Here is a 115,343-nt window from a genome sequence, read left to right on the forward strand (position 1 = left end):
CGTGCATCATCAAAGAGTTAATTTTGTTTTTGTTATCAATAACAATGAACCATTTCTGGACGTATCTATATAAATGATAATTATCTTATTGACTTCAATAGATAATTTGAACGATTATAACAGCTTAGTTTCATATGACATATGCACTTCTATTTTTATCACTTTTGATATGACTCATGAATCAATCTCATTGCCGCTGTCCGCGTTATTCTTTGATGGGCAAACTTGAATATAAAAACTGATGAATGTGACTTTAACAGAGAGTAAGGTTCAATCTTACCAAGCCGTAACCCCCACAACCGTTCGTATCGAGCTGGATAATTCCCAAACAGTGCTTCTGAGACTGTCGGAGCCATGGATATTGAATCAAGGTGACTTGGTCGCCATTGCCGGGTTTCAGGATCACCAAAGTAACGTGTTGATAGGTTATGGCTATATCAATCTGTCACAACATGTAAAATCAATCGGGCGGAGTCACGGGGGGCCTTTTTTCCTCTTCGGCGCACTGCTGAGCATCATCACATTGGGCATCATTGCGTTTATCTTCTCCGGAGAAGGAATGATCGCGTTTTCTGACATTTTGACCACGCTTCCTCTTGCTGTCGTATTACTGTTTTCTGGCTTCTTTATTTGGATAGGTGTTAAAGCTAAACGAAAAGAGCGATACGTGAAGAGAATGCTGGAGCAAGTGGAAATGAAAGACAGCCATGAATCACGAAGACTTGAGCAGAGTATTTAATCTGCGTTGAATAGCTAAAATTTTGTTTAGTTATATGGTGTGATGACTCACTGTGCAGGTATTGTTGCGTGATAAAACTTTTGAATTCGAACTATATTTGGACACACAAGTTCACCAATCAATAATATTGTCGGAAGAGTCGACACAGTGCTTTATCGATGCAGATAAATTAATCTGGAATTGATTCTATATTTTGACTTTCTTACTTTAAATCGGCCGTTGTAACTGAACGAAAAATCGCCTAAGAATCTTCAGTATGGCGTAGGCTTTATTGATGGTTTTGTAACCATCATGAAGCCGACCATGCCATCGTCATATCTTTTGATAACTATTTTAACACCAAGCAGAGATATTATTGGCTTATATAGTTAGTAGTCTGATGCTATTTGGTGAAGAACTAATACTTTGTTCTACTCCCCCCTATCTTGCTACCCAATACTTTAAAAACGAAAGGATGTTGGACAAACGGGAAATCCATCATCCATGTCGTCGCAATCAATAGACTTGATAGCGATGGATTATTTGAAATACAGATAATCTGGTTAAAATATGCTCAAATGTTAACTGGAGTGTGATTTTTGTTATTTTTTTCATTGCTTGTATTACAATTTGGGATTTTTTGTGAGAGTATTGTTGTCAATCTGTTGCATTGATGTTTGTTTTATTGCAATTAATTTCAATTATTGTGGTTTCTTATTGTTCTGAGTGTTTTCATGAAATGTTGATTGTCTTTTTCAGTCTTGTCACTTTCTTGCTTAGCTTGAGGAAACCATAAAATTAACGAGTTAGTTGGGATGATGAGGCGAGAAAATTTCCTTGAGACGGAAGGTGAGGTATTTTTTTATCTGAGAGATAACGTCGTTATTGAGCCATTAGTCGAGCATTGGTATGCATGGCACTATTTACTTTCTCCGGTCGCCCGTTCTTTTTTTATGAGGAAGAATCGGAAGCAGTTAAGATCATTTTTAAAATACCCTGAATTTCATAGCGGTATTTCCAGTGGAAAAGTAGGTACGGTCAGGTTATCTGTTGATGACGTACTCAGTGTGAAGCAGTATCTAGATAGCACCCAACAACTCGAGTCGCAACAAGAGCAATTAGTTGCTGCTGTAGAAAAGCTTGATGATTTAGTTTTCCAATTCAGAGGTGATAGTTTAGAACCTCTGTATCAGGAAATTCCTTTCGAATTGAAAGGTAGGACAGAGCTTTTCTATGCTCGGAATCAGAGTGGCTCATACCGTCTTTTTGAAAATGCATTTGAGGGAATATTTGATAGGTGTGAAAGTGTATTATTCACATTAAAAACGGAGTACACCAAACGTCCACCAGTGTTTAATACACCACGCTTGACCTGTTATGAAAGTCAGTTTCTGATTGATATTGATTTTAAAGATAAAATACTTGATAAAATTTTTGAGTCAAGACAAGCTCCGATCGATTTCAACAAGCTGTGCCAGGAAATGAATCTGACTGATGAAGAGAAACAGAAGTTCAGAAAGTTTTTTACGTCAGAGTATAGAGAAAAAGCATTATCAGAGCCTGATGGTGGAAAGATTCGTTATTTTGGTCATGCAACGTTATTGATTGAAACTTCGTCTGAATCATTACTGATTGATCCTTGGATTCAGAATGAGTCTTTTGAAAAAGATGGGAAGAATTCATACTCGCTATCTGATTTACCTACTCATATCGATTATGTTGTGATCACTCATGGGCATGCTGATCACTTTAATATAGAAACCTTGCTACAAATCAGACATAAAGTCGGGCAGATAATTGTTCCTAAAAGTTCTGGCGACATGATTGAAGACCCATCACTGGCAAAAATACTTAAACAAATCGGTTTTGGAAATGTGGTCGAAGTAGACCCGTTTGAGAAGATTCATGGAAGTACTTTTCAACTGCATACTATTCCTTTTTTGGGGGAGCATGGCGATCTTCGAGTGGATGCAAAGTCATCTTATTATATTGAAACTGATTCTGAGCAACTGCTTATATTATCGGACTCGAAATTTATACAAGAAGAAATTTATCAGTATCTGTTCAAGCACTCGCTTAAAGTTAGCAAGATGTTTGTTGGGATGGAGTGTGAAGGTGCGCCATATACTTGGCTATATGAACCTATTTTAAATCAAGGTTATCAACCAGAATACGCAAAAAATAGACGACTAATTGGCTGTAACGGTAATGAGACCGAACAATTAATTCAATTGATTAACCCTGATTCAGTATTTGTTTATGCGATGGGACTTGAGCCATGGCTTGAATATTTAACGGGTAAGCCTGCAACTTTCGATGACTATATCGTTAGGGAGTATAAACATTTAGAGGAAAAAATGTTTCAGGAAGATAGGTCGATCAAGCTGCTATATTGGTCTGAAGAAATTTCAATTTGATTTTAATTTAGTGACGCGTATGGAAAAGTATAAGATATATCAGTTAACGACTGAAGACCTTGAGTTCATCTACCGTGCTTGTCATCAGTTGATAGAAAAACATGATTCAGTTGAAACTGATATTTTCGCCAGAGACTGTGCGGTATATGCCATGGAACTCAGCCGAAATTTGAGAGAGGCCGTATTAGATTTTAAAAATACGACTCACAGTTATGCTGCATTCTTAATTCATGGTCTTCCGTTTGATATTGAAAATATTCAGACACCCAGTACTTGGGACTGTAATTGGCATCATTCTGAGACGTTTACTTATGAAGTGATCCATTCATTAATCTCCTGTCTGTTTGGTGAAATTTTTGGGTGGTCAACACAAGAGAATGGCCGCTTCATGCGTTATGTGGTACCCATCCAAGGAGATGCTTATGAACAGCTGGGGTCAAGTAGTTCTGTTGAATTGGATTGGCATACGGAAGAAGCCTTCCATCCAACACCGGCTGATTATGTTTCGTTAATGTGTTATCGCAATTCGGAACAAGCGGCGACATCATTATGTCATGTCGATGAAATTGTCCGTCAGTTAGATGAGAAAATACTTGATATTCTGTTTAGCAGGTCTTTTTGCATTGCGCCAGATACATCACATCACGTCAAAGAAAATAAGAGTAACCACTGGGATATTGATATTAAAAAGTACTGTATGAGTGCTGAAGCTAAGTATGCAGATACCCCGATATCAGTTTTATACGGAAATCGGGAATGGCCTTTCATGCGTGCAGATCTGCCTTATATGGCAGTGTTTGATGGAAATGAAGATGCTGCAATGGCTCTGGAACAATTCAAGTTGGTCGTGAACCAATCTCTCATTGACGTTTGTCTTACTGAAGGACAGATAATGTTGATAGATAACAGAAGGGCTGTACACGGTAGACGTCAGTTTTCAGCAAAATATGATAATTATGGCCGATGGTTAAAGAGAATTAATATTATCAGAGATCTACGTGCTTTAGCCTCAGAATTTAACCAGCTGTGTGACAGACGCATTGTATAAGGAATGTTATTATGCATCATAAATATATCATTATTGGCGCTGGACCCGCTGGATTGCAGCTCGCTTATTATTTCGAAAAATCAAATGAAGACTATTTGATTCTGGAAAGAGGTAATTGTTCAGGGAATACATTTAAAACTTTACCAAAACATGGTAAGTTGATCTCTATTAACAAGGTTTATACAGGTTATCATGATGATGGGGTTAATCTTCGTTGGGACTGGAATTCATTATTAAATGATGAAGGTTTTCTTTTTAAAAATTATTCTGAAAAATACTTCCCTGATGCAAAGGATTTGGTTCATTATTTAAATGATTTTAAAGAAAAGTTTGGGATTAATGTCGCTTACCATACCGAAATTGTATCCATTGAAAAAAGTGAATGCTTTTCGTTAAGTGATGCTGATGGTAATGTTTATACATGTGAAAATCTAATTATCGCAACTGGACTGTCAAAAGAAAAAAAACCTTGCTTTCGAGGTAGTGAATATGTGAAGTCTTATACTGAAGCCTCAATTAACCCTGATGATTATAAAAATAAGTCTGTTTTAATTTTAGGGAAAGGTAACTCTGCTTTTGAAACGGCTGATAATTTAATTGAAACAGCGTCTGTTATACATCTATTAAGCCCGGCGCCAGTAAAGATGGCATGGAAAACACATTATGTTGGGCATTTGAGAGCAGTCAATAACAATATATTGGATACATATCAGTTAAAGTCACAGAACACTATTCTTGATGCTGAAGTGACAAGCATTACTAAAGATAAAGACAAGTATATTGTTGATTTTTCCTATACTCATGCGAATGGACAGAATTGGCAGGTGGTTGTTGACGAAATTATTTCATGTATCGGTTTTTATTTTGATAATAGTATATTTAAAGGTGATGCAGTTCCTCAACTTACTGAAAATAAAAAGTATCCTAATATGACAGAGTATTGGGAGTCATCAAATATTGATGGTATGTTTTTTGCTGGAACAATAATGCATATGCGTGATTATAATAAATCATTCTCTGGATTTATTCATGGATTCAGATACAACGTGAAAGCATTAGCTGAAATATTAAAAATGAAGCAAGGAAAAAATGCATTTCATCGTGAGAATATGAACTCGTTTGAATCTGCCTATGAAAAAATAATGTACCGAATTCATAGTAATTCATCGCTATATCAGCAGCCAGGATTTATCAGTGATGTACTGCTTATTAGTGATAAAGGTGTTGAATACGTTGTCGATATGCCGGTAGATCTCATTGAAAATACATATCAGAAATCAAACCATATCCGATTAACTTTTGAATATGGGAAGAAAGAGCATCCCGATCCATTTAATGTTATCCGGATGCCGGATGATGGCGATAGCAGTACATTTATCCATCCGGTTTTTCGTGTCTATAAGGATGGTGCCATTGTAGATGAATACCATATTCCTGAAGACTTGCAGAATGAATGGAATAAGGAAATGTATACAACGCCTTTTAAAAATTTCTTGAAAATGGTTTTGCCATTGGAAAGGAAAAATATGTCTCAAGGTAAGAGACATGAAACGTTAGGTAACTATTGTTCATAAGGAAAATATCATGAAAAAATCAAACGTACAGAAAAAAGCGAAAATTAGCCGTAACAAGAATGGCCAATATTTGGGCAATCTGATCGGTTAAAGCCGTTATGGTCCCCACATTGCTGGGGACCATATGGAGGATTTATGATTGTAATAAGACCAGAAAAATATAAGCAGTTGGGTGAGTCTGAAAACTGTGATTTTGTGCTACTGACGAATAGTGAATTCTCCGACAAATTTGAAATATCAACGGAGAATGACTATCTATCGAAAAAAATAATAGCTTGCGATACTCCAGAAAGCTTTCATGACATTTTGGATCATCAAAAATTAGCGCGTCAAACCCATTTCCTTGTCATTTCTCCTCATGCTTTATTCTCTTCTCCACCGGCAGAGAAAATTGCAGAGAAGTGTAAAATTATTTCAATGCCTTGTAACTCAACAGAAATATTTTTAGAAGATATAAATTATTTCTTAGAAAAAATGGAATTGACAGATCCTGATGCTCAAAAAGCTTGGGCGGATCACTTCTTTGATCATGTCGAAGAATCTGACCACATCCAGTTTGTTGATAAAAAGAATGGTTGCGAAGCCGTCTTTCTTCATGACAGTGATGAATATTGCTGGTTTGAACAATTGGGCCGTCTCAGCTGGGGAGAGCAGCAATTTGTGCCGTCTGGTGAAATCAGCGTATTGCCACTGTTCCATGGAAACTACAATGCGGAAAAACGGTTAAATATACAGGGCGAAATTGCTTTTCGTGGGTATCCCATTGTTAACAATGGCTCCGTGTCTTTTTTAAGAGAAGACCAGAATAGAATTTTTGATGCATTAGAATCGCTTTATGAAATACCGATTATTGCGACCGTCGAGAACGGCATAATTACTTCATTACGTAGTGATATCGTAAACCATCCCGCGATTGTGATGTTAGAGAAGTTATTTGATATTGACTCGCGCTACAGAATTATTTGGGAGATTGGCTTTGGGACCAATCAGGATATCTATTTTCAGAAAGGAAACCGTTCACCCAATGAATGTTATGGCGGTAGCAATGGTACTGTCCACTGGGGGCTGGGCTTAACGCCGTGGACCCAATATCACATCGATATTATTTGTCCGGACACTGTCGTCTATACGTCAGACGAAGTCATAATTGCCGGTGAAATTAAAGAGAAAAAGTCCCTGAGACGTGTGAAATCAGCAGGCTGTCCATGTATTAGTTAATACGCGGAAAAATCGACCTTAAATTGGATTTTGAAGGTGGCACAATGGAATGTAATTCACTGTCACAGTTCAGTACTGTGCTTGAAAAGCTCAAAGACAATGCGGAGAGAACACCAGATAAGCTAGCTTTGAATGGTGATTTAGGGTCTGTATCTTATACCTTACTGGAAGCGCAGTCTGAACAGCTGGCGTCTCAACTGATTAGAGATAAAGGGATCCGAGCGGGGAATATTGTGCCCCTCGTCGCTGGACGAACAAATAATAGCTTGATCTGTATGCTGGCGCTGTTAAAGGTACGAGCCGTTGTTTATCCGATTGAGGTAACAAATTTCAACGCGGATACTCAGAAAGCCTTGATGAATGACTCTGAACTTTCTTTTTCAGACACATTATTTGCATCTGATCTGGGTATAACACTCGAGCAACTCGTTTTGGGAGCAGAGACGAACGATTTACCTGAAACGGGTATTGAATCGGGGGGATTTCTTTATTTCACATCCGGCAGTACAGGTAAGAAAAAACCTGTGTTTGTCAGTGCTGAAAACATCAGCCAGCGTATTGCCAATACAACCAGAGATTTGGGGTTCGACTGTTACCTGAAGACACTCTGGTGCTGCAGTGTTTCATTCGACATCTCTCTTTTCGTGACACTTTCCACACTATATTGTGGTGGTACTATCATCACTCCACGACACGTATATCTGAATGAAATCTCCGGTTATCTGAATACCATCAAGCAATACAACGTCAACTTTATTAATCAAGTGCCTTCCTTCATTCAGGCGCTTTGTGAATTTTCTGACTTTGAAGAAAAGGTAAAACTAAAATATCTGTTTCTGGGCGGAGATGTTTTAACGAAAGATGTGCTGATGCAAACACTGTCCTGCTTTGATGCTGATGTGGTTGCGAATATCTATGGTCCGACTGAAACAACCATGCTTGCGACTCACTATGTTATCGATCAGGAAAATTATCACAATCTGAACAGCTTGCCGATTGGCAAACCTTTCAGCGGTACAGTCATTGAAATTCTTGATGAGGACATGCAGCCCATGTCATACGGTGAGGTCGGTGAAATTTATATTCGCGGGATCGGTATGTGCCGGTATCTGAATCATGATAACAGCAGCTTTATCACTTGTGACTCTGGGACTGTGGCTTATCAGTCTGGCGATTTCGGATATATTGATTCCAATGGTGACGTTGTTTTCGAAGGGCGACGGGACGATCAGGTCAAAATATCCGGTGTCAGGTTAAGTCTTTCGGAAATCGAGAATCATATCTTAAAGGACAATCACCTTGTAGGTCGTGTCCGTATTGCTAAGCTTTCCGGTGATATAAAGGCGGTCTTAAATACTGACTTACTCGTATTTTATATTCTTGCTGACTCTGCAAAAGCAAGGCAAGTTCCTGTGTTTACAAATGTCATCCCTCCTTCTGTCAGATATCGGGCCATTCGTCTGGATAATTTTACTTACAATGAAAATGGAAAAGTGGCAATTAAAGAAATGATCGCGACTTATGCCCATTTTCTGAGTGAGCAAAAATCAGCTGTTCCTATATCTCATGATGATCCCCGGGAACAATTGGTTAAAACCATTCTGGGTATCGATCATTTTGACCATTCAAAATCCTTCAGGGAGTTAGGCGGTGCCAGTTTAGTGGCACTGAAGTTGAGAGCTGAGATGAAGAAGCAATTCGGCATTGAGATCAAGATCAGAGACCTCCTTACATCGAAGCAGTCGTTAAAAGAGTTGATTGGAGCTGTATCAGATGCATGACGTTTATGGCTCTTACACACCATGGCAGAAGGCACATCCTCAGCAGGCTGTGCTGTACAACATGTTTCTTGAAAATGCTGAGAAGTGTGATTTATATAAAATCAGTCAGCTTTATCAGGTACATGATTGTACTGTGGAACGGCTAAGTAAATCTATTCAGAAAGTCATTTCTGATTTGCCGATGCTGGGTGCACGATTCAGATGCACAAATGATGTTGTGGAAGTGTGTTTTGCCAATCGGTATACACCTTCGGTTGAGCAGAGACAAGTTAGTGAAATATTGTCGTCGCATTCGTTTACCCGAGCAGATATAGAACAGGGTGAGCTGGTCAAAGTATCGGTCTGGCCCGGAGAAGACTGCTGTCAGTTTATTCTGTCCATTCATCACATTGTTTGCGATGCACGCTCTGTTGCGTATATTGAGGCTCAGCTTGAAAAAGAGCTGTCAGGTAAACTAGGGCTGTCCACAGCATCGGCGGATCTCGCGCGTTATCAGGCCTACACCAATGAAGTTATTGCCTGGCATGACAGTGAGGAGAAAGTGGTACAGCTCAGTTACTGGCGGGAGCAGCTAACGAACTATAAATCGGACTTAACCTTGGTCAATCTAGAAAAACAGATCGATCGGGCTGACGATGCCGCTTTTTCTTTTGCGTTTCAACTTGGGGAGCCGGCAGTGCATCGGTTTAATCATGTGGTTGAATCTGCTGAAGTTACGCCTTTTATTCTGATGCTGGCGCTTACTGAGATTTTTCTTGCCAGACATTTTGATCAAGAGAAATTTATTCTGAATGTAAGTCTGGACCAGCGTAATTATTGGAACGCGTCCACAGATGTCGGATTATATTCAAGTTATCTGCCCGCATGTTGTTATGTGAAACCTGAGCAGCATTTTGATGCTCTTCTTGCTCAGGTCCAGGATGATTTCTATGAAGGACTGAGTAACGGGAAAGTCTCACTTTTCGATCTGATTATTGAGTCTGAAGTCGATGTAACACGGGCTTCTGCACTGCTGGAATTTACGGAAAGTGCCGGGGTATACGGCGCTTTGGAATATCTAAGTTCTTTCAATGAGAAAACTGATTTTCCGTTGGTGATTTCAGCTAACCGAACGGCTTCTTCATTGAATATTAAAGTGGAGGGGCGAGCTGACCATTACCAGAATGAATCAAGATTTCATGGAATGTGTCTGGCTTTTCAACAGCTGATTGAGAAATCATTGTTACACCCAGATACCAATGTTGCAATCAGTAAAATAAATAACGACGTTTATCAAAAGACGAAAGAGCAGTTGTCATTTCACCGTCAGCCCAGTCATCTCATCCGTGAATTTGAAAAGGTCGTACAAGAATATAACCAGTGTCCGGCAATCCGGTTTGAGCAGGAAATTTATACGTTTGACTGGCTGAATCAGAAAGCGAATCAGATTGCGAGAACATTAATTAATGCTTTTGAGATTCGGCCACATGCAACGATATGTATTCTGGTAGAACGTAGTGCCCTGTTACTGCCGATTATCATCAGTATTCTCAAAACCCGAGCCCAGTATGTACCGCTGTCTCCGTATGATGGAGAGGCGCGGTTACGTAGACAGCTTGAGCTTATTCAACCGGATCTGGTAATTACTAGCCAGGTATTTGAAGGAATGCTGAATGGCTCCTGCTCTGAAGTCATTGTCACGGATCGGGCGTTATTTGAGTCTGATGAAAGTTCTGAGAATCTGGCGCTGGCATATTCTCCAGAGGACATTGCATATACAATTTTTACGTCGGGCTCAACGGGGATGCCGAAAGGTGTGGTCGTTCCTCATCAGGGCATAACCTATACAGTGCTCTACCGTCAGCATTACTATAGTCTGGATAGCAGTGATGTCATTCTTCAGTATCCATCCGTGTTTTATGACTCTGCAGTCAACGACTATTTTTCTACCTTACTGTCTGGCGCGTCGCTGGTGTTGTTTCCTGACAATGACAGAAATGATGTGGCCGCATTAGCCCGGTTGATCAAAAATCATCAGGTTACCCATTTCATGATGGTCCCTGCAATTTATTTAGCCTTGTTAGAAAGCCACTCCGGTAGCCTGAAAGGAGTCAGACAGGTTGTTTTATGCGGAGATAATCTCAGCATATCTTTAATTCACCATCATCAGAAGAGTCTGCCGGAAACCGAGGTTTATAACGAATATGGCCCGGCTGAAACGTCAGTTTGGAGTACTGTTTATCAGTTTGGTCCTGAAGATGATGAGGTGCTGATTGGCAAAGGTATTGCGCATCATTTGGTTGATATTATTCATCCAAAGTGGGGGCTTTGTTTTGACAATGAAGTCGGTGAAATTTGTGTTAGTGGTCCGGGGCTTGCGCAAGGATATTTGAGAAATCCGGTGGTAACGGAAGAGAAATTTGTCACCCATCCGATCCACGGACAAAGAATGTATCGGACTGGTGACCTGGCGTACCGTAATATGGCTGGTGAATTGCGCTTTGTCGGACGGGTTGATAATTTCGTGAAAATAGCCGGAGCTGGCGTTGAATTAGAAGAGGTCGAGCGGGTTGTTGGCGAAACACTTGCAGTGAATCGTTTTTATCTGGTTCATGTTGAAGGAGACGACAATATTGGAACGTTGCTGTGCCTGTATGAGTCGGGGACGAACACCGAATTATTGAATCGTGGGCGGTTAAAGACATTTCTCCCTGCCCGAATGGTCCCTACACATTACATTGACATTGCTGAGATTCCGTTGTCGGTAAATGGAAAAGTAGATAGGAAAGCCTTAAAGCGTATTGCACAGGATTATCTGGACTCGCTGGTTCAAACAGCTGCATTCTCGGCAGCGGATCAGCTTCAGCAAATCTGGCACAAGACGCTGGGCAACGTGGAAATCTGTGAGACTACCAGTCTTTATGACTTGGGGGCATCGAGTTTGGATTTCATCCAGTTGTCAAAGGATCTGAATGAATCACTGGCTCATCCTATTCCACTGAGAGAATTGATGACGCATTCAACCTTCAAGGAATGGTTATCACTTTATGAAGCGGCAACAAAGAATCGTCAGACTCATTCAACAGCCTGTGATGTCTGGAGCGCTTCCGCTTCGGCTTGTCGTTATCTGGTAACGAGCTTACTCCAGCAGGACAAATCAATCTTCAATATTCTGGATTACTGGAAGCTTGATAGCGAATGTCCGGTAGCTTGTCTGAGTTTGGCTTGTCAAGCGGTTATCCGTCAGCATGACATTCTGTCTTCTGCATTTCTGTTTGAAAAAGGAAGGATCACAAGTAAGCCTGTCACCGTTGATATCGACCAGATTTATCAGGAACTAGAGATTCAGGAAGGTTCGCTGGAAGACGCGCTCAACCGAATATTCAAGAGCAGCTTATCTCTGTCAACCCAACTCTTTCAGTTTTATTTATTGCACTACGGTACAGAACGATATTTCGTTATGTTAATTCATCATGCCATTGCGGATGTTTTCAGCATTGACAGAATCATCGCGGATATCGAAAGGCATGTTTTTGCTGCCAGCGCAGTGGAACACCGTGATTTAGCGGCACACGGTGAACATCATGCAATCGATGCAACGTATCTCCGTGAGGCCGAGCAGTACTGGGAGCAGAATCCTGCAGGGGAGGAATCTTACCTGCTGAACTTGCCTGTAGACTTTCCCAGAGAACAAAAAAGTGGGGCGGGCAGTGTTTGTCATCATGTCCTGACCGGCTTAAGACGTGTAGTCGCTTCTGCTTCCTTGCGTTACCGAACCACCGAATTTAACGTGCTGTCATCGGCTCTGGCTTTGATGTTAAGTGACATAACCCAGTCTTCACGGGTGTCGTTTGGCTTTCCATATAACATCCGCCGCTTGCTCAATAGCGAGGAAGTCGGCTGCTTTTTAAATCCGATCCCAGTCGCAATGGATATCGAGGTGCATACAACAACCGATCAGGTCATTCACGCTGTATCTGAGACCATTGCCGACAGCATGGCCTATGGCGCGTATCCGTTCGAACGGATTATCTCGGGCAAAGGTATCAAGTGGTCTAAAGGGCGTTTTCCGCTGTTTGATGTCGGCCTGACGCTAGAGTCGTTGGATCGACCAGAAATACCGAGCTCAAAATATTTTATCAAACAATCATTTACTCCTGATCGCGTGTTTTCTCAAAATGACTTTTGGTTCTATATCAATTTTGAACAGGACGATATCGTGCTGGATGTTTTGTTTGATTCTTCACTGTATCGCGAGGAAAGCATTGCACATTTCATTGCAGTGTTTTCCCGAAAGCTTTATGAAATTGTCAGCCCTAATCAGGTCGCGGTGTCGTTATTATGAACTCAGTTAGCCAAAGTTGCTTACTTCAGTCTCTGGAAAGTATTGCGGCTAGGTCTTGTCAGAAAATAGCGGTCATCTACCAGAATCAGGCGGTGACTTACTCCGAATTGTATACCTTGGCAGATCTGTATCGACATCGGCTCCATCGCTGTTCCCCCGGTAGTGATTATGTCTATCTGTATCTGGATAAAGGCATTGAACTAATCGCTGCAATTCTGGCTGTGATTCAATCGGGCCGGGCATTTATCCCGGTGGATGCCAATACGCCGTTGCTCCGGCTGAATCAGATTCTGGATGATGTGGCGGATGCGTTTGTACTGACAGAAAAACGTCTGGCAGCCAATATTGATAGCCGGATTCCTTTTGACTGTCTTGACCAAGCAATAGAGGGAAAGGACACATCTCTGTCGCGTAAAAAAGCCACAACAGACCGTTCAAGTTGTTATGCCATTTATACATCGGGCAGTACCGGCCGTCCCAAAGGCGCCATTATTTCTCATCAGGCATTGTTGAATGTGATTGAGCAGTCGATTGCTGATATGACGATAGAGAGTGACAGTAAAATTCTGCAGTTCTCCTCGATTGGATTTGATGTTTCGGTGTGGGAAATTTTTACATCACTGTTGAGTGGCAGCACCCTTGTGATCGCGACCAATGAGCAGCGTTATGATTTGGACGGCCTTCAAACACTGATTCATGACAAGGCGGTGGATACGACCTTTTTTATGTCGACTTTCTTAACTCATTTGCAGCCTGAGCAATTTCCAACCATTAAAACGGTGGTAACCGGCGGAGAGATGTTTGGTGAAAAGATTGTGGAGCAGTGGGCCGATGATAAGGCGTTGTTCTACGTGTATGGTCCCACCGAATGTGCCATTTTCCAGTCCATTGTGCCATGTGAGAAAAATGGTTCATCGGTGCCCACGGTCGGACACCCGATTGCCAACATGCGTTTTCATCTTTACGACGTTGCCGAGAACGAGCGGGATGTCTTTGAATTGGGGATCTCGGGGATTGGCGTCGGACTCGGCTATTTGAACCGGGAAAAACTGACGAAAGAGAAATTTGTTCAGGATCATCAGGCTGGCGTGATTTATCTGACGGGGGATCTTATCAAAAGGCGCCCAGACGGTGAGTTTGATTTCTATGGGCGCAAGGATCGGCAGATCAAGATACAGGGGTATCGGGTCGAAATCGGAGAGATCGAAAAAACTGTTCTTCGGCAGCCGGGGGTTGAATCGTGTTGTGTGGTCGTCGTGGCGTTAGCACAGTCTAAACTACTGTATGCCTATATTGTATTAGTCGCGGATTCAGGCGTGACTGAAGCCAGTCTGTTAGACGCATTAAAAGAAGCATTGCCCGGATATATGATCCCCGCTCAGATCGAGCTTATGGACCGTTTGCCTAAAAATCAGAACGGCAAGATAGATAGGAACCAGCTCAAAGCGCAGGCGACTGAAACACTGCGGAATCATTCTACACGTAGTTCGAAGGTGCTGACAGAACATGAAGCCATATTGGCGGCATATTGGAAGAAGCTGTTGAAGGTTGAAACCGTCAGTCAGGAGGATGATTTCTTTCTGTTGGGGGGCACCAGCGTTCTGGCCATTCGGCTGGTCGCGGAACTTTCCGGTTATGCGCTGAAGTTTTCAGATATTTTAGAGCTGCGAACCTTAGCCAAAATGGCGGAGAAAATGGTTTCCTTTGTTCCCGTGACTGAGGCTGCAACAGCAGTGAATATGCAAACCGAAAAGACAAAAGCGACCCATACACAGGCAAGCATTTGGTTTGCCTGCTTGAGCAGCGAACGGACTGATATTTATGATCTCAGCTACGCCTATCAGCTTCAAGGCAATATCGATTGTGCACTCTTGCTGAAAACCCTGACAACGCTGTTAAACAAACATGAATCATTGAGAACATCCTTAAGGCTTGAGGGGGAAAACGTCCTCCTCAGGGTCGGAGAAGCAAACATGATCCGGCAGTACGATCTGTCCGGTGAGTGTGCTGAAATTGTACATCAGCGGGTTGAAGAAGCCTTGAGACAACCGCTAGATATTGAACATGACTCTTTCTCTGCGGTTGATATTTTTGATACCGGTGACGAGATTTTCCTGGTGATGAAAGTGCATCACACCATCTACGACGGCTGGTCACATGATGTTTTCCTGAAGGAGCTGGAGTCAGTTTACTTGGGTTATTGTCATGGAGACGAGTCTGCAGCGGTTGAGGGCGCATTACCTGTTGCGAGTATCTATCAGCCTAAAATGGTTACGGATGCAGAAAGAGAGGACGCTTGGCTCTATTGGCGTCAGATTTTAAGCCATGGCGCAGTGGCAACCGTGCCTGCCTGTACTGGGCAGACATCGGTCCCAAGCGGGTATGGCGGTCAGATCTCCCGAAAGCTGGATGATAGATTAGTTGCCTCAATACAACAGTTTGCATTTGACAATAAACAGACCCTTTTTGTGGTGCTGACATCTCTGGTGCAACTCGTGATCCGGAGTTACAGCATCAGTGAGCAGGTGCGATTAGGGACGGTCCGGGCAAACCGTGAACAGAAGGCACATCTTCATCAAATTGGCTTATACGCTGAGACATTCTTGCTAAACAACGTGATCACTGAACAGAGTTCTCTGCGTCATGTGGTCAGTGCGTGTGAGCGAAGCCTGATTGAATCAGCAAGGCATGATTGTATTCCATATATTGAGTTGGTTTCTGAATTTCCGTCCGCTGCAATCCAGTACTGGGTCACGGTTGTTGACCCCGAATTTGAACCGTTTCATGGAGAGGCTTCAATCCAATGGAAAAAGTTGCCTCTTCAGGTTGAAACAAACCTGTTTGATTTGAGTTTTATTTTTGAATCTGCAAATAACGATATTTATTTGAATTTAGTGTTTGCCAGAAATTTGTACTCAGAAGACAAAGTTTCAGAAATATTAGATCGGTTCGAACAGATCACTACATGCTTTCTGGAGGAACCTGAAACCAGTTTTTCAGCATTGTCTGCAAACTTCATGTTCTCTGTCCGGAATGAGTCTGCACATGAGTGATTTCACCAAACTTTTTAGGATTTGCGAATGTCAGTTTTTAAAAGTGTGCTAGAGCTATATTGTTGCTCGCCAAGTTTTCTCAGTGAACATCCTGCAATTTATACGGATAGCGGGGTGATGTCATATCGTGAATTAGAGTATCGGGCGAATGCTGTTCGGGAACTTTTATTCCGACATGGGGTTTGTCAGGGAGATATTGTTAGTGTTTGTTTGCCCAAATCTGCAGATGCAGTAGCGGTCATGCTTGGTGTTATGAAGGCTGGAGCGGTATATCACCCCCTTAATTTCGATGCACCGTCTGAGCGAAATCATCGGATTATGGCCGATGTGCAACCAAAGATCATCGTCCATACCGATAGTACATGCTGTTATACCAGAGACTATCCGGTGATCACTCTTTCAGTCGATCTTCCAAATGAGCATTCGAATCGAGATGCGCTCATTCATCCCAGAGATGTGGCTTATGTTGTCTCGACGTCGGGTTCAACAGGGCATCCGAATTCAGTTTTGATCCGTCATGAATCGATTGAAAATTATATTACCTGGAAGCTGGCGTATTACCAGTTTCATGCCGGGAGTATGAAATTACAGTTTGCTCCCTTGTCGTTTGATAGCGCAATCTCAGATATTTTCTCGATGTTGTGTTGTGGCGGTGCTTTGTATTTGGTTTCGGCAGACAAGCGTGCGAACTGCGACTATATCATGGAGCTGATCGGTCGGTATCCCATCACGTCGTTTGCCATTGTCCCAAGCCTGTATAAGCGCCTGTTGTGCTTTTCCGATGATGTGGTGCATTCGCTGGATACGATCACACTCGCCGGGGAAGAGGTCACGGCAGAGATATTGGCGGAGCACCAGCGTCAATTTCCAGATGTCAGAGTCGTGAATGAGTATGGTCCATGTGAGTGTACGATTGGGGTTGCTGCATCGGATGTCACGCATCACGCAGGTTCGGAAGCACCACCTATTGGCCGAGCCATTGCCAATACCGAGGTGTTTATCCGTGATGCAGAGCCGGATGAAGCCGAGCGATATATCGGAGAAATTTGTATTGCTGGTATCAGTGTGGGAAACGGTTATTTAGGCAGAGAGTCGGAAACACGTCTAAAGTTTCTGCACCATCCGGACACAGATGAACCATATTACTGCACGGGAGATCTGGGGTATGTGAATGCAGCAGGCGAGCTGGTATTTGCCGGCCGGAAAGAGCGTACAGTCAAGGTTGCTGGAAACCGTGTCAATCTTATTGAAGTTGAAACGGCCATGAATCAAGTACAAGGCATTTTGCAATCAGCCGTTATTTTCCATGAAGAGCGGTTAAAAGCACTTTGTGTGGCAGACCGAACTGTGGCATCTATTCGCCTCGCACTGTCCGAGCATATTCCGGACTATATGATACCTTCGGTCATTCAATTGTCGGACATTTTGCCGATCAGCCAAAATGGCAAGAAAGATTACCATCAGATAACGGATATATTCTCACAGCAGGTCAAGCAAATGGATATAGCTGATTTACGGGTCGAAAATGTCGTAATGCAGCACTGGAAAGCAGTATTAAATATTCCATCTTGCAGGTTAACTGACAACTTTTTTGATATTGGTGGGAATTCTCTCCTGTTTATCGATTTAATCATGGATATAACCAAAGCTTTTGATATCAGTATTGACCTTTCACAACTGCTGGAAAAGTTAACGCTTCAGGAACAAATATCCTACATTGAGAACTTAATAAAAGATAAATCTAAGGAAATAAATGAATAACGAAAATGCAATCAGCAAGAATAAAAACTTTCTGTTGCTGATACAAGGAATGTTTATCAGTGTATTTGGTGCACAATGTTACTTTATTGCCGAATCTCTGGTTGTAAAACATCATACGGAATCAGGTGTGATGGTCGGTGTTACGCTGGCACTTTCAGCCATTCCTTATCTAATCTTTGGGACGCTCGGTGGCGCCTTTGCTGATCGCTATAATAGAAAAAACATCATTGTATGGTGTGATGTCATTTCAGCACTGGCTGTGTTGAGTCTGGCTTTTGCGCTTTTTCTCGAAATAGATTTTTTGGTTGTCCCTTCAGTCATCCTCGCAGGAATTACACTGAATATTGTGATGTGTTTTTTTAACCCAGCGAGTCGGGCTATGATGCCAATGTTGGTGGATAAAAGTCAGTTATTGAAAGCCAATTCGTTGTTTAGAACGTTAAAGAATATTAGTGAAGTTCTGGGTCAGTCTTGTGCTGGATTTCTTTATACTTTGCTGGGTCCGGCAATGCTGTTTTTTATCAACGGGATCACCTATTTGTCTTCAGCTGCTTCTGAATCAAGGATTAAAGTTGCATCACCGGAACACGCTGCAGACGAATCGCAAGGTAAGCAGAGGCTTGGGGCACAAATAAAAGAAGGTTTTTCGATTGCCGCTAAAGTACCGGGTCTGTTAGCTGTGATTATCGCACTGGGTCTGATGGATTTATTTCTTGCGCCATTAATGACCTTCTTACCGTTTTTTGTTGAAAACTCTCTGGGTTTGAGCACTTATTGGTTCGGGATAATGTTCGCTGCGCTGTCTGTTGGCGCTGTTTTGGGAAGTTCTCTCAGTGGCCTAATCAAAATCCCGGAACGTATTGCTCCGGTATTGATCCCTGCATTTCTGGTCGGAACTGGTTTATCCCGATTATTCATGGGGCTTTCCGGAAGTCCTTGGCTGGTCTTTATCTGCATCCTGATGGAAACCGCGACAGCTGTTATTTTCTCCATTCGTGCAGAAGTGATTATTCAGAGTAATGTCGAGTCAAAATACCATGGTCGGGTCTTTGGGTTGCTGGGCATGGTTATGGGAATCTTTACACCTATCGGTATGGCGCTGGGCGGTGTACTGGTTGACTTAGCGCAGGAGCACTTGGCGGCATATATTACTGGCTCGGGGATAGCACTGACACTGATTGCTGTTTCATTCATGTTGAGTCGTAATTACCGGCAATTTTTCAAGGTTAAAAAGGATGAATCCGTCCAAAATGAGGAAGCAATTGTCTGAATATATGACTCGGCAAATGGAGCCGAAAATTCAAAACAACATTCTGTTTTTCGGTGGGATATGGCTTGTTACTTATCTCATTTCTGATACCGGATTGAAAAGGGGGGGTCAATGGACCATCGTGACTTAGGACTGAAACATTCGATATTTCAGCATATTGGGGAATACAGCATTGAAGCGCTGTTCCGAGTCTCTAAAGACTATGGAAAAAAGTACGGTGTGATCGGTGTTGAAAAAGGAGAGCTGATAGAGCGAGAGGTTTCCCGTCTTCAGCTTGAAACAGATGAGCGGCCAGTGATTGGTGACTGGGTTATTTGTCAGGAATTGCAGGGGGACGATGTAATTACTGAGCTTTTACCTCGTGAAACTCAGCTTGCTCGGACCCGCTCCAGCGGAACGCAGCAGGCAATCGCGGCCAATATTTCTCACATTTTCATTACGACCTCCATGAATGCTGAATTCAATTTGAACCGTCTGGAGCGATATCTGGTCCTAGCCAAAGCTTCGGGAGTTCAGCCGACAGTTGTGCTCACAAAGCGCGATTTGGTGGATGATCCGTCCGAGTATGTCAATCAAATTGCCCAGCTTGATCCAAGTCTGTTGGCACTACCGGTCAGTACCCAAACGGGTGAGGGACTCGATGAGTTGTTGTCCTTAATTCAAAAAACAGACACCTGTGTGCTGATTGGTTCATCAGGCGTCGGAAAAAGCTCGCTGATCAACTTCTTGCTTGGGGAGGAGGTACTGGAGACTCTGGACATTAGTGATGAAGGCGCTCGGGGGAGTCATACAACGTCGAATAGATTTCTGTTCATGCTCCCGACTGGCGGGCTGATTATCGATTCTCCGGGATTACGCCAAGTTGGCATCGGGGCATCGACGAAAAATGTTGAGGAAACCTTCTCCGATGTTGAGGCGCTGGCAGATGACTGCCGTTACCGCAATTGCACCCATGAGAAGGAAGAAGGCTGTGCTATTCAGGCTGCATTGGCTGACGGTAGTCTGTCCCCCAGACGTTATAAGTCGTATCTCAAGTTGATGACGGAATCACGCTATGCGGATAATCCTGAAGCATTTCAGCGCGAGCGACACAGACAGTGGCGTCAGGTGACCAAGAATCGAAAAGAAAAAGAGAAAGTTCTGGGACGCTACAAAGAATTTTAACCATTCCCGCAACTGTCTACTTTAGGTTTATCGGGTGGCTTCTGAGAGTGAGTACAGATGAAGCTTCTTTTGATGAAACCGCTTTACTAATTGAACAGAATGATGGAATTTACTTTAAAAATTTATAGCAATGACATTGCAGTCTACCGCCTGCCTGACCTCTCGGGCCTGTCATTCCCGGAGGATTGCGGATTTTTTAATTTATCCGTAACGGGTGATGAAATCTCGTTAATGTGTGATGTCCAACGGTTATCGCCTGAATACCAGAGATGGCTGGACCGAAAAGCGACATCCGTCAGTAAAGACTGGTTTTGCCTGAGAGTTAATGGCGATCTGCCTTTTGATATTGTCGGTGTGATTGCGACATTAACTGGTCACATCGCCTCGATAGGTATCAGTCAGTTTGCTGTCTGTACGCATGACCGAGATTATGTTCTGGTACCGAATATGCAGCGACATCAAGTGATCTCTCACTTAAAGGCGGTTGGATATCGCTTTGCCGATTGCGATCCAGTGTAAGTGAGGGATGAGCGCATGAACGAGCTAGGAAGTGTCAGGATAACCACGGTATTCCCGGATACTAATTTTATAGCATGTGTTGAGGCGTCCAGCCATGAGACAAACCTTGCCACCTGGATACGCCACAATGAAGTATTGGTAAAGAGGCAACTGAATGAGTTGGGAGGCATCTTGTTCAGGGGTTTTGACATGCCGGATGATTCTTCATTTCTGAATCTGGTGAGGACGTTGCCTTTTGAATCGGTTGATCTCAGCCAGTTTGAAGAGGCTACGGAAAGAGAGAAAGTTGCGACGAACCTGTATACGACAACAGCTTTTCCGGCTAGCGAGATGATTTCACTGCACAGTGACTACTCATCGTCGCTGGATATTTGTCAATATCTTTGTTTTTTCTGCCTGACTCCTCCAGAGGCTGGTGGGCAAACCCCGTTAGCGGATAATCGCCGGATTTATCAAAGATTGGTGCACGCATATCGTCAGCAGTTTGAAGCATTGGGTTGGCTATTGGTCCGCTATTACGGCACAGGGCTGGGATTGGATTGGCAGGACACCTTTTTAACGGATTCCCGCCAAGCCGTAGAGAAACATTGCCAGCAACATGATGTGACAACCCATTGGGATGGCGATGAATTAAGGACAACACAAACACGGACCGCGGTGATTCGTCATCCAGAAACCGGTGAAAAGTGCTGGTTTAATCATATTGCTTTCTGGCATGTGGCCAACTTACATCCCGACATTGCTGATGCGATGATCGATGCGGTTGGTCAAGAAAAATTGCCCTTTCAGACGTTTTTCGGGGATGGTAGTGATATTCCGGATTCGGTGGCACATCATATCCGGGATATTTTACTGGAGGAAAAGCGCATGTTCGACTGGCAGCAGGGAGATGTACTTTTATTAGATAACATTCTGACCAGTCATGGACGGGAACCTTTTTCTGGTGACAGGAGTATTCGGTTAGCTGCGTTTCATAAAGTGAAGCGGGAGTAACCTTTTCTTTTGATTTAATCGATTTATCACCGCTCACTTCTTGAGACGGTCGTGTCGATTCTGCCGTAAATTGTCGTATTCATCTTTTTCCGAGGTGTTCAGATGAGTGCTTTTATCGGTTGAGGTTAATCGTCCGTGAAAACGGGGTAGAACCCATCGGCGTTTAACGTTTAATGAGTCAGTGAAATTATATTTTCATTTTTGGTTGGATAAAGAAGTTATAGTTTCACTTTCATGCTTTGCCTCACACTCCATGTGTTGTAACACACCACTTACCCCTTGGGCATCTGGGGCAGTTTGGGCAAAGCCTTAATTTACGCCATTTAGCCACATACCAACCCTGCCCACAGGGCATTTATTACTTGGGGCATTATGTGAATTCTGGGGCAGGTTGTTAGCAATAGCCTCAGAAAGCTGCATGATCTGGGCATTTATCTGGCTACTGCGTCCGTTTAACTCTTTAATACTAGTGGGGCAAACTCCTAAGAGAACTTAACAGAACAGTGAGGCTTATTTTGAAAAAATAGAAACGATGAACCCAACTATCCAATCGCCCATCACATCAACATATTCAGATCGTCAGCAGCGGATTTTGCGCTTGCCCGAGGTAAAGGCCAAAACAGGCTTTGACCGCAGCACCATTTATGCCCTGATGGCCAGCGGAGAATTTCCGAGGTCCATTCGTATTGGTGCGCGTGCCGTGGATAAACCATCAGCATTAAACCCGTTACCTTCCAGTGAGATGAATAACACCGCGCCAACATTACCGGCTGGTGAAGCCACCGAAGGACTAAGCCCAGATCGCGCCGCCAAAGCACTGATGGCCGCAGGCTATCTAATCCCCGATGGCAACCGACCACAGCGAAAAGTCAGCCTGCCCGACAACACCCGCCCACGCATGTACTGCGTGAAAGGCTGTATCTTAGATGACTAAAAAGGCGATGAATCCTGTGTAGGCTTGTCGCCTTGCAGTGTACCTCCAGTCAACCTAAGGGCTTGGCGAGGTTTGAAGTCCTACACAGACAAGACCACTAGTGTACTGTTTGTGTACTTCACGCACATGGTGATTGCCATTGTCCTAAACGGAAAATATTCTTGCGCTATTATCAGCAGTTGATAAGATAATCGGCTTATGTATAAGCGTACAACCTTTTGATTTTTCAAACACTGTTTTACGCATTCTCTGGCGCTGGTCTTTTTGAGAGTCGAGAGGGGAGAGCAGAGAGTGCGAGCAAACGATTTGAGTAAGCTATGCGAGTAAAGAAATGCGAGTAAAGCAATGAAAAACGTAAAACAATCGCGCTGCGTAATAGGCATTAAAGGGCAGACGCTCGACCCCGATTACCCCGTCGATATCTGGTTCGACTCGCTTAAATCGGTGGCCAATGTGCTGTCGAAAGAAAACCAGCAATTGTTAAAAGTGATCGCCGAGCAACAGCCGCAATCGGTGACAGAGCTGGCTGCGCTTACAGGTCGAGCTGTTAGTAATGTGTCGAGAACACTGAAAACATTGGGCAAGTACAACTTAGTTGAAATGACAAAATCACAAAATGGATTGGCGGTAAAACTGCGATATCAATCGATGTTGTTATTGATCCAGCCGTTAGAGTAAAAGGAATATCATGCAACAAGTCGGAATTTATGAGCAGCTTATAACGCAACTTATAGAGAGCCGCATTGACCGAAAGCGATTCTATGTGGGCGAACGTGAGCTTAATAGCGGTGAAGCATCAGTCTGGTTATCCCGTTTCTTATCACACATGCTTGAATGTCCCTACGGGGGATGATCGTCTTCAACAGCAAATCGCTTTATCCAACCAATTGTTACTCTGGCTAAAAACACAAATTCAAGATAACGATTTTATTGAAAACAACTTACTTGCGAGTCAAGGCAAAATTCTGACCGCGCTATACGAATTAGAAAACCCTGTCTCAGCCGATTTAAAAAATTATATTAACGACATTTTTCCTTTAACCGGACTAAGTCAAAGCGAGCTGTTTTGTGGTAGTAATGCCGGTTTATCGCTTGAATCTGAGTTAAAGCGAGAGATTTTGTCGGCGGATAAAATCTACTGGTTAGTGTCGTTTATTAAGTGGGCAGGGATCCGCATTTTTCGCAAAGAGCTAGAAGAATTTACAGCTAGTGGTCGCGAGCTAAAAATCATTACCACGTCATACATGGGGGCGACAGACGCGAAAGCGGTGGAGTATTTGGCGAGTTTGCCCAATACCGAAGTCAAGCTGAGTTACAACACTGAACGTGAACGGTTACATGCCAAAAGCTATCTATTTTTGCGCAATACGGGCTACCACACGGGTTATATCGGCTCCTCCAATCTTTCCCATTCAGCGTTAACTAACGGTTTAGAGTGGAATTTAAAAATTACTTCGCAGGAAATTCCGCACATTATTAATAAATCGTTGAGTACCTTTGAAACCTATTGGGCCTCGCATGATTTTGAGCCTTTTAGTGGCGATGCGAAATGCAGTGAAAAGCTCAAAAAGGCATTAAATCAACAGCGTGGAAACTATGAAGAAAATTTATCGCATTTCTTTGATATCTCGCCGTTTCCTCATCAAAGTGAAATATTAGAACAACTGGCCGTTGAGCGCAGTATCCATCAACGCTTTCGCAATTTAGTGGTTGCTGCAACAGGAACGGGTAAGACCTTGATTTCGGCCTTTGATTTTGCGCGTTTTATTAAAATAAAACCGCAAGCTAAATTTCTGTTTGTCGCACACAAAGAAGAGATTTTAAAGCAAGCTAGGGCTGCGTATCGTGGCGTATTGCGAAATGGCGCTTTTGGTGAACTTTGGGTTGGTGGGCATACGCCAGAGCACTATCGACAATTATTTGTTTCTATCCAAACGCTCAACAATCAGTTGGATCAGCTTAACCTAACTGCTGACTATTATGACTACATTGTGATTGATGAAGTACATCATATTGTTGCGACAAGTTATCGCGCACTGCTGGAACATTTTTCCCCCACTATATTACTCGGTCTTACTGCCACACCAGAGCGCCATGATGGTGGCGATATTCTGGCGGATTTTGGTGGCGTGATTGCCGCTGAGATCCGTTTGCCGGAAGCCATCAATCGTCGTCACCTTTGCCCATTTCAGTATTTTGGTATCGATGATGATACCGACCTTCGCAACATTGCATGGAGTCGTGGACGTTACGATATAGCTCAGTTGACCAATCTTTACACCCACAACCAAGTCCGCTTTGACAAAATTTTGCTGAGTATGCAGGAGATCATCACCGATACAGGCAAAATGAAAGCCTTGGCCTTCTGTGTGAGTAAAGAACATGCGCAGTACATGACACAACAGCTTCTATTGAAAGGCATTAAAGTGGATGTGTTGACGAGCGATAACTCTCACGAGAGGCAACAAAAGCAGCAAGCCATTCGCTCTGGCAGCATTAACGTGCTTTGTGTGGTCGATATCTTCAACGAAGGTGTCGATATTCCCGAGGTGGATACCTTGCTGTTTTTAAGACCGACAGAAAGCTTAACTATTTTCTTGCAACAGCTTGGGCGCGGTTTGCGTTTAGCTGACGGTAAGGAGTGTTGCACTGTGTTGGATTTTGTTGGCAACTCACGTCCTGAATATGACTTTGTCAATAAATTTAGAGCTTTAGTGGGAAAAAGTCATCGAGCGCTCAGTGAAGAGATAAAGCAAGGATTTCCTCACGCGCCTCTCGGTTGTCGCATTGAGTTGAGTAAGCGCACGCAAGAAATGGTACTCAGCAATATTCGCCAAGCTTCATTAACTTTGAAGCGCCTAGTCGCGATGATCCGCCAGTATCCACAGTATTCGTCACTGCCACTAACACTTTCCAACTTCTTAACTCTAAATCCGCATATCGACTTGAATGAACTTTATAAGCGAGGGGGTTGGTCGCAGCTCGTTCAGCAAGCCAAAGATGAAATCAATGAAAACACACTAGATGAAAAACTGCTGAACATGCTTAAAAAGGCCATCCATAACCGAATTTTGACCTGTGACGATCATGCCTATTTAAGTTTCTTAAAGCAGCTTTGCCATACCGACTTTGCAATAAAAGATTCGAGTCATCGTCATGCTTTGATGTGTCATTACGACTTCTGGCAGAAAACGGGGCCTGAATGTGGATTCGACTCCATTGATCAGAGCTTAGCGAAACTGAATGCTTACGAGTTAAAAGCAGAACTATTGGACGTGGTTAACTGGCAACTAGCACAAACCAAGCATGAGCAACCAACAATGCAGGTTTTGCCTGAGGTTTCACTAAGGCTGCATGCACGTTATGCGCGTGAACAAATATTGGTGGCATTTGGCGCGACTACGTTTGAGCGCCAACCACAGGCTCGCGAAGGTGTGTTTGTGCTTAAAGAGCAGAATATTGAACTGATGTTCGTCACCTTAGACAAAAATGAAAAGCAATTTTCGCCCACCACTATGTACCACGACTACGCAATAAACGAGCATCTATTTCACTGGCAGTCGCAAAATAGCGCAAGACCCGATAAAGGGCGTGGTTTGGAGTACATCCAGCATCAAAAAATGGGTAAGCATCTGTTTTTATTTGTGCGTGAACAAACCAAAGATGAATACGGCCGCACTATGGGTTTTGTTAATTATGGTGAAGTGGACTATGTATCGCATACAGGCTCACAGCCGATGAGCATTACTTGGCAGTTAAAAGAACCCATGCCGCATTTCATGTGGCAACAAGCCGCGAAGTTGGCTGTGGGGTAACTATGATGGCGAGTTAAATGCGAAAATTGGGTAACTTACTGACCACCAATTTGCTCACCGCAAAACGCTTATTGATCCAAAATGAGGGGACAGCCCACCATTCTGACCACTACTTAACAGGCGATTGGTAACGGACATCTGCAAACCGATTTGGACGGAAAAAATAAAAAAGCCCTGTATTTACAAGGCTTTTTACCAGGAAATACAGGGCATTTAAGACATTCTTGGACGGGTAACTTTCTACCTAGGAACCTATTCAATATTCTGGATCTGTTCCCTCATCTGTTCAATCAGCACCTTCAGTTCGACGCCGGAGGCGGTGACTCCGGTATTGATTGATTTTGAGGCCAGCGTGTTCGACTCTCGGTTGAATTCTTGCATCATGAAATCCAGACGGCGGCCACAGGATCCACCTTTTTTGAGGATGTTTTTGGTCTCTTTGACGTGAGAATCAAGGCGGTCGAGTTCTTCAGCGACGTCGGATTTTTGTGCCATGAGAACCAGTTCTTGCTCGATTCGGCCGGGATCGAGTTCGACGTTGGCTTCTTCAAACTTATTCAGCAGACGTTCGCGTTGCCATTCGATGACTTCAGGCATGTGCGCGCGGACTTTGGTGACTTCTTGAGAAATGGCATCAAGACGCTGTTCGATCAGCGCTTTCATATTTTCACCTTCCCGTCCGCGGGATTCGATGAACTCCGTTAAAGCTCCGTCAAACTCATCAAGCAGCGATGTGTTGATTGTATCCATATCGTGTTCTGGCGTTTCCATAACTCCCGGCCATTGCATGACCTGAAATGGATTGATGCGGCTGAGTTCTCCGGTCATATGCATGACTTGACTGGCTGCATCGATCACCTGTTTGGCGAGCGTTTCGTTAATTGTCAGTTCACCCGCTGCGGAAGGATTTACCTCAAAGCGTAGGTGGCACTCTACTTTGCCCCGGGCCAGACGTTTGCGGAAACGTTCACGCAGAATTGGTTCTAGACTACGGCATTGCTCGGGAAGACGGAAATAGGTTTCGAGATAGCGTTGGTTGACGGAGCGAATTTCCCAGACGGCGGTACCCCAGTCAGCTTTGACCTCTTTGCGTGCGTATGCGGTCATACTATAAATCATCAAATTTTCCTTAAGTCTTGAAGATTTGGACTTGATATTGGTTTTATCTTAACACAATTCTATCGTGTAAGACGTGCATTGGGAGTGAATCCTGTTGATTGTTTTATGGTCATTTCGGTTGCTGTCGTTTGCGTCGTGCAGGGGATTCTTGATGGTGGTTTGCTGAGCGGATTTCCGCTATAATCTGCGGCCAATTTCATCACTCATCCAAGACAACAACAGGTAGATACTTTATGCGTCCAAACAACCGTGCTGCGGATCAAGTTCGTCCGATTCAAATTACTCGCCATTATACTGCCTATGCTGAAGGCTCCGTGTTGGTTGAGTTCGGGAATACCAAAGTGTTGTGTAATGCCAGTGTGGAGGCGAATGTCCCCCGGTGGTTGAAAGGTCAGGGCAAAGGTTGGGTGACCGCTGAATACGGGATGCTACCGCGAGCAACTCATTCGCGAACTCGCCGGGAAGCTGCCAGTGGTAAGCAAGGTGGCCGGACGATGGAAATCCAGCGATTGATCGCCCGTAGTTTACGTGCCGTGGTTGATCTGGAAGCGATGGGTGAAATCATGATCACCGTTGATTGTGATGTGATTCAGGCTGATGGCGGTACCCGGACGGCGTCGATTACCGGTGCAAGTGTGGCGATGGCGGATGCGTTTCAGTCTTTGGTTCAGTCCGGAAAACTGAAGAAGAACCCGATGAAAGGTCATGTGGCTGCTGTCTCTGTTGGGATTCTCGGTGATGATGTGTTGTGTGATTTGGAATATGTCGAAGACTCGGCAGCCGACACCGATATGAATGTTGTGATGACTGAAGCCGGGAAAATGATTGAGATTCAGGGGACGGCAGAAGGTGAACCGTTCAGCCATGAACAGCTGCTGGATCTGCTGGCTGTCGCGAAAAAAGGTATCACGGATATTGTGGCTGTGCAGAAAGCGGCCTTGGAAGATTAATTGTCGAGAATGGCGCCTGTCGGCGCTATTTTTTTAGCGGTTGTTTGTGGATGGGAACATTTGTGGATGGGAACATCGACCGTCGTTATCAGAAAAAAGAGCAACGAAAAGAGAGAAAGTCATGAAAGCGTACCAGCGTGAATTTATTGAATTTGCCCTTGAAAAAGAAGTCCTGAAATTTGGTGAGTTTACTTTGAAGTCCGGCCGGAAAAGCCCCTATTTTTTCAATGCCGGTCTGTTTAACACCGGACGGGATTTGGCGCGTCTGGGGCGTTTTTATGCAGCGGCGTTGGCTGATTCAGGGATTGATTACGATGTGTTGTTTGGCCCGGCTTATAAAGGGATTCCGATTGCAACCACAACGGCAGTCGCTTTGGCGGATCATCATGATGTTGATACGCCTTACTGTTTCAATCGCAAAGAAGCCAAAGATCATGGTGAGGGCGGCCATCTGGTCGGCAGTGCTCTCCAAGGTAAGATTATGTTGGTAGATGATGTGATTACTGCTGGTACGGCGATTCGGGAATCGATGGCAATTATCCAAGCCAACGGTGCAGCACTGGCGGGTGTTTTGGTGGCGATCGATCGTCAGGAAAAAGGTACCGGAGAGTTATCCGCGATTCAGGAAGTGGAAAGAGACTTCGGCTGTGCCGTGATTTCGATTGTCGGCCTGACCGACTTAATTACTTACCTTGAAGAGCAAGGTAATAGTGCTGAACATCTGGCTGCGGTGAACGCTTACCGTGACCAATACGGTGTCGTTTAAATCCGTGACGGATTGAGATACCTGCTTGGATAAAAAACTCAGCCTCTGGCTGAGTTTTTTGATGTTACTGATATATTTTCTTTCCATCGCGCTGCGTTTGTAGCAAAAATAAGTTCCACATGTATTGTTCCGGATGTGGTGTGAGCAAATCTTCAATGGCTTGATTCATTGCCCGGGCGTCCTGCTCTTCATCTCCGGTCGGGAAATTTTCAATCGCTGGCAAAATATACACTTCATATTTGGATGTTTTATCGTTATAAGCGGGGAGCACTGGCACCACTTTCGCTTTCGATAAGCGAGCCATTTTGCCGAAGCCTTTCAGTGTAGCTTTTTCGGTGGCAAAGAAGGGCACAAAAACAGAATTTTGCGGGCCATGATCTTCATCGGGGAGCCAATAACCGATGTAACCATCTTTAATGGAACGAACGAACGGTTTCACGCCGGCATCTCGTGCAAAAATACGTCCGCCATACTGCATGCGTTGGACATGCATCAGCCAGTCACCAATCGGGTTACGCTGTGGTTTCATAATGGTTGTGACTTTATAACCGCGCGCAGCCAGCATGACCGCAGGGTAATCCACTGCCCAGGCATGGGGGGCGAGAATGATGACTTTCTCGCCGGCATCCAGTAACGGTAGCAGATTTTCCTCACCAATCAGTTCCCCCCGTTGTTGATTATGCCGGGTCGAGCGCACTAAAAACTCAGAATAGCCCAGCATGTATTGGGCGGCTTTGACAAACGTTTCGTACAGAATTTGTTCGCGCTCTGCTTCGCTCTTTTCCGGGAAACAGTATGCGAGGTTGATGCGGGCCCGACGAACGACACGGCCATTTTTATTGACGATCGGCTTGGCTATTTTACGTGCAAGGGCATCACGCCATTTCGGGGGGATAAAAGCAAAGAGTGCTGCAACCAAGATACCTAACCAAGTTCCCCAGTGGCGAGGATGTAAAAAGGACCACTGGAAAGTCGGATTGTAAAGGTAATTGTCAATGCTGTTTTGACGAGGATTGTCTGGCGTTGAACTCATGAATGCATAATCCTGATGTTTATTGATATCGAGTGTGACTGGTTCCGTCAGGCAACGATTTAAATCGTTTGTGAAGCCACATCCATTGTTCCGGAGCGCGCATGATAACCCTCTCAATATATTGATTGAGATAAGCTGCCGCTGCCGTCATATCCTTTTGGGGGTATTGCTCTTCAATCGAGATATCGGCCATGATTTCATAGGTTCCCTGAGTCGTCCGGAATCCGGAAACGGGGACAATAGCACACTTACTGGGGTAGGCAATCAGGCTGGTACCGGTTGTGGTACACGCCTCATCAACACCAAAAAATGGCACAAAGACGGATTTATGATGACCATAGTCTTGATCCGGCAGATAAAACAGCCGTTCGCCTTTGCGTAACACGCGAATCATCTGCTTCAGATCGCGGCGGTATACCAGTTTGTTGCCGTTGCGGGTTCGCCCGCGATACTGGATAAACTCATAAGCAGGGTTGCTATGGGGGCGATAAACGCCATAGCCGGGTAAGCCGAGTACCGCAAAGCCACGGGCACAGATCTCCAGATTTAAGGCATGCACGGCACACAACAGCACTCCCTTATTGTTTTCTGCATGTTTGCGTAGGGCACTGATATCTCTTTCGACCAGAATGCGGCGAAAACGCCAAGTCGGCCAGAACCATGTGATCCCCGATTCGACTATAGCAGCACCGGTATTTTTGAAATTTTCGACCACCATCGCTTCAACATCATCAGGTGACATTTCCGGAAAGGCGAGTTTCAGGTTTGTTCTGGCAATATGGACGCGTTTTTTGCCGACCTTCATGCCTAATTTTCCCAGTGAGCGTCCGAGTGAAAGCGAAATGGAATATGGCAATAGATTTACGATTGCAGCGAGAAGGCCGAATCCAAACCAAACACCCCAGTATTTGGGGTGTAATAATGAGACGGAAAAGGCAGGTTTGCCGATTTTGTAATCATTCATAAAGTGTTATTTCAATTGTGCGCTGAGCAGTGACCAGTATTGTTCAAAATTTTCAGTTGGCTGATATTTGAAGTCTGAACGGACAAAACGGTTTAAACTTCCTTCAACCTGTCCTAATAGTTGCGCTGCCAGAATATTTTCTCCGACAGGGAATGACTTGCCTTCACGAAGTTGGCGCTCACGTAAAATCTGACGTAAAGACGTTTCAATGCGTTCAAAAAGTTGGTTGATTCTTTCACGGAGCCGCTCATTTTCAAACATCAGGGCATGACCGGATAATATCCGAGTCAGACCGGGGTTGCGTTCAGAGAATGTTAAAATCAACTGCATCACCATCTTCAGGCGGTTAAGAGTATCTTTCTCTTCATTGAGGATCATATTAATCCGCGACATCAACGTTTCTTCGATAAACTCGATTAGCCCTTCGAACATGCGGGCTTTACTGGGAAAATGGCGATAGAGCGCTGCTTCTGAAACTCCGACCCGCTTCGCAAGCTTGGCGGTAGTAATGCGAGAGGCGCCATCATGAGACTCTAGCATCTCAGCCAGTGCCTGAAGAATTTCGTCACGGCGATTACTTTTTTTTGTTCCGGTCATTTCCATACCCTTTCCGTTACCACATGCTATCAGTAACCGGGTGAATGAATTCAGTCGGTTACGATTGTTATTTTATCCTATTTTTTCACTGATAAGTGTCATGAGTGCCAGCGCCAGCTGAGATTTGGGAGCCAATGGTAGTTTTTGCTCCCCAGCGGGCCAGAACAGATGAAGTGCATTTTGATCGCTATTGAATCCCTGCCCGCTGACGGACACATCGTTTGCACAAATCATGTCCAGATTTTTACGCGTCATCTTCGAGCGGGCATACTGTTCAACCTGCTGGGTTTCTGCTGCAAAACCGACCGTAAATGGTCGGTGAGTCGTCATCGCTGCCACAGCAGCGACAATATCTGGATTTTTGATCAGCGTGATGGTCATGGTATCGGAATCGTCAGTTTTCTTGATTTTTTGGTCGGCAATATCCGCAGGCCGATAGTCGGCAACCGCAGCACAACTGATAAAGACATCATGATGTGGGGCTTGCATCATCACCGCGTCATACATTGTGGCGGCACTGCTGACATCGATTCTTTGGGCACCAATCGGTGTCGATAAATGGGTTGGGCCAGCGATTAGCGTGACATCAGCACCGAGCTGGACTGCCGCTCTGGCTATCTCAAATCCCATTTTGCCGGAACTGTGATTGGTCATATAACGGACTGGATCGAGTGCTTCTCTGGTCGGGCCGGCAGTAATGAGCACCGATTTTCCTGCGAGTAACTTAGGTTGGAAAAATTGTTCACACAAATGAAGCAGTTGCATGGGCTCTAGCATACGTCCCGGTCCGACATCACCACAGGCTTGCTCACCGGCATCCGGCCCCCAAATATGCATGCCAAACGATGCGAGAGTATCCAGATTTCTCTGGGTGGCAACATGACGATACATTTGCTGATTCATGGCCGGTGCAAGGGCGACGGGGGCTTGCGTTGCTAAAATAAGAGTGGAGAGTAAATCATTCCCCATACCTGCCGCGATACGGGCGATGAGGTCAGCACTGGCCGGTGCCAACACGATGAGGTCCGCCCATTTGGCCAGCTCGATATGACCCATTGAGCGTTCAGCTGCCGGATCCAGTAAACTGTCTGAGACGGGGTGGCCGGAAACAGCCTGCATGGTGAGCGGTGTAATGAAAGCTTTTGCTGCATCGGTCATGACGACTCTGATTTCTGCACCGTGTTCAATCAGACGGCGTGTCAGTTCTGCACACTTGTATGCAGCTATGCCGCCACTGATGCCCAGCAGTATTTTTTTTCCTGCCAATGTTTGCATGTTTTGATTCCTTAATCACCCTGCGCGCTATGCTAGCACAACTCCTGAAAAGATGTCAGAACTGTGTCAGAGGAACTCATCCGCTCAGCTTTTCATATTCAAATACTTGAGTATGAATCACAGATATTCATGCCGATATGTGCAATAAGAAAGGTATTGATAAATCGTCAATCGATATAAGTAGATAAGGAATCTTATGTTTAGTTCTCTTCGGAGCCGGACCAAGCTCCTCTTAGTTACTGTCATTCCTCTGATAGTTATTACAGCGATGATTACAATGGTGTATTACTGGAGTGGGATGGCTTCACTGAAGCAGGAGCTGGCACAATATCGACAAGAATTGGTAACTGGCCATAAAAATAAGCTGAAGGCTTACATCATGATGGGCACAACGGCTATCAAGTCTCTCTATGAGAGTGACCAACATGGTGAAAATAAGGCTCGGGCAAAAGAAATATTAAAGTCGATGCGTTTTGATGATGATGGTTATTTCTTTGCTTATAACTCCCAAGGCGTCAATACACTTCATGCGATTAAGCCACAACTGGAAGGAAAGAACCTTTACAACATGAAAGATAGTAATGGTGTTCCCGTGATTGCCGGTTTAATTAAAGCCGCGAAATCGGGGGATGGGTTCCTCTATTTTTCATGGCATAAGCCCTCCCTAGATGCGCAAGCACCGAAGTTAGGTTATGCCGAATATCTGCCGAAATGGGATTGGGTGTTAGGCACCGGGGTTTACATTGATGATATTGATCGTCAAGTGGCGGCGTTTCAAAATAATCGGGAAAAACTGTTACATCAGCAGATGTGGTCTGCGATTGGATTATCGGTGGCTGGCCTGATATTAACAATTATTATTGTGAGCTGGTTAGTCGCTAAAGGCGTCGAGCCACTGCATCATATTCTGAAATCGTTGCAGGATGTGGCAGCAGGCGGCGGTGATTTGACTACTCGTTTGCATGTAGAAAGCCATGATGAAGTCGGTATGGTGGCCGAAGCATTTAACGCCTTCATGGATAAATTACACCCGCTGATTTCAGATATCAGCCGCACAGAGCGTGATGTGGTCTCGGCTGTGAATGATCTGGATCAGCAGACGTCTCATTCAAATCAGAAGATGAATAGTCACTGTCAGGAAACCGATAAAGTCGTTACTGCGGTCACAGAAATGAGTGCCACAGCTCGCGAAGTTGCACTGAACACCAATTCAACCGCCCAGGCGATAGAGTCAGCGAATCAGCAGATTCATGAAGCACAGGATGAGGTGAATTTCGCGATTGAGGGCATTAGCAGTTTGGTGAAAGAGGTGAATCTGACTTCTGATGCTATCTCGGAATTGAGCCAACAAGCCGGAGACATCACACAGGTTCTGGATGTGATCGGGGAAATTGCTGAACAGACTAATTTACTGGCATTAAATGCTGCAATAGAAGCGGCACGAGCCGGGGAACAAGGACGAGGATTTGCTGTGGTTGCCGATGAAGTTCGCTCGCTTGCGAGTCGGACTCAGAATAGTACGCAAGAGATCGGTAATATGCTGAGTTCGTTGAATCAAGGCGTGACTAAAGCGGTCAGTCGTATGCAAACAAGCCGTGAGCGGGGCGAAAAAACTGAACAAGAATCGGTTCGTATCAGAGAAAGTTTGTCCGGTATTTCTCAAGCGATTCGAACCATTCAGGATATGGGGATTCAGACCGCATCGGCCGCAGAGCAGCAAAGTGTGGTTTCTGAAGATATCAACCAGAATCTAGTCGCGATTCAGCAGATTGTGAATGAGTTGAGCGATAATCTGCAACAGTCGGAATCAATCAGTAGCCGTCTGGCGCTATCTGGCAAGAAAATGGGAGATTTGGTCGGGCACTTTAAGATTTAACCGACATCACAATTGCAACTGATGTTGATATCTCTCGGATTTCTTATCAGCAAAGTTGAATTCGGCTTTATCTTCAGTATTTGTATGGCAAACCGAGAGGAGCCATACAATGAGCCTAAAATTCCTTCCTAAAGAGTCAATGCCACGGGAAAAGCTACTGTCCCGTGGCCCACATGCCCTGTCTGATGCTGAGCTATTGGCTATTTTCTTACGAACCGGTGTTGTCGGGATGAATGTCCTCGAATTAGCTGATTTCCTTTTACAGGAATTTGGTTCACTCCGTGAATTATTTTCAGCCCAGAAGAGTGTATTTTGCCGACATAAAGGTTTGGGAGAAGCGAAGTTTGTGCAAATTCAGGCAGTGTTAGAAATGGCCCAGCGTTATTTTTCGGAAACGATCCAAAGAGGGGATGCGCTGACGAGTCCGCAATATACCCGTCATTACTTATCGGGAATACTTCGGGACCGGCGCCGTGAAGCATTCTATGTACTGTTTCTGGATAACCAGAATCGGGTTATTTGCGGTGAAATTATGTTTGAAGGAACCATCAATGCTGCGAGTGTCTATCCGCGAGAGATCGTGACGCGAGCACTGCAGTATCATGCTGCATCAGTGATTGTGGCACATAATCATCCGTCTGGCGTTGCGGAACCCAGCCAAGCTGATCGACATATTACGCGACGGATTATCGATGCTTTGGCGCTGGTGGATATCCGCGTATTGGATCATTTTGTCATCGGTGATGGCGAGATTGTGTCTTTTGCTGAGCGAGGCTGGATTTAGTATTGATTGAGGCTTGGTTTCGGCAGATGGTGAACGGTTTATGGTGATTTTGCGAGGAAGTTGCCGCTTTCGGTTGATTTGATGGTTTTCGCGCAAGTTTTTAGTTGTGAGAACAGGAGATTCTGTTATCATTCGGCCACTAAATTTTCAACCTATTATCAGCTCGGCGATGAAAAAGATCCCATGATCTGCAAAAAAGGATCTGTTCGGGTCTTGAGCAATGCACATCAAGTTAGTATAATGCGCGACCTTTGATAGCCTTGTATGGATTTTCCATAATGGTTTTAAACCTCACCCTTCAACATGGAGAGAGGTTCGGCCACCAAGGTTGATATCGAGCTGAAACGATTTGGAGAAGACATTCATGTCCCGAGTATGCCAAGTAACTGGTAAGCGTCCTGTAGCGGGGAACAACCGTTCGCACGCACGTAATGCTACTAAGCGTCGTTTTCTGCCGAACCTACAAACTCATCGTTTCTGGGTAGAGAGCGAAAAACGTTTTGTTAAACTGCGCCTGACTGCGAAAGGTATGCGTATCATTGACAAGAAAGGCATTGATGCTGTTCTTGCTGATATTCGTACCCGCGGCGAAAACGTTTAAGAGGAATTGAGCAATGGCTAAAGGCATTCGTGAAAAAATTCGTCTGGTATCATCTGCTGGTACTGGTCATTTTTACACTACTGACAAGAACAAGCGCAACATGCCAGGTAAATTTGAGATCAAAAAGTTTGATCCAGTGGTTCGCCAGCACGTTGTTTACAAAGAAGCTAAAATCAAGTAATTGAACTGCTTTTTGTAAGTGTTATAAAACCCAGCTTCGGCTGGGTTTTTTATTACCTCCTATCTACCTTTTTTCTGCGAAAGATCATAGGATGGACGGATATATCGATAAGCGACAATATCTGTTGAGAGTGACCTGATGAAGGATCGAAAACGGCGTTGGAATAATTATCTGATTCTGGCGGTGATTTTATTTATCGTCATTTTGAATCTACCATCCATGATTAAAGATTATCTTTTACCCCACGAAGTGCAGAGCAATCCATCGCTTCTCAATCCCCAATTGACGATAACTTCGATACACACTCAGCCTTGGTCGCTGGTGCGTGATCCGAATGGCGACTGGACATCTACGGTGCCATTTAATATTTCAGCGCTGGAACTGGTACAACGGTGGCGGAATCTGGTTGGTACGCCGGTTGATGATAAGACTTACCACTCATTGTCCGATAAGCTGAATGATCCCGGAACGGTTGAAGTCTGGTATGAAGAACAAGAAGAGCCGCAGCGGATTACCTATTATCGTTTCCCGCAGTTTTGGTTATTGAAAAACTGGCAAGAACACTGGATTGCTATCAGCGTGGAAGACCATTATCTGTTTCCATCGATTATCACCGAATCATCAGTGCAGCAGGAGAATTGAAATGCCGGAGTTACCGGAAGTTGAGGTAAGCCGACTGGGGATTAGTCCTTTTTTGGTGGGCGAGCAAGTGAAATCTGTGAGTGTGCGAACACCGAAACTCCGCTGGGAAATTCCCTTTGAATTGCAGCAGATTACGGGGCAAGTGATTCGGCGGGTTCATCGCAGAGCCAAATACCTCTTGTTGGAAACCGATGTCGGAACTGCGATTATCCATTTGGGAATGTCAGGCTCTTTGCGAGTGTTGGACGTTTCGCTTCCGCCCGGCAAACACGACCATGTCGATCTGTTTATGATGAACGGGAAAGTGCTGCGCTATAACGATCCGAGACGCTTTGGTGCGTGGTTATGGGCAGAGAAGGGCATGACTCATTCGGTGTTCGATAATCTTGGCCCGGAGCCGCTTTCTGATGAACTGACTGCTGAGTATATGGCCGCGAGAGCGAAAGGAAGACGAGTAACAGTCAAACAGTTTATTATGGACAATAAAGTGGTGGTTGGTGTCGGGAATATTTATGCCAATGAGTCTTTGTTTACCACTGGGGTTCGACCAACCCGTGAGGCCGGTTCACTGACGATGCATGAATGGGAAACGCTGGTGACAGAGATTAAAGCTGTCCTGGCCCATTCGATTCAACAAGGTGGCACGACCTTGAAAGACTTTGCGCAAACGGATGGGAAACCCGGTTACTTTGCTCAGGAACTCCGTGTTTACGGGAAAGAAGGGGAGCCGTGTCCCGAATGTGGTCAAGCGATCGTGGCACAGAAGATCGGACAACGGAATACCTTTTATTGTCCTCTCTGTCAAAAATAGGGATCTGCCGTCAGATATTACGTTTTTTACGCAGTGATTCAGCAACGACTGATGGCACAAACGTGTCGACCTCTCCCCCGTGGATGGCAACTTCCCGGACAATCGTTGAAGAGATAAACGCGAATTCATCTGCCGGGGTGAGAAAAACACTTTCAAGCTCTGGCATCAGTCTGCGATACATGTTGGTCAAGCCGAATTCATACTCAAAATCCATGGTTGTCCGCAGACCGCGGATTAAGACGTTTGCGTTGACTTGTTTGGCAAAATCGACCAACAACCCGGAAAATCCCTGTACACTGACATTCGCCAGGTGTTGGGTTGCTTGTTCGGCAAAAAAGACTCTTTCCGCCAGTGTAAACATGGTATTTTTACTGGGGCTGGCGGCAACAGCAATAATGACTTCGTCAAACATATCTGCAGCGCGGTTGACAATATCAAGGTGTCCGTTAGTGAGTGGATCGAATGTTCCCGGATAGATGACGCGCGATAATTTTTTTTTGCTCACAGTCCGTTATCTCAACAGTTAAACAGCATGCCTTAGGTATATACCGAAGGCGGCTCAAAATGCAACGTTTGTCAGAGTATCTGACACTCACGCTATAGTAACAAAAAGGCTCAAAATAACCTATTGATGTCCGTCTGATCGATGCGATGTGACGGAATAAGAGTTTGAAATGAAAAAAATACTTGTCATTCGTAATGATAAAATCGGCGATTTTATGCTGGCATGGCCGAGTTTTGCAATGCTCAAAGCATCGATTCCCGATTGTCACATTACTGCGTTGGTGCCTCGTTATACCATCGCGCTTGCCGAATTATGCCCGTGGATTGATGCTGTACTTGAAGACCCGACTAAAAAGGGGGCCGCATCATCTCAACAAGCGCTGATTGAAGAAATCCGCCAGCGTCACTTTGATGCGTCGATTAACTTATTTTCGACAACGTACAATGCGTTGTTGGTCTGGAAGGCGAAGATTCCATACCGAATGGCCCCGGCGACGAAATTGGCACAGGTGTTTTACAACCACCGGGTAAAGCAGAAACGTTCTCAGTCCGCGAAACCTGAATTTGAATATAATCTGGATTTGATTCGCGCTTTTTTACAGGATCATCAGATATCTGTGGTTGAGCCGCAGCCACCTTATCTGACTTTTACGCCATCAGAGCTTGCCAAACAAAAAGACAAACTTGCTGCACAGCTGGGAATTTGTTCTGCCAAACCATGGCTGTTTGTTCATGCGGGAAGTGGCGGCTCAGCCAATAACCTGTCTCTCCGGCAGTATAGTCAGTTGATCGATGGGATGAACGGTGATTTTGAGGTGGTGTTGACTGCAGGGCCGGGAGAGGAAGAGAAAGCCTATCAACTCCAATTATTGATTAATCATCAAGGTGAAAAAGCCGTTGTCTATCATAAGAATGATGGGTTGGTCGATTTCGCCAGATCAATTGCTTGCGCGAGCCTTTTTATTGCAGGATCTACGGGGCCTTTGCACATCGCTGCTGCGATTGATGTTGCGACGATTGGTTTCTTTCCTGCCAAGCGTTCGGCAACACCATTACGTTGGTATCCGTTGAATTCACAAGGGCGTCATTTATCCGTTGCCCCGCCGATGAGCGGTGGTCAATCGCAACAGGAAGATATGAGCCAAATTCAAATTGAGTCGCTTTTGAGTGATATCAATGCTTGGGGGGCGCCGTATTTGTCCTTATCCACAGATCAGCGTATTTCACAAATGTAGAATGTGCCGAAAGTAGGGACAGAAGCAATCCCTGCTTTCCATCTAAAAAACCGGCTTTGATCACATACATTTTTACAAAACATCCGAGTGCATGCATGAGACCTTGGCTGAGACTGCTTTTTTTACCGCGTTGTTGGCGCTGTTCTGCCCACGCTTTCGCATATCCGGCTGATTTGACCAGATAGTGATGCATATCGTCGTAAGTGTAGTGAATTGCGTCACCGGAAAGGGTTTTGACATGCATGGATGATGTCACTTCGACTTTTTCATGCACCAATGCATCGTTGTACTGGGTCAGCCGGGTTGGATAGAGACGCAAGACTTTATCCGGATACCAACCACAGTGACGGATGAACCGACCAAACACCCAACTTAACCGCGATATTTGATAGATGGTATTGGGTTGATTTGTTTTCACCGCGTCTTGAATGCTGCGGCGAAGTTCTGGTGTGATTCGTTCATCGGCATCTAACCATAAGACATAATCTGATTCGACATACGATTGTGCGAGACGACGCTGAGGCCCGAATCCCGGCCAGTCGGTATTCGAAAAGAATTTATCGGTAAACTGCCGGGCAACCTGTGCGGTTTCATCGGTACTCCCTGAATCGAGAATGACAATCTCATCGACCCAGTCCTGAACCGTTTTTAGACAGGCTTCCAGATGCTTGGCTTCATTTTTCACAATAAGGGCCACGGCTAAGGTTGGTTGTGTCACGATGATATGTCTCCGTTGAGATGATGTTATTGTTCGAGTCGGTTGTTGTCCGATGATAGCAGGATACTGATATTTGTCTTTAAGTGGTTTGTCCGTCGATTCGGGCGAGATTTTACTCACAGGTGAAAATCTTTCACCGCCTTCTCAAACATTTGAATGACTTGCGTTGCCTGAATCCGACACATGGCTGATTTATCTTTGACACGGGCACGCCAGTTTAACGCAGCGATGGTTTTACCGGTTTCCGCTTGAATCGCTTCTTCATAGGCAGACACCACATAATTCTGATAACAATAAGGCCCGGTTCGTTGTGGGTTATGGTGGGCATACAAGCCGATAACCGGCGTCCCCATGGCATTGGCCATATGAGTAGGGCCGGTGTCCGGTGCAATCACCAGATCGCTGTGATCTAACAAAGCCAGCATCTGTTTCAAGGTGCTGTGACCGACTAGATTGGTCACCGGAAAATCGACCAGACCAAGTATCTGGTTAGCTAAATCAAGCTCAACTTGCGCGGGGGAACCGGCAAGGATGATATGCCAGCCCTGCTCATGCTCATGCTCATGCTCATGGATATATCGCATGACTTCAGCGTAGCCGGCGGCTGTCCAGTTTTTGTAGGCCTTACTGGCTCCGGGAACGATCACCAGATTCCGTTTGTCTTGACTGAGTTGTTGCGTTGCCCATTGCTGGTCATGGTGGCTGTAAGTGAGTGTCCACTTTGGTGTGATATCCCGAATACCAATATATTGCGCAAAAGCAAGCAGGCCATCCAGTACATGGGGTTTGTCCGGGGAAGGGACGTGCTGATTGGTAAACCAAGTTTGGCAGTCTTGACTGCGTGTAGCATCGAAGCCTAGCTTATAGGTTGCTTTGATTCCCAGCGTTGCCACACTGGCTCTAAATGCATACTGCATATGAAGGAGCGCATCAAATCGTTCCCCTTTCAGGGCTGCCCAGAGCTGTCGGTAGGCTTGCCAGCCTTGCTTTTTATCAAACACAATGAGGTTGATATTGTCGAGACCAGCCAGTAATTGAGCTTCTAATCGACCGGTAATCCAAGTGATTTTGGTTTCAGGCCACTGGTGTTGAATGGCTTGAACCGCTGCAACGGCATTGCACACATCACCAATGGCAGACAGACGCAGGATACATATCGATCGAGGGGCGGAATCAAATAACGCCATAATGAACACTATAAAGCAATGAGAGTTGTTCGGAATTATGCAGAGATGGGAAGAAAATGTAAAATGCCGATTGAGTGAAGTTTTAATCATTGGATAGGCCGTGAAAACGTTTGAAAAAGATAAGCTACGGGTGTGGTATGACGAGGCATTGTTATCAGTGTCTCCGGAGCAATGTTTTGATGCTGGTTTCTGGCAGCAGCAGGATAAGATTGTCGGCCAGGCCTTTGGCAGAGGGACGACATGGTTTATCCAACTCGATAACATTCAAGGGGCATTACGGCATTATCGACGGGGCGGGTTGTTTGGCCGGCTCGTTCGTGATCATTACCTTTTTTATCAATGGGATAAAACCAGAAGTTACCAAGAATTTCAGATGTTAAACCATCTGAGAAATGCAGGCGTGAATGTACCGCGTCCTATTGCGGCCAGAGCGGTGAAAAAGCATGTATGCTATCAAGCCGATTTAATCACGGAAAAGATTCCCAATGCTCGTGATTTGGTGACGCTTCTTCAAGAAAATGCATTACATGATGGAATGTATGTAAAAATCGGGCGAGAGATTCGTAAAATGCACTATGCTCAAGTCAATCATACCGATTTAAATATTCACAATATTTTGATCGATGATCGGGAACGAGTTTGGATTATTGACTTTGATAAGTGTGTTATTTGTGTCGGTCAGGGTTGGCAATCTGACAATATACAACGACTTTCGCGCTCTTTTAAGAAAGAGCAGCTCAAGCACAACATTTTTTTCAGTGAGCATTCATGGCAAGCGTTGATGAGTGGTTACTTACAGCAGATGACAGAGTCATGAAAATTTATGTAATTAATTTGGCAAGAGCACAGGAACGACGGGTAAGAGCTGAGCAATGTTTATCGCAACTGAATGTTGATTTTGAGTTTTTTGATGCCGTTGACGGGGGGGAGGGGTTACCACCAGCGTTAGCATCTAAGCCCAATGATGCCTATCGAATCCGCTACCGGGGCAGAGTGCTAACACCGGGAGAAAAAGGTGTTTATGCCAGCCATTTTTTATTATGGCAAAAATGTATTGCACTAGATGAGCCCATTGCCATCTTTGAAGATGACTTTTTACCAACTCAATTTTTTAACCAAGTGATTGAGCGTCTTCCTTCGTTACATAAAAAATATGATTATTTGCGTATAGAGTCACAAGATAGTCACGTCCAGGGGACAATGATTGAAAGTACTCACGATGGTTTTCAGGTGGTGATGTGGAATGATAATCAAGGGGGAGCGAGAGGCTATAGTCTTACCCCATCAGCTGCGAAACAGTTTGTTGAACATAGTGATGAATGGCTATGTGCTGTCGATAATTTTATTGGTGAGTCATATCGGCATAATGTCCCGGCTATGGGTGTGGTTCCTTACGCTGTCTTCAATCCGTCGGATATGGAGAGCCACGTACAGAATGTTGTCACTCGACCCAAAATTAATGTAATAAATAAAATATTCAGGGAGTTGAATCGAGTCTATCGAGGGACTTATCTATGGCTGTGGAATATCCGATATTTAAGAAGTTATCGATAAAGCGAGTGACGTTTTAGTCTCAATCCATCTTCAGTAAAGATATGGTTGATTGTTTTAGAGATTGCACCGGTATTTTGTTGTATAACCTCCTGCGCTTGCAGTGACATGTGTAATCTTTGTTGATGATTGTCAAATAAGTTCAGAACCGCCTGACTGATGTCTTGAGCATGATTAAGTACTTGAAGCGCACCTGCACTGTTTAGTGTGACGGTAATCTCATGAAAATTATAGTAGTGGGGACCGATGAGTGTTGGTATTCCTAGCGCAGCCGGCTCCAAAACATTGTGACCACCGACATCGCCAAACAAGCTTCCACCCATAAAGCAGACATCTGATGCGCCAATGAGCGTCAGCATTTCTCCCATTGTATCGCCTAAATAGATTTGAAATGGTTTCTCGGCGTTGAAGTTTGCCGTTCGTCTTTGCGTGGTCAATCCATATTCAGTGCATAACGTATAGACTGTGTTAAACCTTTCCGGATGTCTGGGTACCAAAATGAGTAATGCCTCTGGATGATATTTCAGAATGGTTTGATGGCTCTGGAGGATGAGTTGGTCTTCGCCATGATGCGTACTCGCAGCAATCCAGACAGGTCTTGTTTTGCCTAAAGAATCGCGCAACTCTTTGGCTGAATGCACGATAGTTTCTGCGATGTGGATATCGTATTTCATTGATCCGGTGACAAACAGTTGTGATGCTTGAGCGCCCAAGCGTAAAAAGCGATTTCTGTCTTCATCATACTGACAGTAAAGGTGGTCAATGTTAGGGAGACACATGTTGATTAATGGTTTGATTCTATTGTATCCGCGATATGATTTTTCAGATAGGCGCGCATTAATAACAGATACATTGACACCGTACTCTTTTGCGATATGCAGAAGGTTAGGCCAGAGTTCAGTCTCCATCATAATTAAATGACTTGGTTTTATTGATTGAAGAAAACCACGAATCGCAAAAGGGAAGTCAAGAGGCATATATCGATGCTCTGCAATAGCGCTGATTTTTTGTGCTTGCTCTGCACCCGTCGGCGTTGTAGTTGTAATGATGATTTTTTTCTCAGGGAAATCGAGATGTAGTTGTTTGATAAATGGGATTACGCTGAGAGTTTCGCCGACAGATACAGCGTGAATCCAGATGACTTCTTGATTTTCTGATGTGGATAAAGCAGGTGTGAAACCGAAGTGTTCAGTCCAGCGAGAACCGACACAAGGTTTACCTGCTTTTTTCTTGAATAGCTTCAAGAGATAAAAAGGTGCAATCATGGTTAGCACCAGCGTATAAATTAGTCGGATAAAGTCATTCATATTATTTTTTGATTAAGTCTTTTGGATCCTGGTGGGTCCATTTACCACGGGGTTTATCTAGATATTGGAAGTGCTCATTGGTGAATGTTCCTTGAATACAGACATAGTTTCGACCTCGGGCATGAACACTTTTCCCCTGTAGAACACGATTTAATGCTTCTGGTCCTGTTGTCCCATAAACGCCTTTTTCGACGTCGTAGTTCTCAATATTATTAACAATGGTATCCATAATCGTTTGATAGTGAGGGTTATGGGGAACTGTTGCCAGAAAGAAATTTGTATAATCCGTATTCCCTTTTTTAAACTTGATATATAGCGCTTCTTGTTCATTTTTTAAGATTCTGCGGAGCGGCCATACCAAAGTTGCATCAATATCCATATAGATACCCCCTTGCTGATACAAAACAGTAATCCGCCATAAATCGGCTTGAGCCGCACCATCAGTCAGTTTTTGATAAGCTTGATACACGTGGTCAGGGGCTTGCTCCCTCATGAACTGTTCTCGTTCTTCTGTACTGACATATCGATAATCATAATCCAGAGACATTAGACGATTAAATAAGTAATTGAGATAAACAGGCAAGGTGCTGCGATTAGAATAATTGGTTTGCCAGATGACTCTTGGAATCGCACTGGTATTTTTCCAAGGCAACTTATGCTTGGAGTAGATTGGTATGGTAAAACGAGTTTTAGGTAAAACCGCATGAAAGAGATAAGAGAATAACTTAAATAGATTTCCTATCAGTCGAATTAAGCGATTGGTGATGATGATTAAATTCATTATCTTATCCCACTATGTTTCACTATTTTGGATATGATTAAGATCATTTCGGGTGAAATTGATCAATACAGCAAGCATGAAGCCGTAGAAGCTACTGATTAAGTTTTGTTCCAGAGGTACTTCGGTTAAACAAAAGATTGAAAAGCCTAAGACAAAAATAAACCCACAGCATGCATGTGTGGATTGCTTTAGATGTTTAAAAAAGAAAAATAGAGGCACGAAAATCAGTGCGATAAACGCCAAAATACCAAGTATGCCGTTGCTCGCTAACATTTCAAAATATTGATTATGGGCATGAGCTCTTGTAACACCTGTTGGCCAACTGCTCACTTTTCCTTCTTGATATAATTGCCGAATGGTTTCTTCTCTTTGAGAATATGTTTGACCGATTAGCGGACTTTTCATAAAGGATTGCGTTGCAGAATACCATAGTTGAATACGTCCCCCAGAAGATTCAGCGTCAGCGACATCGCCTGATAAAATTCCGTGGAATTCAGTGGCAGTGTAATTGATTCTTTCTTGAAATTTAGGTGAATAGGAATAGAAAAAGATAAAAAATACCGACATGATGATCACTATTCTTAGAGTGTTTTTCAGTCTATTCTGCTGGGATTGAAATAAAACACTAAAAATAACCAGTAGAGGTATTGCGAAAATTGCCCCCCGAGTTAATGTCAGGATCGTTGCAAAGCCGCAAATTAAGGAAGATAGCCATAATATCTTTTTTATATGGCTACTGTAAGCTAATGTGAAAGCTAAAAATGCAAGGGAGCAGGATAAATAGCCAAAGTTAATACTATATAAATAACCATCTACTCTGGGCATTCCCTTGATATAAAACTGATAGAATGCAATAATAATTGTGCCGACTGAACCAAAAACAATTCCCCAATCGAGATATTTTCTTGGTGTTGATGTCTCATTGAGGATATGACGAATGAAAAAATAGATCGGGATGATGAGTAAATAACGAGAAGCACCTTTAAAGTATCTGGTTGTTTCCATATCCGATAGATAAATAGGAATATTGGCGATAAAGTAAGCAGAGAGAATCGTTATCACCATCCAGTCTAACTTGTCTAAAGTATGGTATTTCTTCTCTTTAATGAAATACCATACTGAAGTTAACAGTAAAATTAAGATAGCACCAATACTGAAATTTTTAGTACATAGCAGCAATGCTGGGACTAAGAATAGACAACTATTCAATATTTTTTTGTAATATGTGTTTTCCATCTCTACGACCATGATGAGACTTCACTTTTGATTGCTTGATATATTTTTGGTGGACTCGGTATGCTGCCATCAGCGTTCATGACGATATGATGTTTCTCATACAGTGGTGTATACCGAAAAGGAACCGTTGAGTAGAAAATACCAACCGTCGGTGTATGGGTGGCAATCGCTACGTTTCTGACCCCTGTATCAGGACTCACCATGAGAGAGGCTTTCGCGGTCAGTTCAATGAGTTGTTCTAGTGGGAGACAAGCTTGAATCGCAAAATTTGGGTATTGTTTGAGAGCTTCAAGGAAATCTCCTTTCTCAAACGGGTTTTTACCTTCGAGAAAAATATGCTTAATATCGGGATGATTGGCTAAAGACAGCTCGATGAGTTCTTTCATTTGTTGCTGGCTCAGAATCTTTGACGTTTGAGAGGCGCCATTAAAGAATAAGATAAATGGATGGGTCTTATCTTGTTCGACACGATGATCCGGATAGTTAAAATCGAGCGGGTAACTTGGATGATGACCCAATATTTTTAACATATCTAACATACACTCGACTTCCGGTTGGAAATCTGAACGCGGTACACAAACATTGTACAACACACCGCGAAGATAGCTCTTGTATGGAAAACCGATTTTCAATTTGGCCTGACCCAACGCCATCATCCAGTGTGAGCGATTGGTACTGGCCAGGTCAAAAATGATATCTTGTTCTCCGAGTGCCCTGATATTCTTGATTTTATCGGACACCGATGTTGCTTGCTTTCTATCTTTACCCGGCATGATATGAACACGATCAACCAGATCGTCCGGCATACCATATTGATAGTTTGATACGGCAACAAGCGTGATTTGTGCATTGGGAAAAAACTTTCTCGCCTCGAGCAGAAAAGGACGAGCGATCACCTGATCACCGAGAGCCGCATGTCTGATGACAGCGATTTTTTTGATATTTTGTGGCGAAAATGTGTCGCTCAAATATTTTTTGGCTTTTTTTGTTGCGAAAGCTCCACGCTCAAACCATTGATATTTCATGATAATTCTTATATGAGTTATTGATGTCTAATCTGACGGATGACTTGATCTGGCGTCAGCTGTTTAAGGCAGTTGAGGTGTCCGTATGGGCACTCTCTTTGAAAACAAGGTCTACATTCTATATCAGTACTTAATGTAATCACATTTTCTGATAATGGTGGCGTGTATTGCGGTGAGCTGGAGCCGTAAATAGCAACAATATGGCAATGGACCGCTGCGGCAACATGCATCAAACCTGAATCATTACTGACAACAGTATGGCAACAGGCGAGTAAATCGACTACCTCGACGAGTGTTGTTTTCCCTGCCAAATCAAAACAGTGTGACTGGTGTTCCAGAGGGAGTCGGCTGCGAATGTGTTGCGTGACTTCCTGATCTTTTTGTGAGCCAAATAGCCAAATCTGTTTCCCATCTTGGATAAGGGCTGATGCTAATTCTGCATAATAATGGGCTGGCCATCTTTTGGCCGGACCAAACTCCGCGCCGGGACATAAACCAACGACTTCTCGGCCAGATGTTAAACAAAAACGTTGTCGTAAGCGCTCTTGCTGGGTTGAATTAATGCTCAATTGCGGTCTGAGACATTTATCCAGTGACACTTCATCAATCATTGTGCTTTCGGGGACGGCTAAGGCAACATAGCGTTCCACCATATATTGGAATACTTTTCTGTCAGCCCTCAGATCGTTCAACAGACCATAGCGCAGCTCGCCTTTCCATCCGGTTCGGACCGGTATGCCTGCAAATAAGGGAATCAATGCCGACTTGGCTGAATTGGGGAGAACGAAAGCATGCGTGTAACGATTCGCAGCTAATTGGCGGCCGATTTTCCATCGTTTGGTGAAATTGAAATCACCATGGCCAACCGGCATTTCGATGGCCTGATCAACTTCAGGCATTCGTTCCAGAATCGGGCCACACCAAGCTGGAGCTAAAACATCAATTGTTGCGTTTGGATGACGGCTTTTGAGTTCGCGATATAAACTCTGTGACATCACCATATCTCCAACCCATGAGGGGCCGATTATCAGGATTTTCATTGGCATGATTTTAGAACGACTCATCTAAATTAGAAGGCATAGTACCATCAGCATGATGGTATAGTTAAGCTGCACTCGATTATTCCTGATAGTAATGTAGCAGATTTTGAGTATGTGTCTGTATTGAAAACTCTTTACATGCTCTCATTCTGGCTGATATTGCGTTATTTTTTGCCTCATCATAGTGCTCATAGCTGTTCAGAATGGCCTCTGCGATGGATGTATCGCTGGTTGGGGTACAATACTGAGCGTAATTTTCCAGCAGTTCTGGAAGAGCACCGGTGTTGGCTGCGACAATAGGACGCTGAGCGGCCATGGTTTCGATTGCAGTTAAGCCAAATGCTTCATTGGCATAAGGCAGACAGACGATATCCATGATGGATAACAGTTTGTGGGTGTCTCGACGAAATCCGGTGAAGATAACATGGTCGCTTAAATCTAAAGACTGAATGATTTCTCTGACTTGAGCAAGATAAGCTAAATCGCATCCTTGTGCAGCTTCCAACCCGCCCACGATAACCAGTTTACTCTGAGGAAGATGTTGCTGAACGCGCGCAAAAGCTTTGACGAGTTCTATTTGTCCTTTCCCCGGACTAATGCGGCCGAGTGTCCCGATCACAAAATCCTCCTCTGAGAGCGAGAGTGATTGTTTGATGGTCGCGATTTCGTCGGGCAGCAATTCCGTTTTGTCAGGAATATCGGTCCCTAACCACAGGCGTGTTATTTTTTCTGGTGAAATCGGAAGCGCATTGAGATTTCTCCGGTATGTTTCATCACTGATAGACAATACCTGATCAACCTGTTGGTAAACCCAACCGTGGAAGAGATCTTTCTTACTTCTGGTGACACCCATATGTTCAGTGAATATAATTTTCACGGGAACAAATTGTTTAATCAAGGCCGCAACCAATAGATCACCGGACTTATGGCAGTGAATAACATTGATTTGATGATGTTTGACCCACTGAATGAGAGAGAACAGTTTGACACTGAGTAATTGAGATTTGCTTTGCGCAGTATATAAGGGAAATTGGTTTTCTTTCATCCCTGACTCAACTTGTGTGCTGGCAAGGCATAAACCGAATATTTGATAGCCTGCGGAGAGGAACTGTTTACCCATTCTGATCGGGTACATTTCCAGACCTCCCCATCCTTTTGACAGGCATATATGTAATATTACGGGTTGTCTCACCATTCTCTCCTATTGATAAAAGTGATATATACATTCTACAACATTCGGAGAAAACAGGTTAATTGATTGAGGAAAAAAAGAGTTCTGAATGTTCTATCAAAACTCTTTTTATAAGGTATGGTTAGTCGGAACCGAAGAGATCTCGGGTATAAACTTTGTCTGCCACTTCTGACAGTTCATCTGACATTCGATTTGAAATAATGACATCGGCCATTTGTTTAAACGCCTCCAGATCACGTATCACCCGGGAGTTAAAGAACTGATCTTCTTTCATTGCGGGCTCATAAATGACGATTTCTAATCCTTTGGCTTTCAGGCGCTTCATGATGCCCTGAACGGATGAAGCCCGGAAGTTATCCGAACCGGACTTCATAATCAGTCGATAGATGCCGACGGTTTGTGGGTTCTTCCGCAGAATACTTTCTGCAATGAAGTCTTTACGGGTGCGGTTCGCATCGACAATTGCAGCAATAATATTATTGGGGACAGTGTTGTAGTTTGCCAGAAGTTGCTTGGTATCTTTTGGCAGACAGTAACCTCCATAACCGAAAGATGGGTTATTATAATGATTGCCAATGCGCGGATCGAGGCAGACACCTTCAATAATCTGACGAGTGTTCAGGCCATGCGCTTCAGCATAAGAATCGAGTTCGTTAAAATAAGCGACCCGCATGGCCAGATAAGTATTGGAGAAGAGTTTGACTGCTTCAGCTTCAGTGGCATTGGTAAAAAGTACCTGAATATCTTCTTTTTGGGCGCCTTCCACAAGCAGGTTAGCAAAAGTGGTCGCTCGATCACTTTGCTCACCGACAATGATCCGCGATGGGTAAAGGTTATCATGAAGTGCTTTCCCTTCACGAAGGAATTCGGGGGAGAAAATGATGTTTGGGTAGCTGAAGCGCTGTTTAACCCATTCGGTATAACCAACAGGCACAGTTGATTTGATAATCATCGTTGCTTTAGGGTTAATCGCAATCACATCCTGAATAACCGCTTCAACCGTTGTGGTATTAAAATAGTTAGTCTGTGGGTCGTAATCGGTAGGCGTGGCGATGATGACAAAACTGGCATCGCGATATGCTTCTTCTTTGTTCAGTGTCGCTTTAAAATCTAATTCCCGTGATGATAAGAAAGCTTCAATTTCTTGATCGATAATGGGCGATTTTCGATCATTGAGTAAGGCGACTTTTTCCTCAATGACATCTAACGCTACAACAGTATGATTCTGGGCAAGCAGGATTGCATTCGACAACCCGACATACCCAGTTCCAGCAACAGCAATTTTCATAACGACTCCCAACCTAACGTATTAAAAATGAGACACTTGATTATCATACAAGCCTCTCCCTGATTGGGAATGGCTAAACGTTACTGATTAATGATGTGTAAATATTCTGAGACACCTTCAGCAACGGTTTTGAACACAATGTCACATCCTGCCGCCCGTAGCTTGGTCAGATCGGCTTGCGTAAACTCCTGATAGGCACCTTTTAGGTGGTCAGGGAATGGAATTGTTTCAACAACACCACGACCATGGTGTTTAATCACGGCTTTTGCCACTTCTTCAAATGACTCTGCTTTTCCTGTTCCACAGTTAAAAATACCGGAAATACCCTGTTCCCAGAACCATAAATTCACCTGACATACGTCACCGACATACACAAAATCACGGATAAAATGGTGACTACCTTCAAATAGCTTGGGGTTTTCCCCGGCTTTCATTTGATTGTTAAGGTGAAAAGCGACAGATGCCATTGAGCCTTTATGATCTTCTCGAGGGCCATAAACATTGAAGTAGCGGAACCCAGTGATTTGTGAAAGCTTTTCACCATTTGCTTTCGCATCTTCCCAGAGACGACGAACGTAGTGATCAAACTGCTGCTTGGAATAACCATATACATTCAATGCACCTTCGTACTCAGGTGACTCAATGAATGTCTCTGTTTCACCGTAAGTCGCTGCAGACGATGCATAAAGAAATGGAATTTCTCTGTCTAAACAGTAATGGAGCAGTTCTTTTGAATACTCATAGTTATTGAGCATCATGTACTTACCATCCCATTCGGTTGTTGCTGAACAAGCACCTTCGTGGAAGACCGCTTCAATCGGACCGAAATCATCACCAGCCATGATCTGTGCTAAAAAGTCATCACGATCCATGTAGTCTGCTATGCTCAGGTCAACGAGGTTTTTGAACTTTTTGCCGTTTTTGAGATGGTCAACGACAAGGATATCGTCAAATCCTTTGTCATTCAGGGCTTTTACAATATTGCTGCCAATCATGCCAGCACCGCCGGTTACGATGATCATAGGTATTCCTGTGAAGAGGTATAATTGCCGCCTATTATAGCGAGTTGACATGATGATGTAATCACAAAATCTGGGTTAAGCATGGGTTAACCTCGCCTCAGGTCAAAGATTCATGTATTATCTCCCGAGTTTTATTCCTCGGTCGATCAGCATTTGGGAGCTTTACCCAAGGGCGGTAGCGTACCTAAAATACTGTGAAATAAATGCTAATTGTAGAAAGTGAATTAGGAAGTTATTCAATGAAAGTTTTGGTCACTGGTGGTGCAGGATTCATAGGCTCTGCAGTTGTTCGTCATATTATTCAAAACACAACAGACGAAGTCGTTAATGTTGATAAATTAACTTATGCAGGAAACTTGGAATCGTTACCTGATGAAGTATCAACAAACTCACGTTACGCATTCGAGCAGGTTGATATTTGTGATCGCTTGGCGCTTGATCGCGTCTTTCATAGCCATCAGCCAGATGCGGTGATGCACCTAGCAGCAGAGAGCCACGTAGATCGTTCAATCGATGGGCCGGCTGCATTTATTGAGACGAATATCGTTGGTACATATACACTTCTTGAAGCTGCCCGTCATTATTGGAATCAGCTTAGCGAAGAAAGAAAAGAATTATTCCGTTTTCACCATATCTCAACGGATGAAGTCTATGGTGATTTAGAAGGAACGGATGATTTATTCACGGAAGCAACCCCCTATGCACCGTCCAGTCCTTATTCAGCGTCTAAGGCATCAAGTGATCATTTAGTTCGGTCATGGTTGAGAACTTATGGCCTTCCCACCATTGTAACCAACTGTTCTAACAATTATGGCCCTTATCACTTCCCGGAAAAACTCATTCCACTCATGATCTTAAATGCTATGGAAGGCAAATCGCTTCCAGTTTACGGTGATGGTATGCAGATCCGTGACTGGTTGTTTGTAGAAGATCATGCAAGAGCTCTTTATAAAGTTGTGACGGAAGGTACAGTCGGTGAAACCTATAATATTGGTGGACATAATGAAAAAGCCAATATTGAGGTTGTGAAAACAATATGTGGTCTGTTGGAAGAGCTTGTTCCAAATAAGCCTGAAGGTGTCACTAAATACGAAGATTTGATTGCTTACGTAAAAGATCGTCCAGGGCATGATATCCGATATGCTATTGATGCTGCAAAAATTGCGCAAGAGCTTGGTTGGAAACCCGAGGAAACTTTTGAATCAGGTATCCGTAAAACAGTTGAGTGGTATTTGAACAATCAATGTTGGTGGAGCCGTGTTCTTGATGGTTCATATAGCCGGGAACGTTTGGGAGAAGGTGAATAGGATGAAAGGTATTATTCTCGCTGGAGGGTCAGGTACTCGTTTATACCCTATTACTCGAGGTGTATCAAAGCAGCTCCTACCTATTTATGATAAGCCTATGATTTACTACCCACTATCTACATTAATGTTGGCTGGTATTCGCGATATTCTAATTATCACAACGCCTGAGGATAATGATAGTTTTAAGCGACTTTTAGGGGACGGCAGTGATTTTGGCATTCATCTACAATATGCAATTCAGTCAAGTCCAGATGGATTAGCTCAAGCTTTTCTTATAGGAGAAGAATTTATTGGTGATGATAGAGTATGCTTAGTGTTAGGAGATAATATTTTCTATGGTCAGTCTTTTAGTAAAACTCTATCGAGTGCAGCCTCTAGAGAATATGGCGCCACGGTATTTGGATATCAAGTGAAAGATCCCGAGCGTTTTGGGGTCGTTGAATTTGATAATGATATGAAGGCTATTTCTATTGAAGAAAAACCAGCCATACCTAAGTCTCACTATGCAGTTACTGGTCTTTATTTTTATGATAATCGAGTAATTGAATTTGCTAAGCAAGTAGAGCCATCTTCTCGAGGAGAGTTAGAGATAACAAGTATTAATCAGATGTATCTTGATGATGCTTCTCTCAATGTAGAGCTATTAGGACGAGGCTTTGCATGGTTGGATACTGGAACTCACGAAAGTTTGCATGAAGCTTCTTCATTTGTCCAAACAATTGAAAATGTTCAAGGTTTGAAAGTTGCTTGCCTAGAAGAGATCGCTTGGCGAAATGGCTGGTTATCGAAAGAATCAGTATTAAAAATAGCATCGAAGATGTTAAAAAATGAATATGGTAAGTATTTAAATCTATTAATTGAGAATAGCCATACAATATATAAATAGAGGTTTATATGATTTTAGTTACGGGTACCAATGGCCTCTTAGGTAGTGAGTTAAAAAAAATATTATGCAAGGATAATACATTATTTTCAGATAAAAATGATTTGGATATAACGTCAAAAAGTTCCATAGCTGATTATCTTAATGCTAATGAAGAAATTAGTTTGATTATAAATTGTGCAGCAGGCGCTAATGCTGAATATATACAAGATAATGAAGATTGGGGAAGATTAATTACTGTTGATGGACCTAAATTTTTAGCGTTAGAATCTGCAAAACGTAATATTAAACTGATACATATATCCACTGATTATGTATTTGATGGAGAAAAAAATACCCCATATACAGAAAATGATTTAACTAATGGACTATCTCTTTATGGAAAATTTAAAAGCGAAGGTGAGAAAGAGGTTCTAAAATATTCTAAAACTTGCGCTATTATTAGAACATCATGGCTATTTTCAGAACAATGTAAAGATTTTATTGGTGCAATGATTAATGCATCATCCAACCGCAAATCAGTTAATGTTGTATTTGATCAAGTTGGTAGTCCTACATATGTACCCGATTTAGCCAAATATATAGTCGAGATAGGAAAACAATTAAATAATGATGAAAAAGAAATTTTTCACCTAACTAATGAAGGTATATGTTCATGGTATGATATTGCATGCTGTATCATGAGGGAGCTTAATATCGATTGTGAAGTTAACCCCATCCGAAGTAATGAATACCCTACTAAGGCACCCAGACCTCATTATTCAGTATTAGATAAGAAAAAAGTTAAAGATAGGTTTGGATTTAAAATTCGCCATTACCAAGAGGCGTTATCTGAATGCTTGAAAAATATTAAAGGTGAAATGAAATAATATATGTTACTTAAGTCTCTCTTATCAAGTATAGCTAATCATTTTTTCCCCAGACGACAGTTGAAGATATTTGAGAAATATCATCTATGTAAAGAAGATTATGATAGGAGTAAATTAGTTACAGATAGAGACGTGCAATTAAGTAAGGTTAATTCAATTATTTGGTTTATACCTGAAATAACTAATGTTTATGCAGGCGGTATTGTAACTATTTTAAAAATTTCCCAATATTTTTCTATAAATTATGGTACAAAAAATATTTTTGTTACAGATGGCCTTTTCTCTGAGTCAAATAAAAAAATAATATCAGAGAAATATGCTGGTATATTGTATGATTTTATTTTATTAAAAGATTCGAATAAAATTTTTGGCGATGTTGCTATCTGTACGTTTTGGACAACAGCTTTTAATTTATTGAAGTTTAATAATTGTAAAAAGAAGTTTTATTTAGTACAAGACGATGAACGATGTTTTTATCCACATGGAAGTGTAAGAGAGCTTGTTGAAAGTACCTATAGGTTTGGTTTTTATGGCTTGGTTAATTCAAATAATATATTCGAGACTTATAATAAATTTCAAAAATGTATGAGGTTTTTGCCAGGAATTGATGACAGTTTGATTACTGAAAATAAAATTCGTAAAGATGGAACTACTCATATTGTTGTTTATAGTCGGCCAAGTCATGTAAGAAATTGTTTTGAAATTGTTCTTTTAGCATCGAGGAAAATTGCTGAAATATATAAGGATTCGGTCGTTTTTCATTATGTCGGTGAGTCATTTAATAGTAGGGACTATAATTTACCTAGTAACTGCATTGTACATGGAAATATTTCTAGCCAAAGTAAAGTAAAAGAAATTTATTCGTTATGTGATATTGGTATAAGTTTCATTTCCACACCTACAGTCTCATATCATCAATTAGATCTATTGAAATCTAAAATATGTCTCATTTGTAATAAAAATGGAGAAATTGAAAATCTATTTAATAATGATGAAGTTGTTTTTTGTGATGCGACAGTATCAGATTTAATCTATAAACTATCTGAGGTTTTAGAAAATAAAGATATTATATATAACACTATTGATAATTCATTAAATAAATTAAATGAATTTAGTTGGGATAAGTGTTTATATGATATTTCACAATATATTAGGAATAAATGATGTTATTACCCGTTGAAGAAATTAAAGGATTGTTTATATTTGAACCCAATATATTTTCAGATAATCGAGGCTATTTCTTTGAATCCTATAATAATAAAGATTTCATGAAAAATGGTATTGATTTCAAAGTACTACAACAGAATCAGTCCAAGTCTGGTTATGGAACAATACGAGGATTGCATTATCAAGCAGGAAATTTTCCACAAGCAAAGTTTGTTCGTATTATAAGAGGTGAAATTCTGGATGTTGCAGTTGATATCCGAGCTAATTCCCCAACATTTGGTAAGTATTTCTCTATTGTTTTAAATTCAGAGAATAAAAAAGGCTTATACATCCCAGTAGGATTTGCTCATGGGTTTTCTGTATTATCTGATTATGCTGAAGTTTTTTATTGTTGTGATAATTATTATGACAGAAATGGTGAAGGTGGAATCATATATAATGATCCTAGCTTATGTATAGATTGGCAGATTGATTTAGACAAAGCTTGTCTATCAGAGAAGGATAAAAATCAAAATTCATTTCAAGAATATAAGAATAATATGGTTTTTTAATATGAAAAGGTTATGTTTATTTGCGCATTATGATAAAGATAACTTAATTGATGACTATGTTGTCTTTTATCTTGAACAATTAGTTAAAATTGAATGTGATATTATTTTTATTACAGTGAGTAATGTCCAAGACTTTAGCTGTATTGAGCATTTGACTATGAAATGTCTTAAGCGAAATAATATTGGTTATGATTTTATGAGTTGGCAAAAAGGGCTCGAACTTGTTGAAAATATAGATGATTATGATCAAATTATTTTTTGTAATGATAGTTGCTATGGCCCAGTATTTCCTCTAGAAGAAGTTTTTTCAACAATGAGTCATAGAAATTTAGACGCATGGAGTATTACTGATAATAATCAAATAGAGTATCATTTACAAAGCTATTTTTTAGTCTTTAATCGTTCTGTCTTTTTATCTGATGACTTTAATAAATTCATAAAATCTATTAAAGTTGAATCATCTAAAGAAGATATTGTTCTTAATTATGAGGTTGGATTAAGTAGATTGTTACTAAACTTAGGTTTTAATATATCATCATATATAAGTTATATGGATGTTATTAATGATATTTCTGCTACTCATGTCTATAAGGATAAGTTTTTTAGGATATTACATATAATCAAGAAAGAATATAAATCTAGTGGTAACATAATATGTAATATTGGTATTTTCTATAAATTGATTATTAAGTACTTAAAAAGATTAAAGGATTTCTCTTTAAGAAAAAATACGAATATAAAATTTATTGGGTGGAAAATACTTTTGGATAAGAAAGACCCATTTATAAAAGTTATGCTTTTGAGAGATAATCCAACAGATATTCCTGATTTATCTGATTATGAAAATATTATTAAGTCAAAGTCAGATTTTGATGTGAACTTAATTGAAAATCATTTAAAAAGAGTAAAAAATGTTGTTTAATTTAGTGCTAAAGTTTTTGAATTTATTTAGTAGAAAACTAACAAAAGATTTTTTATTTGTTATTTTCGGCTCTTTTTTTTCAGGAATACTAGAGTTGTTTGGTATAATGTTAATATTACCTTTTGTCCAGGTTGTTATTAATCCTGATGTTATTTATAAGAGTGATGGGATTTTATCTTTTATTTATAAATTTTCAGGTGTTGAGTCTACAACATCAATGATATATATAATCGGGGCGATGTGTGGGTTATCTTTTATATTAAAAGATATATTTATGCTAGGGTTTCAATATTATCAATTTGGACTAGTGACTAAGTGGAGAAATGAGTTATCAGAAAAGTTTATGGATCTATATTTAGGGTTGAATTATAGATTTCATTTGAGAACAGCATCTACAGCAATGATTAACACACTTACATCAACAGTCAGTGCAACAATTAATGGTTTCTTATTACAGTTTCTATTCCTGATTTCTTACTCTATAGTCGCTATTTGTTTACTTGTCTATATGCTTTTGAATTTTTTTGAAGCTACTATTATTACTTCTATTACTCTTGTATTACTAATTTATATACAAGTTATCATATTAAAAAGAGCGAATTACAAAATAAATACCGATAGTGTAAAAGTCCGTGAAGAAAATCTAGTTAATTTAAAGCAAGGTATTGAGGCAATAAAAGAAACAAAAATGTTTTTGAGAGAAAGTTATTTTTCTCATTTATTCAGTCTTTCGAATAGAAAAGTAACAAACAATGAAAGGAAGATGAATCTTGTCCAATATATACCATTATATTTGACCGAGATAATAATTATACTATGTATAATTATTATGGTGTGTACAACTATATATTTCAATGATAATGGTGATGGTGCTTCATTCGAAGGATTGGCGATATTAGTGGGAATTGCATTTAGGCTTACACCAGTAATCAATAGAATTATGGTTGCATATTCACAAATAAGATCCTCTCTAGAATCAGTTAATGTGTTGATTGAAGAATATAAATATTTATATAGAAATCAAGATTTTTTGTTTAACCATGATCATAACCATATATCCTTGAATGATAGCATTGAACTTCGAAATGTTTGCTTTAGTTATAATGACGTTGATGTTCTATTGAATATTAATGTAAAAATTAATAAAGGAGAGTTTGTCGGTGTTGTTGGACACTCTGGTTCTGGTAAAACAACTATAGTTGATATATTGATGGGCTTATTGAGACCGAAGCGAGGAGAATTATTAATTGATGGTAAAGTTGCGAATGAGGAAGATATACGCTCTTTGAGAGCGAAGATCGGTTATGTACCTCAGACTCCTTTCATTGGAGATATGTCCGTTAGGCAGAATATTGCTTACGGTTTGCCTTCCGATAAAATTTCTGATGAACGGATAAAAAATGTATTAGAAATTGTCGATTTATGGAATTTTTTCCGAGAAAAGCCTGAAGGGTTAAATTTCAAGCTTGGTGAATCTGGTAAATCTCTATCTGGGGGGCAGAAACAGCGTATAGCTATTGCCAGAGCTCTTTATCATGATCCTGATATATTAGTATTAGATGAGGCGACCTCTGCTTTAGACGTTAGAAGTGAGAATAGTATATCTAATGCAATTTCTAAATTAAAAGGAAGAACAACGGTAATCGCAATTGCTCACAGGCTATCAACGATTCGTAATTCGGATAAAGTTATTTTAGTTAATTGGGGCGAAATAGAAGATATTGCAAGTTTTGATGAGCTTATTGTTAAGAATGAGGGATTTAAACAACTTGTTGAATTATCAAAGCTTTAATTAATAGTTAACTGTATTTGTATTTTTTAGGAATAATAAATGATTGAACAGAATCCATTAATCTCTGTTATTATGTCAGTTTATAATGGAGAAAAATTTTTAAGGGAAACCATTGACTCAATATTAACTCAGTCATTATCCGACTTTGAATTTATCATAATAAATGATTGTTCTACAGATAATACATTGGAAATATTAGAGGAATATGAAAACATTGATGATCGTATTGTTATATTAAATAACGATACTAACTTAAAACTACCAGCAAGTTTAAATAAAGGTATTTTAAGAGCGAAGGGCAAATATATAGCTAGGATGGATGCTGATGATATTGCCTTACCCGAAAGGTTTAAGATACAGTCAGAGTTGTTAGAGAACCATCATGAATATGATTTTATCGGTTCATTAGTCGATTGTTTCTATGACGGAATTATAGATGATGCATATGCTGAAAAAGAGTATATGGAGAAGGTACACTTTAATTATATTAGTGACTCTGGTAATTTGGCTGAAACAGAATATAAAATAAGAAAAGGTACATATAAAACAACTAGATTATGTCACAGTTCATTATTTGGTCGGACTCAAGCTTTTAGAGAATTATTATATACAGAAGATGTTTTTGCAGAAGATTGGGATTTATATAATAGAGCACTAAATCGAGGTTTTAAAATAACAAAAGTTCCAGAAGTGCTTATAAAATACAGAATTGTTAATTCGGGAATGTGTGGTGAATTTAATAGCTTACCATACCCTGAAATAAAAAAGAAAATTAAAAAGTTAAATGAAGGTATATTGAAGGATTGTGTCAAAACAAAATCGTATAGCATAATGATTAAATTTATATGGTACCATTTTGTCAGACGTTCTTTATATACATATACTAGTAGAGTTTTAGGAATTATGAAATCTTTAATAAAAAAATCAGTATTTACAGTGATGAAGAAAGTATATAAGTCTCTTTCTAATGCTCAGTTAATAAAACTTTATCATATTTTGAATAAATCTAATAATTATCTTAAAAGAATACCCATTTTGAATCGAGTTGTTTCACTTACATTGCAAGTTTTAAATAATAATGATGATGTTAATCCTCAAATTAAAGAACCTATTTTTAAACATAAAGTGTTTAATATTGGAATTTGGACAATAGAAAAAAAATGGATGATGGGAGGTCTCAATACCATATTAAAAATAATACCAGTTTTGATTGATAATGGACATGATGTTAGAATTATTAATTATGGTATTCATTCAGATGAATTGAAATCAGAATTTATTGACTTGTTATTGAGCCTTGATGGTTTTTCAGAATCATTTAGAGATAAAATTAATATAGTCAGTGCTGCAACATATAGACACCGATGTTTAGAGTTTAATCCAGATGATATCTTTATCTCGGGTTTTTGGGAGTCAGCAGAAGACTTTATTAAATTCAGACAGTTGAAACATTTTAATAGTGATACTTTTGTATATATAATTCAAGACTATGAACCATCAATGTTATTTCGGTGGGGGAGTGAATATATAAGGGCACGTAACACATTAGAAGACTCTAATTATTATCCTATTTTTAATAACTCGGAATTTGTTAGTGGATATTTGAAAGAATTAGGAATTATCAAGGGATGGCTTCCTAATCAAATATTGAGAGGTGAACCTTGTGAAACAAATCCGTTGTCTCCAGAAAATATGAGCTCTGGTCCTATTAAAATAGTTTTTTATTCAAGACCCACAGTAGATAAAAATATTTATTCTATAAAAATTGAAGCTCTTAAACTTCTGATTGATACCATAAAAGAGAAAGATGAGAAAAAATTCAATGAGATGGAAATTATTGGTATAGGAGAAGAGGCACCAGATGTAGAGCATAATGGTTTTCTGATCAAGAATATTGGCAAGGTTGACTATAAAGATTATCCAGTTTTTCTTCAAAAGTTTAATGTTGGACTATCGTGTATTATTTCTCCAGCATTTGCTTATCCATGTATTGAATTTCCACGAGCTGGAATTGTAACAGTTGTAAATAGATTTGCTAACCGAGATCTAGAGAGATATTCCCGAAACATTATTTCCTGTGAAAACTCAGCCCAAAGTATTTTTGAAAGTTTACAATTAGCGATTGAGCGTATTGATGATAAGAAAACAAGATATGAATCTGCTGACTTTTCATTGCCCGGTGTAGATATAGAAACGGCAACGGTAGCAATGCTAGATGCTATTGTTCAGGTAAAATACAATGCTTAGAGAAGATCTCAAACAACATATGGAAAAATTCCCCTTCTCTATGCATTTGTTATTTGAAGGTAATAAAACTGCATATGGTATGGATTTATTCATCGAATCAGAGTTTATTGATGAAGCACCTAATATTGCAGAGTGCTATTTGAATGTAGATAAATTTATATCTTATCGTAGTGATGAACCAAATCCATCAAATGTAGATTTTGTTGTACTTTGGGGAGTGTCTAGTATTGATGTGAATAGTAATAAACTATTTAGTTATGCTCAGCGATATAGCAAGCCAATTCTCATAATAGAAGATGGCTTTATCCGCTCATTTTATCCTATGAGCTTTGGTGAGTTATCTTCATCGATGCGGTTTGATCCAGAAGGTTGTTATTATGATTCAAATTTTCCATCAGCAATAGAAAATCTATTAAATAGCGATTTTATATTAGATCAGAAAATGGAAAGTTATATCGATAAGTCTATAAGTAGAATCGTAAATAATAATATCACGAAATATTCATCAGGGAATATATATAAATTAGATAAAAAAAGAGATGTTAAAGGATCAGTTTTAGTTATAGATCAAGTTTATGGTGATATGTCAATTAAACTCGGTGGAATAAATGATGATGAATTTGACATGATATTAGAAAAGGCTATTACAGAGAATGAGGGATATGAAATTATAGTTAAATTACATCCTGAATCCGTTTTAGGTATTAGGAAAGGACATTTTTCTGTTGAAGATTTAGTAAAGAGAGGTATTACAGTCATTTATGATAACGTTAACTCTATATCATTGTTAAAGCAAGTCGATAAAGTATATTGTGCAACAACTCAGATGGGGTTTGAAGCTCTACTTTGTGGGAAAGAAGTTCATGTTTTTGGTTGTCCTTTTTACTCTGGTTGGGGGAGAACAATAGATAGAAAAAATATTCAAAGACGAAATAAAGAAAGAGGTATAAAAGATTTATTTTATTCAGCATACATTTACAATACTATCTATGTAAACCCTATTACTAAGAAACGTTGTGATTTAAGTGACATCCTTTCATATTTTGAAATGTATATTAATAATAGTGATTACCTTTCAGATATAAAACAGAAGCGTTTGGATTTAAGAATTCAACGGTTAGAAAGTAAAATTAAAGAAATTGAACCATTGAAAGAAGCGTCAGTTACTTTGAATTATCATATTAAAAGAATTAAAAATAATATTATGTTTCGATTTGGACAAAAAGTGGAGTTTTTATTTTATCTAGTAGAAAGAGTTACTGAAAAATTTTGGGGATATTTTAAAAAATTATTTAAGGAATAATTTTTATGCCTAAGCGAACACTAAACGTATCTATTGTTGTCTACGGCCATCAAGTTAAGGATATTTATACTGTTATTCATTCTTTATTCTTATCCGCTAGATTTGCAAATGTATCCAAGCTTTATCTCACTCTCATTGATAATAAAGGTGATTTTCTATATGAGGAGTTAATGTCGATCATAGAGGAGATGGATTTTAGTGAGAAGTATAAACTATCATATGTAATAAGAAGTGATAATCCAGGATACGGTGTATCAAATAATTTGGCTATACATGAGTCAAAAGAATTATATTATTTAATTCTTAACCCCGATGTTATTTTTCAAGAAAATTCCTTAAATGAAGCATTATCCTATATGGAAAAATGTGAATCTTGTATATTGACTTCTCCAGAAATCAGAAATGAATATAATGCTGTTGTTTCTGGTATAAAAAGATATCCTTCGCTCTTAGTATTATTTGTTAGGTTTGTTGATATTAAATTATTAAATTTTTTGTTTAAGAGAAAACTAGATGAATATACATGTCAAGATATTATAGATAATGCAAAACCATCAAAAGTTGATATTGTATCCGGTTGTTGTATGCTATTTAAAAATTCTTCTTTACTCCAAATCGGTGGTTTCTCAGATAAATATTTCCTATATTTTGAAGATTTTGATTTGAGTTTGAGAGCATCTAAAATTGGAGATTTATATTATGTTCCAAATTTTAAAATAAAACACTTTGGTGGAAATACAGGTCGTAAAGGAGTAAAGCATATTAAGTGTTTTTTATCTTCAATGATCAAGTTTTTTTGTGATTATAAAATTAAGGTTTTTTAAATGTTAAAATTTTTTAAACTATTTCTACCAGTGTCTATTAAAATAAATATATTAGATCATTTAGCGAGAAATACTTATATCAAACAATAAGTTTCCAATCAACTACAAAAGGATAAAGAAAAGTATTATGGGCTGACTCAGATCTCTTGTTAGATGTTATCGTGTCAGAGTAAATATATTTACTCTGATTTTTTACCGTAATTTTTAGTAACTTTCCATGGTGTTTGGGTGATAGTCTAGAGCTTATTTTTCTACTGGTAACTGTTGGTAACCAGTAGGCGCATCAAGTAAAATTCTTCTGATACAACCGACATCAAAATTATGACAGCATACATCTAACTGAGATAGAAGATCTTCCATTTCCGTCCAAGAAAGTTTGTCTTCAGACGCCGTCATAATTTTTTGATGGCTCGTCCCTTCGACATTTTCCCCAATCAATAGCTCTTCATATAATTTCTCTCCGGGACGTAGTCCTGTAAAACGGATTTCGATATCCCCTTCATCCACTTTTCCGTCATAATATTCTTTCATTCCCATTAAGTGAATCATACGTTTTGCGAGATCCAATATTTTTACCGGATCTCCCATATCTAATACGAATACTTGTCCATTGTGTCCCATTGCACTTGCCTGAATAACAAGTTGTGCAGCTTCAGGAATGAGCATGAAATAGCGAATGATGTCTGGGTGTGTCACCGTAACAGGTCCGCCTTGACGAATTTGTTTTTTAAACAGAGGGACGACAGAGCCTGAAGAGCCTAATACATTACCAAACCGGACCATGGTAAATGTTGTGTCTGTCTCTTTATCGGCAAGTGCTTGTAACACAAGCTCTGCCATCCGTTTACTTGCTCCCATAATATTGGTCGGTCGAACCGCTTTGTCGGTCGATATCAGCGTGAAGTTTTTTACACCAGCCTGAATGGCTGCATTGGCACAGGATAATGTCCCGAAGACATTGTTACCAATGCCTTCGACAATATTATCTTCAACGATCGGAACATGTTTATAGGCTGCTGCATGATAAACTGTTTCTACATTATGTGCCTTCATCAGTTTGAGAACTCGGTTTTCTTTTTGCACGGAACCAAGAGCAGTGATGATTGTGGTTTGTAAGTTATTTCTGAACTTTATCGATTGAAGCTCTTGATCAATTTTATATAAGTTATACTCATTAAGCTCAAATAAGACGAGTGTTGTTGGATTTTGTGCCAGTATTTGTCGGCAAAGCTCTGAACCGATTGATCCGCCAGCACCGGTGACCATTACACTTTTATCTGTGATGTTTTTTGATAATAAAGTGATGTCGGGATCAACCGGTGCACGTCCGAGCAGATCGAACAGGTCCAGATCCCTGACATCGGTTGCTCTTGCTTTACCGGTAGCTATATCTTCTACACTGGGCACTGATTGTACTTCTATTGGCCAATGGGAGAGTTTTTCCAGCAACCGTAGTCGCTCACCTTTGCTAATGTTATTGATAGCAAGCAGCAGTTTTACCGGTTGATAGAGAGATTTTAACCGTTCGAATTCATCACTATGATGGACGCGGATACCAAACATAATTTGTCCGGTTTTGGTCGGGGCATCATCGAGCAGAATAACCGGATGATATTCATCACCCTGTATCAGCGCATAGGTCAGATCTCTGCCAGTTGCGCCAGCGCCGTATATGAACACATTGGGTTTATGGCGTTTGTAATCGTAGTAATAAATTGTTCGAATGAGGATTCGAGGCCCACCCAGAGTCAGAATGGCCAAACCGGCGTAGATAAATGGGACGCTTCTGGGAATAAATGCCTGAAAGAAAAAGCCACTGAGTGCAAGTGTTAAAGAGGATAGAAAAACCGCTAAGAATATATGTCCGATCGCGGGGAGCATCATATAACGAAGCACTGCGCGATACATGCCAAACCGAATAAAAGTTATCAGCGTCACGACAAGTGTTGCGAAAACACATAGGCTCTCTCTGTACCCCAAGATGAAATGAAAGCCATCAAGGCGAAGGACCATTGCAAAGAGTAGTGATGTCAGGACTGCAAAGATATCATAACAGATGCTAATCAGGCGCTTATTGCGACGTCTGGTGCGGAGAAGTAATTGAATCGGAGTAAACATTGCTTTATGCCCAATTGATGTCACAGAAATATGAAAGGTTGATGTCTTATTTGTCGGTTATATATTTTTGTTCTTGAGCACCGACGGCTTAGTTTAAGGCTTACACTTCATCAGGATCAATTGTAAACTTCGGATTATTGAAAGTAATTGATGCTTCGGTTGTTTTTTGAGCATCCGAATTTTGTGGGAAAAGAGTGAAAATTTTAGTTACGGGGAGTTCCGGCTTTGTCGGAGGACGAGTCACACAGATGGCCCGCGATCAAGGTTGGGATGTTTTGACGCATGGCAGAAGTGCTGCAGATCATGCCCGGCAACCATCGATTGTTTGTGCATTAGAACCGGATACCGATTGGACTCCGGTTCTTAATGGTGTTGATTGTGTCGTGCACTGTGCTGCCAGAGTGCATCAAATGAATGAATCATTGGCTGAAGCGCAACATGCTTATCAAGATGTGAATGTGCTTGGTACGCTAAATTTAGCGCGCCAAGCTGCAAAAGCAGGTGTGAAGCGATTTATTTTTGTCAGTTCAATTAAGGTCAACGGTGAATGGACGAAAGCAGGGCAACCTTTTTTGCCGACATTCGATGCGCAACCAGAAGATCCTTATGGTATGAGCAAATATCAGGCTGAAGTCGGATTATGGCAATTAGCCGATGATACAAGGCTGGAAGTTGTTGTGATTCGTCCGCCACTGGTTTACGGTCCGGGAGTCAAAGCGAATTTCTTGTCGATGATGAACTGGGTTTCTCGGTCCCTACCTCTGCCATTCGGCGTGATTCCGGCCAAAAGGAGTCTGGTCTATCTGGATAATCTGGCTGATCTCATTATCACGTGTTGTACCCATCCGGTTGCTGCAGGGAACACCTTTCTTGTTTCCGATGATCATGATATCTCAATTTCCCAGCTCTTACGCCTTTTAGCGAAAGTGATGAATGTGCCGTCTCGTTTGATACCAGTCCCCCCCCGGTTGCTATTATGGGGACTGTCGCTATTGGGGAAACGGGCGATTGGCCAGAGGTTATGTTATCCTCTGCAGCTTGATATTCGTGCAACAAAAGAGAAGTTGGGGTGGACTCCGCCAGTCTCTCTGGAGGCGGGGCTCAGACAAACGGTTCGGGCATATCAACAGCAGAAAGAGCAACAATGATTAGATTACTGGATTTTGTTTTTGCATTACTGGGACTTATGATTTTGTGGCCGGTGATGTTATGCGTTTGTATTTTGGGATATTTTGATACAAAGAGCCCTATTTTTACCCAGACTCGGGTTGGCCGTTATCAAAAGCCATTTACCTTGATTAAGTTCAGGACGATGCCACCCAATACTCAGTCTGTTGCGACACATCTGGTCGGTGCGACTTCTGTGACAAAATTGGGGGCATTTTTAAGAAAAACCAAAATTGACGAGTTACCGCAACTTATCAATGTACTGAAAGGTGAAATGAGTTTAGTCGGTCCGAGACCGTGTTTGTTTAATCAGACACAGTTGATAGAAGCAAGAGAACAACGCGGTGTTTTTAGCGTCCTCCCCGGTATTACCGGATTAGCTCAGGTAAATGAAGTTGACATGTCTACGCCCGAATTGGCCGCTGAATTAGATCAGAAAATGATTCAGACCATGAGCATCAGGAACTACTTCTTATACATTATCCAGACAGTTTCTGGTAAAGGAAGCGGGGATAGGGTCTGAGGATCTATCCGTTGGAGTGGGGGAGCCGCTTCCCGTGATAACACGCTTCAACAACAATGTCCTGCCATTACAATGACTGATAATACTGGGTCAGTACATCGATAAAGTGAGCTTTCTGCTCACAAGGCAGGGTATTGATACCGGCAGCGGCTTTTCGCCCGCCACCTGTCGCAAACAGGCTACACACTTCATCGGCTCCGGTACGATTGTTTAAAGGTGCCCGGACACTGACAGTATAATCCTGCTGATTTTCATTGAGGGTTAACACTGCGTGAGCCTGCCGGGAGGATTGGTTGGCGAGTTTATTACCGAACACGCCACTGATTCGTCTCGCCCAAGCTGTACTGGGGAGTTCAAATATTCGACATGACGGATTTTCAGTCAGCGGGGTGAGACTCATGATTTGCGCATAGTCATCCGCATAGCCTTGCTGTAAGAGATAATAAGGAGAGTCAGGCTCTTCTCTTAGCGTGAATGGACTGGGATAGTTGAGTAGTTGTTGAAAGAGCTCTGCCGGTGGAATATGAAGATCATCAAGGGTTGCACCATAGCCATTGTAGTTGATCAAGGTGCCGAGTTCACAAAGAAATTCGCTATCTTCCTGCGATAACCCTGCATGGTTTGCGAGCGATTGAGCCCGTTGATGAAGATTGTCGCCAAAAGCGCCGGCAATTGCCCAGTGAATAAATTCGCCTTTGAGTTTTTGATTAATCAGCAGGCTGGTACAAGTTTCTGCATCTAAATTGATTAGCGTTTCCAGATGTTCCGAATTTGGAATCTCTCCGCTCTGGTGATGGTCACAGTAGAAAACAGGAATGCGTTGCGTGAGGAGGCGTTGTAATGGCTCAATGTTTTTCATCATTGAGATATCAAGCACGGTGACCGATGTTGCATCACCCAGTTTGACGACTTGATCCAATAGTTGGATATCTCTCTTGACACCAGTAATCAATCGGTGTGTTTTGGGGGTACTCAGACGCAATTGCAGTAACGCAATAATACCATCAGCATCACCATTGAATACGTCATAGTGCATCCCGTTTTTCCCCTCTGCTACAGTATATTAACTACATGATACTTATCCCGTTTATAACGAGATAAGTATCATAATGCATTGTGTTTATTCTGTAATTGATTTTGTAAACCAAGGTGAGCGAGCGTCGGTCATGTTGTAAAGCTCATATTGTCGATTGAGTTTTTGTCCCCCGTCTCGCATCAGTGGTAACCAAGAAATATTGGCACGATTGACACTTGGCTTGATGGTCATTAGGTCGAGAGGAATCGAAATATAGATGCCTTTGGTAAAGCTCCCTTCCCCATACTCTGACGCGGATAGATTTGTTTTCGCTGCGAATACACCGGCAATCACACCACTATCAAACTGTTTGGAAAAATCAACTGTCACCCCTTTATCTTCGGTAAGGTATTGACCTGCGCTGATCTTCAGTAAAGTGTTGTTGAAGAGCGACCAGAATTGCGGCTGCCAGTAAAGTGTCGCGTGACCGGTAAATGTTCCCGTCTGAACACGGTAGTAACGGGCGGTTTGTGCATCAAAGTGTTGCTCTTCTTTATATAAGCCCAATACACTATCGGGATCGCGCTGTTTGACATAATTCCCATCGATACCGAAAGCCCAGTTCTGATTGAGCGGACGATAGATAACTTCGCCGCCGGCTCCGGCAAACATGGATTCCAGATAGCCGCCATATGCTTGCCCGTAGAAGTTGTCTCCGTAATGATCAAGGTACGTAAGTTGAAGACTGTCCATACGGAAGGTGTGATCATAATATTGACGTGCCAGCGTTCTGACCCTTTTTAAATCAGTCCCATCGGGCGGCACGGTATACTTATATTCATCATAATTATCCGTGATGTTGCCATATAAGCTGCTGGAGAGGATGAAATGCTGTCCCATCCGATAGCTACCATTGGCTTTTACCCCGATGGCATAGAGGTAGAAATTCTCAGACCCCCCGAAAGATTGTTGTAACGCCGGGGTGAAACCAAACTGCCAGTTTTTAGAACCTTGTGCTGTTACCTCTCCAGAGATAACAGAGGGTTGATTGGTTGTTTTGGCATCATCAAAATCCGCTCCCGGGTAATCATTCCTAGCGACTCGCTCAAATGCATAAGCATTGATTTGAGTTTCTGTCAGGGGTTGTCCATTTGCGGTTTCAACAATCTTATAGGTATCGGCATCCACACCACTGTTCGCGATCAACAATGCAGCGCGTTCTTCAGCTTCTTTTTTATGACGATATTTTTGCTGAGTCCCGGTGAGCGTCACGGTTTTGTTGGCTTGATCTTGCCGGAGAGATGCTTGCTGATAGCCGGCAATTTTTTGAATATCAGCCACGAGTTGTTGCCACTCTTCTTTTGACAACGTGCTTTTTTTGGTTTGTGGATGGTAATCCGGACGAGGTTCGTCAATCCAGACTGGTCTCAGGGTCGCAAGATTGGTATTGAGTGAAATCCCCGCGGTGAATGTATTACCGCGTTCATAGCTCAGTCTCAAACGAGCCCAATCTGTGAATGAATATACCAGACCGATGTTCCACGGTGTGGATACCGGCATTGCTTTCTTCCCCTGAGTGACAGGAAAATCACTTTGGTAGTTATTGCCATCATATTCTAGTTTGAACACCAAGGGATCAAACGGTGTCTGATATTCGATCCCACCATAAAGTGAAGCACATCCAGTGAACATGCTATCCAGAGAAATACTGCCGGTTGTGCCTTGATAGCCTGTACTTCTGCCGCAGTCAGCAGAGGTTTGGTTATCACCGGATAAATTGCCCCGGTTACCGAGATATCCCCAACCAACACCGAGCGTAAAATCGAGAGGGCCGAACTGTTTATTGGCTGCAATATATTCGCCATCAAATAGTCCCGTACCGCCAATATCTCGGAATCCGACAGCAATTTGGGGAAGCCAAAAACTTTCATCTACAAGGCTGAGTTTTACATCGGCTGACTTGTCGGTATATTTTGTGTCGCCGCTAAAAGACGCGTCGTTGCTATAAAGTAAATCATGGATCTGGGTATAACGAATGGTCGTTTCCAACCAAGGGAATAACTGTAGAGACAATGAATAGTAAATATAGTCATCATTATTGGTGACGTTGAGTTCAAGCGCCCCTTCCGGCATCACTCTCCCACTTGGCATCTGGATTAATCCGACACCACCGAAATCGGATTGGGAGTGGGTCAGTGATGGCGGGCTAAACTCGTCTGAATAGGTGTTTAGCGATGTCAGGCCAAAGACTATCGTCGCAATCGTCATGGATGCATAGGGTGGCCAGTTTAAAGAACCGGATAAGTGTTTCATCATGGCAATCTGTTTCTTAGTAGCTCAACAACAAGGTCGTTGGGATTTTGAAGGCGATCATTTGGATAAATGATAGGGAGTGTTTCAACCGGAAGAGGGACATAAATAATCGCTCCGGGGGCTATTTCTGAAAAGGTTTGGTTCCAGTACCCTATCGGATGCTCTTCTACTTTGCCGTCGGGTTGGATCACGATGACCTTTGATATCGTCCCGTCAAATAGCCCGGCAGTTTGTACATAGCTTCTCGCATCCAGACGAGGCTGCCACGTTTGGTTTCCCGGCTTCGTGATACCACCTAAAACCAGTACATTTTTAGGCGCGTATTTTAGGGTAATGAGCCAGTTTCCGCTTAATTTGGGATTCAGTGACAGACGGAGGCGAATTGCATCCGGATCAATCGTTTGAAAAATTCGCTTAGCGTAGTGTAAAGATTCGAGAGAATGTCTGAGTTGTGACCAGTAGAACCAAGACTCATGATAGCGTTTGCTGGCGATGGCTTTCTGTTTTGCGATGACACCGAAGACTTGTTGTTTCAACTTTAATTCGATGTTGGTGTCATAGATACCGGATGTGAACCAGTCGATCATGCGCCAATTTGCCCCCGTTTTATCAAGCGCTTGTAAAACCACTTCATCAAGACGGGGAAAATAATCGTAGGTGAGGTGGTTTGGTGGTGACGATTCAAAGTGAATGCCTATATCAGTTGACGCGGCAAAGGAAACGGATGCCAGTCCGGTGCTGATGCACAGGATTAAATAAAAGATGATTGTCCATGGCTTCATCCGCGATTGTCTCCCACGTAACGCTTGCCGAGAGAAAGGGTCAGTTTTTCTGAACCCGGGAAAATGTACTGCTCACTTGCAATCACCTCACCCGAGTGGGGACTGATCCAATAGTTATTTTGATATTGTTGCTTTATTTGAGGAATGTCGACCTGTTCAACGACATGAAGCAGGGCTTGAGCCCCATTTGGCAAATGTTTGTTTTCTATCTCGCCAAGCGTAAATGTAGATAACACTTGATAACTTGCGTGATATCCCGGAGACCAAGTCATTTTATATTGCCAAGTGTGGGGGGTTGTGTCCTTTTGCAGCCCTAATACCAGAGGGTCGATATTGTTCGAGTCAACCTGAATGAGGTTCCCCTCTTTCAGATTAACGGTTTTTATCACCCTGCCTGATTGTGTCACCAACATTTCTCGATTAGCTGACAGCCACTTTAAATGAGTCGAATGGTCTGGTGAATTTGTTGACTCGGCCCAAGTGAGAATCATCAGGGCTAATGGGTTCTCTCCCATTTTTATATACAAACTTGCGTAAGGCAGTTCCTCAACTTTGTCTGGTGAAATTGAATGATTATCCGGTCCCCATAAAGCGGACTGGATGGTCTCAGACAAGTCTTGAGCATTTTGAGAGCATCCGACAAGTAAGAGTAATGGTGTGAAAAATAAGTAACAGTAATGAGAAAAACGGGAAAAATTTGTCATAAAGGCATAATTAAACAAAATAAACAACAACCGCCAAAGACGGCTGTTGTTTTTATTAAATGAACAGTCAATAACTACTGTTACTGAGGTGTTGTCACTGTTGATGTTGCAGTCGTGTCATTCGAAGCACTGACCGCGACAGCTGTTGCTGCAACGATAGCCGCAGTTGTCGCTGCGATCGTTGCACTGATACTACCAATTGCAGTACCCGTTGCTGCAGCAACACTACCAGCAGCGCCGCCTGCACCAGCACCAGCACCAACGGCTCCAGCACCAGCACCAGCACCGCCAGAACCGGCACTACCGGAAACAACTCCCGCAGCTGGGGCAGCACTTGCAATACCACTGAAAGCAAACATTGCCAGCAACGTAATTGCAGTTTTCTTCATACTTATCTCCTAGGAAATAACATTAACATCGATGTTGCTCACAAAATACACAAGAGCTTATTAAACATAATACATTTTTAGAGGTTATGTAAACTACATGTGTGAAATTATCGGCTTATATTGCGTTGTTATAAAAAATTCATCATTTATTTTGTCAGCTAAATGAATACATGATTGTATTCATATTTTTAAAATCAACCTGATTCAGGACATCATTTCTTTGTTTTTTCGCTTGATTTTGACATGTATGCTAACAAGTTTTATATGCATATTTAGTGATTTCAACAGAGATATTTCGTCTTGAAATTTATTGTCAAACCAATATGGGAGGATCTAGACTTACACGTTTAATTGTATTATTGTAAATTAAAGCTATTGAAAACAATGATTTTTATGCGAAGTGTTATGGTGGGGAGTGAAGCGTAGATTTTATATGCTCATTGTTTCGTTCGTCACTTGCTAAATTTGATTTTCTCTACTAAAACTATGAAAGATAGATATAAATATATGGATGCTCTCCCGTGTTCGTCCATGATACGGCTGCTTATTTCTATAGCTTCAGAGTAGTGAATAATACGGATGTGTATTGTATCTCGAGATGTTTGAACTATATTTTTTTGAAAAATTCTGATTTTTACTGAGTTGAAATAAATACAAGTCGGGTGTGGCTTTTATTTGTTGAAAAACTGATATACAACGTTTTGTTTTGATTCTGTTTACTCATGAGTGTGAGTATTTGTTTTGAGTACAAGGATGGGCTCTTAGCATGCTTTCTGGGAAGCCGACCCAAGGGCGGTAGCGTGCTTGAACAAGTCCTCTTTCTTCTGATAATCGTCAGTTTATTGTGGTGTGAGTATTCTCTTGGCTAAAAATATAATTCTAAGATTTTTTTTATCTTATCTTATTGTTTTTCCGCTGCTTTTTTCTTTGAAAAGTGAAGCGGCACCTTGGGTATCTATGGACGATGCCTACCTTAAGTCTGATCTACAGATGCTGGCGGATGCCGGTCTTATCTCTGTACCTATCAATTCTTATCCAATACGTTGGTCTCGCCTTGATACCGATCTACAACTGATGGATATGGTTCAGCTCCCCCCGTCGCTGGAGCAAGCCTATCAACATCTCAGTTACGCATTAAGCCAAGATACTATAGGGAATGGCCGCAAGCATGTTGCCTTGGGGTATGCTCATGCGTCTCGGGACGACAGGAGTTTTGCCGCCCCGTTGACCGCACACTGGCAGGTAAAATCGAGCTATGAACTTGTGGAGCACGACTATGCTTTTCGTGTCGCTGCAAACTATCAGCGTTCCCCGGATCAATTTGGCCGTGAAGACACCGACTATGGGCTGGATGATAGTTATCTCGCACTGAATTGGGGAAATTTGAGTGCGACTTTCGGCAGTTTGCAGCATTGGTGGGGGCCGACGTCGATTTATAATCTGGCTTGGGGGCATACTCGTCGCACCGTGCCCGGTTTTAGCTTGGCTTATGATGGCTATGACTGGCCGATATTCGGTAACTGGCATGTTGAAACTTTCTGGGGGTTGAATGAGACCCCAAACCGGAATGATAAGCAGTGGTCAAATCGATTTGAGTTTAGTCCATTCAACCGATTGAATATTGGTTTGGTTTATCAAAAGTGGTTTGATAAACCCGACTGGGATGGATATTTGACGGGTTCACTTCAACCGCAGGACGGTGAACAAGAGCAATATAGTGCTGATATTCGCTTGAGTCTGCCAGTATTAAATGTGGGAACCGTTGTGACTCAAAGTCTTTATGCGCAGGGAGCCAGTTTAGTGAATGATCGATCTCTGGGATCTCTGGTCATCGGCTGGCAAAGCCAGTTTGATCTCGGTGGGCAGTCGCTGCGTTGGGTTGCCGAGGTGAAGCAGTTAACTGATGATGCAAAGCAACAATGGCGAGACATGTTGTCTGATCGCTCGACTATGGTGGGGCAACATGACTATCAGTCTGTCAGTGGTATGGATGTCGGGGAAGCAAAATCATTGAAATTACTTTGGATTACGCCCGATAGCTGGGAAATTACATTGCAAGGGCAGAGTTATCATCAGACTGGTGATGATGAAACCCTGAAAAAACTAACAGCCTATGTGCGTTTGCCGTTGGCAAATAGCCGCCTGACATTGGGCTCCGATTTCATGGCTGATACAAAAAATAATCAAACTGATAAATGGAATTACTGGGTTAACTGGGACTTTCGTTTTTAATCGATTCACTAGCAATTGTTTGGACATTGGATGAACTTGATGAGATATATTCTATTCAGATTAATCATAGTTTTTTTTGTTTCCTTTAGTAGTTTTTCTTCTTGGTCTGCCAATTTTACCGCCTCACAACTCGCCCAGTTTAAGCAGCTACCACCAGCGCAGCAGCAGGCATTGGCTCGGCAATATGGTGTTGATTTATCAAGTTTAATGGGCTCGGGTAAAGCGGAGGGCGCATCTCAGCCTGTGCAGACGATACAGCCGAGAGACGTTGATAAACAACAAAAAGCAGAGAGTAGCAAGCAAAAATCAGCGAAAGAAGGACAGGGCGATAACGCTGAACAGTTAGTTGACTTTGGTTATGATTTATTCTCGGGGCAGCCTTCAAGTTATACCCCTGTTGACGACTTACCCGTTCCGAATAATTATCTGATTGCTGCCGGTGACGAAATTAATGTCCAACTGTTCGGGAGTCAGAATAATAGTTATAACCTCAGTGTTTCACGAGATGGTTCTATCCAGTTCCCTGAACTGGGGCCGATTTATGTGGCAGGTCAGACTTTTAGTGAACTAAAAGCGAATCTGACAAAGCGTATTAATCAGCAGATACTCGGTGCTGAAGTCTCCATCTCTCTTGGTTCTTTGCGCATGATGCAAATTTATGTTGCAGGGGATGTATATCAGCCGGGTGCCTATAACATTCCGAGTTTGGCAACCGTGACTCAGGCGCTGATTGCTGCGGGTGGGTTTAGCAAAAGTGGTTCTTTGCGAAATATTACAGTTCGTCGAGAGCATAAAGTGATCGCCCGGTTGGATTTATATCATTTGCTTTTGCAAGGAAATAAGCTGAGTGATATTCGTCTACAGTCAGGTGACACCGTATTTGTTGCAGCCAAAGGGCCCTCAGTCAGTATTCGGGGAGAAATTCGTCGCCCTGCCGTTTATGAAATTAAATCGGGAACGACGATTAAGCAATTGATGAAGCTTGCCGGAGGGAGTAAAGCGAATGCTTATTTGCCTCAGCTTCAGGTTAAACGCTATCAGAACGACGGGGTTCATATCCATACGCTTGATTTAACCAAAGGTAAAGACAAGCAATTTATCCTGCAAGACGGTGACGATATTACGATTAACCCAATTAGTGATGTGTTGAAAAATGCAGTCATTGTGAGAGGAGCGACCATTCGACAAGGTGCGTATGCATATTCTCAGGGTATGAGAATTTCGGATTTATTATCTTCATCGGATGATCTGGCACCGAATGCTGATCTGGATTACGCAATCATTGTGCGCGAAACCGGGCGTAAACATAACATCAAAGTCTTACAATTTAGTTTGAATAATGCCATCAATATTGCCAGTTCAGCGGATGATCTTGTATTGCAGCCCAATGATCAATTATTTGTTTTTGCCACGAATATCTCCTTGAATGAATGGAAGACTGAATCAGTACAACAAACACCGGCAACATCCGATGATTTATTTTCTCATGCTGAAAAACAGAAGATGCTGAAGCATCCCAAAAAGCGGGATGCATTAACCGGAGTTGAACTGGTCGAGAGTGGAAAACCCCAATTAGGGGTACAAGGCAGCGATAGAGAATTGCAGGAAATGCAAAACAGTGATCCTGCGTCCCGCTCACGGTTATTAGAGCCCTTAATTAGTCGTTTACAACTACAAGCGGTCAATGGTGAAAGAGCGAAAATTTATGAAATCAGCGGTGCTGTCCGTTATCCGGGCGTCTATCCACTTGTCGAAGGCGGAAGCCTAAAAGATGCGATTGTGGCTGCCGGTGGATTACTGGAGTCTGCCGCCAAAGATGAGGCAGAATTGTCTCGCGTGATTCCGATGCCTGGCACCATTGCGATTCATCATCAAACGTTTGATTTGCTCAAAGCGCTGACCAATCCCAATGATAATTTTCTGCTCGAATCGAAAGATCGGGTTGTTGTACAACGTAAAACCAACTGGAAGACCAACAATATTGTTGAGATTCAGGGAGAAGTCATGCATCCCGGAAGCTATACAATTAGCCAAGGTGAGACGATTCAAGACTTAGTGAGACGTGCCGGGGGGCTTTCTCAGTTTGCCTATCCACAAGGCGCTGTATTCAGTCGTGAGGTATTACGTCTGCAAGAACAGCAGCGGATGAAAATGGTGACCAATAATCTTCGGCAAGAGATCGCTTCACTGACACTCCGGCGTCAAAGCAGTGCTGCGACGTATACTTCATCTCCGACAGAAGCGATGAAAGTTGTCGATGATCTGTTAGATATTCCAGCTGTTGGTCGGTTAGTTATTGATTTACCGAATATTTTATTAGGTCAGTCTCAAGACGATGTCATGCTTGAAGATGGTGATAAGCTGTATATTCCTCCGCGAAGAAATACGATTTCGGTACTTGGTCAGGTACAAATTGCAAGTAATTTCACCTTTAAACCCGGTCTGTCTGTTGAGAGATACATTAACTTAGCCGGCGGGGAGAAAAAACAGGCGGATACTGATCGTGTTTATGTGATTCGGGCCAATGGTGCGGTGATGTTACCCAATCAATCTCATTGGTTTGTTCGTTCCGAGAAATCTTTAGAGCCCGGAGACACTATTGTTGTTCCGATTGATACAGATTACTTGGACGATCTGAGTACATTTAGCACTGCTACACAAATGATGTATCAGATAGGTGTTGCATGGAATGCAATTAAATAACGATTTTTCTAGCTCACAATAACTTAGGAATGACTTGATAATGAGTGAAATGGAAGATAAAGCATTCAATACCAAATCTGCACCATTTTATTATCCTGTTCCTCGGATTACCGATAATGAAATTGATTTGCGCGCGATATTCTCTGTACTCTGGAAAGGTAAATGGTGGATAGTTTTATGGATGCTTTTCTCTGTTCTTATCGGAGGGAGCTATATTTTATTTTCACATAAGATATATGAGTCTCAGGTGCTGGTTGCACCAATATCTGATGAACAACAAATGGGGATGGCATCGGTATTAAACAGTCAATTCGGTGGATTAGCTTCTTTAGCCGGAATCAATCTTGGGAAAGGAAATACAGATAAGACTATTTTAGCCCTTCAGGTGCTTCAATCACGAAAGTTTATTGGTGGTTTTATTCAGCGTCATCACTTGATGGTACCGGTGATGGCAATGGATGGATGGAATAAAGATTCTGACGAATTTTATTTTAATACGGATATTTATGACCCAGAACAAGAACGATGGTTGGCCGAGGATGGTGAGACTCTTGAACCCACAATTTTAGAAGCGACGCAGTATTTTCTGAAGAACATCATGGATGTAAAACTAGATTCCAACACCGGTATGGTGACAGTGACGGTTCGTTTTTATTCTCCGTATGTCACCCAACGTTGGGCGACATGGTTAATCGCTGATTTAAATGATGAAATTCGTCAGCAAGATATGCTCGAAGCACAGAGTCGGATTGCGTATTTAAATAATCAGCTGAATCAGACAAGTCTTGCTGATAGCCGCAATATGCTTTACCAATTGATTGAACAACAAACTAAAACATTAATGCTGACAAAGGTGAGTAAAGAATATGTATTTAAAACGGTTGATCCGGCAGTTGTAGACGTTGACGAAATTAAGCCTAAGAAAATAATTGTTATAATTTTATCAATAATATTAGGTCTTGTTTTAGGTATGTCATTTATATTTATAAGGCATCAAATAAGGAAGTAATTAAGAAGCTGTACTACATTTAGTATTGTTAGGTTAGTATGAGTAATTTTTATATAATTATCCATTATTAACCAAGTTAAGTTTTTATATAATAGAATGACATTGATTTGGAGTCAGTATGGTAGATGCTTTATTTATAAACCCCAGCTCATCAGCTCATGTATATCAAGATCTGGCAAAAACATATTCTGCGATTGAACCACCGACATGGGCTCTCTTATTAGCTGAGTCGTGTCGTGCCAAAGATTTCGATGTCGGTATTCTTGACAGTGATGCTGAACGACTTGATATTCAGTCTTCGGTAAAACGAGTCATTGAGTCAGAACCAAGACTGGTTGTTTTTGTCGTCTACGGGCAAAATCCTAACTCCGGAACGACCAATATGATTGGTGCTTTAGCTTTAGCTGAAGCTTTAAAAGAATCCGGACTGCAAGCAAAAATAGCCTTTGTGGGCTCTCATACCAGTGCGCTACCCAAAGATGTCTTATCTTATGATTGTGTTGATATTGCTTTACTGAATGAAGGTGTATACGCACTGCACAATTTGTTAGCCGGTAATTTGGATTCAGATCTGATGGATGTTCGTGGCATTGGATATAAACCGAATATATCAGGTCAGCCCGTATTAAATCCACCGGAAAAAGTGGTTCCGCAAGAGTGTATGGATCAAGACATGCCGGGTTATGCATGGGACTTACTCCCCTATCGGGAATATCCGCTTGACCTGTATCGTGCGCATTTCTGGCATGCCGACTTCGATCATGAAAAAAGAACGCCTTTCGCTGCAATATATACAGCGCTTGGCTGCAATTTTGCGTGCAATTTTTGCATGATCAATATTGTCAATCGAATGGATAACGGGGATGAAGTCAGTGCGGCCGATTCTCGAGGTATGCGTTTTTGGAGTACCGACTGGGTGATTCGGGAAATGAGAAAACTGTCAGATATGGGGGTGAAAACCCTGCGTATCAGTGATGAGATGTTTTTTCTCAATCGGAAACATTATCATCCGATTCTGGAGCGTTGTATTGAAGAGAAGTTTGATTTCAACATGTGGGCGTATGCACGTGTTGATACGATTCGGGAAAGAGAACTCGAACTCTTTAAACAGGCGGGTGTCAATTGGCTGGCTCTTGGGGTTGAGTCTGGCAATCAGGTTGTTCGCCAGCAAGTATCGAAAGGCACTTTTCGAGATGTCAACATCCGTAAAATATGTAAAATGATTCAATCTTATGACATTAAAATTATCAGCAATTTTATTTTTGGTTTCCCTGAAGATACGCTAGAAACCATGCAGGATACTCTAGATTTAGCCATCGAATTGAACACTGAAATGGCCAATATGTATCCATGTCAGGCGTTACCGGGAAGTCCTATTTATTTTGAAGCAAAACGAAATAATTGGAAGTTACCAGAGAGCTATGATGGTTACGCTTTTCTTTCATATCATAGTACGCCATTACCGACCCGTCATGTAAGCGCCGCTGAAGTCCTTAAATTCAGAGATTATGCTTGGCAGCAATTTTTCACTAATCCTGATTATTTAAATATGATTGAGGGAAAGCTGGGAATAAAAGAGCGTAATAACATCGAAAATATGGCAAAAATAAAATTAAAACGCCGAATTTTGGGAGATTAATTATTGCTTTTGATAAGAGTTTATCTTTTAAAGTTAACTCTCTTCATCTATGGATAACAGACTTCAATAGAGGGATTGAAATGATTATTACGAAAACACCGTTCAGAATTTCTTTTTTCGGCGGCGGTACCGATTTCCCAGACTGGTACAGACAACATGGTGGCAATGTACTCTCAACATCGATAGATAAATATTGTTATATCACTTGCCGTCATCTACCTCCCTTCTTCGAGCATAAACACAGAATCGTTTATTCACATATTGAGAATATAAAGGATACGTCAGAAATCAAACATCCGGCGGTAAAAGGGATCTTCGATTACTTAGATATTCAAGATGGTTTAGAGATTCATCATGATGGTGATTTACCAGCCCGCTCTGGGCTTGGTTCGAGTTCCTCGTTTACGGCTGGTTTGTATCTCGCTGTGAAAAGTCTATCCGGTGAAATGATTGATAAATATCATCTCGCCAAAGAAGTGATCCATATCGAACAAAATGTTATTCATGACGTGGTTGGTTCTCAGGATCAGATTGCTACCGTTTACGGTGGGCTGAATCGGATCGATTTTATGACCAATGACGACTTTTCTGTTTCTCCAATCATTATCCCTGAAGAAAGAAAAAAAGAGCTCAATGATCATCTGATGTTATTTTTCACAGGTGTGACTCGCTTTTCTTCTGATATTACTGGTAGCCAGATAAAGAATATTAATAAAAGAGAATCAGAACTGAAAACCATGCAGGAGATGGTACCTGAAGCGATCAATATACTTTCAAACCCTAACATATCAATACTTGAATTCGGTAAGTTACTGCATGAAAGTTGGCGCTATAAGAAGCAATTGTCTGAGAAAATATCAAACAGTACCATCGATGAGATTTATCAAGTAGCGAGAGATCTCGGGGCTGAAGGGGGTAAGGTTCTTGGCGCTGGTGGCGGTGGATTTGTCCTTATCTTTGCGAAACCTGAAATCCAACCCAAAATATTAGAAAGGTTGTCTCATCTTATCTGTGTTCCTTTTAATTTTGAAGATAATGGCGCTAGTATTGCTTATTATAAAAGTGAGTAAATATGAATAAAGATATAAAAATATATATCGCTGGGCATCGTGGGTTAATTGGGTCTGCTATCTATTCAGAGTGTCATTCTCGTGGTTATCGCAATCTTATTGTAAAAGATCATCGAGAACTTGATTTAACAGACAGTCATGCTGTAGAGACGTTTTTCGAGAACAACAGACCTGATTATGTCTTTCTTGCCGCAGGGAAAGTTGGTGGCATTATTCAAAATCAGGAAACACCTGCTGACTTTTTAACTGAAAATTTAAAAATACAACTCAATGTCATTGAAAGTGCACAAAAATTTTCAGTCAAAAAACTGATCTTGTTTGGTTCTTCTTGTATGTATCCTCGAGAGTGTCTTCAGGCAATGTCAGAAGACATGCTATTAACCGCGAAACCCGAGCCAACCAGTTTGCCTTATGCGACGGCAAAGTTAGCAGGCTTACAGCTATGTGATGCATTTAATCGGCAATACGGCACGCAGTTTATTTCGGTCATTCCAAACAGTGTCTTCGGACCTTTTGATAACTTTGATCCGAAATCGGGGCATGTTCTGTCTGCTTTGATTCGCCGCATTCATGAAGCAAAGCAGCAGCAGTTACCTTATGTTGAGTTATGGGGAACAGGGTCTCCCCGTAGAGAGTTTGTATTTTCATCTGATGTGGCAAAGGCAGTCCTGACGATCATGGCGTCGGATACCGAACAACTTGAAGTACCACTCAACATTAGTAGTGGTGATGAGTACTCGATCAAAGAGCTCTCCGAAATGATTCAGGCGACTGTTGGTTATGATGGTGAGATTCGATGGGATACCTCGAAGCCTGATGGTGCGCCCAGAAAATTACTCGACAGCACAAGATTAAGAAAGCTGGGCTGGCAACCTGAGACCTCATTTCTCGATGGTCTGAAAGAAACATACCGTTGGTATAAGGAGAGTTATTCAGATGCTTCCGATTAATATCGATGTGGATTTAGAGGAGAAAGCCCGTTGGGTATGGCGTGAAACATTAGCCATTAATCGCCGCGCGCCCGAAACTAGAATTGCTTCTTCTTTATCTCCCGTAGAAATCTTTGTTGCTTTGTATTACGGCAATGTTCTTAATTTCAACTCGGCAGAGCCTCTTGATGATGAACGTGATCGCTGCATTATCAGTAAAGGTCATGGTTCCATCTGCATGTATCCGATACTGGCCGATCTCGGCTTTTTTGAGCAAGAAGAGTTGCTGCGGGTCTGTTGTCAGGGCGGATTTTTAGGGGGCATTCCCGACCCTGTGATTCCGGGATATGAAACCGTCAATGGTTCTCTTGGCCATGGTCTTGGTGTTGCTTCCGGTATGGCGGTTGGTCTCAAAACTAAACAAAAATCACAGCAGGTGTTTGTGGTGACCGGAGACGGCGAGCTTCATGAAGGCGCATGTTGGGAAGCGATTATGTTTGCGGCACAACATCAGTTGGATAATCTGAATCTAATTGTCGATAACAATGCGATCAGTATGTTGGGTTATACCGATGATATTGTTTCTCATCGTAATCTTTGTGAAAAATTACAATCATTTGGCTGGGATGCGCGCGTCGTGGATGGCCACAATGTGAATCTGCTGAGAGAACAGTTGGTCGAACTGAAATCGACCCATCAACAGCAACCCAAAGCGCTGATATGTAACACGATCAAAGGAAGAGGCGTTCCTGATTTAGAAAATAAGGAACTGTCTCATATTCTTGGTGTTAAGCCAGACGTTATCGACAACTTGATAGAGTCATCATATGAATAATAAACCTATTGCAATGCGAGATGCATTGCTGGAAAAAATATGGCACTCGATGAAAGATGATCCCTCAATATTTTTCGTGACTGCCGATTTTGGTTCTCCGGTATTAGATAAAATCAGAGCTGACTTCCCTGAGCGGTTTAAAAATGTTGGTATTGCCGAGCAAAATTTAATTAATGTTGCATCTGGACTTGCACTGGAAGGATTCAAAGTCTTTGCTTATGCGATTGCACCATTTATTACCATGCGTTGTTATGAGCAGTTACGGGTATGTTTGGCTCTGTTATCAAAAGTTCGCAAAATTAATGTCAATCTTATTGGTGTCGGTGCCGGGTATAGCTATGTGGTCTCGGGACCTACCCACCAGTGTTATGAAGATCTGACTCTGATTCGTTCACTTGCTAATTTCCAGCTATTTTCTCCAAGTGATCATCTTTTATCTTCAGAAATATTTTCAAAATGTATCAATGTCGATCAACCGAAATATATTCGTCTTGATGCCCAAGTCTTGCCTCCGCTCTATGAAAATCGATCTATTGAGCTGAATAAAGGGTTCAATTGTTTGACCTCTCAAGGGGATGTCGCACTGATTGCGACGGGGTATATGGTTCACACAGCACTGAAAGTTGCACAACGGTTTGAACAAATCGGGGTCTCGATTGCTGTGATTGATCTGTTTGATATACAAGATTGCGATGAGTCATCTCTCATACAACAGCTTCATCAGAGTAAAGTGATTGTCTCTATGGAAGAAGGATTCCGAGGCCGTGGCGGTGTGGATGCCCGCATCGGAGAACTGCTACGAACTCATCGTATGACTCAACCTTTCCTCGGCATTGGTGTTGAAGCGGATTATCGCTTTGAATTAGGTAAGCGTGACGAATTACATGAACAGGTTGGGATAGGAACCGAATCTGTCGTGGGTCAGATACAAGATTTCCTTCAAATTCATTTGGAACATAGAGATAGAGCTAATGATTAAATTTCCTCTGATGAGAAATAATATTCTTCGAGAAGACTTAGAGCCGGTGATTCGACTGTTACAGGAAGATAATCCGATTTTAACCAATGGGCCGCGTTGCCGTGAGTTTGAAGCTGCCTGGTCCGAATGGTTAGGTGTTCAATACTCGGTATTTGTCAGCTCTGGTTCATCGGCCAACTTATTATCTATGTCTGTTCTGAAGATTCGTTATCCTGAAGGTGGTGAAGTGATTGTACCGCCTTTAACGTGGGTTTCTGACATCTCTTCTGTGATTCATTGTGGTTTCACCCCCGTTTTTGCAGAAATTAACCCTCACACGTTGGGCATGGATACACATCAGATTATCGATAAGATCACCGATAAAACCCGGGCGGTATTTTTATCGCATATTCAGGGATTTAATGGGTTGACCGATGAGCTGTTACATGAGCTCAAGCGTCGTAATATTGCTTTGATTGAAGATGTTTGTGAATCTCATGGTGCAACCCATCATGGTCAGAAAGTCGGGAGTTTCGGTGATATGTCGAACTTCTCATTTTATTATGCTCACCACATGAGCACGATAGAAGGTGGCATGATCTGTACCAATGACTATGAAACATACCAGCAGTTACGAATTTTACGTGGTCATGGCATGGTGAGAGAGTCAACAGAACAGGACCTGAAGGATGAATATATCCGCAACTATCCGGAACTGAATAAAGATTTCATCTTTGCATACCCAGCGTATAACGTCAGAAACAATGAAATTGGCGGAATTCTTGGACTAAGTCAACTCAAGCGACTCGATGACAATGTCAGGATTCGAACTGAGAATCAAACTCGTTTTTTTGAAAATTTAGATAGTTCTAAATACAGAAATGATTTCCACTTCGAAGGGTCAAGCAACTACGCGTTTAATGTTGTACTGAAAGAGAAAGATGATGCGCTGGTCGCAAGAGTCGAAGAAAGATTGCGAGCGGAAGGCATTGAGTATCGACGTGGTAGTGCCGGTGGTGGTAACCAGTTACGTCAACCTTATCTGAAAGGTGTCGTTGCTGAGGATTTATATAAGCAATATCCTCAAACCGAGCATATCCATTTCTATGGCTTTTATATCGGTAATTTTCCTGATCTGAAAAATAGTGAAATCGATTATATTTGTAAAGTGCTGAACGAAGCCTAGACAGATTATCTTGCGTGCTTGATACGCACTCATGACAAGGAATTGATCTGATGACAACGGCAATTATTCTGGCGGGCGGACTGGGAACACGTCTCCGAGAGGTCGTCTCTGACCGTCCCAAGCCAATGGCTTTAATTTCTGGAAAACCATTTTTAGAATATTTACTAGATTATTGGATGAATCAAGGTGTGAGCCACTTTATTTTATCTGTCGGTTATCAATATTCGGTTATCCAAGACTATTTTGGCACCAGCTATCGAGGATGTGACATATCATATGCGATAGAGCCTTCTCCTCTGGGAACTGGTGGTGGCGTTCTGCTTGCTATTGCAAAATTAAACAATAAGGATGAACCATTTTTATTATTGAATGGCGACACATTTTTTGCGATTGAGCTCGACAAACTCACTCAATTCCATCAACAAACACAATCCGACTGTACATTTTCGCTTTTCCGGGCCGATGAAGCACAACGGTATATGGGGATTGATATCACCTCATCCGGCAAAATAACAGCATTGAATGCAGAGAAAGGGAAAGCTGGAGAGCTGGCGAATGGCGGTGTCTATTTAATCAATCCGGCCGTTATTAAGCGGCATTATGCTGATGACAGTAAAGGGCAAGTGCTCTCTCTCGAATCGGATATCTTCTATCAGCTTCTGGCGCATGGTGAGCCTATCTATGGTCTTGAATTTGATTCTTGTTTCATTGATATCGGTTTGCCTTATGACTATGCAAGAGCACCAACAATCATTGGCTTAGAAAAGGTTTAATCATGCAAGTCACCAATGTATTAACTCGGAATTTAGAACGATCAATCGCTGCAAAGCAAGAAATGCTCAAGGACCATGTTCAAAATGAGATTTTTTCAACTGCAGTGAATCAAGTGATAAAACGCTACAAAAATGGGGGGCGGTTGTATATCGCTGGCAATGGTGGGTCTGCTGCAGATGCACAACACTTGGCTGCTGAATTTGTCAGTAAGCTCGCATGTGACCGGGCGCCTCTTCCGGCTGAAGCTTTAACGGTCGATAGTTCGATCTTAACGGCTATCGGTAACGATTACGGTTATGAACAGATATTTTCTCGCCAGTTGTTGGGCAAAGCGACGAAGAACGATATTTTTCTCGGGATTACAACATCCGGAAATTCTGAAAATATCCTCAATGCGCTGAACGCATGTAAATCGTGCAATATACCATCTCTCTTATTTACCGGTCATGATGGCGGCAAGGCTAAAGAACTCGCTGACTATTGCATTATTGCTCCAGGTGTTACGACTGCAGCGATTCAGGAGCTTCATATCGTTTTGGCTCATAGTTTATGTGAATGTGTAGAAATCGAACTTTTTAAAGAATAATCTTCAATAAGATAGGAGTAATGCATGTCTTTTAATATTTTAGTGACCGGTGGAGCCGGATATCTAGGATCCACGCTGGTACCTGATTTGCTGAGTTTGGGTCATAAAGTCACTGTGGTCGATAACTTTATGTTCCAGCAATCCAGTCTGAATCATGTTTGTCATCATGAAAATTTTGAGGTTGTACGCGGTGATGCCCGTGTGAAAGATACAATTGCGCCATTAATACGTAAAGCGGATGTCATTATACCGCTTGCCGCATACGTTGGTGCGCCTCTGTGTGCCAGAGATCCGATTGGTGCTGAAACCACAAATCATGATGCGATTTCACTGATGTTGGATCTCGTTTCTAAAGATCAGCGTATTTTGATGCCGACAACCAATAGTGCGTATGGCTCGGGAGATGAAAACAATTATTGTACTGAAGAGTCAGAGTTGCGCCCCATTTCAAAATATGCGATTGACAAAGTCGCAGTTGAGCAGGAACTGATGGCGCATGAAAATGCGATTAGTTTCCGGCTGGCCACTGTTTTTGGCATGTCACCAAGAATGCGCATTGACTTACTGGTGAATGATTTTACCTATAGAGCGGTTCATGATAAGGCGGTTGTTTTGTTCGAAAGCCATTTCAAGCGAAACTATATTCATGTCCGGGATATTTCTCGTGTATTCCAACATGGTATCAATAATTTTGAGGAAATGCGTGGCGAAATCTTTAATGTTGGTCTGAGTGAAGCCAATGTTTCCAAAAAAGAACTGTGTCAAACTATCCAGCGACATGTCGATGGATTTAATTTTATTGAAGCTGAACTAGGGAAAGATCCGGACCAAAGAAACTATATTGTGTCGAATGAGAAAATTGAAGCTACAGGGTACAAGCCTCAATTTTCTCTTGATTTCGGTATTCAAGAATTGATCAAAGGGTATACCATGCTTCGCAATAGTAAATATGGTAATGTTTAATTACATCAACATATATCTATTTTAATTTTATGGAAAGCATTAGTCATATAGATTTATGAGACTAATGCTTGTTGCAGTATTTTATTGTTTATACACAATTAAGCCTATTTTTATTATAAATCTGGTGGCATATGAACGAAAACAGAAATTATAAAACATACGATGAATATTTAAGTTCAGAAAATATAAAGAAAGGCGGTCAGTATTTAAAGGGAAAGAGTAAAGATAAAGATATTCCACTAGTTTCAATCATAACTATTTGTCGAAATGCGAGTTTAACACTAGAGAAAACCATCCAGTCCGTTATTGAACAAACATATCCGAATATAGAATATATCATTATAGATGGTGACTCTACCGACGGGACTCTAGATATGATTAAAAGCCATGAAAATCATATTGACTTTTGGATCTCTGAACCTGATGGAGGAGCAACCGATGCAATCAATAAAGGATTTACAATTTGTAACGGAGAGTTAATATTCTTACTGAATGCTGATGACTATGTTACATCTGATTTTATATCGAATGCGGTTGAAAGTTTTGATGAGGATTGTGACTTTGTTTTCGGAGATTGTTTAATTGGGAATTTTGGTGGTGATTACAACAGGCTATTAAAAGGCGACAAAAATTATATCAAAAAAATTGCATACACCATGCCTAGAGTAAACCAGCCGACAATTGTATTTAAAAAGCAGTGTTTAGACACTGTTGGTCTTTATGATACAGCAAAAAAAGTTGCACCAGATTATGACTGGCTTGTCAGAGGATATGTGAAAAATATTACCGGGAAGTATACAGACAAACTGGTTACGTACTTTGCCTTAGATGGTAATTCAGATAAGTATTATTACAAAGGATTATCTGAAGTCAGAGAGTCTTCACTTCGATATGCTGGTTCAATATTTATGACTAATTTTTATTTTATAGCCCGATGCATCAAAAGAATGATTAAGAGATATGTTCTCATATGAATTCGAAAATCATATCAATGTCAGCAGTGCAATTTTTTTTGATACTGCTACCGATGTCAGTGAATGTATATTTACTAAAAACTGTCTCTTTTGAATTATACGGTAAGTTTATATTCTTCCTTTCATTGTTTAACTTTTTGTCGATTCTAACCAATTCTGGATTGGCGAATGATTCTCTGAGAGATTTATCCAATGCATTTAATCGATACATGGATAAATTTGAATGTGAAGAATTCAATAGGAAAATGAGTGAGTATATAAGTATTAAACTGTTCTATTTAGCAATCTCATTTCTACTATGCTTTTTACTATCTTTTGTTCATGTGTTTCATGAGCCACTTTTTTATTGCTTGTTGATTTATCTTGTTTATTTTTGTTTGGATTTTTTTATTTTTTATCAAATTATCAACAAGATGCATTATTATGTATTCATCATGATATTTTCTTTCTCAATGAGTATACTGTTGTTGTTTTATTTTGTTCATAATGACAAAGACATATACTACGTATCTTTCATTGTGACGTTACCATTTATTTGTTTAAATTTAATTTTTCTGTTGTACAACCTTCATGTATTGAATTTTTGCATAGACATAAACATGAGAGCTTTTGTACGAAAGGTTAAAAATAATTATAGATTGATGTTTACTAACATAACCAGTGCTTTGGTAACAAAAGGTATTTATTTGTTCATAGGAAGTGCATTAGGTGTCAGGGAAGTGGCTATATACTCAGTATTAGACCAAATATGTAGAGCACCACTGATATTTATTAATCGACTGAGTACACTCTATACGCCGAAGCTTGTTCAAGCTATATCTCAAAATAATCAGTACATGCTACAAAATATTTTTTCGAAAGTATTTTTTAAGGTATTGATTCTGTCATTATCTGTATGTGTGTTCTTAGTTTTGTCAAGTAAAATTATTTTACCATTCTTAATTGATAAACAATATCTATCTTTTGAGCAAATAATACCATTGTTTTTGTTAATGCTCGTGATTATACCATCGATATCTTTAAGTTCACTATGTGCAATGCAGTATTATCTAAATATGAACAATGATTTAATTATTTACCGATACTCTATGGCATTATTAATTTTAGGTCTTCCCTTTATTGTCATATGTGCTGCATTGTTTAATTTGTCTGGTTTGATTTTATCTTACGTCTGTGTTGAGCTATTCGCTTTGTTATATTTCTTATGGTATCTTGATTTTAATCCACTGCAGGTTTGTTATGTCAATTTCGCCAATAAAGGAAAGTAGTCTATTCGTCTCGTTACTACTGTTTTCTATATTTTTTCAGTTTAACTTTTATACATTGCCGAATGGTTCAACTGTAAAGTTTTACCATATACTTATTCCTATTATAGCCATATTTATTTTTATCAGAAGTCATTTCTTTGTTTTAAAAAATGATGTGACTCTTTTTATATTGTTGGCCTTGTTAGTGAATACATATAAATTTTATCTGTTGGGTGGGAATTTTATCATATTTCAAGCATTGTACTGTTTGCTTGTTTATTATATAGCATCAGATATTGGAATTAGAATCGATGCAAAGAAACTTTATGTACTTCTGAAAAGAATATTATTCATTTTTATATTGTCGATATTGATTAAAGACCTCATTTATATTGATGAACTTTCCCGAGTCTATGCAACAAATCAACACTCACTGATTGGTGTGTATTTTTTTATGGGTGGAGGGCATAATATAGAAGTTACCTATCTCTCATTGCTTACCATATTTTTTATTTATGAACGTAAATTATTTTACTTTTCTGTAGGTTTTATATTTGTTTTATCTATAATCTATCTTTCTCGTGTCGGTATTATTGAAGTCGCTTTTCTTACATATGCACGACTTTCACTTTTCTTTAGTAAAAAGAAAAAAATCGTCATATCTGTTTTTTTGATATTTATTTCTTTAATGATTATTTATTTTTTCAATAATATAACTATTATTCACCGTATGTTACATGCCTTAGATGAACTACAGGTAACAACGAGTGGAAGAGGAATGTTGTGGCTTGCAGGGTTACAATTACTTAAGACAAATTTAACCGGATATGGCATTGGAAACTCTGTTGCTTTTGCTAGAGATTTAATCGGGATAAACTTTATTGAAAATAACTTTCATAATGTATACTTACAATACTTATTGGACATGGGAGTAATCCCTTTGTTACTATATTTATATATTTTATTTAATAGGGTATTTAGGCATTATATTATTGAATTTAGAAATTTTATAACTTTATTCTTTGTTGTTTCTTTATTTCAATTTACAGGGTATGACATTATATTCTGGTTTTTTTTGGGTATTGGTGATGGTCTCTATCATCAACAAAAAATTCAACATGCTGAGACAGTTTTAGGAGAGAATAAGTATGATTGTAATCCCTGTTAGTATAATAATATCGACATATAAGGGGAGTGAAGCAAAGTATCTTGATGAGTCACTAAAAAGCCTTGCTGAACAGTCTTATATTGCAGATGAAATTATTCTTGTTGTTGATGGTGAAATTGATGAACAACAGCAATCAGTCATATCCAAATTTAAGTATAAAGGTAACTTTAAAGTTTACTATCTTAGAGAAAATCATGGCTTAGCATATTGTATGAATTTGGCAATTCAGTATAGCTCTAATAATATACTAGCCAGAATGGATGCTGATGATTTATCTAATAGGACACGCCTTGAAGAACAATATAATAAGCTAATTTCCTTGGAAGATAAGAATTATGTTGTTTGTTCTTGGGCATCAGATTTTTCAGATGATCATTATGATCTATCGAGTGTAAAAAAAACGCCTGAAAATGATAGCCAGATTAAAAAAGCTATACCTTATAGAAATGTTATTGTCCATCCGAGTATTATGTTTTATAAAAAAATTACTGATGACTATGGTGGGTATAATGAAACAGTTGGACTGTTAGAAGATTATGAGCTTCATTTAAGGCTTATGAATTCTGGCGTTAAATATTACTGTATACAGAAGCCATTAATTAAAGTTAGGATATCTCATGAACAGTATGGACGCCGAGGTGGGTTTAAATATCTTATTAATGAATATAAATTCAGAACGTTCTGTTATAGAAAACGATATATTAAATTATACCAGTTCATTCTTTCCTGTGTTTTGTATTCTTTTCTTCGTTTGTCACCAGTTAAATTGAGGAAGTCCATGTATAAGTTAGTCAGAGAAAGTTAATAATGATTTCTATTTTCAAGTTTAATTTTTTGTCTTCAAAGTGAGAATGACGATAATAAATCAAGATGAAATTTGATTTTATCATGTTTTGTTTCTATACCAATTAATGTGAATTATATACGATTAGGTGTAATCATGACCCAGATGACATACGGAAATAGTGATCAAATAGACAGGGTAGTCCATTATTCACCGATTATAAATAAGATGACGCTTATTTTTTTTGATTGTCTGTCTTTTCTATTTTCTATTTTTGCTTCAGTTACTTATGTGAAAGGGTATGAATCTTTTGCATATATGTATGAAGACATCAGGGGACAAGTATTGACACTTTTAGTGTCCGGTGTTGCTTCGATTGTATGGTTTTGGGGGAGTAAACGTCATTATAGTTATCGCAAGCCTTTTTGGGATGAATTGAAAGATATATTGTTCATTTTGTTATTTATGGCGCTAGTCTCGATTTCTGTTCATGCTGCATTTGAATATAATTATTCTACTGATATTTGGTGGCTGACATGGACTATTGTTATCGTTCTCTTCCCATTACTGCGTAGCTTTGCAAAAGCATTATTGAATAAATTGGATTTTTGGAAAGTGCCTTGCGTGATCATCGGTGAAATTGAAGATGCAGAGAGTGTCTACTGTGCTCTCCAAAGTGAGCCTTCCACTGGGTTTGATGTACTTGCCATTGTTGTGCCTTCTGAGGGACATGTAAACTCTCGTTTTGATATTCCTTGTATTAGCCGGACTGAATTTTTTAATCGGGTCGATGAATTCCACAAAGTGTTTATTGCGCTGCAAAAAGAGCAAGCAGAATTACGAGAGTTTTGGATCAGAGAGTCAATGAAAAGGCAACTCTTAGATATTTCCATCGTGCCGGCTTTGCGCGGTATTCCCCTCTATGGGACAGATATCTCACATTTCTTTAGCCATGAAGTCATGATGTTACGGTTGAAGAATAATCTGCCGCGTAAATCTTCACGCTTTGTTAAACGTTTGTTCGATATTGTGGGGTCTGCAACACTACTGGTTTTACTTGCTCCATTTTTCTTATTTATTGCCTGGAGGGTCTCACGTGACGGTGGTTCAGTGACTTACGGGCATGAGCGTGTCGGATTGAACGGTAAAAAGTTCAACTGTCTGAAATTCCGCTCGATGGTGATGAATTCTCAAGCGTTACTGGATGAACTGTTGGCAACCGATCCGGCAGCGAAGGCCGAGTGGGAGCAATGGTTTAAATTAAAACAAGATCCGCGGATCACCTCGATTGGTCGTTTCTTGCGTGAAACGAGTCTGGATGAACTGCCACAGTTGTGGAATGTTTTAAAAGGCGACATGAGCCTTGTTGGACCAAGACCTGTCATCGATGAAGAGCTGCTGCGCTATGGGGATGATGTAGACTATTACCTATGTGCCAAACCGGGTATCTCCGGGCTTTGGCAAGTCAGCGGGCGGAGCGACATCGATTACAATACCCGCGTTTACCTAGATTGTTGGTATGTCAAAAACTGGTCGCTTTGGAACGATATTGTGATCTTATTTAAAACCGTTAACGTGGTTCTTCGCCGCGATGGTGCCTATTAACGTTTTTCATACCGCAAGCTTTTCATACCGAAAATAGCGTACAGACAATCAAATATGGGGGATGTGTTGCTACAGACTCACCCCAATATTTGACACCCGCTCTTCCCTCAGCTCATCTCTGAGGGATTTTATCAGATCAATATCCCGCTCTTCTGCTTCTTTCAAGGCTCTGAAAATAGCCCATTGCATATCCCACTCTGCACAAACCGCTTCATTTTGCTTTTGATTCTCATTGGTGATTGCTAAATCTGTTTGCGCTTCTTCCAGTTGTACGACCGTGTTCACTGAAATGGTGCTGACTTGTTCGAGTGCTTCTGTGAGTTGATCTCTGTCTAACAGGCTATGTAAGAGTGTTGCCAGTGCTTCGCAGGCATCGATTGCAGGATAAACTGCATAAACATCGAATGCATCCTGTGATGGAATCAGTTCTTCTAATTTTTCGAGTTGACGCTCGAAGTCTATCTTGGCACTTTTGACCGTGAGTGACTCCCATACTGTATCCAAAATCTGTCGATATGTCGGATGAGCGGCAAACACTGTATGCTCGCAAAACATGGCGTAATTGGGATACATACGTTCACACAGGCTGACCATAAAAGTGATTTGTTGCCAAGGGGTAAGCTTCTGCAGACGCAGCTGAACTGGGTTTTGTAGCATGTGACTGGTGCTCCGAAATAAGACTTCGGCAGTGTACTTGATAATGCATGTACAGGCTAGCCTGACATACGTCTCTCCATTCCTGCTTTCCCTTCTATCGAGCGATACATCGCAATGATTCGTGGTTGAATATTATGTATGATGAATCACTTGAAATGATCACAAGGCAGTGAACGAGCGTATGACACACCATCTTTATCTGCTGACCGGGCAGGATGAGACATACCGTCCTCTGATTGAGGCAAAACAAATACCAGAACTACGGTTAACGCAACAGCCACAGGAAGCAACGATTTTACTGGCAGCACCACCGTTGGCTGCCACAGTGATCGATGACTTTCCTGCGCTTCGCTGGTTACAGTCAACATTTGCCGGCGTTGATTCGCTCGTTCAATCGGGCGGACGGCAGGACTACCGACTGACGAATGTGAAAGGGATTTTTGGTCAGGCAATTGCTGAATATGTACTCGGCTATATGATTGCACACTATCGACATTTTAACTGCTATCGCCAGCAGCAACAGCAGCAGTCTTGGCTACCACATCCGTATGAACGCCTGACCGGGAAGACGATGGTGATTCTCGGGACTGGTAATATTGCGACTTTTCTTGCTCAGGCTGCTCGTCATATGGGGCTGATCGTGATTGGTGTTAACCGAACGGGCAGGCAACCTGAACAAAGTCTGTTTCATGACGTCTATGCGATCGATGATCTTGAGAAGGCGTTGGCGTTGGCTGATGCGGTGGTCAGCACTTTACCGAATACTCAGGCGACGGAATCATTGCTGAATCTGGAGATGCTGAAAAATTGTCGTCAGGCGCTATTATTTAATGTCGGGCGGGGGAATACCTTGAAAGAGGCGGACTTGTTTGCAGCGCTGGAATCCGGTGCAATACAACATGCATTTTTGGATGTTTTCGTTACCGAACCTCTTCATTCGTCTCATTCTTTTTGGTCACATCCACAAATTACCCTGACCCCCCATATTGCGGCAATCAGTTTCCCTGAACAAATTGTCGATGTTTTTATCGACAATTTGGTGCGCTGGATGCAAGGAAAAGATTTAAAATATATTGTTGATTTTAATAAAGGTTACTGATGTGAGTGTAGGTGACGAATGTTAGATATCGTGTTACAACAAATCAGCCAGTGTCGGCTTTGTGAACCTGATTTGCCATTCGGTGCGAACCCGGTCATTCGTGCCCATCGTGATGCCCGGGTTCTCATTGTCGGGCAAGCACCCGGCATTCGGGTTCATCAGACGTCTATTCCGTGGAATGATCCGAGCGGTGATCGACTCAGAGCTTGGCTGAACATTGATCGGGATACATTCTATGATGAGCGGCAAATCGCCATTATGCCGATGGGACTGTGCTATCCGGGTAAGGGGCGTTCCGGTGATCTGCCACCACGCAAGGAATGTGCGCCACAGTGGCATCAGCGTGTTTTGGATGAGTTACCCAATATTGCGTTGACATTGCTTATTGGTCAGTACGCCCAAAACTACTATTTGCCGAATAAACCCAAAACGCTGACTGACACGGTTCGAAACTGGTCTCACTGGCTTCCTGATGCTGTCCCGTTACCGCACCCTTCGCCAAGGAACACATTATGGTTGAAAAAACATCCATGGTTTGAAAGTGATGCGGTTCCTTGTATAAGAAACCGGGTTCATCAATTGTTGGCAATGTAAGTAAATTTTCCGGCTGAAATATCAGGCAGAACAGTTGTCAGACCTGATTGGGCGGGCTTGTTATGCCGATTTCAACAGTAAAATGTCATCACCAGACAATGAAAATTGTGAGTTGTTGCTCAGTTTATAGCTAAATTTTCATCAAATAAGCAAAAGAACATCGACAAACCTTTGCCAGACGGGGGCTTTATGCTTTAGAGTTGGTCAGGTTCGATAACATATTAGAAGGGAAACCGAATGAACAAGACCCAATTAATCGACTTTATTGCAGAAAAAGCAGATCTCTCTAAGGCGCAAGCAAAGTCTGCTCTAGAAGCGACTCTAGGTGCAGTTGAAGAGGCACTGAAATCAGGTGACCAAGTTCAACTAATTGGTTTTGGTACATTTAAAGTCAATCATCGTGCTGCACGCACTGGCCGTAATCCAAAAACTGGTGATGAAATCCAAATCGCAGCAGCAAACGTTCCTGCATTTGTTTCCGGAAAAGCGCTGAAAGAATCAGTAAATTAATTTATACTCTACGCCAAGGCAGTTTTGTGTTCTTGGCGTAGTTTTTTATGAAAAAATTAGTTATTTCCTGTCTCCTTTCCGGGCTCATGCTCGGCTGTTCCTCCTCTCAGCAATCGATGTCTGTACCATTAGAAACCTATTCCGGTGGTGAGCGGATGGGCGATGCGACGAGTCTGTATTGGTATACCGAAGAATCTAACCACCCTTATGCCGCCGATGACTATATTCAGTCCCGTCATGATGGTTGGTATCGAACCAGCTATCGCTGGGAAAATAGTGTCTTAAAAGAACTTGTCCGTGAAGGTGAACAAGTCTCTGGTACCGCAGGGGAACAAGAAATGGTGCCTTTTCAGGTCCATGTCCGTTTTGATAAAAACGGGGATGCGGTGTATCAACAATATCGGGTTAATCATAAAGTCTTTCCGTTAACTTCAGAAACACTGGAACATTATAAATCTCAAGCTGAAGCAATTGTTGAGACGGTCAAAAAGCAGGACAAACAAGATCAAATGCTTATTCAGGGCGTTTGGAACGGTGAGACGTTTGAAACTTGTAGCGGGCGGGAATACGAAAAAGTCGAGTTTAATAAGACGCTCCCTAGCTTTGTGATTCAACGGCTTTCCAGTCTGGATAATTATCTGGCTTTTCTGGGGAAAATCCGCAATGGCCGAGTCTATATTCAAGAGTTACTCATGCTTGATGATGATGAACATGAGTGCATTTCCCGGCCGAACCTGATTGAAAAACCTTAGTCTTTGAAATCTTAGCCTTTAAAGCTTGAGTCTTTAAAGCTTGAGTCTTTAAAAAACAGCGTCTTTAAAAAAACAGAGTCTCTGGGCTGTTCGTGCAGAGAGTTTAATCCTATACGTCAGCGGCAGTTCTTTATTTTCATCTTCTCATTCATGTGAGCAAACAGGCGGATGTACTCCGCCTGCTGCAATACACATTCACTTAATTGATATTGCCCTGCGGACCGAAGTTAAAGCTACGGACCGTTGATGTACTGACGGGTTTTGTCGCCTGAAGGCCAGAGCGCCAGCGACCATTCGAACTGACAGCATTCATGACGTTACCACTGATGGCAAAGTTGCGTTGCCCGTTCTCATCATAGTTTTCAACACAGGCACGACCAAGTACATTGAAACAACTTGAGTTTGCTTGTCCGAGTGTCGAACTGAGCGGCGCGAAGAGTGTGCCGGATTTGACAGAACTAATGGGAGAAAAGTTATTGCCGCGTGTGTAGTAGTTTCCTTCCATAACCATATAGGCACTGTCGCCATGTAATCCGCCGGCATAGTTACCATCAAAGTAATTGTTTACCATATGCACAATGCCACCGTCCACTTTGGGCGCTCTTCCGGATGAATTTCGGATGCGGTTGTTTGCCATCGTAATCGTCTGATTTTCGGCAATCAGCAGCATGGTCCAGTAATGTTTGGCATTGCAATAGTGTCCATAATCGGTCGTGCCATCTAAGTAGTTGTTTGAGATCGTGACCTGTTTGGCGGTTCCCCAGCCGGTTACAATCATCTGACGTCCGATACGAGCGATATAATTGTGGTCAACCCAGATTCGGCTGGCATTATCGAGTGATATGGCATCACCGCCCCACACCAGTCCATCATTGATATCCGTGATCGATAGGTTACGGATGATAATGTTAGAGACACCATCGCGGAGATAAAAGCCTTTGCCTTTAATTCCGGAGCGAGAGCCGATGCCGATAATCGTTTTGTTTGAACCCACGCGCATTGGTTCTGTTCCGGCTGCATCGTAGGTAATGTTATAGGTGCTACGGCCATCACAGTAGCCTAAACGGGCGAGAATTTTTTCTTGTTTGCCATTATAGCGACAGTTGTTTTCAGAATAGGTACAGCCGGCTGATGTCGTTCTGTTCCCGCGAAAATCAATGATCCCATTGACTCGGATAATTCTGGGAGTATTGCCACGAATCGCATTTTCAAGCTGGCTTGGTGTTGAGACTGTCACCACCTGACCGCCGGCACCACCGGTTGTGCCAGTGGCGAAACCAAATGGTGTATTGGTGGTATTGGTTGAGCCGGAAGACGATGAGGATGAAGGAAATGTCCAGCGCTGATTATCCGCGCCGGTCCATGTGTATTGGACGACCCGTGAGCCATTCGCTTTTCGCGCGCCATAAACATCGACTGCCAATCCGCTGTATTTAGAAATAATCGCATACTGGCCATTGCCTTGAGCACTGATATTCCAAGACTGATTTTCGGCACCACTACAGCCCCACTGTTGCAAGTTGGTTGCTGGTTCGGCTGAATTATTGGTGACATCAATACACTGACCACTGCCCATGTTTTTGAGCGTGGCCCAGTTTGATGCATCAAGGCTGACCTGCCATTTTTGGTAGTCAGACCCGCTACAGTTCTGAATCTGTAACTGAGCACCGGCACTGTTCGATGAACCTCTGACTCCCAAGCATAAGCCTGAATTCACATCAATAATCGGTGAAATGGTGCCGTTCGGGACAGGTGCTGCGATTGCTGACTGAGGTAATCCGAGAGGCAATATGGTTGTAAAAAGTAGTCCTACAAAATGAGAACCGATGGTTTTAGTATGTCGCATCGTTCGAAAATCCTTCTCTGTTTATATCGATTGGGGCACGCCATCAACAACAAATTTAGATGAAGACTTCTGGTTGGAAGCCAACAGAATCATCACCGATGTGGCACGGTGATGTGTTGTTGGTCAATGGAACGTGTTGTGTTTAAAAAGTAATCGACATTATGATTAAAAAGTAGTCATAAGTGCTTGAAAAACAGTCGAATGATTCAAGGTGTGAATTAACATATAAAATAGTGGCTTTATATTTTATAGAATTATTTTTATAACATGATGTTTTATTTTTTATGAAACAAAAGAAGGTTGTGGATAATGGTATATAGAGTATCAATTCACCGATTTCAGACCTGAAAGGGGAGCGTGCTTGTCGTACACGTATCTATTAGGTCCTTTAATTGGTGTAGCCCCTCTCGAAAACGCGCTTCTGAGTTAATCGACATCAGCGACAAGCGGATATGGTTGGTTGGCTGGTAGACGGCAAAATAGCTGCCGCTACTGACTAAAAGATGCCGCTTTGCGGCTTCTAAGACAAAGCGTTCTGGCTGCCAGTGCGGCGGTAGTTTCAGCCAGATATGATAGCCATGTTGGTGTGGTGTCTCTGGGGTGAGAATTTCCTGAGCGATCTGCTGGCGTTGTTGGGCGAGTTGTTGTTGTCGTTGAGCCAGTTCAAAAGCCATTCCGGACGATACTAACTCGGCAGCAACTTGATAATTAAAGGGCGAAGAAAGCCAAATATTCGCGCGGATATGGGCATTTATTGTGCTGATTTGCGCATCCGGTACTTTGATAAACCCGCACCGTAATGCCGGACTAATTGCTTTGGATAAACTTGTTACGTGGAATCCTTGCTCTGGAAGCCAGTTACAAATGGCAGGAATCGGCGCAGGGTTGAGAAACCCATAGATATCATCTTCAATCAGCCAAGTGTGCGAATCGCGAATCAGTTGTGCAATGATTTCTCGTCGTGCCGCAGGCATGCTGACACCGGTGGGGTTCTGGTGTGAAGGTACCACGATAACCACTTTCGGCTTTGCGGTTTGTAGTACGTGTTGTAAGCCATCGGGCGTGATACCGTGAGCATCCATCTCGATCCCGATCACTTCACGTCTCATCAGACTGGCGATGGCGAGGATCCCCGGATAAGTCAGAGACTCAATTGCAATGGTATCTCCCGGTTTGGTCAGGGCCTCAATTAACAGGGCCAGTGCATTCTGAGCGCCATCGGTCAACAGCGTATTTTCGAGGGTTCCTCCGCTGAGGCCGTAGCGGGCTGCCCATTCAACACCAACTTGTCTGTGCTGCTGGTGGCCCGAATATTCGGCATAGCCGATTAATTGAGGTGTGATTCGGGTTGCTGCTTTTTGAAACCCATCTTGCAGGGCAATGATGTTATGGCTCAGACAGGGCTGAAGAATCGAAAAGTTGAATTCAGTTTCATCCTCCGAGGCATGAATGACCCGAGATAACTGTGATTCACCACAGACGAAGGTCCCCCGGCCGACAAAAGATTCGACACGATTTTGTTCAACCAGTAGCTTGTAAGCCTTCGCAACCGTCACCGGTGTTGTATTGAGCTCATCGGCCAGCACCCGGTGAGGGGGCAGTTTCGAATTGGGTGGATAATAGCCTTCTGTGATTCTGGAGATGATCGTCTGGGCTATCTGTTTAAACTTGGCCTCACTCACAACATACCTATTTTTCGTGCTTAGTCTTTGTGGTTTAGTGTACTGGACTCTTCGGGGGATGGAAATATGATGCGTATCGGTTGTGTGGTTTGGTGTGTCGATAAGACATAAACGTTAACAATTCTTTTCGTTCTTTGTCGGGAAATGGTGATACATTAAAATCAGAGAATTCGTATCAGATGAACAGAGGTGATGCGTGCAGGAAAGTGAAAAGATTTTAGTGGTTGATGATGATGCCCGGCTCCGTTCGTTGCTGGAGCGTTATCTGACCGATCAAGGCTACCATGTCCGAAGTGTTGCCAATAGTGAGCAAATGGATCGGTTGTTGGCTCGTGAGAATTTTCATCTCATGGTTCTGGATCTGATGTTACCCGGGGAAGACGGTTTATCTATCTGTCACCGCTTACGCCAGTCAAAGAATCAATTACCTATTTTGATGTTGACGGCAAAAGGGGATGAAGAGGATCGGATCACCGGCCTTGAACAAGGTGCAGATGATTACCTGCCCAAACCTTTCAATCCCCGGGAATTACTGGCGCGGATCAAAGCTGTGTTACGCCGTCAGGTGAATGAACTGCCCGGAGCTCCGAGTGCCGAAGAAACCCTCATTGAATTTGGTGAGTTCCGGCTCAATCTCGGAACCCGGGAGATGTTCCGCGGGAATGAGGTGATGCCACTGACTTCTGGTGAATTTGCGGTTCTGAAAGTCTTGGTATCGAATCCGCGTGAACCGATGTCACGAGATAAGCTGATGAATATGGCAAGAGGACGGGAATATTCCGCGATGGAGCGTTCTATCGATGTGCAAATTTCTCGTTTGCGTCGAATGCTGGAAGTCGATCCGGCGAAACCCCGTTATATTCAGACCGTTTGGGGATTAGGCTATGTTTTTGTGCCAGATGGTCAGCTCAATTAACCCACCCAACGCGATCGTTTACATTGGGGAGTCATTGATTTAGGCGACCCAATGATTCAGGAGTTCCATGATGCGTGCCCGCAGCGCTTTTAGCCAAACCATTTTACTTTTTCTCGTCTTACTGGTTGCCAATCAGCTCTACTCTTATTACGCCGTTTTTCACTACGCGTTACTGCCCAGTTTGCAGCAGTTTAACAAGATTTTAAGTCATGAAATTCATCTGATGCTGGATGACACGATGGATGAGCATCATGATATCCCATTGGATGCCCCGATGCGCCGACAGGTGCTGGAGAAGTTGGGCGTGACGATTCATCCGCTACATAGTCAGGCAAGTGCCGCATATCAGCAAGCCACATCGATTGATCTGATGAGTGAACAGATGAGCGAGGAACTCGGTTCTCCGACCGATGTTCGGATGAGTCTCGGGAAAAAGAGTTACGTGCTGTGGATGAAAATCGATGCATTACCGGATGTACTGCTGCGAATACCACTCTCGGAATTACAAGAAGAAGATTTTTTACCGCTGTTTTGGAATAGCCTCATGATGGCTTGCTTCATTCTATTTGGGGGCTGGTTATTTATCCGTTGGCAAAACCGCCCGCTGATCCGGCTGGAAAAAGCTGCAAAGGCTGTGGGGAAAGGGGAGATCCCCCCACCGCTTGATGAGAAAGGTTCTTCTGAAATTCGTTCGGTGACCTATGCTTTCAATCAGATGGCGCAAGGCATTCAGGCACTGGGAGAGGACCGGGCATTACTGATGGCCGGGATTAGTCATGATTTACGCACCCCTCTGACGCGCATTCGCTTGGCGACTGAGATGATGTCTGCCGATGATAGCTATCTGGCTGAAGGGATTATCAGTGATACAGAAGAGTGTAATGAAATTATTAGCCAGTTCATGGACTATCTCAAACCCGTGAATGCTCAGACTTTCCAGCCCGTTGCGATCAACGACTTAATTCTGGAGGTTGTCCGATCCGGAGAGCGGTCGGTCGCGGTTGAAACAGAATTAGCGACAGGACTGAAACCCGCATTGGGTCATGCCATTGCAATAAAGCGAGCACTGACGAACTTGATTGTGAATGCCCGCCGTTATGGGCAAGGTTGGATCAAAGTGAGCTCCGGCATGACAGCGGACAACCGATTAGTATGGATCTGTGTGGAAGATAATGGTCCCGGCATCATGGAAGAGCAGATGGGGAAAGTGTTTGAACCGTTTACCCGCGGTGATTCAGCACGAGGTAGCGAAGGGTCCGGGCTCGGGTTAGCGATCGTCAAACGAATTGTCAGTCAGCATCAAGGGCGTGTTTCCATGCATAACCGTTCAGATGGCGGGCTCAAGGTGCAGATCAGCTTCCCGGTCAAGGGAAGCTGAAACCTGTCTGACACTCGTGACCGCTGATCACGCATTATGCCGTTCTCACGGCTTTACGGGTCAAGAATATCAGTGGGACTAAGACGGCAAAGAGAATCGTCAGAATGGAAAAGAGATTGATGGTGGACATCATAAATGACTGAGACGTGATGATGCCGTTCCACTGCGTCAGGGAGCTCAATGTATCCCCATGTTGCAAAGCAGGGGCAACTTGTGGGTTATATGGTGAGATTTGCTCAGCCATGATTGAATGGTGCACACCGGCATTTCTCGACCAAATCCAACTGGTAAGTGATGATGCAAAACTGGCACCGATCGTGCGGATAAATGTCGAGAGTGATGTCGCATCCGCAATTTCAGGACCATTGAGGTCAGAGAGCAAAATCGTCGTCATTGGCATAAAGAACAGTGCAATACCAATACCCATAAATAACTGTACCGATGCAATGGTGGTAAAGTCCACATCGCTGTTAAATTTGGCACGTGCATAACAACTCAGGCCAATCACGACAAATGATAACGACGCGAGTTTTCGCATATCGAGATGGCTCCCAAAACGGCCAAGGAGCGGGGTCATAAATAGTGGGATAATGCCCATCGGTGCCGCTGCTAGCCCTGCCCAGAGCGCGGTGTAATTCATTTGACTTTGTAACCACTGCGGCAAGATCAGGTTGATACTGAAAAAGCCGGCGAATCCCAACGTCAGGATGATCGTCCCTATACAGAAATTGCGATTCGCGAATAGACGCAAATTAATGATCGGATTTTCATCGGTTAATTCCCAAATCACCATAAACACCAACATGATGACTGAGAAAATCGTCCCGCCGATAATCCAGTTATTGGCGAACCAGTCTAAATCATTGCCTTTATCGAGCACAATTTGCAAGGCGCCAATCCCTAGAGCCATGGTCATTAAGCCGACAACATCCAGTTTTGTTTTCATCGGTTGATGAGGACGCTCTTTCAACTGACTGAGGATCACCATGACCGAGAATATCCCAATGGGAATGTTAATGAAGAAAATCCAAGGCCAGCTATAGTCATAGGTGAGCCAGCCACCGAGAATCGGCCCGACAATCGGCCCGACCACTGCCACCATACCGATGAGAGCCAGCGCCATACTTCGCTTGTCTTTCGGGAAAATCGACATCAGCAAAACCTGACTCATCGGAAATAATGGGGCAGCAGCAAGTCCTTGTAGCGTGCGGAATACAACCAGTTCTCCCATGCTCTGGGAGATACCACAAAGAAATGATGTGATGCTGAAAGCAATGAGAGCACCGACATAAAGATGAACTTCACCGATACGACGGCTCAACCAAGCCGTAATCGGCAAACCGATCGCATTACTGACCGTGAATGACGTGATGACCCATGTTCCCTGATTGAGACTGACGCCCATATTGCCGGCAATGGTTGGCAGTGAGACGTTAGCAATGGTCGTATCCAGAACTTGCATGAATACACCCAGCGAGATTGCTAAGACACACAGCGCCATATTGGCGGGCTGAAATTCTTGCGATTGACTCATCTCGTCACCTGCTTACTGATTTCGCTATGAATTGTTTGGTCGCAATATCATTTTCGGTAATGATCTGATCGATCAACGGTTCGACACCTTTGAGCGTTTGGTTATAAACGTTGGTCTGATAACGTGGCGTTTTAGGTGAGCTCTGTGAGAGTAACTGCCCACTTGTATCTGAAACATCGACATTAACCATCATTGATAAACCAATTCTGAGTGGGTGTTTTTGCACATCTTGTTTATCAAATTGGATACGAACAGGGAGGCGTTGTACCACTTTGATCCAGTTACCGGTTGCATTCTGGGCCGGCAGAATAGAAAAAGCGCTGCCTGTTCCGATGCCCAGACTTTCGATAGTGCCGTGAAATACCACATCATCACCGTATAGATCGGATGTGAGGATAACTGGCTGACCGATACGCATGTCCGTCAACTGAGTTTCTTTGAAATTGGCATCAACCCACACGCTCTCTAAGGGGACGACAGCCATCAGGATCGAGCTTTGATTGATCCGTTGCCCGACTTGTACATTGCGCCGGGCAATGTAACCCGACACCGGGGCGACTAACTGAGTCCGTTGTTTCTCGAGATAGGTTTGTTTGACTTTCGCAATGGCCGTTTTGACCAAAGGGTGGGTCTCGACGGTGGTATTGTGGATCATGGCTTGCTGAGACTTGAGTTGCTGGTCTGCGACGGCTAAGGCCTTCTCCGCCGAGTTCATCATATCTTGCGCATGACTGAGTTCTTCCTGAGACAGGCCACCGACTGCTACCATATTTTTACGTCGGTCAAAGTCTGTTTTTGCCTTATTCAAGGCAATTTTTCTTTCTGCGACAACTGCTTCGGCTTGTTGAACATTATTGAATAAGCCACGAACTTTACGCACCGTCTGAGCGAGATTTGCCGTTGCATTTTCGAATGCTAACTTCGCATCAGCATTATCGAGACGAACTAATACCTGCCCTTGTTTCACATAGTCGCCATCTTCAGCGACTATCTGTGTGACGGTGCCGCTAATCTCCGGTGTGATTTGGACCAAGTTACCTTTCACATAAGCATCTTCGGTCTCCTGATGACCAACCACATAGTGCGTGTAATAAAATCCTCCGCCGATGGCTGCAATCAGAATGACGACCAGCAAAATCGTTAAGCTTTTTTTGCGTTGCCCTTTACGGGGTGAATCAACCGTTTCATTTGTATGATCTTGCATATTCATAAACCTTCATCATGATTAATTTGCTATGGTCGTAAGATGATCGCTTGGAGACGTATTATCGAAACCGCCTCCCAATGAACGTATTAAGTGAACTTGTTGTTCCTGTTGCTGGTTTTTCAACTGTGTGAATGATGATTCTGCTTGAATCAGTTGTTGTTCCGCCATGAGGACTTCAAGATGACTGCCCATCCCGGCTTCATAGCGCTTTTCTGTAATATGGTAACTTTTGTCAGCCAGACGCATACTTTGCTGGGCATCATTGAGTTGTAACGCGATTGATTTGATGATCAGAATGTTATCACTCACTTCGCCCAGAGCCTTTATCAATGCGTCATTGTATTGTGCGACAGCACGATCATAGCCTGCGGTCTTCTCAATCAGGTTGGCTTTTAAATCTCGGGTAAATAAGGGCAGGGAAATCGCCGGTCCCACGCGCCATGAACGACTGACATCCTCAAATACTGCATCGCCAAGCATGGCTTTGAATCCAGCCCAGAAGCTTAAATTCACATTTGGATAAAAACGTGTTTTCGCTGCATCGATTTCTTTACTCATTGCTTCAACTCGCCATTTGGCTGCGACAATATCAGGGCGATGAGAGAGCAGGCTCGCAGGGAGATGGGGGGGCAGTGCGAGTGCTGTTTCCATCAGTATTGAAGGGCGTTGAATCGTGGTCGCAATATCGGGTCCTTGTCCGACCAATGTCGCCAATGCGTTTTTCAGTTGGCTAATCGCCAGAGAACGTTTTTTCAGGATTTGTTTCGCCGCTGCCGTGCTGCTTTGAGCGGTATATAAGCGATCTTCTGAGGTTAACCCATTTTTCAGCAGACGCTGGGTGATATCGACAATGCGTTGGGTTCGTTGCAGATCTTGCCGGGCTAAATCTTGTAGTGCGTAAGCATTAGACAACTGAATATAGGTTTGAACAATGGCACTGGAAAGCGTCATGCTCGCTGCTTGATGATCAATTTCAGCGGCACGTTGATAATTAACAGAGGCCTCCCAAGCATCACGATTTCCGCCCCACAGATCGAGAGCATAATTTCCCGTCAGGCCAAGGGTGTAAAGTGTGCCATAACGGTTTCCTTGTCGTGTGGAATCTTCAGAACGGGAAAGTCTGGAGCGTGTTGCTCCTGCGGTTGCAGACAATGTCGGATCAAATTGGGCGTTGGCTGCCATGACCATTGCTGATGCATTGACCAGATTCGCATCTGCCAACTGCATCGTCGGGCTATGGTTTAAGGCTGTCTGGACCAAATGATCCAACTGAGTATCACCCAATGATTGCCACCATATTTGAGTTGGCCAATTGGCCGGTGACAGTTTGGGATGATTCAGTTGGTGACTGTGGGCTAAAATCGCTTGATCTACGAGGTGATTTTTCGGCTGAATGTTATTTGGCGCAGCACAACCACACAAAATCAAGGTGATGGCAATGGCTGAATGCTTCAGTAAATGCTTCATGCTTCTTCCTTGAGCTGTTTATCTTTGTAACCTGACAGGACTATTTTCTTCAGACAGTGATGCAGTTGGGCAAGTTCTTCTTTGGTGAGCGATTGAGTGAGCTCATCGAGAGAATTCATCGCCAGTGGCAGGGCACGTTGAACAATTTCTTCCCCTTTGGGCGTCAAGGCGACGCGTATCGAGCGTCGATCATTGGGATCCGGCAAACGCTGAATCAGTTCTTTTTTCTCCAACCGATCCAGTGTTCGGGTAATAGCACTGTTATCAACATTTAACGATTTGCCGATGAGAGAAGGTCGATCACAGTCAAAGAGGGAAATTTTAAACAAAACCTTACATTGGGTTGATGTGATGTCTTCCGGCATTAGGTGGGCATCAAGAATTCGATCTTTTATTTGCCCAGCCTTGGTTAATAGAAATCCGAGGTTCTCAAAAATATATTCTGGTTTTCGTTCTATCATGACGCCCGCTACCTCAATATCTGCCCAAATGTAACTGTGTACCTTGTTTTATATGGGTTGGTGATTATATTGCTCACTGACATATAATTTATTGTCGTGTCATTTATTGTCGTGGCATTAATTGACTAGGCATCTATTATTGAACAGGTTATGGGCAGGAGTCAACACCTAATATGGCTTTGTCTGTCATCCAGAGTGACAAGATTATTGATGTTGAATGAATGATTTCTAAGATGGGTGGATAGCGGGTGTTGAACGATGTCGGTTCAATAGACGTTAGGCTTTTGCATAAACATCTCGTTCACCAAGCCAGCGATCAATGATCGCTGTTGCATTGTCTGGGTAACGTTGGTGAATATGTCGTGCGATACGTTGTACTTCCGGAATCAGTTGTTGGTCCCGCACCAGATCGGCAATCTTAAAGTCAGCGAGTCCGGTCTGTTTGGTGCCGAGGAGTTCCCCGGGGCCGCGGATTTCCAGATCGCGCTGAGCAATAATAAAACCATCATGACTCTCGCGCATCACGCCCAAGCGTTTTTGAGCTGTTTTCGAGAGTGGCGGGTGATAGAGAAGCACGCAGTGGCTTGCGACTGAGCCTCGACCGACGCGGCCTCTCAGCTGGTGGAGCTGGGCCAGCCCGAGCCGTTCTGGGTTTTCGATGATCATCAGGCTTGCGTTGGGCACATCAACGCCAACTTCAATCACGGTTGTTGCAACCAGGAGATGGATCTGATGCTCTTTAAAATCTTGCATGACTTGTTGTTTCTCTGCCGACTTCATGCGCCCGTGTACCAGACCGATCCGAACACCAGGCAATTGTTGCTGAAGTAACTGACAGACTTCTTCAGCAGCCTGAGCCTCAAGAATCTCAGATTCATCAATGAGGGTACAAACCCAGTAAGCTTGTTTGCCTTCGGTCAGACATGCATGCCGAACCCGTTCAATGACATCATCTCGTTTGGTATCCGGGATGACGACCGTTTGAATCGGCGTGCGTCCCGGCGGTAGCTCATCGATGATGGAGGTTTCCAGATCGGCATAGGCTGTCATTGCCAATGTGCGTGGAATCGGGGTGGCGGTCATAATCAATTGATGTGGAAAGCAACCGTGTTTTGCCCCTTTTTCTCGCAACTCCAGACGCTGATGAACCCCAAACCGATGCTGTTCGTCAATGATGATCAATGCGAGGTGATGAAACGTGACTTGCTCCTGAAACAAGGCATGAGTACCGACGACCATGTGAATGGTACCGGAAGCAATATCAGCCAAAGTTTGCTCTTTGGCCTTGCCTTTCATTTTTCCTGCCAGCCAGCCCACGCGCAATCCCATACTCGCAAACCAGTTATTGAAATTGAGTGTATGTTGTTCCGCCAGCAATTCTGTCGGTGCCATGAGGGCAACCTGATAGCCATGTTCAATGGCCCGAAGCGCAGCCATCGCTGCGACCAGCGTTTTTCCTGACCCGACATCGCCTTGCACTAAGCGCATCATCGGATATTGCTTTGCCAGATCTGATTCGATTTCGCGTACCACTCGTTCTTGTGCGCCCGTCGGCCGGAACGGTAGTTGAGACAGAAACTGTTGCTTATATTGTTCGACATGAGGCAGCGGTAACGCCAAGTCTTGCTGACCTCGGTGTCGAACTGCCAGCATGGAGAGATTTTGCGCGAGTAGCTCTTCCATAATGAGACGCAGTTGGGCCGGGTGACGGCCCTGATCAAATTGTTCAAGCTCGATATCTGCCGCAGGCCGATGAATCGTATGTAGTGCTTGCGATAAAGAGATTTGGTGGTGATACAACCCTTCGGGTAAGAGTTCTTCCACGGCAGCTTTATCAAGAAGCGCAAGCGCCTGATCGGTTAATTGACGGAGTGTGAGTTGCCTGAGGCCATCCGTTGTTGGGTAAACAGGTGTCAGATTTGCTTCCGTATCAATCGGTTGCTGTGGTGTGTAAAACTTATATTCGGGATGAATGATCTCAAGGCCGATACTGCCACGTTTAATTTCTCCGTATGCATGAACAAATTTACCCTCGGAGAAGTTATTTTTCATCGCTGCCGTGAAATTGAAGAATCGCAGCGTCAGTGAACCATGCCCGTCGCTAATTTTGACGGTCAGCATTTTCTTGCGCCCGAAAACGGTACTCGTTTGCATGACTTCACCCTGAGTCGCACACCACAATCCGGGATGGAGCTGCGCGATGGGGTAAACCCGGGTTCTGTCCTCATAGCGGAGGGGGAGATGAAACAGCAGATCCTGTACGGTATTCAAACCGATCCGACTGAGTTTTTCAGCGACTTTGGCCCCGACGCCTGAAAGTGATGTTAACGGAATAGCTGAAAGTAATTGCGACATGGTCGGTTATTTATAATGCATTGAGTTATCAAATATTCAACCATCGAACTGTTTTTTTGTACAGGTTTTTTGTGCTTTTATTTTAAGATGAGTCGCATTGTGGTGCGATCATCAATCGGATTCGCTGTTGATAATCAGAGTGGAGCGGAAAAATAAAGACCAGATATCATTATCGATATCTGGTCATGTTTTTGTGGGAATGAATTAGCTGCGTTTGCGTCGGACTTTCAGTGCATGAGGCATCACGCGGATTTTTCGCATGATCCCTGCAAGATGAACCCGATCTTTGGTGGTCAGGAGTACCGTGATGGTGTACAGACGTCCGTCTCTTTCTTCGGTCGAGATGCCATGAATATTGGAGCCCGTATGGGAAATGACATTAGTCAGTTCTGCCAACGCACCCTGATGATTCTGCATGTCGATTTTCAGTTCAGTAATGAATTCCTGCTCATAGTCATTTGACCATTCGACGGCCATATATCTTTCAGGCTCACGTTGGTAACCACGAACATTGGCACAGGTTTCACGGTGAACGACAAGACCTCTTCCCGGAGAAATATGCGCCACAATATGATCATCGGGAATCGGGTGACAGCATTTGGCAAAATTCAGCAGAATCCCGTCGGCTCCGCGGATTGGCAGTTTTCGTTTCGGTCTGTTGTTCTCATTGACGGCCATGCCATCGGTATTGCCCAGTAAACGCCGGGCAATCACAATACTCATCAGTTCACCTAAACCAATCGCTGCCAGCATATCGTCCAGTTGTTCCATTTTTAGTTCCGTGAGAACTTTCTGGATAATCTCTGGAGCAATACTATTGATAGTTTGTTCACCCAAAGCATGGTTAAGCAAGCGTCGTCCCAAGGTGATAGATTCTTCCTTGCGCATGGTTTTTAGCACCTGACGAATCTTTGTCCGAGCTCGGGAGGTGACGACATAATTGAGCCATGCCGCGTTCGGACGAGCGCCCGGAGCACTGATGATTTCGACGGTTTGTCCGTTCTTTAAGGATTTACTCAGTGGGTATGGATTCCGGTCTACCCGGGCGCCGACACAGGTATTGCCGACATCGGTGTGCACCGCATAGGCAAAATCAACTGCGGTTGCGTCTGCCGGGAGTTCGACAATCCGTCCTTTCGGTGTAAATACGTAAATCTCATCCGGGAATAAATCAGATTTGACGTTTTCAATGAATTCAAATGAGTTCCCAGCGCTTTGCTGCAGTTCCAACAGGCTTTGCATCCACCGTTGTGCTTTGACTTGAGCGGTGGTTCCGGTGCGTTCCCCGTTGCCTTTGTAAGACCAGTGTGCTGCCACACCTTTGTCCGCCATTTGATCCATGTCGTCGGTTCGGATTTGAACTTCCACCGGTACACCATGCGGGCCGACCATTGAGGTATGAATTGACTGATAGCCGTTAGCTTTCGGTACGGCGATATAATCTTTAATGCGTCCCGGACGAGGTTTATACAGGCTGTGGACCTGACCAAGTACCCGATAACATGTGTCCGCGGTATCGACAATAATCCGGAAGGCGTAGATATCCATAATACTATGGAAGCGCTGCTCTTTAGTTTTCATCTTGTTATAGATAGAAAACAGATTCTTTTCGCGTCCCACCACTTTGGCGGTCAGGCCAACGTCTTTCAGGCGGCCTTCAATCTCGGTATGGATACGCTGGATCATCTCTTTACGATTCCCTCGTGCCGATTTGACAACATTTTTCAGCACGCGGTAGCGATTGGGGTAAAGTGCCTCAAAGCCAAGCTCTTCGAGCTCTACTTTGATATTGTGAATCCCGAGGCGGTGGGCGAGTGGCGCATAGATTTCTAGCGTTTCTCTGGCGATGCGGCGTTTCTTGTCTGGACGAAGCGCACCGAGAGTTCGCATGTTATGGGTCCGGTCGGACAGTTTGATCAGGATGACGCGGATATCCTGAACCATGGCCAGCACCATTTTGCGGAAGTTTTCCGCTTGTGCTTCTTTGCGATCACGAAATTTTAATTTGTCGAGCTTTGAAACCCCGTCAACAAGTTCGGCAACAGCGGTACCGAATTTGGTCTCTAATTCTTCTTTCGCGACCTCTGTATCTTCGATGACATCGTGGAGGAGTGCCGCTTGCAACGTTTCCAAATCCAAACGCATTTCTGCCAGAATTCGGGCCACTGCGACCGGATGTATAATATAAGGTTCTCCGCTGGAACGTGTCTGACCCTCGTGAGCATCTCTCGCGACGACATAAGAGTGACGTAGAGCCTCAATTTGAGGCTCTGTCAGATATTCCTGGGCAACGGCTTTGAGGCTATCGAATAGATACAAATTTTAGGCCCGTATGTTGTGTTACCTGCAAAAATTAACGGTTATGAGCGATACTGCTCACTGCTGCCAATTCTGCGGCTTCTTGTTCTTGTTGCTCTTGACGCTCACGAGCATCAAGCACGTCTTTTGTGATCAAACCGTCTTCAATTTCGCGTAGTGCGATAACGGTCGTTTTATCGTTTTCTTCTGGCACCAGTGAATCTTTTCCACCTGTTTGCATTTGACGAGCGCGGCGGGCCGCAATAAGGACCAAATCGAAACGGTTACCAACTTTTTCAACTGCGTCTTGAACAGTTACGCGTGCCATGAGAACTCCAACTTGTTAATAAAAATCTATAAATGACCAGAAATTATACAACTGAACGGAATGAATTGTAAACTTCATGAGGTATCACGTCGGCATTTATTGCCCTGTCGTTCCTGTGGACAACAATTCCAATAGCATACTGCTATATTTAGCAGCTTGCTTGTCTTGCTTCAATCTTTCTGCGCGAATGATTGCTTTAAAATCCATCAATGCAGCATCAAATTCGTCATTGATGATGAGATAGTCATATTCGGGATAGTGCGAGGTCTCTGACTGAGCTTCACTCATTCTTTTCTCAATGACATCCTGATTGTCTTGCCCACGGGCGTTCAGGCGTCGTTCCAGCTCTTCTTTTGAAGGCGGAAGAATAAAGATACTCCGGGCTGCCGGCATTTTCTGCCGAATCTGCCGCGCACCTTGCCAGTCAATATCGAGGAAAATATCGATCCCTTTCTTGAGTGTATTTTCGATCCAGATTTGAGAGGTGCCGTAGTAGTTACCGAAGACTTCGGCATATTCGAGAAATTCACCTTTAGCAATCAGTGCTTCAAAATGTGCTTTATCGACAAAGTGATAATGAATACCATCCTGCTCACCAGCTCTGGGCTGGCGGGTTGTGTGCGACACGGAAACTTTCATGGCATAGGTCGGATTCTTTTCCAATAAGGCTGCGATCAGGCTTGATTTTCCTGCACCACTCGGGGCTGAGACGATGTAAAGCGTACCTTGACCCATCATGTCTTTTACTCTCACTATCAGTTAACACGTAATCGCCAAGCAGGATGCTCAGGATCTTTTGAACCCATGTGACTCAGTTTAAACCGATCGTGAGGAGAATACCGAGGTTTATTTTAAGTAGAAACATGGGCGGAAAAATGGAGGCGAAGCGTATCACAAACCGTTCTTATCGCTCAAGTCTGGCTGCTGACGTTTGGTTGATTATTCTGGATACAGGTGTGATAAGAAGCAGAATAATGTGTAAAACAGCTCTTTGCGTCACAGTCTATCGTAGTTTGCCATTGATTAATGTGATAATGTCGCGCGAGTTTGTGTAGCACAAACTATAGAATACACAAGGTCTATCGTTCCATTTGAATAGGCATATAAAAGAGCAGTCATAGACGATAATACGGGCGATGTCATCTATAGAAAACAATGAGGAACATCATGAAAAAAATGAAGTTGACCACCAAAATCTTCATTGGTCTTGCCGCCGGGGTCGCAGTTGGATTGCTTCTGCAAGGAACACCGGATATTGCGAATACTTATATTAAACCCATCGGAACGCTATTCATCAACCTGATCAAAATGCTAATCGTCCCTTTAGTATTTTCATCGTTAATTGTTGGTGCCGCCAGTATTGGTGATATTAAAACACTGGGAAGAATCGGAGGAAAAACACTTAGTTACTATCTGTTAACAACCGCTTTTGCTGTGACGATTGGTCTATGTTTAGCAACCGTCTTGACACCGGGTGCAGGATTGAGCATTCCGATCAGTGGTACGAGTAAAGCCGTAGAAAGTGTCAGTCTGGTGGATACATTTTTAAATATTATCCCTAAGAACCCACTAAAAGGACTTGTTGAAGGCAATATGCTACAGATTATTGCTTTCGCTTTATTTCTTGGAATGGGAGCGACGTCTCTTCCGGAAAATAAAGCACAGCCATTCATTTCGTTTTTCGAAAGTGTGGCTGAAATTATGTATAAAATTACCGGCTTTATTATGTCACTAGCACCTTATGGTGTATTTGGCCTGATTGTCCCTGTTGTTGCCTCAAATGGTGCCGCTGTCCTGATTCCTTTGATTAAGGTGATTGGAGCGGTATATGTCGGCTGCATTATACAGATGGTGTTTGTCTATGCCGTGACCGTCAAAGGATTTGCGGGCATTTCGCCATTACGGTTCATGAAAGGTATTCTACCTGCGGCTGCCACAGCGTTTAGTACGTCTAGCAGCTCCGGCACGTTGCCTGTCAGTATCCGGACGATTAAGGAAAATTTCGGCGTATCGGACAAAATAGCAAGTTTTGTTCTGCCATTAGGGGCGACCATCAATATGGGAGGAACATCTCTTTATCAAGGGGTGTGTGCACTCTTTATTGCTCAGGTTTATGGCATCGATTTAACCTTCGCACAAATGGGAACTATCATTCTGACGGCAACGTTAGGCGCGATTGGGACCGCTGGTGTTCCCGGTGGTGGCTTAATCATGCTATCCATTGTTTTAACGTCAGTGGGACTGCCGTTAGAAGGTTTAACTCTTATCGCGGGAATCGATCGCATACTGGATATGGCAAGAACATCGATTAACGTGATTGGCGATCTGGCTGCATCGATTGTGGTCGGTGCTTCAGAAAAAGAAATTCAGAATCCTCAAGGACAAGAGCAAACATCTAAACAAGGAAGAGAACGAGAACAGGAAGTGGGATCAGCAACTTCACTTTC

At 42.4% G+C, this 115,343-nt stretch carries 94 protein-coding genes and 3 pseudogenes (1 of these 97 running past the window's edge); 64 read left to right on the top strand and 33 right to left on the bottom strand.

Annotated features, from left to right (window positions below):
• Nucleotides 1–241 precede the first annotated feature (241 nt).
• The 17 genes and pseudogenes from OCU60_RS00750 to OCU60_RS00830 all read left to right on the top strand — a co-directional run bounded on the left by OCU60_RS00750 (nt 242) and on the right by OCU60_RS00830 (nt 26,589).
• The gene (locus tag OCU60_RS00750) at nt 242–739 is read left to right on the top strand and encodes a hypothetical protein (RefSeq protein ID WP_074372323.1); all 498 of its coding nucleotides are present in this window, start codon (nt 242–244) and stop codon (nt 737–739) included.
• A 794-nt stretch (nt 740–1,533) separates the two neighbouring features.
• A complete protein-coding gene (locus OCU60_RS00755) occupies nt 1,534–3,135 on the top strand; it encodes an MBL fold metallo-hydrolase (protein ID WP_074372322.1) in 1,602 nt (533 codons plus the stop codon).
• Between the two features lie 151 nt (nt 3,136–3,286).
• Complete coding sequence (locus tag OCU60_RS00760; RefSeq protein WP_261854735.1) at nt 3,287–4,183, top strand: TauD/TfdA family dioxygenase; 897 nt, start codon at nt 3,287–3,289, stop codon at nt 4,181–4,183.
• Nucleotides 4,184–4,194: 11 nt separating this feature from the next.
• A complete protein-coding gene (locus OCU60_RS00765) occupies nt 4,195–5,757 on the top strand; it encodes an NAD(P)-binding domain-containing protein (protein ID WP_074372320.1) in 1,563 nt (520 codons plus the stop codon).
• Between the two features lie 135 nt (nt 5,758–5,892).
• Complete coding sequence (locus OCU60_RS00770) at nt 5,893–6,975, top strand: hypothetical protein (protein ID WP_074372319.1); 1,083 nt, start codon at nt 5,893–5,895, stop codon at nt 6,973–6,975.
• Nucleotides 6,976–7,019: 44 nt separating this feature from the next.
• Nucleotides 7,020–8,756 (top strand): non-ribosomal peptide synthetase, encoded by a 1,737-nt coding sequence (locus OCU60_RS00775; protein WP_074372318.1) that lies wholly within the window; start codon nt 7,020–7,022, stop codon nt 8,754–8,756.
• The gene (locus OCU60_RS00780; protein ID WP_074372317.1) at nt 8,749–13,080 is read left to right on the top strand and encodes a non-ribosomal peptide synthetase; all 4,332 of its coding nucleotides are present in this window, start codon (nt 8,749–8,751) and stop codon (nt 13,078–13,080) included. Before OCU60_RS00775 ends, OCU60_RS00780 begins: the two co-directional genes overlap by 8 nt.
• Nucleotides 13,077–16,133 (top strand): amino acid adenylation domain-containing protein, encoded by a 3,057-nt coding sequence (locus tag OCU60_RS00785; RefSeq protein WP_074372316.1) that lies wholly within the window; start codon nt 13,077–13,079, stop codon nt 16,131–16,133. Before OCU60_RS00780 ends, OCU60_RS00785 begins: the two co-directional genes overlap by 4 nt.
• A 27-nt stretch (nt 16,134–16,160) precedes the next feature.
• Nucleotides 16,161–17,894 carry a non-ribosomal peptide synthetase gene (locus OCU60_RS00790; protein WP_074372315.1) on the top strand — a complete coding sequence of 578 codons (1,734 nt, stop codon included), beginning with the start codon at nt 16,161–16,163 and terminating at the stop codon, nt 17,892–17,894.
• On the top strand, nt 17,887–19,164 hold the full coding sequence (locus OCU60_RS00795; RefSeq protein ID WP_074372314.1) for an MFS transporter: 1,278 nt from the start codon (nt 17,887–17,889) through the stop codon (nt 19,162–19,164). Before OCU60_RS00790 ends, OCU60_RS00795 begins: the two co-directional genes overlap by 8 nt.
• Nucleotides 19,165–19,275: 111 nt before the next feature.
• On the top strand, nt 19,276–20,328 hold the full coding sequence (rsgA, locus tag OCU60_RS00800) for a ribosome small subunit-dependent GTPase A (RefSeq protein WP_074372313.1): 1,053 nt from the start codon (nt 19,276–19,278) through the stop codon (nt 20,326–20,328).
• A gap of 99 nt (nt 20,329–20,427) precedes the next feature.
• A complete protein-coding gene (locus OCU60_RS00805; RefSeq protein ID WP_083602600.1) occupies nt 20,428–20,847 on the top strand; it encodes an ACT domain-containing protein in 420 nt (139 codons plus the stop codon).
• Nucleotides 20,848–20,862: 15 nt separating this feature from the next.
• A complete protein-coding gene (locus OCU60_RS00810; RefSeq protein ID WP_083602599.1) occupies nt 20,863–21,840 on the top strand; it encodes a TauD/TfdA family dioxygenase in 978 nt (325 codons plus the stop codon).
• Nucleotides 21,841–22,372: 532 nt separating this feature from the next.
• Nucleotides 22,373–22,531, top strand: a pseudogene (locus OCU60_RS00815) (AlpA family phage regulatory protein); the annotation flags it as partial.
• A 9-nt stretch (nt 22,532–22,540) separates the two neighbouring features.
• Nucleotides 22,541–22,774, top strand: coding sequence for a hypothetical protein (locus OCU60_RS00820; RefSeq protein WP_205410476.1), 234 nt, complete (start codon nt 22,541–22,543; stop codon nt 22,772–22,774).
• Between the two features lie 345 nt (nt 22,775–23,119).
• On the top strand, nt 23,120–23,452 hold the full coding sequence (locus OCU60_RS00825) for an HVO_A0114 family putative DNA-binding protein (RefSeq protein ID WP_074372311.1): 333 nt from the start codon (nt 23,120–23,122) through the stop codon (nt 23,450–23,452).
• A gap of 10 nt (nt 23,453–23,462) precedes the next feature.
• Nucleotides 23,463–26,589: pseudogene (locus OCU60_RS00830) on the top strand (DUF3427 domain-containing protein).
• A gap of 252 nt (nt 26,590–26,841) precedes the next feature.
• Here OCU60_RS00830 and OCU60_RS00835 read toward each other — a convergent pair.
• Nucleotides 26,842–27,708: a YicC/YloC family endoribonuclease gene (locus tag OCU60_RS00835; RefSeq protein ID WP_074372310.1), complete on the bottom strand. Its 867-nt coding sequence runs from the start codon at nt 27,706–27,708 to the stop codon at nt 26,842–26,844.
• A gap of 233 nt (nt 27,709–27,941) precedes the next feature.
• On the opposite strand from OCU60_RS00835, the gene rph reads away from it, so the two are divergent.
• The gene (gene rph, locus OCU60_RS00840; protein WP_074372309.1) at nt 27,942–28,658 is read left to right on the top strand and encodes a ribonuclease PH; all 717 of its coding nucleotides are present in this window, start codon (nt 27,942–27,944) and stop codon (nt 28,656–28,658) included.
• 121 nt (nt 28,659–28,779) lie between these two features.
• Nucleotides 28,780–29,424, top strand: a complete 645-nt coding sequence (gene pyrE / locus OCU60_RS00845; protein ID WP_074372308.1) for an orotate phosphoribosyltransferase — start codon at nt 28,780–28,782, stop codon at nt 29,422–29,424.
• A gap of 64 nt (nt 29,425–29,488) precedes the next feature.
• On the opposite strand, the gene lpxM is transcribed toward pyrE, so the two are convergent.
• The 4 genes from lpxM to coaBC form a co-directional block, all read right to left on the bottom strand.
• Nucleotides 29,489–30,457 carry a lauroyl-Kdo(2)-lipid IV(A) myristoyltransferase gene (gene lpxM, locus OCU60_RS00850; RefSeq protein ID WP_074372307.1) on the bottom strand — a complete coding sequence of 323 codons (969 nt, stop codon included), beginning with the start codon at nt 30,455–30,457 and terminating at the stop codon, nt 29,489–29,491.
• Nucleotides 30,458–30,476: 19 nt separating this feature from the next.
• Nucleotides 30,477–31,421: an LpxL/LpxP family Kdo(2)-lipid IV(A) lauroyl/palmitoleoyl acyltransferase gene (gene lpxL, locus OCU60_RS00855; protein WP_074372306.1), complete on the bottom strand. Its 945-nt coding sequence runs from the start codon at nt 31,419–31,421 to the stop codon at nt 30,477–30,479.
• 6 nt (nt 31,422–31,427) lie between these two features.
• On the bottom strand, nt 31,428–32,018 hold the full coding sequence (gene slmA / locus OCU60_RS00860; protein ID WP_074372374.1) for a nucleoid occlusion factor SlmA: 591 nt from the start codon (nt 32,016–32,018) through the stop codon (nt 31,428–31,430).
• A 72-nt stretch (nt 32,019–32,090) separates the two neighbouring features.
• Nucleotides 32,091–33,293, bottom strand: coding sequence for a bifunctional phosphopantothenoylcysteine decarboxylase/phosphopantothenate--cysteine ligase CoaBC (coaBC, locus tag OCU60_RS00865; RefSeq protein ID WP_074372305.1), 1,203 nt, complete (start codon nt 33,291–33,293; stop codon nt 32,091–32,093).
• Between the two features lie 196 nt (nt 33,294–33,489).
• Here coaBC and OCU60_RS00870 point away from each other — a divergent pair, with 196 nt between their 5' ends.
• From OCU60_RS00870 to mutM, 6 genes are all read left to right on the top strand, one after another.
• Nucleotides 33,490–35,169, top strand: a complete 1,680-nt coding sequence (locus tag OCU60_RS00870; protein WP_074372304.1) for a methyl-accepting chemotaxis protein — start codon at nt 33,490–33,492, stop codon at nt 35,167–35,169.
• A 109-nt stretch (nt 35,170–35,278) separates the two neighbouring features.
• Entirely contained in the window at nt 35,279–35,953 is a 675-nt protein-coding gene (gene radC / locus OCU60_RS00875; protein ID WP_074372303.1) for a RadC family protein, read from the top strand.
• Nucleotides 35,954–36,317: 364 nt separating this feature from the next.
• On the top strand, nt 36,318–36,554 hold the full coding sequence (rpmB, locus tag OCU60_RS00880; RefSeq protein WP_074372302.1) for a 50S ribosomal protein L28: 237 nt from the start codon (nt 36,318–36,320) through the stop codon (nt 36,552–36,554).
• A 13-nt stretch (nt 36,555–36,567) separates the two neighbouring features.
• Nucleotides 36,568–36,735 carry a 50S ribosomal protein L33 gene (rpmG, locus tag OCU60_RS00885; RefSeq protein WP_004728408.1) on the top strand — a complete coding sequence of 56 codons (168 nt, stop codon included), beginning with the start codon at nt 36,568–36,570 and terminating at the stop codon, nt 36,733–36,735.
• Between the two features lie 138 nt (nt 36,736–36,873).
• Entirely contained in the window at nt 36,874–37,377 is a 504-nt protein-coding gene (locus OCU60_RS00890; protein WP_074372301.1) for a hypothetical protein, read from the top strand.
• Between the two features lies 1 nt (nt 37,378).
• The gene (gene mutM / locus OCU60_RS00895; protein WP_074372300.1) at nt 37,379–38,188 is read left to right on the top strand and encodes a bifunctional DNA-formamidopyrimidine glycosylase/DNA-(apurinic or apyrimidinic site) lyase; all 810 of its coding nucleotides are present in this window, start codon (nt 37,379–37,381) and stop codon (nt 38,186–38,188) included.
• 10 nt (nt 38,189–38,198) lie between these two features.
• Here mutM and coaD read toward each other — a convergent pair whose 3' ends face one another.
• Entirely contained in the window at nt 38,199–38,693 is a 495-nt protein-coding gene (gene coaD, locus OCU60_RS00900; protein ID WP_074372299.1) for a pantetheine-phosphate adenylyltransferase, read from the bottom strand.
• A 169-nt stretch (nt 38,694–38,862) separates the two neighbouring features.
• Here coaD and OCU60_RS00905 point away from each other — a divergent pair, with 169 nt between their 5' ends.
• Complete coding sequence (locus tag OCU60_RS00905; RefSeq protein WP_074372298.1) at nt 38,863–39,927, top strand: glycosyltransferase family 9 protein; 1,065 nt, start codon at nt 38,863–38,865, stop codon at nt 39,925–39,927.
• Here OCU60_RS00905 and OCU60_RS00910 read toward each other — a convergent pair.
• Nucleotides 39,866–40,645 (bottom strand): glycosyltransferase family 2 protein, encoded by a 780-nt coding sequence (locus OCU60_RS00910; protein WP_074372373.1) that lies wholly within the window; start codon nt 40,643–40,645, stop codon nt 39,866–39,868. The two genes, OCU60_RS00905 and OCU60_RS00910, sit on opposite strands and share 62 nt — an antisense overlap.
• Nucleotides 40,646–40,761: 116 nt before the next feature.
• Complete coding sequence (locus tag OCU60_RS00915; RefSeq protein WP_074372297.1) at nt 40,762–41,832, bottom strand: glycosyltransferase family 9 protein; 1,071 nt, start codon at nt 41,830–41,832, stop codon at nt 40,762–40,764.
• 100 nt (nt 41,833–41,932) lie between these two features.
• Here OCU60_RS00915 and OCU60_RS00920 point away from each other — a divergent pair, with 100 nt between their 5' ends.
• Together OCU60_RS00920 and OCU60_RS00925 are read left to right on the top strand one after the other, a co-directional pair.
• Nucleotides 41,933–42,649, top strand: a complete 717-nt coding sequence (locus tag OCU60_RS00920) for a 3-deoxy-D-manno-octulosonic acid kinase (protein ID WP_074372296.1) — start codon at nt 41,933–41,935, stop codon at nt 42,647–42,649.
• Entirely contained in the window at nt 42,646–43,386 is a 741-nt protein-coding gene (locus tag OCU60_RS00925) for a glycosyltransferase family 25 protein (protein WP_074372295.1), read from the top strand. The genes OCU60_RS00920 and OCU60_RS00925 overlap by 4 nt, the downstream gene beginning before the upstream one ends.
• Here the strand turns inward: OCU60_RS00925 and waaA are convergent.
• From waaA to rfaD, 8 genes are all read right to left on the bottom strand, one after another.
• The gene (gene waaA / locus OCU60_RS00930) at nt 43,377–44,690 is read right to left on the bottom strand and encodes a lipid IV(A) 3-deoxy-D-manno-octulosonic acid transferase (RefSeq protein ID WP_074372294.1); all 1,314 of its coding nucleotides are present in this window, start codon (nt 44,688–44,690) and stop codon (nt 43,377–43,379) included. The two genes, OCU60_RS00925 and waaA, sit on opposite strands and share 10 nt — an antisense overlap.
• Nucleotide 44,691: 1 nt before the next feature.
• The gene (locus tag OCU60_RS00935) at nt 44,692–45,471 is read right to left on the bottom strand and encodes a glycosyltransferase family 32 protein (RefSeq protein ID WP_074372293.1); all 780 of its coding nucleotides are present in this window, start codon (nt 45,469–45,471) and stop codon (nt 44,692–44,694) included.
• A 12-nt stretch (nt 45,472–45,483) separates the two neighbouring features.
• Nucleotides 45,484–46,707 (bottom strand): O-antigen ligase family protein, encoded by a 1,224-nt coding sequence (locus OCU60_RS00940; protein ID WP_074372372.1) that lies wholly within the window; start codon nt 46,705–46,707, stop codon nt 45,484–45,486.
• A gap of 2 nt (nt 46,708–46,709) precedes the next feature.
• Nucleotides 46,710–47,732, bottom strand: a complete 1,023-nt coding sequence (locus OCU60_RS00945; RefSeq protein WP_074372292.1) for a glycosyltransferase family 9 protein — start codon at nt 47,730–47,732, stop codon at nt 46,710–46,712.
• 17 nt (nt 47,733–47,749) lie between these two features.
• Nucleotides 47,750–48,772, bottom strand: coding sequence for a lipopolysaccharide heptosyltransferase II (gene waaF, locus OCU60_RS00950; protein WP_074372371.1), 1,023 nt, complete (start codon nt 48,770–48,772; stop codon nt 47,750–47,752).
• Between the two features lie 79 nt (nt 48,773–48,851).
• Nucleotides 48,852–49,967, bottom strand: coding sequence for a glycosyltransferase family 4 protein (locus OCU60_RS00955; RefSeq protein ID WP_083602597.1), 1,116 nt, complete (start codon nt 49,965–49,967; stop codon nt 48,852–48,854).
• Between the two features lie 118 nt (nt 49,968–50,085).
• Nucleotides 50,086–51,252 carry a nucleotide sugar dehydrogenase gene (locus tag OCU60_RS00960; protein ID WP_074372290.1) on the bottom strand — a complete coding sequence of 389 codons (1,167 nt, stop codon included), beginning with the start codon at nt 51,250–51,252 and terminating at the stop codon, nt 50,086–50,088.
• An 80-nt stretch (nt 51,253–51,332) separates the two neighbouring features.
• Nucleotides 51,333–52,274: an ADP-glyceromanno-heptose 6-epimerase gene (rfaD, locus tag OCU60_RS00965; RefSeq protein WP_074372289.1), complete on the bottom strand. Its 942-nt coding sequence runs from the start codon at nt 52,272–52,274 to the stop codon at nt 51,333–51,335.
• 239 nt (nt 52,275–52,513) lie between these two features.
• Here rfaD and rfbB point away from each other — a divergent pair, with 239 nt between their 5' ends.
• The 10 genes from rfbB (at nt 52,514) to OCU60_RS01015 (ending at nt 64,139) form a co-directional block, all read left to right on the top strand.
• Nucleotides 52,514–53,581: a dTDP-glucose 4,6-dehydratase gene (gene rfbB / locus OCU60_RS00970; RefSeq protein ID WP_074372288.1), complete on the top strand. Its 1,068-nt coding sequence runs from the start codon at nt 52,514–52,516 to the stop codon at nt 53,579–53,581.
• 1 nt (nt 53,582) lies between these two features.
• Nucleotides 53,583–54,467: a glucose-1-phosphate thymidylyltransferase RfbA gene (gene rfbA / locus OCU60_RS00975; protein ID WP_074372287.1), complete on the top strand. Its 885-nt coding sequence runs from the start codon at nt 53,583–53,585 to the stop codon at nt 54,465–54,467.
• A gap of 8 nt (nt 54,468–54,475) precedes the next feature.
• The gene (rfbD, locus tag OCU60_RS00980; RefSeq protein WP_074372286.1) at nt 54,476–55,333 is read left to right on the top strand and encodes a dTDP-4-dehydrorhamnose reductase; all 858 of its coding nucleotides are present in this window, start codon (nt 54,476–54,478) and stop codon (nt 55,331–55,333) included.
• 132 nt (nt 55,334–55,465) lie between these two features.
• Entirely contained in the window at nt 55,466–56,497 is a 1,032-nt protein-coding gene (locus OCU60_RS00985) for a rhamnosyltransferase WsaF family glycosyltransferase (protein ID WP_139302095.1), read from the top strand.
• On the top strand, nt 56,494–57,051 hold the full coding sequence (gene rfbC / locus OCU60_RS00990) for a dTDP-4-dehydrorhamnose 3,5-epimerase (RefSeq protein WP_205410473.1): 558 nt from the start codon (nt 56,494–56,496) through the stop codon (nt 57,049–57,051). Before OCU60_RS00985 ends, rfbC begins: the two co-directional genes overlap by 4 nt.
• A 1-nt stretch (nt 57,052) precedes the next feature.
• Complete coding sequence (locus OCU60_RS00995) at nt 57,053–57,973, top strand: rhamnan synthesis F family protein (RefSeq protein ID WP_074372283.1); 921 nt, start codon at nt 57,053–57,055, stop codon at nt 57,971–57,973.
• Nucleotides 57,963–59,765 carry an ABC transporter ATP-binding protein gene (locus OCU60_RS01000; protein ID WP_074372282.1) on the top strand — a complete coding sequence of 601 codons (1,803 nt, stop codon included), beginning with the start codon at nt 57,963–57,965 and terminating at the stop codon, nt 59,763–59,765. The genes OCU60_RS00995 and OCU60_RS01000 overlap by 11 nt, the downstream gene beginning before the upstream one ends.
• Nucleotides 59,766–59,804: 39 nt before the next feature.
• A complete protein-coding gene (locus OCU60_RS01005; protein ID WP_074372281.1) occupies nt 59,805–62,012 on the top strand; it encodes a glycosyltransferase family 2 protein in 2,208 nt (735 codons plus the stop codon).
• Nucleotides 62,005–63,315, top strand: a complete 1,311-nt coding sequence (locus tag OCU60_RS01010; protein ID WP_074372280.1) for a capsular polysaccharide export protein, LipB/KpsS family — start codon at nt 62,005–62,007, stop codon at nt 63,313–63,315. Before OCU60_RS01005 ends, OCU60_RS01010 begins: the two co-directional genes overlap by 8 nt.
• A 5-nt stretch (nt 63,316–63,320) precedes the next feature.
• Nucleotides 63,321–64,139, top strand: a complete 819-nt coding sequence (locus tag OCU60_RS01015) for a glycosyltransferase family protein (protein ID WP_074372279.1) — start codon at nt 63,321–63,323, stop codon at nt 64,137–64,139.
• 243 nt (nt 64,140–64,382) lie between these two features.
• On the opposite strand, the gene OCU60_RS01020 is transcribed toward OCU60_RS01015, so the two are convergent.
• Nucleotides 64,383–66,257 (bottom strand): polysaccharide biosynthesis protein, encoded by a 1,875-nt coding sequence (locus tag OCU60_RS01020; RefSeq protein ID WP_074372278.1) that lies wholly within the window; start codon nt 66,255–66,257, stop codon nt 64,383–64,385.
• Between the two features lie 194 nt (nt 66,258–66,451).
• On the opposite strand from OCU60_RS01020, the gene OCU60_RS01025 reads away from it, so the two are divergent.
• Nucleotides 66,452–67,405 carry a UDP-glucose 4-epimerase family protein gene (locus OCU60_RS01025; protein ID WP_074372277.1) on the top strand — a complete coding sequence of 318 codons (954 nt, stop codon included), beginning with the start codon at nt 66,452–66,454 and terminating at the stop codon, nt 67,403–67,405.
• Nucleotides 67,402–67,947 (top strand): sugar transferase, encoded by a 546-nt coding sequence (locus OCU60_RS01030; protein WP_074372276.1) that lies wholly within the window; start codon nt 67,402–67,404, stop codon nt 67,945–67,947. Before OCU60_RS01025 ends, OCU60_RS01030 begins: the two co-directional genes overlap by 4 nt.
• A 67-nt stretch (nt 67,948–68,014) precedes the next feature.
• On the opposite strand, the gene OCU60_RS01035 is transcribed toward OCU60_RS01030, so the two are convergent.
• From OCU60_RS01035 to OCU60_RS01055, 5 genes are all read right to left on the bottom strand, one after another.
• The gene (locus OCU60_RS01035) at nt 68,015–68,983 is read right to left on the bottom strand and encodes an acetyltransferase (RefSeq protein ID WP_074372275.1); all 969 of its coding nucleotides are present in this window, start codon (nt 68,981–68,983) and stop codon (nt 68,015–68,017) included.
• An 84-nt stretch (nt 68,984–69,067) separates the two neighbouring features.
• Complete coding sequence (locus OCU60_RS01040) at nt 69,068–71,230, bottom strand: YjbH domain-containing protein (protein ID WP_228449017.1); 2,163 nt, start codon at nt 71,228–71,230, stop codon at nt 69,068–69,070.
• Nucleotides 71,231–71,274: 44 nt separating this feature from the next.
• Nucleotides 71,275–72,057, bottom strand: coding sequence for a capsule biosynthesis GfcC family protein (locus tag OCU60_RS01045; RefSeq protein WP_074372273.1), 783 nt, complete (start codon nt 72,055–72,057; stop codon nt 71,275–71,277).
• The gene (locus OCU60_RS01050; RefSeq protein ID WP_074372272.1) at nt 72,054–72,761 is read right to left on the bottom strand and encodes a YjbF family lipoprotein; all 708 of its coding nucleotides are present in this window, start codon (nt 72,759–72,761) and stop codon (nt 72,054–72,056) included. The genes OCU60_RS01045 and OCU60_RS01050 overlap by 4 nt, the downstream gene beginning before the upstream one ends.
• An 80-nt stretch (nt 72,762–72,841) precedes the next feature.
• Nucleotides 72,842–73,150, bottom strand: coding sequence for a hypothetical protein (locus OCU60_RS01055; RefSeq protein WP_074372271.1), 309 nt, complete (start codon nt 73,148–73,150; stop codon nt 72,842–72,844).
• 957 nt (nt 73,151–74,107) lie between these two features.
• On the opposite strand from OCU60_RS01055, the gene OCU60_RS01060 reads away from it, so the two are divergent.
• From OCU60_RS01060 to wbaP, 17 genes are all read left to right on the top strand, one after another.
• Nucleotides 74,108–75,382 carry a capsule assembly Wzi family protein gene (locus OCU60_RS01060; protein ID WP_074372270.1) on the top strand — a complete coding sequence of 425 codons (1,275 nt, stop codon included), beginning with the start codon at nt 74,108–74,110 and terminating at the stop codon, nt 75,380–75,382.
• Nucleotides 75,383–75,421: 39 nt separating this feature from the next.
• A complete protein-coding gene (locus tag OCU60_RS01065) occupies nt 75,422–78,085 on the top strand; it encodes an SLBB domain-containing protein (RefSeq protein WP_159439445.1) in 2,664 nt (887 codons plus the stop codon).
• 40 nt (nt 78,086–78,125) lie between these two features.
• Nucleotides 78,126–79,094 (top strand): Wzz/FepE/Etk N-terminal domain-containing protein, encoded by a 969-nt coding sequence (locus OCU60_RS01070; protein WP_074372268.1) that lies wholly within the window; start codon nt 78,126–78,128, stop codon nt 79,092–79,094.
• Nucleotides 79,095–79,212: 118 nt separating this feature from the next.
• Nucleotides 79,213–80,733, top strand: coding sequence for a B12-binding domain-containing radical SAM protein (locus OCU60_RS01075; RefSeq protein WP_074372267.1), 1,521 nt, complete (start codon nt 79,213–79,215; stop codon nt 80,731–80,733).
• Between the two features lie 80 nt (nt 80,734–80,813).
• Nucleotides 80,814–81,803, top strand: coding sequence for a GHMP family kinase ATP-binding protein (locus tag OCU60_RS01080; protein ID WP_074372266.1), 990 nt, complete (start codon nt 80,814–80,816; stop codon nt 81,801–81,803).
• A 2-nt stretch (nt 81,804–81,805) separates the two neighbouring features.
• Entirely contained in the window at nt 81,806–82,753 is a 948-nt protein-coding gene (locus OCU60_RS01085; RefSeq protein ID WP_074372265.1) for a GDP-L-fucose synthase family protein, read from the top strand.
• Nucleotides 82,740–83,567: a transketolase gene (locus OCU60_RS01090; protein WP_074372264.1), complete on the top strand. Its 828-nt coding sequence runs from the start codon at nt 82,740–82,742 to the stop codon at nt 83,565–83,567. The genes OCU60_RS01085 and OCU60_RS01090 overlap by 14 nt, the downstream gene beginning before the upstream one ends.
• Complete coding sequence (locus OCU60_RS01095; protein WP_074372263.1) at nt 83,560–84,546, top strand: transketolase family protein; 987 nt, start codon at nt 83,560–83,562, stop codon at nt 84,544–84,546. The genes OCU60_RS01090 and OCU60_RS01095 overlap by 8 nt, the downstream gene beginning before the upstream one ends.
• The gene (locus OCU60_RS01100) at nt 84,539–85,711 is read left to right on the top strand and encodes a DegT/DnrJ/EryC1/StrS family aminotransferase (protein ID WP_083602595.1); all 1,173 of its coding nucleotides are present in this window, start codon (nt 84,539–84,541) and stop codon (nt 85,709–85,711) included. Before OCU60_RS01095 ends, OCU60_RS01100 begins: the two co-directional genes overlap by 8 nt.
• 50 nt (nt 85,712–85,761) lie before the next feature.
• Complete coding sequence (locus OCU60_RS01105; protein WP_074372262.1) at nt 85,762–86,484, top strand: nucleotidyltransferase family protein; 723 nt, start codon at nt 85,762–85,764, stop codon at nt 86,482–86,484.
• 2 nt (nt 86,485–86,486) lie between these two features.
• Nucleotides 86,487–87,071, top strand: coding sequence for a D-sedoheptulose-7-phosphate isomerase (locus OCU60_RS01110; protein ID WP_074372261.1), 585 nt, complete (start codon nt 86,487–86,489; stop codon nt 87,069–87,071).
• Between the two features lie 24 nt (nt 87,072–87,095).
• The gene (locus OCU60_RS01115; protein WP_074372260.1) at nt 87,096–88,034 is read left to right on the top strand and encodes an NAD-dependent epimerase/dehydratase family protein; all 939 of its coding nucleotides are present in this window, start codon (nt 87,096–87,098) and stop codon (nt 88,032–88,034) included.
• 131 nt (nt 88,035–88,165) lie between these two features.
• Nucleotides 88,166–89,008, top strand: a complete 843-nt coding sequence (locus OCU60_RS01120) for a glycosyltransferase family 2 protein (protein WP_074372259.1) — start codon at nt 88,166–88,168, stop codon at nt 89,006–89,008.
• Between the two features lie 17 nt (nt 89,009–89,025).
• Complete coding sequence (locus OCU60_RS22990; protein WP_390903491.1) at nt 89,026–90,276, top strand: oligosaccharide flippase family protein; 1,251 nt, start codon at nt 89,026–89,028, stop codon at nt 90,274–90,276.
• A gap of 184 nt (nt 90,277–90,460) precedes the next feature.
• Nucleotides 90,461–91,423: an O-antigen ligase family protein gene (locus OCU60_RS01125; protein ID WP_159439444.1), complete on the top strand. Its 963-nt coding sequence runs from the start codon at nt 90,461–90,463 to the stop codon at nt 91,421–91,423.
• Nucleotides 91,404–92,228 carry a glycosyltransferase gene (locus tag OCU60_RS01130; protein ID WP_074372256.1) on the top strand — a complete coding sequence of 275 codons (825 nt, stop codon included), beginning with the start codon at nt 91,404–91,406 and terminating at the stop codon, nt 92,226–92,228. Before OCU60_RS01125 ends, OCU60_RS01130 begins: the two co-directional genes overlap by 20 nt.
• A 144-nt stretch (nt 92,229–92,372) precedes the next feature.
• Nucleotides 92,373–93,812, top strand: coding sequence for an undecaprenyl-phosphate galactose phosphotransferase WbaP (gene wbaP / locus OCU60_RS01135; RefSeq protein WP_162841953.1), 1,440 nt, complete (start codon nt 92,373–92,375; stop codon nt 93,810–93,812).
• A 69-nt stretch (nt 93,813–93,881) separates the two neighbouring features.
• On the opposite strand, the gene OCU60_RS01140 is transcribed toward wbaP, so the two are convergent.
• Nucleotides 93,882–94,469: a YjaG family protein gene (locus OCU60_RS01140; RefSeq protein ID WP_074372254.1), complete on the bottom strand. Its 588-nt coding sequence runs from the start codon at nt 94,467–94,469 to the stop codon at nt 93,882–93,884.
• A 181-nt stretch (nt 94,470–94,650) separates the two neighbouring features.
• Here OCU60_RS01140 and OCU60_RS01145 point away from each other — a divergent pair, with 181 nt between their 5' ends.
• From OCU60_RS01145 to OCU60_RS01160, 4 genes are all read left to right on the top strand, one after another.
• Nucleotides 94,651–95,568 carry a D-2-hydroxyacid dehydrogenase gene (locus tag OCU60_RS01145; RefSeq protein ID WP_074372253.1) on the top strand — a complete coding sequence of 306 codons (918 nt, stop codon included), beginning with the start codon at nt 94,651–94,653 and terminating at the stop codon, nt 95,566–95,568.
• Nucleotides 95,569–95,586: 18 nt separating this feature from the next.
• A complete protein-coding gene (locus OCU60_RS01150; RefSeq protein WP_074372252.1) occupies nt 95,587–96,162 on the top strand; it encodes a uracil-DNA glycosylase family protein in 576 nt (191 codons plus the stop codon).
• Between the two features lie 237 nt (nt 96,163–96,399).
• The gene (gene hupA, locus OCU60_RS01155; protein WP_074372251.1) at nt 96,400–96,672 is read left to right on the top strand and encodes a nucleoid-associated protein HU-alpha; all 273 of its coding nucleotides are present in this window, start codon (nt 96,400–96,402) and stop codon (nt 96,670–96,672) included.
• A 47-nt stretch (nt 96,673–96,719) separates the two neighbouring features.
• Entirely contained in the window at nt 96,720–97,424 is a 705-nt protein-coding gene (locus OCU60_RS01160) for a DUF1481 domain-containing protein (RefSeq protein ID WP_074372250.1), read from the top strand.
• A 502-nt stretch (nt 97,425–97,926) separates the two neighbouring features.
• Here OCU60_RS01160 and OCU60_RS01165 read toward each other — a convergent pair.
• Nucleotides 97,927–99,270 (bottom strand): annotated as a pseudogene (locus OCU60_RS01165) (RICIN domain-containing protein); the annotation flags it as partial.
• 338 nt (nt 99,271–99,608) lie between these two features.
• Nucleotides 99,609–100,952, bottom strand: a complete 1,344-nt coding sequence (locus OCU60_RS01170; RefSeq protein WP_074372248.1) for an aminotransferase-like domain-containing protein — start codon at nt 100,950–100,952, stop codon at nt 99,609–99,611.
• Nucleotides 100,953–101,148: 196 nt separating this feature from the next.
• Here OCU60_RS01170 and ompR point away from each other — a divergent pair, with 196 nt between their 5' ends.
• Both ompR and envZ read left to right on the top strand, forming a co-directional pair.
• Nucleotides 101,149–101,868: an osmolarity response regulator transcription factor OmpR gene (ompR, locus tag OCU60_RS01175; protein ID WP_074372247.1), complete on the top strand. Its 720-nt coding sequence runs from the start codon at nt 101,149–101,151 to the stop codon at nt 101,866–101,868.
• 70 nt (nt 101,869–101,938) lie between these two features.
• Nucleotides 101,939–103,246 carry a two-component system sensor histidine kinase EnvZ gene (gene envZ, locus OCU60_RS01180; protein WP_074372246.1) on the top strand — a complete coding sequence of 436 codons (1,308 nt, stop codon included), beginning with the start codon at nt 101,939–101,941 and terminating at the stop codon, nt 103,244–103,246.
• 34 nt (nt 103,247–103,280) lie between these two features.
• On the opposite strand, the gene OCU60_RS01185 is transcribed toward envZ, so the two are convergent.
• The 8 genes from OCU60_RS01185 to gmk all read right to left on the bottom strand — a co-directional run bounded on the left by OCU60_RS01185 (nt 103,281) and on the right by gmk (nt 113,631).
• Entirely contained in the window at nt 103,281–104,780 is a 1,500-nt protein-coding gene (locus tag OCU60_RS01185) for a DHA2 family efflux MFS transporter permease subunit (RefSeq protein WP_074372245.1), read from the bottom strand.
• 4 nt (nt 104,781–104,784) lie between these two features.
• Nucleotides 104,785–105,984 (bottom strand): HlyD family secretion protein, encoded by a 1,200-nt coding sequence (locus tag OCU60_RS01190; protein ID WP_083602602.1) that lies wholly within the window; start codon nt 105,982–105,984, stop codon nt 104,785–104,787.
• Between the two features lie 21 nt (nt 105,985–106,005).
• A complete protein-coding gene (locus OCU60_RS01195) occupies nt 106,006–107,454 on the bottom strand; it encodes an efflux transporter outer membrane subunit (protein ID WP_074372243.1) in 1,449 nt (482 codons plus the stop codon).
• Entirely contained in the window at nt 107,451–107,915 is a 465-nt protein-coding gene (locus tag OCU60_RS01200) for a MarR family winged helix-turn-helix transcriptional regulator (protein ID WP_074372242.1), read from the bottom strand. The genes OCU60_RS01195 and OCU60_RS01200 overlap by 4 nt, the downstream gene beginning before the upstream one ends.
• A 276-nt stretch (nt 107,916–108,191) precedes the next feature.
• Nucleotides 108,192–110,270 carry an ATP-dependent DNA helicase RecG gene (recG, locus tag OCU60_RS01205; RefSeq protein WP_074372241.1) on the bottom strand — a complete coding sequence of 693 codons (2,079 nt, stop codon included), beginning with the start codon at nt 110,268–110,270 and terminating at the stop codon, nt 108,192–108,194.
• Between the two features lie 204 nt (nt 110,271–110,474).
• The gene (spoT, locus tag OCU60_RS01210; protein ID WP_074372240.1) at nt 110,475–112,589 is read right to left on the bottom strand and encodes a bifunctional GTP diphosphokinase/guanosine-3',5'-bis pyrophosphate 3'-pyrophosphohydrolase; all 2,115 of its coding nucleotides are present in this window, start codon (nt 112,587–112,589) and stop codon (nt 110,475–110,477) included.
• 34 nt (nt 112,590–112,623) lie between these two features.
• The gene (gene rpoZ / locus OCU60_RS01215; protein ID WP_072960479.1) at nt 112,624–112,896 is read right to left on the bottom strand and encodes a DNA-directed RNA polymerase subunit omega; all 273 of its coding nucleotides are present in this window, start codon (nt 112,894–112,896) and stop codon (nt 112,624–112,626) included.
• Nucleotides 112,897–112,992: 96 nt separating this feature from the next.
• Nucleotides 112,993–113,631, bottom strand: coding sequence for a guanylate kinase (gene gmk / locus OCU60_RS01220; RefSeq protein ID WP_074372369.1), 639 nt, complete (start codon nt 113,629–113,631; stop codon nt 112,993–112,995).
• A gap of 432 nt (nt 113,632–114,063) precedes the next feature.
• On the opposite strand from gmk, the gene OCU60_RS01225 reads away from it, so the two are divergent.
• Nucleotides 114,064–115,343 carry the 5' portion of a dicarboxylate/amino acid:cation symporter gene (locus OCU60_RS01225; RefSeq protein ID WP_074372239.1) on the top strand. It continues 4 nt past the right edge of the window, so the window shows 1,280 of its 1,284 coding nt (coding positions 1–1,280); its start codon is at nt 114,064–114,066; its stop codon lies beyond the right edge, outside the window.

It is taken from the genome of Vibrio spartinae (assembly GCF_024347135.1).
In the GTDB taxonomy this organism is placed as follows: domain Bacteria; phylum Pseudomonadota; class Gammaproteobacteria; order Enterobacterales; family Vibrionaceae; genus Vibrio; species Vibrio spartinae.

What these genes read in the sequence shown, in the direction of transcription:
- rsgA (WP_074372313.1), top strand. Translation starts at nt 19,276, where the DNA reads ATGGACCATCGTGACTTAGGACTGAAACATTCGATATTTCAGCATATT.
- OCU60_RS00915 (WP_074372297.1), bottom strand. Translation starts at nt 41,832, where the DNA reads ATGGCGTTATTTGATTCCGCCCCTCGATCGATATGTATCCTGCGTCTG.
- OCU60_RS01090 (WP_074372264.1), top strand. Translation starts at nt 82,740, where the DNA reads ATGCTTCCGATTAATATCGATGTGGATTTAGAGGAGAAAGCCCGTTGG.
- OCU60_RS00760 (WP_261854735.1), top strand. Translation starts at nt 3,287, where the DNA reads ATGGAACTCAGCCGAAATTTGAGAGAGGCCGTATTAGATTTTAAAAAT.
- recG (WP_074372241.1), bottom strand. Translation starts at nt 110,270, where the DNA reads ATGTCGCAATTACTTTCAGCTATTCCGTTAACATCACTTTCAGGCGTC.
- OCU60_RS01020 (WP_074372278.1), bottom strand. Translation starts at nt 66,257, where the DNA reads ATGTTTACTCCGATTCAATTACTTCTCCGCACCAGACGTCGCAATAAG.
- rfbB (WP_074372288.1), top strand. Translation starts at nt 52,514, where the DNA reads ATGAAAGTTTTGGTCACTGGTGGTGCAGGATTCATAGGCTCTGCAGTT.
- OCU60_RS01185 (WP_074372245.1), bottom strand. Translation starts at nt 104,780, where the DNA reads ATGAGTCAATCGCAAGAATTTCAGCCCGCCAATATGGCGCTGTGTGTC.
- OCU60_RS01000 (WP_074372282.1), top strand. Translation starts at nt 57,963, where the DNA reads ATGTTGTTTAATTTAGTGCTAAAGTTTTTGAATTTATTTAGTAGAAAA.
- OCU60_RS01015 (WP_074372279.1), top strand. Translation starts at nt 63,321, where the DNA reads ATGCCTAAGCGAACACTAAACGTATCTATTGTTGTCTACGGCCATCAA.
- lpxL (WP_074372306.1), bottom strand. Translation starts at nt 31,421, where the DNA reads ATGAATGATTACAAAATCGGCAAACCTGCCTTTTCCGTCTCATTATTA.
- OCU60_RS00825 (WP_074372311.1), top strand. Translation starts at nt 23,120, where the DNA reads ATGAAAAACGTAAAACAATCGCGCTGCGTAATAGGCATTAAAGGGCAG.
- lpxM (WP_074372307.1), bottom strand. Translation starts at nt 30,457, where the DNA reads ATGAGTTCAACGCCAGACAATCCTCGTCAAAACAGCATTGACAATTAC.
- OCU60_RS01105 (WP_074372262.1), top strand. Translation starts at nt 85,762, where the DNA reads ATGACAACGGCAATTATTCTGGCGGGCGGACTGGGAACACGTCTCCGA.
- OCU60_RS00795 (WP_074372314.1), top strand. Translation starts at nt 17,887, where the DNA reads ATGAATAACGAAAATGCAATCAGCAAGAATAAAAACTTTCTGTTGCTG.
- OCU60_RS22990 (WP_390903491.1), top strand. Translation starts at nt 89,026, where the DNA reads ATGTCAGCAGTGCAATTTTTTTTGATACTGCTACCGATGTCAGTGAAT.
- OCU60_RS01100 (WP_083602595.1), top strand. Translation starts at nt 84,539, where the DNA reads ATGATTAAATTTCCTCTGATGAGAAATAATATTCTTCGAGAAGACTTA.
- envZ (WP_074372246.1), top strand. Translation starts at nt 101,939, where the DNA reads ATGCGTGCCCGCAGCGCTTTTAGCCAAACCATTTTACTTTTTCTCGTC.
- OCU60_RS01120 (WP_074372259.1), top strand. Translation starts at nt 88,166, where the DNA reads ATGAACGAAAACAGAAATTATAAAACATACGATGAATATTTAAGTTCA.
- OCU60_RS00945 (WP_074372292.1), bottom strand. Translation starts at nt 47,732, where the DNA reads ATGAAATATCAATGGTTTGAGCGTGGAGCTTTCGCAACAAAAAAAGCC.
- OCU60_RS01050 (WP_074372272.1), bottom strand. Translation starts at nt 72,761, where the DNA reads ATGACAAATTTTTCCCGTTTTTCTCATTACTGTTACTTATTTTTCACA.
- rpoZ (WP_072960479.1), bottom strand. Translation starts at nt 112,896, where the DNA reads ATGGCACGCGTAACTGTTCAAGACGCAGTTGAAAAAGTTGGTAACCGT.
- rfbD (WP_074372286.1), top strand. Translation starts at nt 54,476, where the DNA reads ATGATTTTAGTTACGGGTACCAATGGCCTCTTAGGTAGTGAGTTAAAA.
- OCU60_RS01055 (WP_074372271.1), bottom strand. Translation starts at nt 73,150, where the DNA reads ATGAAGAAAACTGCAATTACGTTGCTGGCAATGTTTGCTTTCAGTGGT.
- OCU60_RS01145 (WP_074372253.1), top strand. Translation starts at nt 94,651, where the DNA reads ATGACACACCATCTTTATCTGCTGACCGGGCAGGATGAGACATACCGT.
- rfaD (WP_074372289.1), bottom strand. Translation starts at nt 52,274, where the DNA reads ATGATCATCGTAACCGGCGGTGCTGGCATGATTGGCAGCAATATTGTA.
- rfbC (WP_205410473.1), top strand. Translation starts at nt 56,494, where the DNA reads ATGATGTTATTACCCGTTGAAGAAATTAAAGGATTGTTTATATTTGAA.
- OCU60_RS00940 (WP_074372372.1), bottom strand. Translation starts at nt 46,707, where the DNA reads ATGGAAAACACATATTACAAAAAAATATTGAATAGTTGTCTATTCTTA.
- OCU60_RS01080 (WP_074372266.1), top strand. Translation starts at nt 80,814, where the DNA reads ATGATTATTACGAAAACACCGTTCAGAATTTCTTTTTTCGGCGGCGGT.
- OCU60_RS01200 (WP_074372242.1), bottom strand. Translation starts at nt 107,915, where the DNA reads ATGATAGAACGAAAACCAGAATATATTTTTGAGAACCTCGGATTTCTA.
- slmA (WP_074372374.1), bottom strand. Translation starts at nt 32,018, where the DNA reads ATGACCGGAACAAAAAAAAGTAATCGCCGTGACGAAATTCTTCAGGCA.
- OCU60_RS00765 (WP_074372320.1), top strand. Translation starts at nt 4,195, where the DNA reads ATGCATCATAAATATATCATTATTGGCGCTGGACCCGCTGGATTGCAG.
- OCU60_RS01190 (WP_083602602.1), bottom strand. Translation starts at nt 105,984, where the DNA reads ATGCAAGATCATACAAATGAAACGGTTGATTCACCCCGTAAAGGGCAA.
- OCU60_RS01030 (WP_074372276.1), top strand. Translation starts at nt 67,402, where the DNA reads ATGATTAGATTACTGGATTTTGTTTTTGCATTACTGGGACTTATGATT.
- OCU60_RS00905 (WP_074372298.1), top strand. Translation starts at nt 38,863, where the DNA reads ATGAAAAAAATACTTGTCATTCGTAATGATAAAATCGGCGATTTTATG.
- OCU60_RS01010 (WP_074372280.1), top strand. Translation starts at nt 62,005, where the DNA reads ATGCTTAGAGAAGATCTCAAACAACATATGGAAAAATTCCCCTTCTCT.
- OCU60_RS01035 (WP_074372275.1), bottom strand. Translation starts at nt 68,983, where the DNA reads ATGCACTATGACGTATTCAATGGTGATGCTGATGGTATTATTGCGTTA.
- pyrE (WP_074372308.1), top strand. Translation starts at nt 28,780, where the DNA reads ATGAAAGCGTACCAGCGTGAATTTATTGAATTTGCCCTTGAAAAAGAA.
- wbaP (WP_162841953.1), top strand. Translation starts at nt 92,373, where the DNA reads ATGACATACGGAAATAGTGATCAAATAGACAGGGTAGTCCATTATTCA.
- OCU60_RS01140 (WP_074372254.1), bottom strand. Translation starts at nt 94,469, where the DNA reads ATGCTACAAAACCCAGTTCAGCTGCGTCTGCAGAAGCTTACCCCTTGG.
- OCU60_RS01060 (WP_074372270.1), top strand. Translation starts at nt 74,108, where the DNA reads ATGGACGATGCCTACCTTAAGTCTGATCTACAGATGCTGGCGGATGCC.
- OCU60_RS01085 (WP_074372265.1), top strand. Translation starts at nt 81,806, where the DNA reads ATGAATAAAGATATAAAAATATATATCGCTGGGCATCGTGGGTTAATT.
- OCU60_RS01160 (WP_074372250.1), top strand. Translation starts at nt 96,720, where the DNA reads ATGAAAAAATTAGTTATTTCCTGTCTCCTTTCCGGGCTCATGCTCGGC.
- gmk (WP_074372369.1), bottom strand. Translation starts at nt 113,631, where the DNA reads ATGGGTCAAGGTACGCTTTACATCGTCTCAGCCCCGAGTGGTGCAGGA.
- rpmB (WP_074372302.1), top strand. Translation starts at nt 36,318, where the DNA reads ATGTCCCGAGTATGCCAAGTAACTGGTAAGCGTCCTGTAGCGGGGAAC.
- OCU60_RS00750 (WP_074372323.1), top strand. Translation starts at nt 242, where the DNA reads ATGAATGTGACTTTAACAGAGAGTAAGGTTCAATCTTACCAAGCCGTA.
- OCU60_RS00755 (WP_074372322.1), top strand. Translation starts at nt 1,534, where the DNA reads ATGATGAGGCGAGAAAATTTCCTTGAGACGGAAGGTGAGGTATTTTTT.
- OCU60_RS00870 (WP_074372304.1), top strand. Translation starts at nt 33,490, where the DNA reads ATGTTTAGTTCTCTTCGGAGCCGGACCAAGCTCCTCTTAGTTACTGTC.
- OCU60_RS00810 (WP_083602599.1), top strand. Translation starts at nt 20,863, where the DNA reads ATGAACGAGCTAGGAAGTGTCAGGATAACCACGGTATTCCCGGATACT.
- hupA (WP_074372251.1), top strand. Translation starts at nt 96,400, where the DNA reads ATGAACAAGACCCAATTAATCGACTTTATTGCAGAAAAAGCAGATCTC.
- OCU60_RS00955 (WP_083602597.1), bottom strand. Translation starts at nt 49,967, where the DNA reads ATGGTGAGACAACCCGTAATATTACATATATGCCTGTCAAAAGGATGG.
- OCU60_RS01045 (WP_074372273.1), bottom strand. Translation starts at nt 72,057, where the DNA reads ATGAAGCCATGGACAATCATCTTTTATTTAATCCTGTGCATCAGCACC.
- OCU60_RS01075 (WP_074372267.1), top strand. Translation starts at nt 79,213, where the DNA reads ATGGTAGATGCTTTATTTATAAACCCCAGCTCATCAGCTCATGTATAT.
- OCU60_RS01150 (WP_074372252.1), top strand. Translation starts at nt 95,587, where the DNA reads ATGTTAGATATCGTGTTACAACAAATCAGCCAGTGTCGGCTTTGTGAA.
- OCU60_RS00805 (WP_083602600.1), top strand. Translation starts at nt 20,428, where the DNA reads ATGATGGAATTTACTTTAAAAATTTATAGCAATGACATTGCAGTCTAC.
- coaBC (WP_074372305.1), bottom strand. Translation starts at nt 33,293, where the DNA reads ATGCAAACATTGGCAGGAAAAAAAATACTGCTGGGCATCAGTGGCGGC.
- OCU60_RS00780 (WP_074372317.1), top strand. Translation starts at nt 8,749, where the DNA reads ATGCATGACGTTTATGGCTCTTACACACCATGGCAGAAGGCACATCCT.
- OCU60_RS01095 (WP_074372263.1), top strand. Translation starts at nt 83,560, where the DNA reads ATGAATAATAAACCTATTGCAATGCGAGATGCATTGCTGGAAAAAATA.
- OCU60_RS00770 (WP_074372319.1), top strand. Translation starts at nt 5,893, where the DNA reads ATGATTGTAATAAGACCAGAAAAATATAAGCAGTTGGGTGAGTCTGAA.
- OCU60_RS00925 (WP_074372295.1), top strand. Translation starts at nt 42,646, where the DNA reads ATGAAAATTTATGTAATTAATTTGGCAAGAGCACAGGAACGACGGGTA.
- OCU60_RS01130 (WP_074372256.1), top strand. Translation starts at nt 91,404, where the DNA reads ATGATTGTAATCCCTGTTAGTATAATAATATCGACATATAAGGGGAGT.
- rfbA (WP_074372287.1), top strand. Translation starts at nt 53,583, where the DNA reads ATGAAAGGTATTATTCTCGCTGGAGGGTCAGGTACTCGTTTATACCCT.
- OCU60_RS00785 (WP_074372316.1), top strand. Translation starts at nt 13,077, where the DNA reads ATGAACTCAGTTAGCCAAAGTTGCTTACTTCAGTCTCTGGAAAGTATT.
- OCU60_RS01070 (WP_074372268.1), top strand. Translation starts at nt 78,126, where the DNA reads ATGAGTGAAATGGAAGATAAAGCATTCAATACCAAATCTGCACCATTT.
- OCU60_RS01040 (WP_228449017.1), bottom strand. Translation starts at nt 71,230, where the DNA reads ATGACGATTGCGACGATAGTCTTTGGCCTGACATCGCTAAACACCTAT.
- OCU60_RS00790 (WP_074372315.1), top strand. Translation starts at nt 16,161, where the DNA reads ATGTCAGTTTTTAAAAGTGTGCTAGAGCTATATTGTTGCTCGCCAAGT.
- OCU60_RS01115 (WP_074372260.1), top strand. Translation starts at nt 87,096, where the DNA reads ATGTCTTTTAATATTTTAGTGACCGGTGGAGCCGGATATCTAGGATCC.
- rph (WP_074372309.1), top strand. Translation starts at nt 27,942, where the DNA reads ATGCGTCCAAACAACCGTGCTGCGGATCAAGTTCGTCCGATTCAAATT.
- radC (WP_074372303.1), top strand. Translation starts at nt 35,279, where the DNA reads ATGAGCCTAAAATTCCTTCCTAAAGAGTCAATGCCACGGGAAAAGCTA.
- OCU60_RS01065 (WP_159439445.1), top strand. Translation starts at nt 75,422, where the DNA reads ATGAGATATATTCTATTCAGATTAATCATAGTTTTTTTTGTTTCCTTT.
- OCU60_RS01005 (WP_074372281.1), top strand. Translation starts at nt 59,805, where the DNA reads ATGATTGAACAGAATCCATTAATCTCTGTTATTATGTCAGTTTATAAT.
- OCU60_RS00775 (WP_074372318.1), top strand. Translation starts at nt 7,020, where the DNA reads ATGGAATGTAATTCACTGTCACAGTTCAGTACTGTGCTTGAAAAGCTC.
- waaF (WP_074372371.1), bottom strand. Translation starts at nt 48,772, where the DNA reads ATGAAAATCCTGATAATCGGCCCCTCATGGGTTGGAGATATGGTGATG.
- OCU60_RS00935 (WP_074372293.1), bottom strand. Translation starts at nt 45,471, where the DNA reads ATGAATTTAATCATCATCACCAATCGCTTAATTCGACTGATAGGAAAT.
- waaA (WP_074372294.1), bottom strand. Translation starts at nt 44,690, where the DNA reads ATGAATGACTTTATCCGACTAATTTATACGCTGGTGCTAACCATGATT.
- mutM (WP_074372300.1), top strand. Translation starts at nt 37,379, where the DNA reads ATGCCGGAGTTACCGGAAGTTGAGGTAAGCCGACTGGGGATTAGTCCT.
- rpmG (WP_004728408.1), top strand. Translation starts at nt 36,568, where the DNA reads ATGGCTAAAGGCATTCGTGAAAAAATTCGTCTGGTATCATCTGCTGGT.
- OCU60_RS00835 (WP_074372310.1), bottom strand. Translation starts at nt 27,708, where the DNA reads ATGATTTATAGTATGACCGCATACGCACGCAAAGAGGTCAAAGCTGAC.
- OCU60_RS00890 (WP_074372301.1), top strand. Translation starts at nt 36,874, where the DNA reads ATGAAGGATCGAAAACGGCGTTGGAATAATTATCTGATTCTGGCGGTG.
- OCU60_RS00960 (WP_074372290.1), bottom strand. Translation starts at nt 51,252, where the DNA reads ATGAAAATTGCTGTTGCTGGAACTGGGTATGTCGGGTTGTCGAATGCA.
- OCU60_RS00995 (WP_074372283.1), top strand. Translation starts at nt 57,053, where the DNA reads ATGAAAAGGTTATGTTTATTTGCGCATTATGATAAAGATAACTTAATT.
- OCU60_RS01110 (WP_074372261.1), top strand. Translation starts at nt 86,487, where the DNA reads ATGCAAGTCACCAATGTATTAACTCGGAATTTAGAACGATCAATCGCT.
- OCU60_RS01195 (WP_074372243.1), bottom strand. Translation starts at nt 107,454, where the DNA reads ATGAAGCATTTACTGAAGCATTCAGCCATTGCCATCACCTTGATTTTG.